The 115,343-nt window shown below is 69.4% G+C and carries 92 protein-coding genes and 1 tRNA gene (1 of these 93 running past the window's edge); 44 read left to right on the top strand and 49 right to left on the bottom strand.

Translation table 11 applies throughout. The features are described 5' to 3' along the window. From D7Y04_RS37070 to D7Y04_RS37060, 3 genes are all read right to left on the bottom strand, one after another. Positions 1-92, bottom strand: the 5' end (the start) of a protein-coding gene (locus D7Y04_RS37070) for an endonuclease/exonuclease/phosphatase family protein (protein ID WP_121762383.1). 808 nt of this gene lie to the left of the window's left edge; the window shows 92 of its 900 coding nt (coding positions 1-92); the start codon lies at positions 90-92; its stop codon lies beyond the left edge, outside the window. A 90-nt stretch (positions 93-182) separates the two neighbouring features. Beyond that, on the bottom strand, positions 183-815 hold the full coding sequence (locus D7Y04_RS37065) for an MXAN_6652 family MXYO-CTERM-anchored protein (protein WP_120599260.1): 633 nt from the start codon (positions 813-815) through the stop codon (positions 183-185). Positions 816-930: 115 nt separating this feature from the next. Continuing rightward, on the bottom strand, positions 931-1,626 hold the full coding sequence (locus D7Y04_RS37060) for a DUF4336 domain-containing protein (RefSeq protein WP_120599261.1): 696 nt from the start codon (positions 1,624-1,626) through the stop codon (positions 931-933). A gap of 127 nt (positions 1,627-1,753) precedes the next feature. On the opposite strand from D7Y04_RS37060, the gene proS reads away from it, so the two are divergent. Then, positions 1,754-3,187: a proline--tRNA ligase gene (proS, locus tag D7Y04_RS37055; RefSeq protein WP_120599262.1), complete on the top strand. Its 1,434-nt coding sequence runs from the start codon at positions 1,754-1,756 to the stop codon at positions 3,185-3,187. 70 nt (positions 3,188-3,257) lie between these two features. Here proS and D7Y04_RS37050 read toward each other — a convergent pair whose 3' ends face one another. Continuing rightward, positions 3,258-4,499, bottom strand: coding sequence for an adenylate/guanylate cyclase domain-containing protein (locus D7Y04_RS37050; RefSeq protein WP_121762382.1), 1,242 nt, complete (start codon positions 4,497-4,499; stop codon positions 3,258-3,260). 70 nt (positions 4,500-4,569) lie between these two features. Here D7Y04_RS37050 and D7Y04_RS37045 point away from each other — a divergent pair, with 70 nt between their 5' ends. Together D7Y04_RS37045 and thpR are read left to right on the top strand one after the other, a co-directional pair. Then, complete coding sequence (locus tag D7Y04_RS37045) at positions 4,570-5,115, top strand: metal-dependent hydrolase (RefSeq protein ID WP_120599264.1); 546 nt, start codon at positions 4,570-4,572, stop codon at positions 5,113-5,115. 15 nt (positions 5,116-5,130) lie between these two features. Continuing rightward, entirely contained in the window at positions 5,131-5,682 is a 552-nt protein-coding gene (thpR, locus tag D7Y04_RS37040; RefSeq protein ID WP_121762381.1) for an RNA 2',3'-cyclic phosphodiesterase, read from the top strand. Here the strand turns inward: thpR and D7Y04_RS37035 are convergent. Further along, complete coding sequence (locus D7Y04_RS37035; RefSeq protein ID WP_121762380.1) at positions 5,679-7,874, bottom strand: PhnD/SsuA/transferrin family substrate-binding protein; 2,196 nt, start codon at positions 7,872-7,874, stop codon at positions 5,679-5,681. The genes thpR and D7Y04_RS37035 overlap by 4 nt on opposite strands. A gap of 262 nt (positions 7,875-8,136) precedes the next feature. On the opposite strand from D7Y04_RS37035, the gene D7Y04_RS37030 reads away from it, so the two are divergent. Then, complete coding sequence (locus tag D7Y04_RS37030; RefSeq protein WP_233601751.1) at positions 8,137-8,790, top strand: YiiX/YebB-like N1pC/P60 family cysteine hydrolase; 654 nt, start codon at positions 8,137-8,139, stop codon at positions 8,788-8,790. Here the strand turns inward: D7Y04_RS37030 and D7Y04_RS37025 are convergent. The 8 genes from D7Y04_RS37025 to D7Y04_RS36990 all read right to left on the bottom strand — a co-directional run bounded on the left by D7Y04_RS37025 (position 8,787) and on the right by D7Y04_RS36990 (position 17,722). Further along, on the bottom strand, positions 8,787-11,207 hold the full coding sequence (locus D7Y04_RS37025) for a sialidase family protein (RefSeq protein WP_233601750.1): 2,421 nt from the start codon (positions 11,205-11,207) through the stop codon (positions 8,787-8,789). The two genes, D7Y04_RS37030 and D7Y04_RS37025, sit on opposite strands and share 4 nt — an antisense overlap. A 173-nt stretch (positions 11,208-11,380) precedes the next feature. Beyond that, the gene (locus D7Y04_RS37020) at positions 11,381-12,136 is read right to left on the bottom strand and encodes a hypothetical protein (protein WP_233601749.1); all 756 of its coding nucleotides are present in this window, start codon (positions 12,134-12,136) and stop codon (positions 11,381-11,383) included. A 179-nt stretch (positions 12,137-12,315) separates the two neighbouring features. After that, positions 12,316-13,068, bottom strand: a complete 753-nt coding sequence (locus D7Y04_RS37015; protein ID WP_120596483.1) for an ABC transporter ATP-binding protein — start codon at positions 13,066-13,068, stop codon at positions 12,316-12,318. Continuing rightward, positions 13,065-13,952 carry an ABC transporter ATP-binding protein gene (locus D7Y04_RS37010; RefSeq protein ID WP_121762377.1) on the bottom strand — a complete coding sequence of 296 codons (888 nt, stop codon included), beginning with the start codon at positions 13,950-13,952 and terminating at the stop codon, positions 13,065-13,067. The genes D7Y04_RS37015 and D7Y04_RS37010 overlap by 4 nt, the downstream gene beginning before the upstream one ends. Then, positions 13,949-15,016 (bottom strand): branched-chain amino acid ABC transporter permease, encoded by a 1,068-nt coding sequence (locus tag D7Y04_RS37005; protein ID WP_120596481.1) that lies wholly within the window; start codon positions 15,014-15,016, stop codon positions 13,949-13,951. The genes D7Y04_RS37010 and D7Y04_RS37005 overlap by 4 nt, the downstream gene beginning before the upstream one ends. Further along, a complete protein-coding gene (locus D7Y04_RS37000; protein WP_120596480.1) occupies positions 15,016-16,011 on the bottom strand; it encodes a branched-chain amino acid ABC transporter permease in 996 nt (331 codons plus the stop codon). The genes D7Y04_RS37005 and D7Y04_RS37000 overlap by 1 nt, the downstream gene beginning before the upstream one ends. A gap of 20 nt (positions 16,012-16,031) precedes the next feature. Continuing rightward, entirely contained in the window at positions 16,032-17,240 is a 1,209-nt protein-coding gene (locus D7Y04_RS36995; protein ID WP_120579543.1) for an ABC transporter substrate-binding protein, read from the bottom strand. Positions 17,241-17,401: 161 nt separating this feature from the next. Further along, complete coding sequence (locus tag D7Y04_RS36990) at positions 17,402-17,722, bottom strand: hypothetical protein (protein ID WP_126933376.1); 321 nt, start codon at positions 17,720-17,722, stop codon at positions 17,402-17,404. Positions 17,723-18,081: 359 nt separating this feature from the next. Between D7Y04_RS36990 and D7Y04_RS36985 the strand changes: the two genes are divergently transcribed. Further along, entirely contained in the window at positions 18,082-18,951 is an 870-nt protein-coding gene (locus D7Y04_RS36985) for a YsnF/AvaK domain-containing protein (protein WP_121762376.1), read from the top strand. A 98-nt stretch (positions 18,952-19,049) separates the two neighbouring features. On the opposite strand, the gene D7Y04_RS36980 is transcribed toward D7Y04_RS36985, so the two are convergent. The 5 genes from D7Y04_RS36980 to D7Y04_RS36960 all read right to left on the bottom strand — a co-directional run bounded on the left by D7Y04_RS36980 (position 19,050) and on the right by D7Y04_RS36960 (position 24,336). Beyond that, positions 19,050-20,483 (bottom strand): serine/threonine-protein kinase, encoded by a 1,434-nt coding sequence (locus D7Y04_RS36980; protein ID WP_233601760.1) that lies wholly within the window; start codon positions 20,481-20,483, stop codon positions 19,050-19,052. A 103-nt stretch (positions 20,484-20,586) separates the two neighbouring features. Then, positions 20,587-20,889: a hypothetical protein gene (locus D7Y04_RS36975; protein WP_120596477.1), complete on the bottom strand. Its 303-nt coding sequence runs from the start codon at positions 20,887-20,889 to the stop codon at positions 20,587-20,589. Between the two features lie 95 nt (positions 20,890-20,984). Further along, positions 20,985-22,814 carry a molecular chaperone DnaK gene (gene dnaK, locus D7Y04_RS36970; protein ID WP_120596476.1) on the bottom strand — a complete coding sequence of 610 codons (1,830 nt, stop codon included), beginning with the start codon at positions 22,812-22,814 and terminating at the stop codon, positions 20,985-20,987. 2 nt (positions 22,815-22,816) lie between these two features. Beyond that, a complete protein-coding gene (grpE, locus tag D7Y04_RS36965; RefSeq protein WP_121762447.1) occupies positions 22,817-23,719 on the bottom strand; it encodes a nucleotide exchange factor GrpE in 903 nt (300 codons plus the stop codon). A 101-nt stretch (positions 23,720-23,820) separates the two neighbouring features. Then, positions 23,821-24,336, bottom strand: a complete 516-nt coding sequence (locus tag D7Y04_RS36960; RefSeq protein WP_121762374.1) for a transcriptional regulator — start codon at positions 24,334-24,336, stop codon at positions 23,821-23,823. Positions 24,337-24,581: 245 nt separating this feature from the next. On the opposite strand from D7Y04_RS36960, the gene D7Y04_RS46020 reads away from it, so the two are divergent. Beyond that, positions 24,582-26,927, top strand: coding sequence for a lamin tail domain-containing protein (locus D7Y04_RS46020; RefSeq protein WP_158627655.1), 2,346 nt, complete (start codon positions 24,582-24,584; stop codon positions 26,925-26,927). Between the two features lie 200 nt (positions 26,928-27,127). Then, positions 27,128-27,694 (top strand): head protein, encoded by a 567-nt coding sequence (locus D7Y04_RS36950; protein WP_120596474.1) that lies wholly within the window; start codon positions 27,128-27,130, stop codon positions 27,692-27,694. A gap of 17 nt (positions 27,695-27,711) precedes the next feature. Here the strand turns inward: D7Y04_RS36950 and D7Y04_RS36945 are convergent, their stop codons facing one another. Continuing rightward, on the bottom strand, positions 27,712-28,368 hold the full coding sequence (locus D7Y04_RS36945) for an outer membrane beta-barrel protein (protein ID WP_120596473.1): 657 nt from the start codon (positions 28,366-28,368) through the stop codon (positions 27,712-27,714). Between the two features lie 212 nt (positions 28,369-28,580). On the opposite strand from D7Y04_RS36945, the gene D7Y04_RS36940 reads away from it, so the two are divergent. Continuing rightward, the gene (locus D7Y04_RS36940; RefSeq protein ID WP_120596472.1) at positions 28,581-29,270 is read left to right on the top strand and encodes a hypothetical protein; all 690 of its coding nucleotides are present in this window, start codon (positions 28,581-28,583) and stop codon (positions 29,268-29,270) included. Positions 29,271-29,396: 126 nt separating this feature from the next. Beyond that, entirely contained in the window at positions 29,397-29,921 is a 525-nt protein-coding gene (locus D7Y04_RS36935) for a hypothetical protein (RefSeq protein WP_120596485.1), read from the top strand. Between the two features lie 127 nt (positions 29,922-30,048). On the opposite strand, the gene D7Y04_RS36930 is transcribed toward D7Y04_RS36935, so the two are convergent. Continuing rightward, positions 30,049-30,708: an outer membrane beta-barrel protein gene (locus tag D7Y04_RS36930; RefSeq protein WP_158627654.1), complete on the bottom strand. Its 660-nt coding sequence runs from the start codon at positions 30,706-30,708 to the stop codon at positions 30,049-30,051. Positions 30,709-31,036: 328 nt separating this feature from the next. On the opposite strand from D7Y04_RS36930, the gene D7Y04_RS36925 reads away from it, so the two are divergent. Genes D7Y04_RS36925 through D7Y04_RS36915 form a run of 3 tightly spaced genes read left to right on the top strand, consistent with a single transcriptional unit; the run spans position 31,037 to position 34,206 of the window. Beyond that, a complete protein-coding gene (locus tag D7Y04_RS36925) occupies positions 31,037-31,966 on the top strand; it encodes a DUF2381 family protein (RefSeq protein ID WP_121762372.1) in 930 nt (309 codons plus the stop codon). Further along, a complete protein-coding gene (locus tag D7Y04_RS36920; protein WP_121762371.1) occupies positions 31,963-33,900 on the top strand; it encodes a serine/threonine-protein kinase in 1,938 nt (645 codons plus the stop codon). The genes D7Y04_RS36925 and D7Y04_RS36920 overlap by 4 nt, the downstream gene beginning before the upstream one ends. A gap of 39 nt (positions 33,901-33,939) precedes the next feature. After that, positions 33,940-34,206, top strand: coding sequence for a hypothetical protein (locus tag D7Y04_RS36915; RefSeq protein ID WP_121762370.1), 267 nt, complete (start codon positions 33,940-33,942; stop codon positions 34,204-34,206). Between the two features lie 15 nt (positions 34,207-34,221). Here the strand turns inward: D7Y04_RS36915 and D7Y04_RS36910 are convergent, their stop codons facing one another. Beyond that, positions 34,222-35,790: an integrase gene (locus D7Y04_RS36910; RefSeq protein WP_121762369.1), complete on the bottom strand. Its 1,569-nt coding sequence runs from the start codon at positions 35,788-35,790 to the stop codon at positions 34,222-34,224. Between the two features lie 159 nt (positions 35,791-35,949). Further along, positions 35,950-36,020, bottom strand: a tRNA-Arg gene (locus D7Y04_RS44665). Between the two features lie 116 nt (positions 36,021-36,136). On the opposite strand from D7Y04_RS44665, the gene D7Y04_RS36905 reads away from it, so the two are divergent. From D7Y04_RS36905 to D7Y04_RS36880, 6 genes are all read left to right on the top strand, one after another. Next, positions 36,137-36,835, top strand: coding sequence for an RNA polymerase sigma factor (locus D7Y04_RS36905; RefSeq protein WP_120596465.1), 699 nt, complete (start codon positions 36,137-36,139; stop codon positions 36,833-36,835). Then, a complete protein-coding gene (locus D7Y04_RS36900) occupies positions 36,832-37,632 on the top strand; it encodes a hypothetical protein (RefSeq protein WP_199749792.1) in 801 nt (266 codons plus the stop codon). The genes D7Y04_RS36905 and D7Y04_RS36900 overlap by 4 nt, the downstream gene beginning before the upstream one ends. Then, entirely contained in the window at positions 37,629-39,359 is a 1,731-nt protein-coding gene (locus D7Y04_RS36895) for a caspase family protein (RefSeq protein WP_121762367.1), read from the top strand. The genes D7Y04_RS36900 and D7Y04_RS36895 overlap by 4 nt, the downstream gene beginning before the upstream one ends. A 92-nt stretch (positions 39,360-39,451) precedes the next feature. Beyond that, positions 39,452-40,765, top strand: coding sequence for a hypothetical protein (locus D7Y04_RS36890; protein WP_147477276.1), 1,314 nt, complete (start codon positions 39,452-39,454; stop codon positions 40,763-40,765). A gap of 61 nt (positions 40,766-40,826) precedes the next feature. Further along, the gene (locus D7Y04_RS36885) at positions 40,827-42,527 is read left to right on the top strand and encodes a DUF6311 domain-containing protein (RefSeq protein ID WP_233601748.1); all 1,701 of its coding nucleotides are present in this window, start codon (positions 40,827-40,829) and stop codon (positions 42,525-42,527) included. Between the two features lie 107 nt (positions 42,528-42,634). Further along, the gene (locus tag D7Y04_RS36880; protein ID WP_158620819.1) at positions 42,635-43,402 is read left to right on the top strand and encodes a VOC family protein; all 768 of its coding nucleotides are present in this window, start codon (positions 42,635-42,637) and stop codon (positions 43,400-43,402) included. Positions 43,403-43,417: 15 nt separating this feature from the next. Here D7Y04_RS36880 and larC read toward each other — a convergent pair whose 3' ends face one another. The 8 genes from larC to thiL form a co-directional block, all read right to left on the bottom strand. After that, entirely contained in the window at positions 43,418-44,584 is a 1,167-nt protein-coding gene (gene larC, locus D7Y04_RS36875; protein ID WP_120599422.1) for a nickel pincer cofactor biosynthesis protein LarC, read from the bottom strand. Positions 44,585-44,590: 6 nt separating this feature from the next. Continuing rightward, positions 44,591-45,343 carry a nickel pincer cofactor biosynthesis protein LarB gene (larB, locus tag D7Y04_RS36870; RefSeq protein WP_120599423.1) on the bottom strand — a complete coding sequence of 251 codons (753 nt, stop codon included), beginning with the start codon at positions 45,341-45,343 and terminating at the stop codon, positions 44,591-44,593. A 44-nt stretch (positions 45,344-45,387) separates the two neighbouring features. Next, a complete protein-coding gene (locus D7Y04_RS36865; RefSeq protein WP_121762365.1) occupies positions 45,388-45,978 on the bottom strand; it encodes a chemotaxis protein CheC in 591 nt (196 codons plus the stop codon). Continuing rightward, positions 45,975-48,377, bottom strand: a complete 2,403-nt coding sequence (locus D7Y04_RS36860) for a chemotaxis protein CheA (RefSeq protein WP_121762364.1) — start codon at positions 48,375-48,377, stop codon at positions 45,975-45,977. The genes D7Y04_RS36865 and D7Y04_RS36860 overlap by 4 nt, the downstream gene beginning before the upstream one ends. Before the next feature lie 68 nt (positions 48,378-48,445). Next, a complete protein-coding gene (locus D7Y04_RS36855) occupies positions 48,446-48,814 on the bottom strand; it encodes a response regulator (RefSeq protein ID WP_014400067.1) in 369 nt (122 codons plus the stop codon). A 71-nt stretch (positions 48,815-48,885) separates the two neighbouring features. Beyond that, the gene (locus tag D7Y04_RS36850) at positions 48,886-49,308 is read right to left on the bottom strand and encodes a chemotaxis protein CheW (RefSeq protein ID WP_014400068.1); all 423 of its coding nucleotides are present in this window, start codon (positions 49,306-49,308) and stop codon (positions 48,886-48,888) included. A 49-nt stretch (positions 49,309-49,357) separates the two neighbouring features. Further along, a complete protein-coding gene (locus tag D7Y04_RS36845; protein ID WP_121762363.1) occupies positions 49,358-50,731 on the bottom strand; it encodes a methyl-accepting chemotaxis protein in 1,374 nt (457 codons plus the stop codon). A 64-nt stretch (positions 50,732-50,795) separates the two neighbouring features. Further along, on the bottom strand, positions 50,796-51,758 hold the full coding sequence (thiL, locus tag D7Y04_RS36840; RefSeq protein ID WP_121762362.1) for a thiamine-phosphate kinase: 963 nt from the start codon (positions 51,756-51,758) through the stop codon (positions 50,796-50,798). Positions 51,759-51,874: 116 nt separating this feature from the next. Between thiL and D7Y04_RS36835 the strand changes: the two genes are divergently transcribed. Together D7Y04_RS36835 and D7Y04_RS36830 are read left to right on the top strand one after the other, a co-directional pair. Continuing rightward, positions 51,875-53,011 (top strand): aquaporin, encoded by a 1,137-nt coding sequence (locus tag D7Y04_RS36835; RefSeq protein WP_368666433.1) that lies wholly within the window; start codon positions 51,875-51,877, stop codon positions 53,009-53,011. A gap of 81 nt (positions 53,012-53,092) precedes the next feature. Beyond that, positions 53,093-54,436: an MgtC/SapB family protein gene (locus D7Y04_RS36830; protein WP_121762360.1), complete on the top strand. Its 1,344-nt coding sequence runs from the start codon at positions 53,093-53,095 to the stop codon at positions 54,434-54,436. 10 nt (positions 54,437-54,446) lie between these two features. On the opposite strand, the gene D7Y04_RS36825 is transcribed toward D7Y04_RS36830, so the two are convergent. The 3 genes from D7Y04_RS36825 to D7Y04_RS36815 form a co-directional block, all read right to left on the bottom strand. After that, a complete protein-coding gene (locus D7Y04_RS36825) occupies positions 54,447-54,800 on the bottom strand; it encodes an SH3 domain-containing protein (protein WP_121762359.1) in 354 nt (117 codons plus the stop codon). A gap of 160 nt (positions 54,801-54,960) precedes the next feature. Then, positions 54,961-56,457: an ATP-binding protein gene (locus D7Y04_RS36820; RefSeq protein WP_121762358.1), complete on the bottom strand. Its 1,497-nt coding sequence runs from the start codon at positions 56,455-56,457 to the stop codon at positions 54,961-54,963. Further along, a complete protein-coding gene (locus D7Y04_RS36815) occupies positions 56,454-57,179 on the bottom strand; it encodes an ATP/GTP-binding protein (RefSeq protein ID WP_120579086.1) in 726 nt (241 codons plus the stop codon). The genes D7Y04_RS36820 and D7Y04_RS36815 overlap by 4 nt, the downstream gene beginning before the upstream one ends. Positions 57,180-57,450: 271 nt before the next feature. Here D7Y04_RS36815 and D7Y04_RS36810 point away from each other — a divergent pair, with 271 nt between their 5' ends. The 5 genes from D7Y04_RS36810 to D7Y04_RS36790 all read left to right on the top strand — a co-directional run bounded on the left by D7Y04_RS36810 (position 57,451) and on the right by D7Y04_RS36790 (position 64,055). Then, the gene (locus D7Y04_RS36810; protein ID WP_120579087.1) at positions 57,451-57,990 is read left to right on the top strand and encodes an N-acetyltransferase; all 540 of its coding nucleotides are present in this window, start codon (positions 57,451-57,453) and stop codon (positions 57,988-57,990) included. Positions 57,991-58,165: 175 nt separating this feature from the next. Further along, positions 58,166-60,091, top strand: a complete 1,926-nt coding sequence (locus tag D7Y04_RS36805) for a type IV pilus twitching motility protein PilT (protein WP_233601747.1) — start codon at positions 58,166-58,168, stop codon at positions 60,089-60,091. Between the two features lies 1 nt (position 60,092). Continuing rightward, positions 60,093-61,199 carry a type IV pilus twitching motility protein PilT gene (locus tag D7Y04_RS36800; RefSeq protein WP_121762357.1) on the top strand — a complete coding sequence of 369 codons (1,107 nt, stop codon included), beginning with the start codon at positions 60,093-60,095 and terminating at the stop codon, positions 61,197-61,199. 117 nt (positions 61,200-61,316) lie between these two features. Next, positions 61,317-61,736 carry a DUF5684 domain-containing protein gene (locus D7Y04_RS36795; protein WP_120597376.1) on the top strand — a complete coding sequence of 140 codons (420 nt, stop codon included), beginning with the start codon at positions 61,317-61,319 and terminating at the stop codon, positions 61,734-61,736. Positions 61,737-61,862: 126 nt separating this feature from the next. Beyond that, positions 61,863-64,055 carry a TonB-dependent receptor gene (locus tag D7Y04_RS36790; RefSeq protein WP_121762356.1) on the top strand — a complete coding sequence of 731 codons (2,193 nt, stop codon included), beginning with the start codon at positions 61,863-61,865 and terminating at the stop codon, positions 64,053-64,055. Here D7Y04_RS36790 and D7Y04_RS36785 read toward each other — a convergent pair. From D7Y04_RS36785 to D7Y04_RS36775, 3 genes are all read right to left on the bottom strand, one after another. Continuing rightward, positions 64,009-66,006 carry an ATP-dependent DNA helicase gene (locus D7Y04_RS36785; RefSeq protein ID WP_120597378.1) on the bottom strand — a complete coding sequence of 666 codons (1,998 nt, stop codon included), beginning with the start codon at positions 66,004-66,006 and terminating at the stop codon, positions 64,009-64,011. The genes D7Y04_RS36790 and D7Y04_RS36785 overlap by 47 nt on opposite strands. A gap of 148 nt (positions 66,007-66,154) precedes the next feature. Continuing rightward, complete coding sequence (locus tag D7Y04_RS36780) at positions 66,155-66,913, bottom strand: hypothetical protein (RefSeq protein ID WP_121762355.1); 759 nt, start codon at positions 66,911-66,913, stop codon at positions 66,155-66,157. Next, positions 66,910-67,911, bottom strand: coding sequence for a site-2 protease family protein (locus tag D7Y04_RS36775; protein WP_121762354.1), 1,002 nt, complete (start codon positions 67,909-67,911; stop codon positions 66,910-66,912). The genes D7Y04_RS36780 and D7Y04_RS36775 overlap by 4 nt, the downstream gene beginning before the upstream one ends. Positions 67,912-68,126: 215 nt before the next feature. Between D7Y04_RS36775 and D7Y04_RS36770 the strand changes: the two genes are divergently transcribed. The 3 genes from D7Y04_RS36770 to D7Y04_RS36760 all read left to right on the top strand — a co-directional run bounded on the left by D7Y04_RS36770 (position 68,127) and on the right by D7Y04_RS36760 (position 70,140). After that, on the top strand, positions 68,127-68,474 hold the full coding sequence (locus D7Y04_RS36770) for a hypothetical protein (RefSeq protein WP_120579094.1): 348 nt from the start codon (positions 68,127-68,129) through the stop codon (positions 68,472-68,474). Positions 68,475-68,558: 84 nt separating this feature from the next. Beyond that, on the top strand, positions 68,559-69,380 hold the full coding sequence (locus D7Y04_RS36765) for a hypothetical protein (RefSeq protein WP_120597381.1): 822 nt from the start codon (positions 68,559-68,561) through the stop codon (positions 69,378-69,380). 46 nt (positions 69,381-69,426) lie between these two features. Continuing rightward, the gene (locus D7Y04_RS36760) at positions 69,427-70,140 is read left to right on the top strand and encodes an HAD family hydrolase (protein WP_120597382.1); all 714 of its coding nucleotides are present in this window, start codon (positions 69,427-69,429) and stop codon (positions 70,138-70,140) included. A 68-nt stretch (positions 70,141-70,208) separates the two neighbouring features. On the opposite strand, the gene D7Y04_RS36755 is transcribed toward D7Y04_RS36760, so the two are convergent. Further along, positions 70,209-70,664 (bottom strand): transcriptional regulator, encoded by a 456-nt coding sequence (locus tag D7Y04_RS36755; RefSeq protein WP_120597383.1) that lies wholly within the window; start codon positions 70,662-70,664, stop codon positions 70,209-70,211. A 161-nt stretch (positions 70,665-70,825) separates the two neighbouring features. Between D7Y04_RS36755 and D7Y04_RS36750 the strand changes: the two genes are divergently transcribed. Then, positions 70,826-71,881: a lipid kinase gene (locus D7Y04_RS36750; RefSeq protein WP_306465574.1), complete on the top strand. Its 1,056-nt coding sequence runs from the start codon at positions 70,826-70,828 to the stop codon at positions 71,879-71,881. A gap of 12 nt (positions 71,882-71,893) precedes the next feature. Here D7Y04_RS36750 and hrcA read toward each other — a convergent pair whose 3' ends face one another. Next, a complete protein-coding gene (hrcA, locus tag D7Y04_RS36745) occupies positions 71,894-72,925 on the bottom strand; it encodes a heat-inducible transcriptional repressor HrcA (protein WP_120597385.1) in 1,032 nt (343 codons plus the stop codon). A 202-nt stretch (positions 72,926-73,127) separates the two neighbouring features. On the opposite strand from hrcA, the gene yedA reads away from it, so the two are divergent. After that, a complete protein-coding gene (gene yedA / locus D7Y04_RS36740) occupies positions 73,128-74,027 on the top strand; it encodes a drug/metabolite exporter YedA (protein WP_121762352.1) in 900 nt (299 codons plus the stop codon). Between the two features lie 6 nt (positions 74,028-74,033). Here the strand turns inward: yedA and D7Y04_RS36735 are convergent, their stop codons facing one another. Next, positions 74,034-75,743: a DUF4157 domain-containing protein gene (locus tag D7Y04_RS36735; RefSeq protein WP_158627653.1), complete on the bottom strand. Its 1,710-nt coding sequence runs from the start codon at positions 75,741-75,743 to the stop codon at positions 74,034-74,036. Positions 75,744-76,071: 328 nt separating this feature from the next. Here D7Y04_RS36735 and D7Y04_RS36730 point away from each other — a divergent pair, with 328 nt between their 5' ends. The 9 genes from D7Y04_RS36730 to D7Y04_RS36690 all read left to right on the top strand — a co-directional run bounded on the left by D7Y04_RS36730 (position 76,072) and on the right by D7Y04_RS36690 (position 92,519). After that, positions 76,072-76,782 carry a hypothetical protein gene (locus D7Y04_RS36730; RefSeq protein WP_121762350.1) on the top strand — a complete coding sequence of 237 codons (711 nt, stop codon included), beginning with the start codon at positions 76,072-76,074 and terminating at the stop codon, positions 76,780-76,782. Continuing rightward, positions 76,779-77,714, top strand: a complete 936-nt coding sequence (locus D7Y04_RS36725) for a type VI immunity family protein (RefSeq protein ID WP_121762349.1) — start codon at positions 76,779-76,781, stop codon at positions 77,712-77,714. Before D7Y04_RS36730 ends, D7Y04_RS36725 begins: the two co-directional genes overlap by 4 nt. Before the next feature lie 96 nt (positions 77,715-77,810). Further along, positions 77,811-80,990 carry a DISARM system SNF2-like helicase DrmD gene (gene drmD, locus D7Y04_RS36720; RefSeq protein ID WP_233601757.1) on the top strand — a complete coding sequence of 1,060 codons (3,180 nt, stop codon included), beginning with the start codon at positions 77,811-77,813 and terminating at the stop codon, positions 80,988-80,990. Then, complete coding sequence (locus tag D7Y04_RS36715) at positions 80,990-84,919, top strand: DNA methyltransferase (RefSeq protein ID WP_233601746.1); 3,930 nt, start codon at positions 80,990-80,992, stop codon at positions 84,917-84,919. The genes drmD and D7Y04_RS36715 overlap by 1 nt, the downstream gene beginning before the upstream one ends. A gap of 8 nt (positions 84,920-84,927) precedes the next feature. Then, positions 84,928-88,266 carry a DISARM system helicase DrmA gene (gene drmA / locus D7Y04_RS36710; protein WP_121762348.1) on the top strand — a complete coding sequence of 1,113 codons (3,339 nt, stop codon included), beginning with the start codon at positions 84,928-84,930 and terminating at the stop codon, positions 88,264-88,266. Continuing rightward, on the top strand, positions 88,253-90,100 hold the full coding sequence (gene drmB, locus D7Y04_RS36705; RefSeq protein WP_121762347.1) for a DUF1998 domain-containing protein: 1,848 nt from the start codon (positions 88,253-88,255) through the stop codon (positions 90,098-90,100). Before drmA ends, drmB begins: the two co-directional genes overlap by 14 nt. Then, the gene (drmC, locus tag D7Y04_RS36700; protein ID WP_158627652.1) at positions 90,091-90,777 is read left to right on the top strand and encodes a DISARM system phospholipase D-like protein DrmC; all 687 of its coding nucleotides are present in this window, start codon (positions 90,091-90,093) and stop codon (positions 90,775-90,777) included. The genes drmB and drmC overlap by 10 nt, the downstream gene beginning before the upstream one ends. A 30-nt stretch (positions 90,778-90,807) precedes the next feature. After that, positions 90,808-91,611, top strand: coding sequence for a hypothetical protein (locus D7Y04_RS36695; RefSeq protein ID WP_121762345.1), 804 nt, complete (start codon positions 90,808-90,810; stop codon positions 91,609-91,611). Then, positions 91,608-92,519 (top strand): DUF3396 domain-containing protein, encoded by a 912-nt coding sequence (locus D7Y04_RS36690; RefSeq protein ID WP_121762344.1) that lies wholly within the window; start codon positions 91,608-91,610, stop codon positions 92,517-92,519. Before D7Y04_RS36695 ends, D7Y04_RS36690 begins: the two co-directional genes overlap by 4 nt. Here D7Y04_RS36690 and D7Y04_RS36685 read toward each other — a convergent pair. From D7Y04_RS36685 to D7Y04_RS36670, 4 genes are all read right to left on the bottom strand, one after another. Then, positions 92,516-94,438, bottom strand: coding sequence for a sulfatase-like hydrolase/transferase (locus D7Y04_RS36685; RefSeq protein WP_121762343.1), 1,923 nt, complete (start codon positions 94,436-94,438; stop codon positions 92,516-92,518). The two genes, D7Y04_RS36690 and D7Y04_RS36685, sit on opposite strands and share 4 nt — an antisense overlap. A 117-nt stretch (positions 94,439-94,555) precedes the next feature. After that, positions 94,556-96,529 carry an ATP-binding protein gene (locus D7Y04_RS36680; RefSeq protein WP_121762342.1) on the bottom strand — a complete coding sequence of 658 codons (1,974 nt, stop codon included), beginning with the start codon at positions 96,527-96,529 and terminating at the stop codon, positions 94,556-94,558. 119 nt (positions 96,530-96,648) lie between these two features. After that, positions 96,649-104,082, bottom strand: a complete 7,434-nt coding sequence (locus tag D7Y04_RS36675; protein ID WP_121762341.1) for a HAMP domain-containing protein — start codon at positions 104,080-104,082, stop codon at positions 96,649-96,651. 222 nt (positions 104,083-104,304) lie between these two features. Then, complete coding sequence (locus D7Y04_RS36670) at positions 104,305-105,204, bottom strand: hypothetical protein (RefSeq protein ID WP_121762340.1); 900 nt, start codon at positions 105,202-105,204, stop codon at positions 104,305-104,307. 160 nt (positions 105,205-105,364) lie between these two features. Here D7Y04_RS36670 and D7Y04_RS36665 point away from each other — a divergent pair, with 160 nt between their 5' ends. Continuing rightward, entirely contained in the window at positions 105,365-106,087 is a 723-nt protein-coding gene (locus tag D7Y04_RS36665; protein ID WP_147477275.1) for a transglycosylase domain-containing protein, read from the top strand. Positions 106,088-106,195: 108 nt separating this feature from the next. Then, the gene (locus tag D7Y04_RS44195; protein ID WP_158620630.1) at positions 106,196-106,942 is read left to right on the top strand and encodes a hypothetical protein; all 747 of its coding nucleotides are present in this window, start codon (positions 106,196-106,198) and stop codon (positions 106,940-106,942) included. Positions 106,943-107,008: 66 nt separating this feature from the next. Here the strand turns inward: D7Y04_RS44195 and D7Y04_RS36655 are convergent, their stop codons facing one another. Beyond that, entirely contained in the window at positions 107,009-107,746 is a 738-nt protein-coding gene (locus D7Y04_RS36655) for a MerR family transcriptional regulator (protein ID WP_121753300.1), read from the bottom strand. A 354-nt stretch (positions 107,747-108,100) separates the two neighbouring features. On the opposite strand from D7Y04_RS36655, the gene rsgA reads away from it, so the two are divergent. After that, positions 108,101-109,198 carry a ribosome small subunit-dependent GTPase A gene (gene rsgA, locus D7Y04_RS36650; protein WP_120595329.1) on the top strand — a complete coding sequence of 366 codons (1,098 nt, stop codon included), beginning with the start codon at positions 108,101-108,103 and terminating at the stop codon, positions 109,196-109,198. A gap of 55 nt (positions 109,199-109,253) precedes the next feature. Here rsgA and D7Y04_RS36645 read toward each other — a convergent pair whose 3' ends face one another. The 3 genes from D7Y04_RS36645 to D7Y04_RS46015 form a co-directional block, all read right to left on the bottom strand. Continuing rightward, positions 109,254-109,808: a hypothetical protein gene (locus D7Y04_RS36645; protein ID WP_147477274.1), complete on the bottom strand. Its 555-nt coding sequence runs from the start codon at positions 109,806-109,808 to the stop codon at positions 109,254-109,256. 96 nt (positions 109,809-109,904) lie between these two features. Beyond that, positions 109,905-111,521, bottom strand: a complete 1,617-nt coding sequence (locus D7Y04_RS36640; protein WP_121762337.1) for a serine protease — start codon at positions 111,519-111,521, stop codon at positions 109,905-109,907. Positions 111,522-111,615: 94 nt separating this feature from the next. Continuing rightward, complete coding sequence (locus tag D7Y04_RS46015; protein WP_171808606.1) at positions 111,616-112,221, bottom strand: TetR/AcrR family transcriptional regulator; 606 nt, start codon at positions 112,219-112,221, stop codon at positions 111,616-111,618. Positions 112,222-112,303: 82 nt separating this feature from the next. Here D7Y04_RS46015 and D7Y04_RS36630 point away from each other — a divergent pair, with 82 nt between their 5' ends. Then, a complete protein-coding gene (locus D7Y04_RS36630; protein WP_121762335.1) occupies positions 112,304-113,053 on the top strand; it encodes a glucose 1-dehydrogenase in 750 nt (249 codons plus the stop codon). A 24-nt stretch (positions 113,054-113,077) separates the two neighbouring features. Here the strand turns inward: D7Y04_RS36630 and D7Y04_RS36625 are convergent, their stop codons facing one another. Beyond that, complete coding sequence (locus D7Y04_RS36625) at positions 113,078-113,308, bottom strand: hypothetical protein (protein WP_120578950.1); 231 nt, start codon at positions 113,306-113,308, stop codon at positions 113,078-113,080. A 29-nt stretch (positions 113,309-113,337) separates the two neighbouring features. Continuing rightward, positions 113,338-114,180, bottom strand: coding sequence for a 2-oxo acid dehydrogenase subunit E2 (locus tag D7Y04_RS36620; RefSeq protein ID WP_121762334.1), 843 nt, complete (start codon positions 114,178-114,180; stop codon positions 113,338-113,340). 113 nt (positions 114,181-114,293) lie between these two features. Here D7Y04_RS36620 and D7Y04_RS36615 point away from each other — a divergent pair, with 113 nt between their 5' ends. Next, complete coding sequence (locus D7Y04_RS36615) at positions 114,294-115,220, top strand: DUF1684 domain-containing protein (protein ID WP_121762333.1); 927 nt, start codon at positions 114,294-114,296, stop codon at positions 115,218-115,220. The last annotated feature ends 123 nt before the right edge of the window (positions 115,221-115,343 follow it).

Below are 115,343 nucleotides of genomic sequence, written 5' to 3'. Positions count from 1 at the left end.
CCCGAGGAGAGGGTGGGACGCACGGCGGGACCGGAGGCACAGGCCAGCGATCCCGCGACGAACAGGGCGGTAAGGAGGGGGCTCGTTCGCATCAAGGGGGGCGATGGTAGGCCGCCCGCCCTCGCGCTGTCGTCCCGCCCCCCGAGGCCCGGCCGGAGGGCAGGCGGGCGTGAAGCCCGGGCTCAGCCCTGGCGGGACTGACGGCGGCGGCGCGCGGCCAGCGCCACGAACACCGCGATGAGCGCCGCGGGGGCGCCGCTGGTGGCCACCGAGCAGCCGCCCTCGTCCTTCGTGTCGTCCGGCGTGACGGGGTCGCTGCCGCCGGTGACGACGACGTCCAGCGTGGCGTTGGCGTGCGCGTCCCCGCCCTGGTTGTTGTCGCCGTTCACGGAGTTGCCGGCGGCGAACACCTTGTAGGTGCCGTTGGTGGCCGGGGCCACCAGGGAGAAGTCGAAGCGCGCCGCGCCGTTGGCGAAGGCCTTGGGCAGCGAGTGCGTGAGCTCACCGCTCATCAGCTTCGTGCCCGAGCCCGCGGTCAGCGTCGCGCCGTCCACGGCCACGTTCATGCCCGCCTTCACGCCGGGGCCGCCGGTGATGGTCAGCGAGTACTGGCCCGTCTGGCCCGCCGTCAGCGCCGTGGGCCCCTCCAGCGTCACCGTGGGGGTGCCCGAACCGCCGCTGTGGCAGCCGGACGCGGTGCAGGACAGGCCGCTCTGCTTGCCGCTGCGCCCGTTGATGCCGGTGGAGTTGGCGAACGCGGAGCCCGCGACAAGGCACACCGCGACCGCGCCCACGGACCGAAGAAAGGACCGCATGGAATGAACCTCCTGGGGGGAACTCAGGAAAGAGGAGGTTCCCTTGTAGCGCGGCGCGGCGTGAAGCGCAGCAGGCGACACTCCCCTGTGACGCGGAGGCGGGGTGTACCGCGACCTACAGCCGGGAGAAGGCGTCGTGGAGAGCCTTCTGGCCGCCGTGCTCCAGCACCTGGCCGTGGCAGACGACGACGCGCTCCACGTCCCACTTCATCACACGCTGGAGCGAGGCCCGCACGGCCTCCGGGTCCTTGGTGAACAGGCGCAGGAAGCGCGGGGCGGCGAACCGGCCCAGGACGCCGTCCAGCCACAGGTACGCGCGCAGCTTGAAGCCCTCCGAGTGCGCGTAGTGGAAGGCCAGGTCGGTGACGAGCGCGGTGCGGGACGGGCGGTGGAAGAAGAGGAACTCGTTGAGCTGGGGCATGCCCCGCACGTTCATCTGCTCCATCACCGGGGCCCAGGCGGGGTCGGGGGTGTCCTCCAGCTCCAGGTCGATTCGCAGCGCCGGCTGCTTCGCGCGCAGCCCCTTGGGCGCCACCACGCGGGCGTCCGGGAAGGCCGCGGCCCAGTCCGGCAGGTGCAGGTGGTGGAAGAGGTTGGGGGCGACGAGGAAGCGCACGGGGCCCAGGGCCGCCACGGCGGCTCTCCGCTCCGGCGTGAAGGCGACGGGCGAGTGCACCCACAGTCCGCCGTCCGGCAGGCGGAGGACCGTCATCCGGCCCCCCACGGGGACGCCGAAGAGGGAGAAGGGGGCGTCGAACACGTGGACGTCCTCGGTGAGCTGGCGGGGCGCGGCGTCAGGGGGCGTGGGCATGGCAGGTCGTTTTCCAAGCACGGACGGCGTTCAGGGGACGAGTCCGGCCTGTGTCCGGCGTTGATTTCCGGAACATCCCATCGTACGCAGCCTCCCACTTTCCATCCCCTAGCAAGGTGCCCAGCACATGGCCGAGAAGCTCACGCCCCGCGAGAAGGGCTTTTCCGAGTGGTACGTCGACCTGGTCCAGAAGGCGAAGCTCGCCGACTACTCGGACGTGAAGGGCTGCATGGTCATCCGCCCCAACGGCTACGCGCTGTGGGAGAACATCCAGCGGGTGATGGACAAGATGTTCAAGGACACGGGCGTGAAGAACGCCTACTTCCCGCTGCTCATCCCGGAGAGCTACCTCAAGAAGGAAGCCGAGCACGTGGAGGGCTTCAACCCGCAGCTGGCGGTCGTCACGCACGCGGGCGGCCAGAAGCTGGAGGAGCCGCTGGTCATCCGGCCCACGTCCGAGACCATCATCAACCGCAGCTTCTCCAAGTGGATCCAGAGCTACCGGGACCTGCCCCTGCTGGTGAACCAGTGGGCCAACGTGATGCGCTGGGAGATGCGCACGCGCCTGTTCCTGCGCACCACGGAGTTCCTCTGGCAGGAAGGCCACACCTGCCATGAGACGGAGGCGGACGCGGAGGAGCGCACGCTGCAGATGCTGGAGGTCTACCGCACGTTCGCGGAGGACTACATGGCCATGCCCGTGCTGCCGGGGCGCAAGTCGGAGTCGGAGAAGTTCGCCGGCGCGCTGCGCACGTACAGCATCGAAGCCATGATGCAGGACAAGAAGGCGCTCCAGGCGGGCACCAGCCACAACCTGGGCCAGAACTTCGCCAAGGCCTTCGACACCACGTTCCAGGGCCGCGACGGCCGCGTGCACCACGTGTGGCAGACGTCGTGGGGTTCCTCCACGCGCCTCATCGGCGGGCTCATCCTCACGCACTCGGATGACGCGGGCCTCATCGTGCCGCCGAAGATCGCCGCCACGCACGTGGTCATCATCCCCATCGTGGGCAAGGCGACGGACGTGGAGAAGACGCAGGTGATGGAGAAGTCGCACGCGCTGGCCGCGGACCTGCGCAAGGCGGGCCTGGGCGTGGTGGTGGACGACGACGAGAGCAAGGGTCCGGGCTTCAAGTACAACGAGCACGAGCTCATCGGCACGTGTCTGCGCATCGAGCTGGGGCCCAAGGACCTGGCCAAGGGCTCGTGCGTGATGGTGCGCCGCGACCTGCGCCAGAAGGAGTTCGTGCCGCTGGACGAGGCCGCCGCCAAGGCCCAGGTGATGCTGGACCAGATGCAGAAGGACCTGTTCCAGAAGGCGAAGGACTTCCGCGACTCGCACACCTTCGAGGTCAACTCCTACGAGGAGATGAAGGCGAAGGCGGAGGACGGCTTCCTGCTGGCGCACTGGGACGGCGACCCGAAGACGGAGGCGCGCATCAAGGAGGAGACGGGCCTCACCACCCGCTGCCGCCCGTTCAGCCTCAAGCAGGAGCCGGGCAAGTGCGTGATGACCGGCAACCCGTCGCAGGGCCGCATCGTGTTCTCCAAGGCGTACTGAGCACGCGCTGACGTGTGCAGCACTCGCGGGGCTGGGAGGCGACTCCCGGCCCCGTTGTCATTTCAGCGCGTCAGCTGGCGGCGAGCAGGCCGCGCTTCTTCGGCAGGAAGGTGGCCACCGGCTCCGGCTTGCCCGCGACGGGCAGCGGGGCGGCGGCCTCGAAGTCGAAGCTGTCCAGACAGCGCTCGCGCGTGGCGTGGGAGACGAGCACCGCGGCGCCGACCTTCTTCGTCAGGCCTTCGATGCGGCTGGCCAGGTTCACCGCGTCGCCGATGACGGTGTACTCGCGGCGCTGTTCGCTGCCCACCGCGCCCACCACCACGCGGCCGGTGTGCACGCCCACGCCGATGTTGAGAGGGAATTCGCCCCGCGCGGCGCGCTCCTGGTTGAGCGTGTCCAGCGCCTCCAGCATGGCCAGCGCGCACGACACGGCGGCGGCCGGGTGGCCGGGTTGGTCCAGGGGCGCGCCGAAGTACGCGAGGATGCCGTCGCCCATGAACTTGTCGAGCGTGCCGCCGTGGCGGAACACCACCTCCACCATGCGCGACAGGTACTCGTTGAGCAGCGCCACCACCTGGGGGCTGTCCATCCGGTCCGACAGCGTGGTGAAGCCGCGGATGTCGGAGACGAGCAGCGTCACCTCGCGGTGCTCGCCGGCCTCCCCGTCCGTGCCCTTCTCCGAGATGCGCCGCGCGACCTCCGGGGAGAAGAAGCGGCCCAGCCGTTCGCGCTGCATCTCCTCGCGCACCACGTCCGTGACGAGCCCCATCACCGTGCGGCTGATGAAGAAGGCCACCGACGACGCGAGCACCATCACCAGCACCAGTCCGGGCAGGAACTGGGACGCGGGCAGCCCCGCGCCCAGCGTCAGCATGGCCACCGCCACGATGCCCAGCGCCGTGGCCGCCGCGACGATGAGCCGCGACAGCGTCACCATGGACACGATGACCACCAGCACCAGGTACACGCCCATGGTGAGCAGCGCGATGGCCACGCCGTTGGCGGAGCCCCGGATGGACCACTCCTGCAGGAAGTAGATGAGCGGCATGTCCAGCAGCGCCACGCCCAGAGCCGGCCGCCGCAGCAGGTCCGGCGCCCGGCGCGCGCACGCCCACAGCAGGACGGCCAGCGCGATGTAGCCCGCGAGCACGCCGCGAGACACGTTCCACTCATCCAGCACGGCCAGCGCCAGCCACGCCGCCGTCGCGCCCACGCGCGTCACATTGAGCCAGGAGCCGACGTCCGCGCGCCATTCGTCCAGGCGCCTTCGCAGGGTGGACTCGACACGAAAGCGAGAAAGCAGGAACCGCATGTATCAACGGAGGCTACCCCACGAACGGGACCCTCTCCAGGCGGGGTCCCCGTGCGTTAGGGTCCGGCGAATGGCGAGCATCGGGCACGTAGCGGTGGGCATGGCGCTGGGGCGTTACGAGACGGGGTCGGGTGCACCCTGGCGGCGGCGGGTGGCGGTGATGGCGTTCCTGTCCCTGCTCGCCCTGCTGCCGGACGCGGACGTGGTGGCGTTCGCGCTGCGCATCCCCTACGCGGCGACGTGGGGACACCGCGGTGCGTCGCACTCGTTCGTCTTCGCGGCGGGGGTCGCACTCGCGGTGGCGGCGCTGGCTCGGTGGAAGGGAGAGTCCGCCACGCGCTGGGGCCTGCTGACGCTCGCGGCGGTGGCCAGCCACGGCATCCTGGACACGCTCACGGACGGCGGGCTGGGCGCGGCCCTCTTCTGGCCCTTCTCCAACGCGCGCGTCTTCGCCCCGGTGCGTCCGCTGCCGGTGGCGCCCATTGGCGCGGGCATGCTGTCCGCGCGAGGCCTGTACGTGAGCGGCGTGGAGTTCCTCGTGTTCCTGCCCGCATGGATCTACGCGCTGTGGCCCCGGAAGAAGGCGCGCGCGGCGGGGAGCGTCCAGGTTCCCTGAAGGAGGTCTTTCACGATGCGCCTGTTCACCGCCGTGACGCTGGGAGAGACCCTCACCGCCGAGACCGAGCGGGGCATCGAGCGACTGCGCGCTCTCGCACCGGACGCGAAGTGGGTGCGGCCGGAGGGCGTGCACCTGACGCTGCTCTTCCTGGGGGACGTGGACGACAGCCGCCTGCCGGAGCTGCGCGACGCGCTGGAGCCGGTGGGGCTGTATCACTCGCCGTTCGTGCTGTCGGTGGCGGGCGGAGGGGCGTTCGGACCGCCAGCCCACCCGCGCGTGCTCTGGGCGGACGTGCGCGGGGACACCTCCGCGCTGAAGGCGCTCCAGGCGGACGTGGCGCGAGCGCTGGAGCCCCTGGGCTTCACGTCCGAGCACGGCGAGTACATCGCGCACCTGACGCTGGCCCGGGCCCGGCCACCGCGCGGAGACCCGGCGCTGGCGGCGTGCGCGCGCGAGCTACAGAGCGCGGCCTGGGGTGAGGGGCGCGTGGACCGGCTGGTGCTGTTCGAGAGCACGCGCGGCCACTACGTGCCCCGGGTGGAAGTGATGCTGGAGCGCGACTAGCAGGCGCGCAGGCCTTCCGCCACGGGCACCGCCGCCGGCAGGGTGACGGTGAGCAGCGTGCCCCGGCCCTCGCGGCTCTCCGCGCGCAGCGTGCCGCCCAGGCCGGTGACGATGGTGTGGCTTACGGACAGGCCCAGGCCGGTGCTGTTGGGGCGCGCGGTGGCAAAGGGCTCGAAGATGTGCGCGAGCGCGTCCTGGGACAGGCCCTTGCCGGAGTCCTGCACCTCCACCACCACCTCGCCGTCCTCGCTGGTGTAGGCCGCCACGCGCAGCACGTTGTGCGCGGCGTCCTGGGTGTCCATCTGCTGCAGGCCGTTGAGCAGCAGGTTGAGGAAGAGCTGGGTGAGGCGCGCCTCGTCCGCGTCCACCGTGGGCATGTCGTGGAAGTCCCGCTCCAGCCGCGCGCGGTGCTGCAACTCGCCGCGCAGCAGCTTGAGCGCGTTCTCCAGCACCGGCTGCACGGCCACGCGGGCGCGGTGCTCCGGCGGCTTGCGCGACAGCGTGCGCAGGTCCTGCACGATGTGCTTGAGCCGGGTGGCGCCCTCCACCGTCTCGCTCAGCGCATCCAGCATGTCCGTCAGGTCCTCGCGCGGCACGGCCTTGCCGTCCAGCAGCGGCTGCTTCAGGCGGTCCATCTCCTCGCGGATGAACGACAGGTTCGCCAGCACGAAGGCCAGCGGGTTGTTCATCTCATGGCCCACCGCTGCCGCGAGCGAGCCCAGCGCGGACAGCCGGTCCGCCTGGAACAACCGCGCCTCCATCTGCTTGCGCAGCGTCACGTCGCGCGCGAACACGCGCAGGCCCGGCGGGTCCCACAGCTGCGCGACGGTGAGTTCCCAGTAGCGCCCGTCCAGGTGCACCGTGGGCGCGGGCTCTCCCGGGGGCGCGCCACGCCACGCCCAGATGACCGCCGCCTTCACCAGCGGGTGCTCGGCGCCCATCTCCACCAGGTCCTGGAACGCCGCGTGGGTGGCGGGGTTCGCGTACCGCAGCTCCCCGTCCATGCCCAGCTCCAGCAGCGGCTCCGGGTGCAGCAGCGGGAACGACGCCAGCCGGTATAGCGGATCCTCCAGCGCGCGCAGGCCGCTGACGTCGCGCACCAGCAGGCCCAGCCGCACGCCCGTGTCCCCGGGCGAGGGCTCGCAGGGCGTGATTTCCGCCGCGTAGACGCGCTCGTCGCCGTTCACGGTGAGCCGGTACTCCAGCCGCCCGTCGGAGCCGCCCTGGAGGACGACCTGGAGCAGGGACATGAGGGGCTTGCTCGCGGCGGTGCCCAGGACCTCCTCCAGCATGCGCCCCTCCCCGCCGCGCATGTCGCGTCCGAAGGCACGGCCGGACGGGGACCACAGCCGCAGGCACCGGCCTTCCGCGTCCAGTTCCCCGGCCACGTACTCGGCGACCCCCGTGGGACGCGGGCCGGACGCGGGCGCGTCCAGGCCGGGAGACCGAACGAAGGTCTCCACCCGGAAGGGGCCCATGAGCATCTCCAGGCCCGCGCCGTCGGTGTTCATCCGGGTGAGGACGGAGATGAGCGCCTGCGCGTCCGCCTCCGGCATCCGCTTGGTGAGGATGAGGCCGTCGGCGAGCGTGGGGATGGTGAACAGGAATGGCGTGAGCCGCGGTGCGTCCGCGCCCAGGTACGTCGTCAGCGTGGCGCGCATCGCGTGCGCGTCCTTGTGGTTGCAGAAGACCGCGCACAGGTCCGACTCGCCGCGCAGCACCGCGTCCAGCGCCTTGCGATAGGTGCCCAGGAAGCGCTGCTCTGAGAAGAGCGTGTCCGGGCGCAGGCCCAGCGACTCCAGGTGGCGCACCGGCAACAGGTGCCCGCCGGTGGAGCGCGGCGCCACCCACGCCACGCGCTTGCCCGCCAGCGTCTCCAGCGTCAGCGGCTCGTCCGAGCGGCAGATGAAGGCCGCGTGGTAGTAGCAGCTGCCGGAGCGCACCGCGCGCAGCACCGCGCGGGCCTGCGGCTCGAAGGCGTTGCACTGCTCGGCGGTGCCCCAGGCCATCTCCACCCGGCCTGAAGCGAGCTCCGCCTCCAGGTGCTCGTAGGTGGGCGACATGGACATCACCACCGGGCGGCCCATCCGCTCCGACAGCGCCCGCGCGAACAGCTCCACGCGCACGTGCTCCCGTACCTCGCCGAGGGACGGATAGAGCAGGCAACGGATGGGCGCGTTCGATGCGGTCACGACGAATTCCTCCGATGAGCCCCCTCTTCCGCGCGCCCGGATTGCCGGCTCGCGAGTGCTCGCTAGTTACCTGAAAATTTCCGGCAATGCCACACTATTCTTGAATCGCTGTAATAAGTAGATTCCCCAGGTTTACCATGTTCCGACCCAGGGTCGAAAGCGACTTCCGCATACCAGGGGTGAACTTTCGCTCTGAAACGGCTGGCACCGGGGCTGCACTGGGGGTGGGTGGACGGGTGCAACCCATGGAAGGGACGGGCGGATGCGCTGGATCGTAAGGGGGATGTGGCTGCTGGCCCTCGTGCTGGTGGGGGCGACGTGGCTGGTGGGCCGCGGGACGCATGCGGCGCCGCGCGAGGCGGAGGGCGTGGCGGCGAAGGTGCGGACCGGGGACGTGGTGTTCCAGACGTCGGGATCACGCCAGTCGAAGGCCATCCAGGTGGCCACGCACAGCCCGCTGTCGCACGTGGGGCTGGTGGAGGTGACGCCGGACGGAACGTTCGTGGTGGAGGCCGTGCAGCCGGTGAAGCGCACCCCGTTCGCGAAGTGGAAGGCGCGCGGGGTGAAGGGGCGGCTCCTGGTGATGCGTCCGCAGGGGGTGGATGACGCGGCGAAGGCGCGGGCGGTGGAGGAGGCGAAGCGTCACCTGGGCAAGCCGTACGACGCGCTCTTCGGGTGGGGAGACGAGGCGATGTACTGCTCGGAGCTGGTGCGCAAGGCGTACGCGGCGGGCGCGGGCGTGGAGTACGGGAAGATGGAGCGGCTGGGCGACCTGGACGTCGCGGGGCTGCAGCGTGAAATCGCGGAGCGCTACCGCGGCCCGGTGCCGGTGGACCTGGAGCTGGTGACGCCCGCGAGCCTGGCGGCGGATGCCCGGCTCGCGGTTGTCTATTCGGATTTCCCGCGGGCGCCCTAGCGCTTCACGCGCAGGACCTGGAACCCCTTCCCTCCGGTCCCGAAGCCCTTCAGGTTCTCCGCCCGAACCACCAGGTCGCCGCCGGGCAGCACGCCCCAGACCTCCGCGCGGGCCAGGACGCCGCTGGTGGCCCGCTCGTATCTCCGGGCCTCCGTCCACGCCACGCCGTCCGTGCTGGTGAAGAGCCGCGCGTAGAGGTCCGACGCGGGCTGCACGTCGCCCACGTCCGCCCTCGCCGTTCCCATCACGAAGCCGCCTCCCATCAGCGCATCCACCGAGTACGCCGGCCCCGGCAACGTCATCAGCGCGTCCACACGTCCGCTTGCGTACACGCGCAGGAGCTTCGGGTGCTCGGGCTCATAGAGCGTGGACTGCCCCAGCAGCAGCTCTCCTCCAGGCAACACCGTGCCCGTCACCGCGTTGGCCGCGTAGCCGCCCATCACCTTCGTCCAGGTGCGGCCCCCGTCCGTCGAGCGCACCACCGCCGCTTGCGCGCTGCTGCTCCCGAACGTGGCCCACAGCACGCTGCGCGTCGCGTCCGCGTACAGCGCCGTGCCGTGCCGGTGGTCCTGGAACGTCGCTCGCGTGGCCCACGTCGCTCCGCCGTCCGTGCTCGCCCACAGCCGCAGCGGCGTGTTCCCGGAGGTGAACGTCTGGTACTCCAGGAAGAACACCGTGCTGCCCAGCTCCGCGAAGCTCGCGGGCGACATCGCGCGGTAGCTCCCCAGCGAGGCCACGTCCGCCCACGTGCGCCCGCCATCGGTGGAGCGCTCCAGGTGGTAGCTGCCACTGCGGCTCATCTGCGCCAGCAGCGTCCCGTCCTTGAGCGCCGCCATCACCCAGAACGACGCGCCGCCCACGCCCTGCCCTCTCGCGCTGAAGGTGCGCCCGCCGTCCGTGCTCGCCCACAGCTTTGAACGGCTCCCGTCCAGCGCCAGCGCGTACACCGTGCCCGCGCCGTCCACGGCCAGCACCTCGTGCGTGGTGTTCGTGAACACCGGCTCCAGCGTCACCGGCCCCTGCGTCCCGGCATCCACCGGCGGTGTCCCCGCGTCCACGCCGGCATCCGTACCCGAGCCGGCATCCGGCGTCCCCGCATCCACGCCGCCATCCGCGGTGCCCGAGCCTGCGTCGCTCGAACCCGCATCCGGCGTTCCCGCGTCCACGCCGCCATCCGGGGTGCCCGAGCCCGCATCCGGCGTCCCGCCGTCCTGGCCGGAACCGCCGCCTCCTTCCGGCTGCCGTGCCAGCGCCACGCGCATCACCCGGCCGCTGGAGTTCGCGTCCACCGAGTCGCCGTAGAAGCACGGCACCTCCGTGACGCTGTCCGGCAGCACGTCCAGGGTGCTCAGGTAGCCCTTGAAGCTCGTGCGCGAATCCAGCGTCACCGGGTCGCTGAACACGCCGTTGCGCAGCACCCGCACGCGGATCTCGTAATCCGTCGCCGTCTGGAAGTGATTGTAGAAGACATACAGCGCGTCCCCAATGCGTGTCACCGCGGGCTGCAACGCCCAGTCCGGCGTCCCCTCCACCAGGATGCGCGAACCGAACGACGTCCCGTCGAAGCGCCGGTAGTACAGCCGCTCCGTCTCGTCCTTGTAGACCAGGTGGATGCCGCCCTTGCCGTCCTCCACCGCGCTCAACGCCGCGCCGTGGTAGATGCCGTCGGAGAACGCGTCCCGCTGCGGCCCCCACGTGTCCAGCGGATCCGCGGCGTCACGCACCCGCAGCCGCGTGGGCTCGAAGCCGTCGTGCATGGCCCAGAAGAAGACGAGCTTGGACCCCACGCTGAGCAGCCGTCCCCCGCCCCGCTTCCGCGTGCGGCCCAGGTCCGGCTGTTTCTGGAAGCTCGTGCCCCCGTCCGTGGACACCGCCACCACCGCCGTGGAGCCGCCGTCCGACTCCAGCCGGAACGCCTGCACCCACAGCCGCCCCTTCGAGTCCCGCGCCAACAGCGCCCGCGAATACGCCGTCGAACTGTCCGCGTTGAACACCCGCACCGCCGGCTCCGGCGTCCAGGTGTCCTGCGCCACGTCGTAGCGCCACCACTGGAAGTACACGTCGTGCCGCGATGACGCCGCCAGTGAAGGGCCTTCGTACGCGTAGACCATCGCCACGTCGCGCCCCACCGCGACCAGCTCCGCCCGGTCGTGGTGCGACGCATCCGGCTGGATTTCCGCCAGCTTGGAGAAGCCCTGGAACCCGTCCTCGGAACGGAACAGGTTCAGCCCCTCGCCCTCCGCCCCCTGCTGCTGGATGGCCAGGAGCCACGTGGGCGCATGCCCATTGCCTGTCTCAATCCGCACCGAGTGCCGATGCGCCGGCAGCGTCAGGGCATTGCCCCCGCCGGCCGGCACCATGGGCACTCCTCCCGCCGCCACCACCGTGGTCAGCAGGGCCCCCACCCAGGACATCATGTGTTTTCGCGCCCCCTGTCGTATCCCCTGCCGAAAGGTAGGGATGACAGACCCGGGGGCAATCCGGCGGAGGCGGACCTGAAGGGCCCGGCATTCTCCACGCGGACAGGTGAACACACCGCACACCGCGCGACGCCCCCGGACGTTGGGAGCGTCGCGTCAGCGTCCTGCGACTACTTCTTGCGGCGGCGCGGGGCGGCGGTGCCCGCGTCGGTGGCCGTGCCCGCGTCCGCACCCTCAATCGTGCCCGCGTCCGCGCCCGTGCCGGCGTCCGGCGTGACCGTGGTGATGGCCGGGGGCGGGTTCACCAGCTTCAGCGAGTCGAGGAACGGCTCCGCCGTGGTGTTGGGGTGGTTGGGGTTGTAGATGACCAGCAGCGTGTACAGGCGCGGGCCCACCAGGAAGTTGCGCGCCTTGATCTCCCCGACCACCGGCGAGCTGACCGTGTAGGACTTGCCAGGGTAGCCATCCAGGGTGGCGTCCGCCTCTTCCTTGATGGTGCCCTGGACCTGCTTCACGAGGCCGTCCTTGCCCTCGTTCAGCAGCGCCTCCGGGGGACGGCTCGCCACCAGCCGCTCCGGGTAGTCCGCGGTGCTGATGGAGTAGATGGTGCCGTCCTCGGTGCGCGAGGAGAAGGCCGCGGTGTTCACCGTGTTGGCGCCCAGCGGGACCTGATTGCGCTCGACCTTGGGCTCCGTCGGCATGCCGATGGTGAAGCCTTCCGTCGCCTCGTAGGGCTTGAAGGCCGGGGCCGGGCCGTCCGCGCCCGGGGTGGGCTCGTTGGGCACGTCCTCGATGGTGGAGGTCGCCTGGCCGCCACTGGAGCTCCCCGAGGAGGAGTCGTCGGTCTTCTGCTGATTGGCGCACGCACCGGCGATGAGCGCGAGCGTGGTGAGCGAGGCAAGGAGGAGGCGGGACAACGGGCGCATGGGCACGCTTCCTGAGAGGGAAGTGGAAGAAAACAGCTTGTCTTGTCGGACGCTAGACGAAGTCCTCCGCCGCTGACTACCCGAGTTTCGACGCGGCGCGAGCAACTTGCCCTGGCCCCGCCCCCGGAAGCGTCCGGGGGCGGACACCGAGCCGGGGCCGGAAAGTCGGCGCGGGAGGGCTATTCGCCCAGGTACGCGCGCCGCACCTCGGCGCTGTCCAGCAGCGCCTTGCCGGGGCCGGCCATCACCACCTCGCCCGTCTCCAGCACGTAGCCGTAGTGGGCGGCGTTGAGGGCCAGGTGCGCGTTCTGCTCCACCAGGAGCACACTGACGCCGGTGGCGTTCACCTCGCGCAGGGTGCGGAAGATGGTCTCCGTCACCTGCGGCGCCAGGCCCAGGGACGGCTCGTCCAACAGCAACAGCTGCGGCTTGCTCAGGAGTGCCCGGGCGATGGCCAGCATCTGCTGCTCGCCGCCGGACAGCGTGCCCGCCAGCTGCTTCTGCCGCTCGCGCAGCACCGGGAACAGGCTGAAGCCCTTGTCCATGTCCTGGCGCACCTGGGCGGTGTCCTTGCGCAGGTACGCGCCCAGCTCCAGGTTCTCGAACACGGTGAGGTTGGGGAAGATGCCCCGGCCCTCCGGCGCGTGCGCCATGCCGCGCGGCACCAGCTGGTGCGCCTTCAGGCCCGTGATGTCCTGCCCCGCGAGCGTGATGCGGCCCGCGGTCGGCTTGAGCATGCCGCTCACCGCGCGCAGGGTGCTCGTCTTGCCCGCGCCGTTGGCGCCGATGAGGGCCACCATCTCGCCCTTGCCCACCGTCAGGGACACGCCCCGGAGCGCCTGGATGGCGCCGTAGCGGACCTGGATGCCCTCCACCGACAGGAGCGGCTCGAACGCGCGCCGCTCGCCCAGCACCTTCACCGGCTCGCTCACGCCGCGCCTCCGTGGGACTCCAGGTAGCTGTCGCCCAGGTACGCCTCGATGACCTTGCGATCGCTGCGCACTTCCGCGGGAGCGCCGCGGGCGATGGTCTCGCCGTGGTCCAGCACGGTGATGCGCTCGCAGATGCCCATCACCAGCTTCATGTCGTGCTCGATGACCAGCACCCCCAGCGAGAACTCGTCGCGCAGCCGGCGGATGAGCACCATCAGGTCCGCCTTCTCACGCGTGTTCATGCCCGCCGCGGGCTCATCCAACAGCAGCACCTTGGGGCGGGTGCCCAGCGCGCGGGCAATCTCCAGCCGGCGCTGCTCGCCGTAGGGCAGGTTCTTCGCCTCTTCATCGCGGCGGTGCGACAGGCCCATGACCTCCAGCAGGTGCTCCGCCTGGCGCGTCAGCTCGCGCTCCTCGGCCTGGAAGCCGGGGGTGAGCAGCAGCGCGCGCCACCAGTCGCGGTAGTTGCGCATCGCCGTGCCCGCCTTCGCCAGGGGGCCCATGACCACCGGGTGCAACCCTCCCTGCGCGCGGCAGGCCACCTTCACGTTGTCCAACGCGGTCAGCGCGCGGAACAGGCGGATGTTCTGGAACGTGCGCGCCAGGCCCAGGTGGTTGATTTGATGCGGCACCCAGCCGTTCACCCGCTGCCCGGCCACGCGCACCTCGCCCTCGGTGGGCTGGTACACGCCGGTGAGCACGTTGAACGCGGTGGACTTGCCCGCGCCGTTGGGACCAATGAGGCCCAGCAGGTCGCCCTGGCGCACGGTGAGGTTGAAGTCCGTGAGGGCCTTGAGGCCCCCGAAGCGGATGCTCACGCCGGACGCCTGGAGCAGCGCGTCCCCGGAGCCCGAGGCGGAGACAGGAGTCACGGCGGCGCTCATGTCAGCCCCTTCTTCTTCCGGGGAAGCCACCGGGGCAGCACGTCCCAGAGTTCCTTCGTGCCGAACAGGCCCTGCGGCCGCGCCAGCATCAGCACGACCAGCAGGATGCCGTACACGGGCATGCGGATCTGATCCACCTTCTGCGCCAGGCTGCCCCCCGCGCCCAGCGCGCCGAACAGCGAGCGCAGGCCTTCGGGCAGCAGCGTGAGGAAGATGGCCGCGACGATGGCGCCCGTGCTGGAGCCCAGCCCGCCCAGCACCACCATGACGACGATCTCCATGGACTTCACGAAGGTGAACGAGCCCGGGTTGATGATGGGCACGAAGTGCGCGAACAGGCCGCCGGCGATGCCCGCGAAGAACGACGAGATGACGAACGCGCGGACCTTGTAGCCGGTGGTGTCCACGCCCATGGCCTCCGCGGCCACTTCGTCCTCGCGGATGGCCCACAGGCTGCGGCCGTGGCTGGAGCCCGCGATGCGCCGGGACACCAGCACCACCAGGAAGACCCAGAAGTACACCATGGCCACGCTGGAGTACTGCGGGATGCCGGAGAGGCCCAGCGCGCGGCCGAAGGCCTCCGTGTTCTGCACCACCACGCGGATGATTTCGCCAAAGCCCAGCGTCACGATGGCCAGGTAGTCCCCGCGAAGCCGCAGCGACGGCAGGCCCACCAGGAAGCCACACAGCGCGGCGCAGGTGCCGCCCGCGAGCAGCGCCACGGTGAAGAGCACCTGGTCACTGGCGGCCACCGGCAGGAAGGACAGCGCCACCTCCTTCAACTCCAGGGACGTGACGCCCGCGATGTACGCGCCCACGGCCATGAAGCCCGCGTGGCCAATGGAGAACTGGCCCGTCATGCCGTTCACGATGTTGAGGCTCACCGCGAGGATGATGTTCACCCCCACCACGGACAGCAGGTACGTGGCGAAGGGCGAGGTGTTCAGCAGGACATCCGCCAGGATCACCAACGGCACCGCGATGAGCACGGGCAGGATGCCGCGCAGGGCCGGGGGCACGAGGCCCACGGACTCGTCGGCCAACGTCGTCGCGCTTCCAGCCATCAGACCTTCTCCGCCGCGACGCGGCCGAACAGACCGCCCGGCTTCACCAGCAGCACCAGGATGAGGAAGCCGAAGGCCACCGCGTCACGCCAGGTGCTGGCCGCGTAGCCCACCACGAACTCCTCCACCAGACCCAGCAGGAGCGCGCCCACCACGGCGCCCGGCACGTTGCCGATGCCGCCGATGACCGCCGCCACGAAGGCCTTGAGGCCCACGTACAGACCCATGAGCGGGCTCACGGACGTGTCCTTGATGGCGTAGAGCAGGCCCGCTCCCGCCGCCAGCGCGCTGGAGAGCATGAACGTCAGCGCGATGATGCGGTCGGTGGGGATGCCCATCAGCGCCGCGGTGCGGTGGTCGTAGGACACCGCACGCATCGCCTTGCCGAAGCGCGTCCGGTACACGAGGAACTGGAGCCCGGCCATCAGCGCCACGGCGATGAGGAAGCTGATGACCTGCCAGTTCCAGATGACCACGTCCCGGTCGCCCAGGATGAACCACTCCGTGGGGGCGATGATCTCCGGGAAGGCCCGGGGGGACGCGCCCGGGAGCAGCGTGATGTTGTTGAGGGTGGCGGTGACGAGCCCCTCCCGGCTGAACCAGATGGGCACTTCGATGGGCCCGTTGAAGGACACGTCCAGCTGGAAGCCGTATGACAGCGCGAACGAGATGCCGATGGCGGTGATGAGCGCGGTGAGACGCGGCTTCTCACGCAGCGGCCGGTAGGCGAAGCGCTCGATGAGGAAGCCGAGCAGCGCGCACCCCACCATGGCCACCGCGAAGATGAGGACCACGCCCCACATGGAGCGCTGCGCCTGGCGCCCGAGGGCGAAGGCGGTCGCGTAGCCCATGTAGACGCCGACCATCATCACGTCGCCGTGGGCGAAGTTGATGAGCTTGAGGACGCCGTACACCATCGTGTAGCCCAGCGCGACCAGGGCGTAGATGGTGCCGGCGGCCAGACCGTTGATGAGGTGCTGGATGAGCTGCGACATGTGCCGGGGTGGGCCCTGGGTTACGGCGAGATGGTGGTGACGTAGGTGGACTTGCCGTCCGCGACCTTCAGCACCACGGCGGACTTCACCGCGTTGCGCTTCGCATCCAGCGTGATGTTGCCCGCCACGCCGGGGAAGTCCTTCGTCTTCGCGATGGCCGCGCGCAGGGCCGGGCCGCTGGTGTCCGGGGCGTTCTTGAGCGCTTCAATCGCGACGCGCGCGGCGTCGTAGCCCAGCGCCGCGAGCGCGTCCGGCACCGCGCCGTTGTTGTCCGCCTTGTAGTCCGCGATGAACTTCTTCACGCGCTCGTCCGGGTTGTCCGGCGAGTAGTGGTTGGAGAAGTAGCTGCCGTCGATGGCGCTGCCGCCCAGCTCGAAGAGCTTCTCGGAGTCCCAGCCGTCGCCGCCCATCAGCGGCACCTTCAGGCCCAGCTCGCGCGCCTGGCGGGCGATGATGCCCACCTCGCTGTAGTAGCCCGGAACGTAGATGCCCTCCGGCTGCGTCTTCTTGATGGCGGTCAGCTGCGCGCGGTAGTCCGTGTCGCCCTGGCTGTAGCTCTCCGTGGCCGTGATCTTGCCGCCCATCTCCGCGAACTTCTGGCGGAACACTTCCGTGAGGCCAATGGAGTAGGCGCTCTTGTTGTCCTGGAGCACCGCGACCTTGTTCAGCTTGAGGTTCTCCCGCGCGAACTTCGCCATCACGAAGCCCTGGAACGGGTCGATGAAGCAGACGCGGAAGATGTTGTCGCCCTTCTCCGTCACGGAGGGGTTGGTGGACGACGGGGTGATCATGGGCACGCCGGCCGCCTGCGCCTTCTCCGCCATGGCCAGGGAGCTGGACGAAGCCACCTCGCCCAGGATGAGCGCCACCTTGTCCTGGGTGATGAGGCGGGTGACGGCCTGCGCGGCCTCCTCCGGCTTGCTCTGGTCGTCGTACACGCGCACGACCAGCTTCTTGCCCTTCACGCCGCCGGCCGCGTTGGCTTCCTTCACCGCCAGCGCGATGCCGTTGCGGGTGGAGATGCCGAACGTCGCCTGACCGCCCGTCAGCGCGCCCACTTCACCCAGCACGATGACGTCATCACCCGCCGGGGGCGTGCCGCCCTGCGCGGTGGCCGGGGCCTGCGCCGAGGGGGCGCCTCCCGCCTCTCCCGTGGGCTGCGTCTTCTTCTCGCAGGCGGCCGCCAGGACGGCGAGCGCGGCGAGGAGCATCGGGGCAAGTCGTCGCATGTGGGGGCTTCCTCCGGGGGAGATGACGGGCAAAGCCCCGGTTTTCTAGGGGAGCCCTCCCCATGGGTCAAGCGCACAGCTTGGCTCCGGAGTCCCGCCAACACCCCGAAACATCGCTGTCGCGCCCCCCTGCCCCAACCCCAAGTGCGCGCCAGGTCCGCTCAGGGCTCCAGCCAATAGTGCTCCCGGCCCGACGGTCCCCGGCGGATCCTCGGGAGGCCCTGGGGTCCGGCCTCTGGCGCTTCGCGATCCTCCCAGGGCGCCATGTCCTCGTGCGTCAGCGACCACCCGGCGGAGGGAGGGTCCTCCGGGTCCGGCAGCGCGGTGGGCGTCCAGGTGACGGGCTCCAGGACTGGCACCGCTTCCGGAATGGACTCCGGAAGCACCGCTCCCGCGCGACGGCGCCGGAGTCGGCCCGCCACCAGCAGTCCCACCGCGCCGGCCATCCACCCGAGTCCCCGGCCAGGCCTCGTGGCTCGCATCACAGGCTCCTCTCGCACGGGCCGGTCCATCCGGACTCGCGCCCTCACAGTGAGGTGTGGGGATGCGCGCCGCCAGCGTGAAGCCCGGGGGGTCCGCTCCTGCATGCCTGCCCTCCGGACAGGAGGCGGGGAGGCGTCCGGCGCGGCGTTGCCAGCGGCGTACGGCGTACCGAGCCCCTGGAGCATCCAGCACCAGGGGTTTTCTTGGGCGTCATTGAACCCACTTTTCGGGTGATGGCCGTGGCGGACACTTCAGCGTCCACTTCCCCCCAGGAAACCCTCTCCAGCGCGCTGGACGGCCCTGGCGTTCCGCTCGCGACCACATCCGACCCGACGTGAAGGCACAAGGAGCCAAGTCCATGATGATCAAGCGCAACGACATCAAGGAAGGGATGACGGTCCGCAGCAGCGACGGCGAGAAGCTGGGCAAGGTGTTCGCCGTGAGCGAGGGCGAGTTCCACATCGAGAAGGGGATGTTCTTCCCGAAGGACTACCTGGTCCGCTACCTGGAGGTGAGCGACATCCGCAACGGGGAGATCTACCTCAACCACGGCCGCGAGGCGCTGCGAGGGCTGTCCGACGCCGGCGCCGTGGGCGCGACGGCGGCGACGGCCACCGGCGGCACCATGGGTGGCATTGGCGCGGGGCTGAAGACGGGCACCACGAAGGTCGGAGACGTGGCCCGGACCGGCGCGGAGAAGGTCGACATCAAGGACCGGGAGCTGAAGGAGCGCGAGCTGCGCGCCGACGTGCGCGCCGACGTGCGAGCCGCCGAGCGCATCGCGAACGAGGACGTCACGCTGCGCACGCACCATGAGGAGCTGGGCGTCACCAAACGCCAGCGCTCCGCGGGCGAGGCGCAGGTGCGCAAGATTGTCGTCGAGGAGCGGAAGACGGTGGAGGTCCCGCTGCGCCACGAGGAGGTGGAGGTGGTGCGCCGGGCGGTGAAGGGCGACAACATTCCCGGCGACGTGGCGGACTTCCGGGAGGAGACCATCCGCATCCCCCTGAGCGCGGAGGAGGCGGAGCTGACCAAGCGCGCGTACACGGACGAGGAGATCACCATCCACAAGCGCCCCATCGAGGAGCGCCGCAGCATGGAGGGCCGCGTCCGCCACGAGGAGCTGGAGGAGGTGAAGGTGGTGCGCACCGAGCCCAACGTGGACGAGGAGAAGCGCCGCGCCGGCTACCGCGCGGACGCGGACATCGACCCGCTCAAGCGCTCGTAGCGCGGACGGGAAGGAAGCCTCGAACGGTCCTTGTGCTCCGCCCCCGCATGCCGCGCCTTCACGCGCGCGGTGTGCGGGGGAGGTGGCGCATCGTCGTGTCAGCGCGGAGCGCGGGTGGGCGGCGTCGCGCGGGTGGGGGCCTCCGGCTGACGGGCCACGGCGGTCTCCAGCCGCTGCGAGTCGCGCAGCCGCTCCGGGAAGAGCCGTCCCGCCAGCGCCGCCAGTGCCGTATCGCGCGCGGGAGGACACGCGGCCACCAGCCGGTCCGCCATGGCGTGCGCGGTGGGGAAGCGGGCCGAGGGGTCCTTGGACAGCGCCACCGACAGCACGTTCCACAGGGGCGCGAGCACCTCCGGAGGCTTCGCCAGCTTCTCCTGGCAGATGGCCTTCATGGTGTCCAACTCGTCCTCGCGCTCGAAGGCGCGCCGTCCCGTGAGGGCCTGGTAGAGGACGAGCCCCATGGCGAACAGGTCGCTTCGCGCGTCCAGCTTCTGACCCAGCGCCTGCTCCGGAGACATGTAGAGCGGCTTGCCCTTCACGATGCCCGGCAGCGTCACCGTGCGCTGCGCGCGCACCTTGGCCACGCCGAAGTCCAGTACCTTCACCTGGCCGTCGAAGCCCACCATCACGTTGTGCGGTGACAGGTCGCGGTGCACCAGCTCCAGCGACGCGCCGTCCTCGCCCTTGAGCGCGTGCGCGGCGTGCAGCCCCATCAGCGCCTGCGACACGATGGCGGACACCACCGCCGGATCCAGCGGCCCCTTGTTGGCGCGCAAGAGCCGGTCCAGGTCGATGCCGTTCACCAGCTCCATGGCCATGTAGTACGCGCCCTGCGCCTCGCCGAAGTCGTAGACGTGCACCAGGTTGGGGTGCGACAGCCGCAGGCCGATGCGCGCCTCGTCCAGGAACTGCTGCACCATCTCCGGCTGCGCCGTCAGGTGGGGCAGGATGCGCTTGAGCGCCACCAGCCGCCCCAGCCCCTCCGGCCCGCGAGTGCGCGCGATGAGCACCTGCGCCATGCCGCCCGTGCCCAGGGGCTTCACGACCTCATAGCGGCCAATGCGTCCGCGGTTGACGGGCGTGCCCTCCACGTCCAGTTCGTCCAGCCGCTCCAGGGGGCCCCGGCCGTCCGTCAGCGCCAGGAAGGACAGCACCGCCGAGTCCAGCTGCTCGCCAATCGCCTCCACCAGCCCCATCACCCGCTGGCCGCCGTCCTCGAAGTTCCCATCCACCACCAGGCCCAGTCCGCCCAGGTTCAGCCGCCCCAGGGTGAGCTGCTGGCAGAAGAGCATCCGGCCTTCGCGCAGCTTCCGGGGGCCGCTCCAGTGGGCCGCCTCGAAGACGTCCACGCCCAGCTCGCCCAGCACGCGCGTCAGCACCGGGCCTCGCGTGCCCCGGAGCGAAACGAAGCCCGCCTTCGCGTGCACCATGCGGGCGCACTGCGTGAGGAACACGTCCAGGCCGGTGTCGAGGTCCAGACCCCGCTCCAGGCAGTCCTCGAGGATGTCGTCGGCCATCCGGTTCACGGCCATCAGGCCGCGCAGGAAGGCCAGCTCTTCTTCCGGGGATTGGAATGCCACGCATTCATCAATACCCGAAAACCCGGCGGGGATGCAGCGCCCACCGGGTGGGACGTCAGACGCGCTCGCGGTCCACGCGCACGACCGGCGACAGGCGCTCCGGCAGTTCACCCAGCTCCGGCGTCGCGCGGGTCACGGGGTGCTCCAGCAGCCCGTGGCGGTCCAGCATGTACTCCAGGTGCGCCACGCGCGCGCGCAGCGCCTCCAGCTCCCCCGCGGGCCGGGCCTGGACCTCGCGCACGCGCAGCCACGTCTCAATCACGGGCTTGAGGGCGAAGCGCAGCGTGAGACCGAGCAGCGGCACACCGACGGTCATGCCGGTGACCATGATGATCATGACGGCTTCGGTCAGTTCCATGAGGGAGGCTCCGGGGAAAAAGAGAGGCGGACCCCCGGCCTACGAACGGGGGGACCGGGCGATTGCACCGCCCGGCCCACGCCCGGGGTGAGGCATCAGCCGGACTTGGCCTGGTCCGTGTAGATGGCGTCCGCGATGCGGTACGCGCTGCCCTCCAGCCGCTGGAAGGCTTCCTTCAGGGCGCCGGCGTCGGAGGTGTTGAGCACGGAGCGCAGGCGCTCCAGGTCCGCCTGGATCTCGCCGCGGTCCTTCTCCGACAGGAGGTTGGCGTACTCCTCCAGGCTCTTCTCCGTGGTGTAGATGAGCCCGTCCGCGTTGTTGCGCAGCTCCGCCAGCTCCTTCTTCTTCTTGTCGTCCGCGGAGTGCGACTGGGCGTCGGTGATCATCGTCTGGATCTCGGCCTCGGTGAGGCCGGAGTTGCCCACCACGCGCACCTGCTGCTGCTTGCCGGTGCCCAGGTCGCGCGCGCTCACGTGCACGATGCCGTTCGCGTCGATGTCGAAGGACACTTCAATCTGCGGCACGCCGCGCGGCGCGGGCGGGATGCCGACCAGTTCGAAGCGCGCCAGCGTCTTGTTGTCCGCCGCCATCTCGCGCTCGCCCTGGAGGACGTGCACGGACACGAGCGGCTGGTTGTCCACCGCGGTGGAGAACACCTGGCCCTTCTTGCAGGGGATGGTGGTGTTCTTGTCGATGATCTTCGTGAAGACGCCGCCCGCGGTCTCCACGCCCAGGGACAGCGGCGTGACGTCCAGCAGGAGGACGTCCTTCACCTCGCCCTTGAGCACGCCGCCCTGGATGGCGGCGCCCACGGCGACGACTTCATCCGGGTTGATGCCCTTGTGGGGCTCCTTGCCGAAGAACTCCTTCACCTTCTGCTGCACGCGCGGCATGCGCGTCATGCCGCCCACCAGGAGGACCTGGTTGATGGCCTGCGCGGTGAGGCCCGCGTCCTTGAGCGCGATGCGGCACGGCTCGATGGAGCGGTCGATGAGGTCCGCGACCAGGGCCTCGAAGGTGGACCGGTCCACGGTCTCCGTGAGGTGCTTGGGGCCGGACGCGTCCGCGGTGATGAACGGGAGGTTGACCTCCGTCTCCGGGGCGCTGGACAGCTCGTGCTTGGCGCGCTCCGCCGCTTCCTTCAGGCGCTGGAGCGCCATGCGGTCCTTGCGCAGGTCCAGGCCGTTGTTCTGCTCCGCGAAGCGCTTGGCCAGGTAGTCGATGAGGCGCTGGTCGAAGTCCTCGCCGCCCAGGAACGTGTCGCCGTTGGTGCTCTTGACTTCGAACACGCCAGCGGTGAGCTCCAGGATGGAGATATCGAACGTGCCGCCGCCCAGGTCGTAGACGGCGACGCGCTCCGTGGTGGCGTCCTTCACCTTGTCCAGGCCGTACGCGAGCGCCGCGGCCGTGGGCTCGTTGATGATGCGCAGCACGCTCAAGCCGGCGATGCGGCCCGCGTCCTTCGTGGCCTGGCGCTGGCTGTCGTTGAAATAGGCGGGGACGGTGATGACGGCCTCGGTGACGGGCTCTCCGAGGTAGTCCTCCGCCGTCTGCTTCATCTTCATCAGCACGATGGCGCTGACTTCCGGCGGGCTGTAGCCCTTGCCGCGAATCTCCACCCAGGCGTCGCCGTTGGGGCTGGACGCCACCTTGAAGGAGGAGACGCCAATGGCCTTCTTCGCCTCCGGCGAGTCGAACTTGCGGCCGATGAGGCGCTTGGCCGCGAAGACCGTGTTCTCCGGGTTGGTGATGGCCTGCCGCTTGGCAATCTGGCCCACCAGGCGTTCACCGGAGTCGGTGAAGCCCACCATGGAGGGCGTGGTGCGGCTGCCTTCGCTGTTGGGGATGACCACCGGCTCGCCGCCTTCCATCACGGCGACGCAGGAGTTGGTGGTGCCCAGGTCGATTCCAATCACCTTCGCCATGACTACTGACTCCCCCCGGAGGAACTGTCGGACGGCGCGGAAGTCTGGGGCTCCGCGCTCTTGCCTTCTTCAGACGCCTTCGGTGCTTCCGTGCCGGCCGCGGGCGCGGCGGCTTCCGGCGCCGCGGCAACGGGCTCCGGCGCCGCGGCAACGGGCTCCGGCGCCGCGACGACTTCCGGCGCGCGAGCGACGACGACCATGGCGGGACGCACCAGGCGGTCGTTGAGATAGAAGCCGCGCGTCACTTCAAAGACCACATGGCCCGCCGGGACGTCAGCGGACTCCACCTGCTGGATGGCTTCGTGCAGGCGCGGGTCGAAGGGCTGGCCCTTGGCGGAGAAGCCCTTCACGCCGTGGCGGCCGAGCGAGTCCTCGAAGGACTTGCGCGTCATGGCCACGCCCTTCTGGAAGCTGTCGAAGTCGGGGGACTTGCCGGCGGCGTCGAGCGCGCGGTCCATGTTGTCCACCACGGGGAGCAGGTCCTTGAGGAGCTTCTCCACGCCGAACTTCTGGACGTCCTCCTTCTCCTTCTGCGCGCGCTTGCGGTAGTTCTCCAGGTCCGCGGCGGAGCGGATGGCCCGGTCCTGGAAGTCCTTGGCGCGCTCGTGCGCCTCCTTCAGGCGCTCCAGCGTCTCGCGAGCCTTGGTCTGGCTGAACTCCAGCTGCGCGCGCAGCGACTCCACCTCCTGGCGGAGCGCGGCCGCGTCCTCGGTGGGGGGAGCGACTTCGGGGGTCGCGACGTCCGCGTCGGCGGCCGGGGCGGAGACGTCCAGCTCCACCTCCGTCTCCGAGCCCGCACTGTCCGCGTCTCCGTCCATCCGACGCTCGACGCTGCGAACCGCCTCGTCGATCACGTCCTGCCCGATGTCCGTCTGGAGGCTGTCCTTGTCTTTGGTACCCGACACGGCGCGCACTATCTCACGCGACGGGGAGCGATCCAACAGGACCCGAGGCGGTCGCGCATGCCCAGCGTGCGGGCAGGCGCGACTTCATACGCAGCGGAACTTCACGCCCCGGGCGCGGGTTTCTTGCGGCCCAACGTTTTCTTGGAAGCTGGTTTCTTCGGGGCCCGGGCGCCCTTGGCGGCGGCGGGAGCGCTCGCGGTCTTCTTGCGCCCGATGGACTTGCTGCCGCCCTTGGACGCGCCGGAGCTCTTGGCGCGGGGCGGGCGGCTGGGAGCGGCCTCCTCCTCCGGGGCGGCCTTGGCCGTCTTGGCGGCCTTGGCTTCGGCGTCGGGCGCGGAGGCGGTGCCGTTGGTGGAGCCCGGCTTGAAAGCCTCCTCGACGGAGGTCTCCACGCGGCGCACGGCGGTCTCAATCTTCTCCGCGGCGGTCTTGGTGGTGGCGGCGGCCCAGGTGCGCAGCTGCACGAGGCCTTCCTTCACCTTGGCCTGCTTTTCCGGGTCCTTCACTTCCTTGAGGAGGCGCTCGGCCTCGCCGCGGAGGTCGTCCGTGGTGCGCTTGAGGTCTTCACCGGTGCGCTTGAGGAAGTCCATCAACTGCCTGTCCCACTTCTCGGCCATGACGCGTCTCCTCCGTCGTCTGCTCGAACCCATCCAACTGCACGTGTGGACCGCGCGCAAAGCCTTCCGCGCTGTCCGTGTAGGACGGCGGAGCGCGCCACTGATTGCCGTGTGGCAGTGCGTCAGGGGCTCCGCCGGGGTGCAAGCGGGGGGGCGCGCGACAGTCGGATGGCAGACACGTTAAGGTGCGTGCCCTCTTCCGGGAAGGCCGCGTTGGGGCGGGCCCGGTGCTGGAGTGTTCCCATATGCCGTCCCGGTCCTTCCGAGCGCTGTCCTCGCTCGTCGTGCTCACGTCCCTGTTCGCGCTGGTCGCCTGTGGCTCCAACGAACCGGAGTCCACGGGGCCCGTGCTGCCCCAGGTGACGCTGACGGCGGCCACGGTGGGGGCGGCCTACGAGAAGGTGCTGACGGCGACGGGCGGCACGGCGCCGCTCACGTATTCGGTGGACCAGGTGCCGCCGGGCTTCTCCTTCTATGGAGACAGCGGGCGGCTGGTGGGCCCCGCGACGACGGCCGGCGAGTGGACGCTGACGATGGTGGTGCGCGACGCGAAGGGTGCCCAGCACACGCGAGGCTATGCGTTGCGCGTGTGGCCGGCGCCGGCCATCACCACGGCGTCGCCGCTGCCCTCCACGAAGGAGGGAAGCCTCTACACCTTTACCTTCAGCTCCACGGGCGGGGCGCCGCCGCTGACCTGGTCGCAGGCGGGCGGAGCGATTCCGGACGGCCTGTCGCTGACGGAGGACGGGGTGCTGACCGGCACGCCGCAGGGCCCGGCGCTGTATGAGTTCACGGTGCGGGTGGAGGACGCCAACGGCGCCCGTGCGGAGGCGGTCATCCAGTTGCCCCTGACCACGTCGACCGGTGAGCTGCCCGACGGCGGTCCAGTGACGGATGGCGGGACGAAGACGGACGGCGGCACGACGGACGGCGGCACGAAGACGGATGGCGGGACGCAGCCGACGGCAGTGCCGTTGAAGGTGGGCAACTGGAACATCGAGTGGTTCGGCTCCACGGCCGAGGGCCCCTCGGACGAGGCGCTGCAGCTGGCCAACGCGACCGCGGTCATCGCGGACGCGGGGCCGGACGTGCTGGGCGTGGCGGAGATCGTCGGCGTGGACGCGTTCAACTCGCTGACGGCGAACCTCAGCGGCTACAGCGGCCTGCTCGCGGGTGATGGCTGGTACGGCCCCACGGCCCAGAAGGTGGGCCTGCTCTACAAGACGAGCACGGTGCAATTGGTGAGCTCGAACGTCGTGCTGACGGACTGCGCGCAGGACTTCGCGTACCGGCCGCCGCTGCGCGTGGACCTGAAGGTGCTCCGGGGCTCCTCGCCGGTGGACCTCACGGTGATGGTGCTGCACATGAAGGCGTACGCGGACTCGGATTCATACCTGCGGCGCAAGGGCGCGGCGATGTGCCTCAAGGACTATCTGGACACGAACCTGCCGACGCAGAACGTGATGGTGCTGGGCGACTGGAACGACGACGTGGACGCGTCCATCTACACGCCCAACGAGTCGCCGTACCTGAACCTGGTGAACGATGCCGCGCGCTACAAGTTCCTCACCCAGCCGCTGTCGGAGTCCGGGCAGCGCTCGACGGTGAGCAACAGCCAGTTCATCGACCATCAGCTGGCGACGAACGAGCTGGCGGCGTACCACGTGGCGAACTCCACGAAGGTGCTCAAGCCGAGCATCGTCAGCTACAAGGACACCACGTCGGACCACTACCCCATCTTCAGCGACTTCAACTTCGGCTCGGCGGCGCAGTCGGGGAGCGTGAAGGTCACCGCGCCCAACGGCGGTGAGACGCTGAATGCGGGCCAGACGTTCAACATCACCTGGACGTCCAGCAACGTGTCGCAGGTGAACATCACGTACACGCTGGACGGGACGGTGTGGCGCGCGGTGGCGTCGGGCCTGACGGCGTCCACCGGCCGCTACGCGTGGACGGTGCCGAGCGAGTCCTCCACGGTCGCGCGGGTGCGCGTCGCGGACTCGACGCGTGCGGACGTGGCGGACGTGAGCGACGGTGCGTTCACGCTGACGCGGCCGACGCAGCAGGTGTTCATCAACGAGTACCTGCCGCAGCCCAACCCGCCGGCGACGGGCGGGACGACGCCGGACTACGACCAGCAGTTCGTGGAGATCTACAACGCGGGTCCTGGGTCGGTGGACCTGAGCGGCTGGAAGATCCACGACGCGAAGTCGTACTCGGGCGCGGATCCGGCACGGCACACGTTCGTGTCGGGCACGGTGTTGCCGGCGGGCAGGGCCTACGTGGTGTACTCGGGGTCGACCGCGCTGCCAGCGGGGGCGCAGTACGCGACGTACTCCAACGGCGGCTTGGGGCTGCGTTTCGACCGGGGCGTGAACCAGGGTGGCGCGGGTGACATCGTGTACCTGGTGCGCGCGGACGGGACGGTGCAGGACAGCCACTCGTACCAGACCTCCAGCATGCCGGTGAACTCTGGCTATTCGTTCAACCGCTCCCCGGACCTGAGCCCCACGGGGACTTGGGTCGAGGGCTACAGCCTTTTCTATAAGGCCTCGACCCCGGGCAAGAAGGCGGACAACACCGCGTTCTGAAGCGGTTCGCGGTGACCTGACTTCCACCTGGGGTTCTGCTTGGGTGGAAGGATGCACGTCTGGATTCACATGGGGAGGAGCGTCACGGCCGTGGCGCTCTGCCTGTGGCTCGCGGCCTGCGGTGGGACGCGTGGGGCCGTGGCTCCGCCTTCGCGGGAGGAGCTTCCCCGGCGGGTTCTGCTCCTGGTGGAGAGCGCACCATGATGCACTTCTTCGACAAGTTGGAGGTGCTGGGACGGCACTACTCGGAGAGCACCTCCGCGGAGGAGAAGCAGGCCTTCCTCTTCGCGATGGACGCCATCTACTTCATCCTGGGCACCGGGCAGGGCACCGAGTTTGAAGCATATGTCCAAAGCCAGGAGGCCTCCGCGCCTCCGTTGGTCATCGCCCGGTTCAAGACCCGAGAGGAGGCGGAAGCCGCGATGAACGCGCGGAAGCCCCCAATCGACTCGGCACGCGTGCTGATTGGAGACGACTACTACTCCGCCATGTTCGTTCCAGCCACGGGGCGAACCCATCTGGTCTTCATGCCCCCCTTCATGGAGCATTACCTCCAGGAGATGGCGGATGAGCGGCGCCAGCCTTCGGGCCTGTCCTTCGCCACGAAGGAGGAGGCGGAGGCGTGGATGAACCAGCAGCCCACGCCGCCCCAACAGGTGATCATCGACATCGCAGGCGCGCCGTATCTGGCCGCGTACCACCACCGCATCGACTACCGCGTCCTCTACCCCCTGCCCGCCCCCACGCCTCCGTCGCAGGAGCCGTGAGGGCGGCACGGTGAGGACTACAGCCGGAACTGCACGCGCACGCCCGGCTGGATCCAGACGTGGATCTGCTTCTCGTCGTCGGAGAGGTCGTTGCTGATCTCCGCGGCATCGCCCAGGCGGATCGCGCCCTTGTTGTACTGCCCCACCGACGCGGAGATGTACGGCCCCACCGCGATGGAGCGGGTGAGCTGGAGGTCCACGCCGAAGTGGGCGTGGCCCAGGTCATAGCCCTCGAGCTTGAACCAGGCGCTGTTGGAGCCTTCGCCCACTTCCAGCGAGCCGATCTCGTAGCCCACGCCCACGCCCACCCACGGCGAGACGAAGCCGGCCGGCCGGAAGTGGTAGTCCAGGTCGATGCCGAAGCGCAGGACCTTGCTCTTGCAGTCCGCGCCGTCCGAGCACTCGTCACCGGGACCGGAGCCGATGCCGTACTGGAAATAGGCGCCCAGCGAGAGCTGCCGGTTGAAGAAATAGGAGACGTCCACCTGCGGCGCCACGGTGCTGCCGAACGTGTCCTTCAGCGAGAGGTCCGTGCCGGAGTCGCCCACCGGAATGCCAAAGGCGCCGCGCACGCCCAGCGCGAGCCCGGAGTTCGAGGGTTCCTGCGCCGCCGCCGGCAACGCGCCCAGGCAGGTGGTCAGCGCCAGCGATGCGATGAAGTGTCGAGCAGTCATGTCGTCCAGGGTGAAGGGGCCGTCTTCCGACGGCGTTGTTGGGTGTTGGCGGCGCCACGCATTGCAAGCCCACGGCCAGGGTTCACAGGATGCGGGCGCCAGGGCTTCGCACGCCTGGGGGCATTGGAACAGCACCAAAGCGCGACAGGAATGTCAGTCTTTCGTTTCAACTCATGGCAGGTCCACACCGTGCCAGAGTCCTGGAGCAAGACATGTCCTCCCGCCTGACCGAAGACTCCGACATCGTCCGCTGGCTGCGCGCCGAGCGCGAAGCCCGTGGGCTGGCCCGCATCGAGCTGTCCGCTTCGTTGAAGCATCAAGGGGAGCTCCTGGATGACACGTTGATCTTCACGGCGCCGGACGGAGCGCTGACGTTCGGTTCGCTGCCGGAGACGCCGCGCGCCCAGGTGCAGGGGCTGATGCGGTGGCACCACGCGTCCGCGGCCGGGCTGGGGGACATCGCGCTGGCCATCGTCTGCGACGCGCACGCGGCGCCGCGCATCCAGATGACGGACGCGGTCACGCGGGAGCATGACGCGAAGGTGCAGGCCCGCGCGGAGGCCCACTTCGATTCGCGGCACTACGGACGCGCGCTGGCGCAGCGGGTGGCGGAGCTGTTGGACGCGGGGGCGGACCTGTCCATCACCGTCGACCCGCGCGAGGGGGTGTCCCGCGCGCTGTGGCGGTCCGGGGATGGCACGTATGCGCAGGGGCTGCGGTACATCCAGGGAGACTCCCAGCCGAAGCGGATCTTTGAGTCACGGGACGCGTTCATCCGCTGGCTGGCGGAACAGAGCGATGACTCCCTGGCGAAGGAGCACTTCCCGGACGACCCTCGCATGTGGGGCGTGGCGACGTTCAACCGTGCGTTCTTCGCGCGGAAGACGGGCCGGCGGTCTTAGCGGCATCCACACGAACTTGTCCGACAGTCGGACAGGTTTGGACGGCCTCGACTGGCCCCCTCCTTTCAGCAGTGCGCCCCAGTGCCGTCCCGGAACCCTGCGGCTCCTGAACGAGTGAACGTCACCATGCGCAAGGCACTCCTACTCTCAGGGCTTATCGCATTGACTGGCGGATGCGTTCGGCACAAGCCCTCATGGACGGGAGAGGTGCAGTGGCCGGATGAACGTTCCTCGACCTCCGTCCTCCCCTTCACCGAAGCGGGTGCCACGGTGGCCGCAGCAGGAGCGCTGCGGGAAGTGATCCGGACCAATCCCCATCCGCAGCTCTTCCATGGCTGCGCGAGCCCGGAACAGGGCCTCGATGTCGCCGTCTTCACCGGACCAACCATCGGCCTGTACTACGTCGCCGTGGAACAGCGCTTTAGCCGGTGTGGTGGTCCCAATGGCCGGGTCCTCGACTGGTGGCAGGTCTACGCTGTCACCCCCCAAGGCGAGGTGGTTGCAAAGGCCCCGCGCACCCCCGACGTCCCCATGGAAGTGCAGCCCGATGCAGCAGAGGCCCCCGCTGACAGCCCTGCTCCGCCCACCGAGGAACAGGCTCCGTCTCCGCTTCGCGAAGCACCTCCAGCCGAGAATTCGAAGGCCGAGTAGGCCTTTCTCCACGCAATCCTTGAGGGAGGCTGGGTTTTCATTCCCCAGACGCCGTGTCCACGGCTTCCCAGGCCCGTGGACTCCCATGCGTGTCACCCCTGGAGGAGTGAGGACTTCACGGTGGTGACTACAGCCGGAACTGCGCGCGCACGCCCGGCTGGATCCAGACGTGGAGCTGCTTGTGGTCGCTGATGATGTCGCGGTCATTCTCCTCGAAGACAGTGCCCAGGCGGGCCGACAGCTTGTCGTACTGCCCCACGGACGCGGAGATGTAGGGGCCCACCGCGATGGAGCGGGTGAGCTGGAGGTCCAATCCGAAGTGGGCGTGGCCCAGGTCATAGCCACGCAGCTCCAGCCGGGTGTTCTCGGCGCCCTCGCCAAACTCCCACGACCCGATTTCGTAGCCCACGCCCACGCCCACCCAGGGTGAGACGAAGCCGTCCGGGCGGAAGTGGTAGTCCAGGTCGATGCCGAAGCGCAGGACCTTGCTCGTGCAGTTCACGCTGTCCGCGCACTCGTTGCCAGGCCCGGCCGCGATTCCGTATTGGAAGTAGGCGCCCAGCGAGAGTTGCCGGGTGAAGAAGTAGGAGACGTCCACCTGCGGTGCCACCGTGGTGCCGAACGTGTCGCTCAACGCGAGGTCATTGAAGGCGTCACCCACGGGAATGCCAAAGGCGCCGCGCACACCCAGCGCGAGCCCGGCCCCCGAGGGCTCCTGGGCCGCCGCCGGCAATGCGCCGAGACAGAAAGTCAGAACCAGCGATGCGATGAAGCGTCGTGAAGTCATGTCGTCCAGGGAGAAGGGGCCGTCGTTCGACGGCGGTGGGTTGTGGCGGCGCCACGCATTGCAAGCACTCGGCCAGGGATGCCCGCCTGCGGGTTGCGCGGGCTTTGCGCGTTGCGGAGCATCCGCAGCGCTTCCATGGCTGCGCGAGCCCGCTCGGGACGAACACCCTGTCGAGAAGGTGACTGCAGAGTAGGGACCCCACCATGGAATCCTTGAGGTAGGCTGGGTTTTCCTTGTCCAGCCGCCGCAACCAAAAGCCTCCCAGGCCCGTGGCCTCTCATGCGTGTCACCCCTATCTGTTAGGTTTGAAGGATGGAGGTGACCCGTGATGTCGCTGTCCACTTCGCTCATTCCCCTGGTGCTGACGATCCTGATGGGCACCACTGCGGTGGCGCAGTCCCGCACTCCCGTGGTCAGGGAACGCAAGGCCCGGCAGCTCACGCTGCGCTCGGAGGAGCCTCCGGTGCTTCATCCGCTGCATGTCGCGGCCCATGAGGTGACCACCCTCACCTTCGATGCGCCCATCGTTCCAGAGTCCGTGGACCGGAGTGTGCTCGCGCCCTTCTTCTCCCGCGTGGCAGTGCATGAGGACGTGCTTGTCCTCAAGGCGTCCATGGACGTTCCCGTGGGCAAGGAACCGGTGATCACCGTGCGCTTCGTGGGGCCCGGCGCTCCGGCACAGGTGGGCTTCGTGCTCACGACCGTGGCGGCGGAGGTGGATTCGCAGGTGGAGGTGCTCCGGCAGGGACGCACCGCGCAGGATTTGGGGAAGGAACTCGCGGACCTGCGGGCCCGTTGCGCGGTCACCGAGGCGGGGCTCGCGACGCTGCGTGCGCAGTGCGCGCTCAGTGGACTGGGTGGGGCGGTGTTGACGGGGGCGGTGACCCAGAAGGGTATCACCGTGAACTACATCCGTGAGCCACCTGTGAGCCTGGGCATCCTCGCCGAGGGTCCCCACGTGCTCTACCGCACCGCGAGCACCCGCGCCCTCGCCACCTCCTTGCGCAATCCCATGGGAGCGGCCCCCTGGCTCCCAGGCTTTGCTCGCGTGACACCTCGGGGACCTGACGCGGGTGACATTCCCGTCCGTGAGAGTCCCCTGCTCATGCAGGTGCGACAGCTGGCACCTGGAGAGCTCTCCACCGTGGTGGTGGAGTGGAACGCGCTGCCGGACCTGCCTCCAGGCACGCACTTCACCCTGGAACTCTTGGATGTGAAGGGCGAACGCGGCATCCGCTGGGAACAGGTGTCGCCATGAGTTCGCATGAGGCGACGCCCGGTGATCCGGTCAGGTCCGAGCATCACACCTCCACGAAGCCCGCCCACAAGGCTTTCGGCGCGGCCCTGCCTGCCATGCGGCTGCTCATGGCGGATGCACTTCCTGCCGGAACGCTCATTGGTTCCTGGCGTGTCGTCCAACGATTGGCGTCAGGTGGATACGGCACGGTCTACGTCGTTCAGGCGAAGCGCACTCCCCGCGGAAGGCAATACGCCCTGAAGCTGGCTCGCCAACCCGATAGCCCCTGGTTCTCACGCGAAGCGGCGGTGCTGTCTCGATTGCGGCATCCGGGAGTGCCTCGCTTCGTGGCCTCGGGAAACTGGCGGCCGGGCTCCGGGAGCTACCCATTCCTGGTGATGGAGCACGTGGACGGCGAGTCGCTGTATGAGTGGGCCCACGCTCGCAACCCCACGGCTCGCGAGGTGGGTGCATTGCTCGTCCAGGCTGCGGACATCCTGAGCTTCGCGCACCGACACGGCGTCCTGCACCGCGACTTCAAGGGAGACAACATCCGCGTCCAGCCGGATGGACGCCTCACCTTGTTGGACTGGGGCGCGGGCTGGCATCCGGACGCACCGCCCCTGACCGGAACCGGCCAGCTTCCTCCCGGCACGGCGCACTACTTGAGCCCGCAGCTCCACCGCTGGCGGCTGGCAATGCCTTCAATGCCTGCGCAGGAGTGTCCTCGCTATGGCGTGGCGGATGAGTTGTACGCCGTGGGCGTCACCTTCCACCGGCTGTTGACCGATACCTACCCGGCGCTCCTTTTGAATGGTGAGGGACCGACGCGCGCCTGGCCCGGCTCGCATGCGCCAGAGGCACTGACCTCGCTCGTCACCCACCTGCTCGCCTTTGCGCCCGAGGAGAGGCCTCCGAGCGCATCCGCACTGGCCTCCGAACTGCATCAGGTCCTGGCCCATGCGGATGCATCCTGGGACCTACCTCTGTTCGACTGGGCCACACCGCCCTCCTCTTCTTCACGCACGACACAGGACGCGCCCGGAATGGTGGGGCCCGTGGCTCCCGGTCAGGAGGTGCCGCTCCAGCACGCACGTCTCCAGCGCCTGGACCGGCTCCAACGCATCCGCGAAGCACGCGAACTGCGCCGCCGGGCCCCCGCCCATGTTGCCCGCATGGGAGCCCAGGCCATCCTCGCCGCGAGCGCGGGTCGGCACCGTCAGACATTGCGAGCCCGCTGGCGCCGGGGGGCCGTGGGAGTCGCCTTCGTACTGGCCTTGGGATGGCTGGCCTGGAGTCTGGGGGCCTTCTCCAAGGTCAGCGTCGATGCGCCGGCGCATCCCTCTCCGCCTCCCGTGGCGCGGGGGCCTGGGCCCGACCAAGCTGCCGCGTCCGAAGCGGCCCCTCCATCCCCTGCGCCGCTTCCATTGGAGCAGGAAGCCATGATCAGTCCCTCGAAGCCTGAATCCCCCGTCCGAACCCGTTTACTTGCGCGAGGCTGCAAGCTGGCCGTCGGCGCGGTATCCACGCTCATCGCTTGCGCAGGCGCGCAGGTGACGCCCAAGCCCCAACGCTGTTCCTCGGAGGCGTTGGAGTCGATGAAGAAGCTGGACCTGTGGCGGGATGGGAAGGCGGCCATCACACTCGACGTCCGCTACCCCTTCCGCACGGATGCCACCCTGGTCTCCGTGAGTGACGGGAACATCGTGAGCGTCCAGAAGGAGCGGCATGGCGGCCTTCCAGCTGGCACCCTCCTGTATGGGCAGCTGTGGACGCAGGGAGAACACGTGGTGGGCCGCTACACCCGAGCGGAGACGCCTGACGGCCGCACCCATCCGGTCTGCTTCGTCCTCGGGAACAGCGACGGCTGGTGGCCGAAGGATCCAAGTTCCAAACCCGGCACCGCCCTGCTGCCCCGGAGCGTGGGCTACACCGTGGTGGACGCGTTCCCGTAGCGGACCTCACGGCCATGCGCCTGAGGTAAGCCCCAGGGGATGAGCAACATCCTGGCGAACGAAGCGCTCCGCTCCGTCGTGCTCTACCACCCCAAGCCCACCGAGGGCTGGCGCTACGCCATCTACACCCAGGAAGGCGTCACGGATGGGAGGCTGCTCGACAGCGCTCCCTCCACTTCGTTCGAGGAGGCCCGGGCCCGGATGGAACAGACGCTGGTGGAACTCTTCGGCCGCCCCTCCACGCTCCGCTGGAAGGAGACCTCTCCGGAATGGTGGACGGGCGAAACGCTGGACGGCAAAGCGTGAGCGGTCCACACCGCGCTACTCCAGCAGATCCAGGACCGCCAGGGGCTCCTTGGGCTCCAGCAGCTCCAGTCGATGACGGGCCTTCACGGCCAGTTCCAGGGGCTGAACGCCATGGCGGAACCAGGCATGCGCGATGCGGTCGATGCCCGCGCCAATCAATGGCGCCGCCGTCCGCAAGCTGGCGCGGAGGGCCACTGCGTTCGTCTGCCCACCGTGCAGCACCAGGTTGCGCTGCCGATAGAGACGGCGGAATGCCCGCACCGCATAGCCCTCCACGTCCTTCAACTTCTTGCGAGGATCCTTGAGCAGCCCCTCCATGCGTGCGACCGCCGCCCGGTGATTCCAGACAGCTCCTTTCCAGGTGAGCGGTTGGGCTTGATGGATGGCCGCCCCAAGCAAGGATGCGCGTTCGTGATTGCTCTCGCACCGCAGGAGCTGTTCCTGAAGAGTGCTGGCACTGCTCCTGACTTGCAGGGAGGCCAGCAACGTCAGCTCCGCTCTGGGAAACGAGCACGCCACCAGTGAAGCCAACCGGTCACCCGCGGGTGACTTCTGGCCATCCTCGGGTGCGACCAGCAACGCCTCGATGGCGGCCCATCCCGCGGCCACCGCGACCACGGCGGGCGAGTCCAGTTGACCTAGCAGTTCGAAGGCCGCGTCGACACGGCTGGGCGGCCCTGACGCGAAGAGCTGGTCCTGACGCTCCAGACTGCGAACCTCGACCCGCCGATGCCGACGGAGCGGCAGCGGCTGCCGGATGCCTTCGACGTACGCGTGCTCCCCAAGCCGCATCGGATGGCCTGCGCCAATGAGCAGCCGGGCGGCCAGCTTCTCCACCGTCTCCGAGGCTCGCTCCGCCGCGGAGAAGACATCTCGGGCTTGAACCGTCAGCAACCAGCCTCCACCTTGCCGGACGTGGGTGGTGTCGAACCCATTCGTGAGGAGCCACTTCGAAACCGTGGGCGCGTCACACCACTCTCGTGGTGGAAGCCCCTGGAGTCCCAGCGCGCTGCGCACGGTCACGAGGACCTGGAAGCGCGAGGGCGGCGTGCGGGCCAGGACATGCGCTTCCTCCAGCAACTCCGATAGGCGATAGGTCTGCGTGGAGTGGACGAGCCGGTAGGTCAGCCAGCGATGAAGGAAGTCGGGGCTGAACCCTGCATCCAGCAGGTGGGAGGCGACGGCGCGAGCCACCCGCTCGGGCTTCACCGGGATGCCCCGCGCGAGCTGTTCCGCCCAACGGGACAGGTAGGACGCCTCGATCTCCTCGGTGAGACGGTGCACCGCGGGCAACTCCCCCGAGCGGGGCCTCAACGGCGAGCCGAGCAGGCGCTGCAGCAGGCTTCGGGACTGCGGTGCGATGCCCTCATCCGGCCCCAGGGTCCGAGACAATTCATTCGCCAGCCACTCGACCGCCTTGTCGGAGAGGACGCCCGCCGGGACGGCCTCCACCGCCTCCAACAGCTCGCGGAGGCTGAGCACCGTTCCCACCTCCCACAGCCCTCGAAACCAGGGGGTCCAAGCCGCGAAGAACTCCAGAAGACGTGCCGCCACCAGCTGTGAGCTGTCCTTGCCTTCAATCACCGAGCGCCTTACTTTTCGAGCAGGTCACTGGACCGCCCTCTCACGGAGGCCGTCCCCATCCGGGAGTCGTTCATCCCCTTGGGTCTCGGCCTCCATTTTTTTGTCCGCGGACAGGGTGACGGCTTCCGCCTCCCCTGCTTCCGCGAACCTCCCCCAGGCTCATTGCAGGATTCGAACCCACGGCCTTTGGCTCCGGAGGCCAACGCCGGTTTGGCAATCATCTCCGGGCCCGGGCTCAATAAAACGCGCGCCGTGCGTGTGGGGACGACCCGAATTTCGGGGTCATTTCGTATCTCATTTCCAGAAGGGGCCCGGCCGGGCGCCTCCATGAGACGGAGCATTCCGCGTGCTGCCAGGAACCGAGCGGTCAGTCTTGGAGGCCTTCCGCCGGGGTGACACCGCCGTGCTCACCCAGGTCTACCGCACCTATTCACCCGAAGTGCTGCGCTACCTGTCCCGGCGCTTCTCCGTCCATTCGGAGACCGGCACCCGCTCCATCGCGCTCACGCCGCTGGACCTGGACGCCGCCCATCAAGAGACCTTCGTTCGGGCCTTCCGCCCCCACATGCGCCAGGCCTACGACGGCGTGCGCCCCTATCTGGGATTCCTCCTCACCGTCGCGCGCTCCACCGCCATCGACCTGATGCGCGCCTCCGGCCGCGTGGCCCGGGAGGCCATCCCCCTGGATGACGCTCCGGAGCTCACCCACGCTCCCACCGAGAACAAGAGCCCGGAGGAAGAGGCCCTGGGCGCCGAGGTCCGCTCCATCGTGCGCCGCTTCCTGGAGGCCCTGCCCGCCGAAGGGCGCGCCCTGGCCCAGCTGCGCTTCATGGACGGCCTGTCCCAGGAGTCCGCCGCCGACCAGCTGAAGCTCACCCGCGGCGAGGTGCGGGTGCGCGAACGCCGCTTGCGGTTGCAGTTCACCGAACACCTGAAGGACTCGGGCTGGCTGGACAGCGACACCGTCCCGGGACGCCTGCAATTGGGCGCCCTGCTCGCCACCCTGGCCCTGCTGTGCGCCATCCCATTCGGGAGCCTCCCATGAAGTGGTACGAGCGACATGTGGACGCGGGACTGACGCGCTGGTCCCTGGGGGAGCTGTCCGCCCCCGAATCCTCGCGGCTCCTACGTCACGCCCACGCCTGCGCCCGCTGCGGCGCCCGCTACGACAGGTGGGCCCGCGCCCACCGCGTCCTCGAGTCCGGCCAGACGGACGCCCCCACCTCCACGGAGCTGGAGACCCTCACCGCTGCGGGACTCGAAGCCGCCCTCAACGCCGCCTCGCCCCCGGACGCCGCCCCCGCACGGTGGCCCACCCTCGCGGTGCTCGGCGCCACGCTCGCGGCCCTGTTCCTCGCGGTGATGGTGACCCCCTCGTCCTTCGGCCCCACCGCCTCCATCGAGCCCACCGAACCCGAGTTCAGCGTCCGGGGGGCCGTGCATGACCCGGCCTCGTCCACCGCACCGGTGGCCCAGGCTGTCCTGCGCGTCTTCTGCGCGAAGCCCGGCCAGTCGCTGCGCGAGCTGCGCGCTGGGGCCGCGTGCACCCCGGGCGCCACGCTGGCCTTCGCGGCGGGGGCCCGTCCGCCCTACACCCACGTCGCGGTGCGCGTGCGCGCCGGCGGCCACGAAGAGGTCAACGGCCCCTTCCCGCTCAGCGGCAAGGCCGGCGAGGAGCGCCCCCTGGAGCTGACGGTCGCGCTGCCCGCGGGCTCCGATATGGCGGAGGTCACCGCCACGTTCTCAGAGCACCCGGACGCAACCCTGTCAGCCCTGCGCAGCGGGACGACAGTGGGGGTGGTGGTGCTCAGGCAGGAGGTCCGGGTAAAGGATTCTCCATGAAGAAGCTGGAAGTCCTCCTGGGGGCAGCGCTGCTGATGGCGGCGCCGGAGGCATTCGCGGACACCGTGCGGCGCGCGCTCGTCATCGCCCACAACGGCAGTGACGACCCGGCGCTCGCGCCGCTGCGCTACGCGGATGACGACGGCGTGCTGTGGGCGGAGACGCTCAAACGGCTGGGCGTGGAGACCACGCTGCTCGTCGACCCGGACGAGCCCACGCGCAAGGGCGGCAGCCTGGTGCTGAAGTCCGCGCAGGCCCCCACGCGCGCCGCGGTGGAGCAGGCCGTGAAGCGGCTGCAGGCGGCGACGCTCGCGGACCGCGCGGCGGGACGCCAGACGGACGTGCTCATCGTCTACGTGGGCCACGGCAACACGGACGACGCGGGCCGCGCCTACTTCACGCTCGCCGATGCGCGCCTGGACCGGAGCAGCCTCTATTCGGAGGTCGTGGATCCGCTGGGCGCGGACTACGTGCACGTCATCGCGGATGCGTGCCGCGCCTCCGGCGTGGTGGGCAGCCGAGGCGGGACGCCGGACGCGGCGGTGCTGGCGGAGCTGCGCGGAGTGCTCGCGCGCGAGCAACTGGCGTCGCGTCCCCACGTGGGCGCCCTCTTCGCGGAGAGCGAGGACGGCGAGACGCACGAGTGGTCCCGCATCCGCGCGGGCGTCTTCAGCCACGTGGCCCGCTCCGGCCTCCTGGGCGGCGCGGACATCAACGGCGACGGACAGGTGGAGTACAGCGAGCTGGCCGCGTTCGTGGCCGCCTCGCTGCACGGCGTGAAGGGCATGCCCGCGCGCCTGTCCGTCAACGCCTTCGCGCCCACGGCCGAGCCCCGCCGCCCGCTGGTGGGCCCCGCGCCTGAAGGCCCTCGAGTCACCTTCCCCGCCGGCTTCGAGTACGCGCGCCTCTCCGTGGAGGACGCGGACGGCCAGCGGCTGGTGGACGTGCGGCGCTCGCCGCAGCAGTGGACGCAAATCCTGCTGCCGCCGCGCGACGTGTACTGGGTGCGCGCGCCGAACGCGGAGGCGCGCGTCACGCTGGCGCAGCTGTCCTCGGGCACGCCCGAATTGCGTCCGCGCGAATTGCAAGAGCGAGGTCCCGCGGAGGAGGCGCTCCGCCGGGGCCTGTTCGCCGTTCCGCTGGACCGGTCGTTCTACGACGAGTACGTCGCCGCCGTGGGGCTGGTGCCGGTGGACTTCAGCAATCCCTTCCAGCCGTCCGTCATCGGTGGGGCGCGCTCCCCGCTGGCCGTGGCGGCGGCGTCCGACTGGACATCACGGTTGGAGCTGGGCCTGGGCGCGGGGCGCTCGCCGTTGGGGCTGGCGAAGTTCTCCGCCGGGCCCAGCCTGTCGTGGCGCACGCCGTCCTCCATGGACCTGCTCTACTACGGCGTGCGCGGGGCGTATGGCGTGACGCCGCTCGCGGCCCAGGACGGCATCCGGCTGCACCGCTTCACGGTGGAGGGGCTGGTGGGGTTGGAGCGTCCCGCGAACACGCCGCTGTTCGCGGAGGTGGGGCTGGGCTGGGGGCTGCTGGGCCTCACTGCGCCGGGCTTCCGCCAGGCGGACCCCGCGCTGCTCACCGGCCACGTGGCCGCGGGCGTGACGGGGCGGTTCGCGGGCATGCCGCTGCGACTTTCAGCCCAGGTGGGCGTGGATCGCGTCACCGCCAACGGCAAGACCGTCATGGACGGGCAGTACGGCCTGGAAATCTCACTGAGGCGCTAGCGGACGCGGGCCGTCGGGCCCGGCCGTGTCCGTGCGTGGGTGCGCCGCTGTCCGCGCCCACCGCGCCAATCTCGAGCCCTGACGGTCCTTCCGTGTCCCGTTCATTCCTCATGCACACCGCGCTGTCGAGCGCCGCCGTGGCCACCGTGCTGCTGGCCGGCTGCGACCCCATCTGCACGAATGGGGTCTCCAAGTCCGGGCAGGGCCAGGTGACCCGGAACGCCTCCGGCACCTGCGTGCAGCTCGTGGTGACCCGCCCCGACGCCGGGGAGGAGGATGGCGGAACGGACGGAGGCGATGGCGGCGCGCTCCCCGACTCGGGCACGGATGGCGGCGAGTGCGGCACCGGCCCAGGCTGGACGACCCGCGTGCTGGACGAGGGCATCGACATCATCATCTCCGCGTTCGTCTTCGACGCGCAGGGCGTGGGCCACTACGCCTACTCGAAGAACTCCCGCCTCCACGTGGGCACCACCCGGCCGGGCGATGTCCCGGTTCGTCTGGAGAGCGTGTGGACCGCCTATGACGTGTACATGGCCGTGGCCACGGACGGCACGCACCACGTGCTGTTCCAGCAGGGCAACAACGTCGGCTACGCACACGACACCGGCGGCATCTGGCGGTCCCAGGTGCTGAGAGAGGGCTGGGCGGCGGCCATCACACTCGACGCCCAGGACGCGCCCCACCTGCTCATTGGCCGGCCCTACCCCCAGGTGGGCTATCTGCACGGCACCCGTTCCAGCACCGGGAGCTGGGACATGGCGCCACTGGAGGCGGTGGGCGCCAAGGGAGACCGCGAACGGATGGCCGTGGATGCCGCCGGGCACGTCCACATCGTGTTCGTGCGCATGGACAATATGGGGAAGTACCAGGTCGTGTACGCGAGCAACACGTCGGGGGCGTGGCTCGTCGAGCCGCTGGACTGGCGGATTCCCTTGAGCTCCCCGCGCTACCGCATCGCGCTCGAGGTGGACTCGGAGGGACGTCCCTCCGTGGTGGGCTCCGACACCCAGGGGGCGTGGCTATGGACGAAGGAGGCCAGCGGCTGGACGTCGTACGGACTCGGGGCCTTCCTGAGCCGGGGGCCCGCGCTGTCGCGAAACGCCGCCCATCCGACCCTCCGCAACGTCCTGCTGGATGATGCGGACGCGAACGCGGACTTCAGCGGGAGCACCAGCCAGTTGGTCGTGAAGGCGCTGTACGGCACGAGCTCCGTCGGCTCGACGCTGCCGCTCACCCTGGAGACGCTGGACGGCGGGAATGCGTTGCCCGCCTCCTCCGCGGTGCACATGGACGCCCAGGACCGGCTCCAGGTGGGCTTCTCCTACGTGCACTACTACTACCCGCCAGACGGCGGCACGATGGAGACGACGCGCGGCCTGCGCTACGCGCGCTACTGCCCGTGAACTCCGCGCGGGAAGCGCGCGGTTGCGGGGCACGGAAGCGGGCGCCTACAGTCGCCGCGCCTTGAGCGAGTCCGTCCCCTCCCTGAGTCCCCCGCCCTCCGCGTCCACCTCCCACCGGGCCCTCGTCGTGGCGCGAGCGCTGGCGGTGCTCGGCGGGCTGGGCTGGTTCCTGTGGCTGGGCGGCGGGCCAGTGCTGCCGCCCACGCGCATCGACTGGATGATGCGCGAGGACTGGGCCGCGCACATCTTCGGCTGGCTCTTCTTCCGCAACGCGGACTGGACGCTGCCGCTGGGCGCGGCGCCCAACCACTTCTACCCGTACGGCTCGTCGGTGGCGCTCACGGACGGCAACCCGTGGCTGGCGCTCATCTTCAAGCCCCTGTCGCCGCTGTTGCCCGTGGACTTCCAGTACACCGGGCCGTGGCTGGCCCTGTGCTACGCACTGATGGGGTACTTCGGCGCGCGGCTGGTGGAGACGGTGTCCCCGCGTCCGGTGCCCATGGTGCTGGGCGGCACGCTGCTGGCGCTGTCACCAGTGATGGCGGCGCGCTTCGGCCACCCCACGCTGTGCGCGCACTGGCTGCTGCTGGCCCTGCTGTGGCTCAACCTGCGGGACATCCCGGACGCGCGCACCGCGACGCGGAGCCTGGGCCTCGCGGCCCTCTTCAACGCCATCGCGTCAGGCACCCACCCGTACTGGGTGGGCATGCTGATGCCGCTGACGCTGTCGCTCGGGGTGCGGCTCGTCTGGAGCCGGAAACTCGGCCCCGCGCGCGTCGCGGCCCTGTGCGCGGGCATCGCGGCGCTGGACGTGGGGCTGTTCGCCCTCTTCGGCTACTTCGGCGGCGGCGGGCTGGGCGCGGAGGGCTTCGGGGAATTCTCCGCGGACCTGGCCACGCTGGTGAACCCCATGGGTTGGGGGCGCCTGCTGCCGGACCTGCCCGCCGCGCCCCGGCAGGGCGAGGGCTTCGGCTACCTGGGCGCGGGGGCGCTGCTGCTCGGCGTCGTGGCTTTCGTGAGCCTGTTCGCGCGCAGGCGGGAGGCGCGCACGCTGGACTGGCGCCGGGTGCTGCCCGCGGCGGTGGTGGTGCTGCTCATGGCCGTCTTTGCGCTGTCGTCGCGCGTGACGTGGCTGGGCCAGCCGGTGGTGGACCTGGGCGCTCTGTATGCGCCGCTGGTGAAGGCGACGAATGCGTTCCGCGCGTCCGGCCGCTTCGTCTGGCCGCTGCACTACCTGCTCGTCGTCGGCGCGGTGCTGCTGGTGGCGCGCCTGTGGCGCGGCGTGCCCGCCGTGACCGTGGCCGCGCTGGCGGTGGCGCTGGCGCTCCAGGCGTACGACGTGCGCGAGGAGAAGAGCGCCCTCTTCAAGCCCGTGCGCTTCCAGCGACTGACCTCCGCGGACTGGGACGCGCTGAAGGGCCCCTACCAACACCTGGCCCTCTTCCCGCCGCATGTGCAGTGGGTGTGCCGCTATGACGAGCCGCTGGTGAACGCGCTGGCGTATCAGGCGTACCGGCTGAAGCTGACGTTCAACAGCGGCTACGCGTCGCGCACGCCGGAGGCACTGGCGGCGGAGTGCCGCGCGCGACTGCCCTCGGGCGGCCTGGACGCGAGCACCGCGTACGTGGTGCTGCCGCAGCACGTGCGCCCCTTCCTCGATGCGGGCGCGCGCTGCGGCGTCGTGGAGGACCTGCCGGTGTGCGTGGTGGGAAGCAACACGGATGCGTTCGCGCAGGGGCTCGCGCGTCAGCCTCTTCGCTGACGCAAGGCAGCACTGAAAATCCTTTCAGTCCTCTTCCGATCCGCTGTTACCTTGCAGGTAGCCCGGGTTCCTCCGGGCGCACAGCGAGGGGAGCGACGATGCCTGCGATGACGAAGCACGCTGCGGGGACGGTGTCCTGGGTAGATCTGGCGGCGTGGGACATGGAGAAGGCCCAGGACTTCTACGGGGCGCTGTTCGGCTGGACGTTCGACCCCAGCTCCAAGGAGAACGGCTACTACACGATGGCCCGCAAGAACGGCCAGCACGTGGCTGCGATGATGCCGCGCCCCAGTGACGCGCCGTTCCCGCCGGCATGGAACACCTACTTCGCCGTGGAGAGCGTGGACCGCTCCGTCGCCCGCCTGAAGGAGCTGGGCGGCAAGGTGATGATGGAGCCCATGGACGTCATGGAGGCGGGTCGCATGGCCTTCTGTACGGACAACACCGGCGCGGCCTTCGGCTTCTGGCAGCCGAACCTGTTCAACGGCGCGGGCCTGGTGAACGAGCCCGGCGCCATGGCCTGGCACGAGGCCAACACGCGCGATGGCGCGAAGGCCGTCGCCTTCTACAAGGACCTCTTCGGCATGACGGCGGACAAGATGCCGGAGGAGCAGATGCAGTACTGGGTCCTGAGGAAGGACGGCAAGGAGACGGCCGGCGTGATGCAGCTCGACGACAGGACGCCCGCCCAGGTGCCGGCCCACTGGATGGCCACCTTCTCCGTGGCCGACACCGACAAGGCCGCGGCCATCGTCAGCGCCAAGGGCGGCAAGGTCATCATGCCGCCGTTCGACTCACCCTACGGCCGCATCGCCGTCGTCACGGACCCCGGCGGCGCGGCCTTCGGCGTCATCACCCTGGCGCAGCCGGCTTAGTCAGCGTCCCGAGCCTCAGGGAATCAGGGCCGCCATCGCGGCGGCCATCACCTGCTTCACCGGCACGCCCGCAGCCCGGGCCAGCCGGACGCAGTCGTCGAATTCCGGGTGCGCGTTGAGCACCCGGCCGTCCCGCAGGCCGCGCTTCACGCGGACCTTGCCCCAGGGCGTGTCCACCTCCACGAAGTCGCGCTCCAGCGCGTGACGCTCCACCCGGTGGTAGCGCACGCCCAGCGACGTGGACTCACGCAACAGCACGTCCACCACCGCCTCGCGCAGGCCACCCTCCACCAGCGCGCCCAAGAGGTGCGCCGGCCGGCCCTTCTTCATCACCACCGGGGCCACCCACGCGTCCTTCGCGCCCACCTCCAACAGCCGCTCCACCAGGTGCGCCAGCAGCTGCGGCGTGGCGTCATCCAGGTTCGCCTCCACCACCCACAGCCCTTCGGTGGCCTGCGTCTCCACGCGGCCCAGCGACGCGCGCAGCACGTTGGGCCGATCGCGGAAGTCCTTCGTCCCGACGCCGTAGCCCACCTTCTCCACGATGAAGTCCGGCGGGTGGCCAATCTTCGTCAGCACCTTGAGCAGCGCGGCGCCCGTGGGCGTCGTCAGCTCGCCCACGCCCTCGAAGCGCACGGGAACGTCACGCAGGAGTTCCAGCGTCGCGGGCACGGGGATGGGCATCTGGCCGTGCGCCACGCGGATGGTGCCGCTGCCCAGCGGCGGCGGCGCGGCGTGCACCTCCGGGTCGCCCAGCAGTTCCAGCACCACGGCGGCGCCGCAGATGTCCACGATGGAGTCCACCGCGCCCACTTCATGGAAGTGGATTTCGTCGATGGACACGCCGTGCACCTTCGCCTCGGCCTCGCCGATGGCGCGGAACACCGCCAGGGCCCGCGCCTTCGCGCGCTCCGGCAGCGTGGGCGCGGCTTCAATCAGCTGGCGGATGTCCGCGTAGGCGCGGTGCGGGTGCGCTTCCTTCGCGTCCAGCACCACATCCAGGTGCGTGCCGCTGATGGCGTGGCGCACCGCGCGCGACACCGCCAGCTTCCAGCCCGGCACGTTGAGGCCGGACAGCGCCTGCGCAATCGCGTCCGGCGACACGCCCAGGTCGATGCCCGCCGCCAGGAACATGTCCCCGGCGATGCCGCCCACGGGCTCCAGGTAGAGGATGCGCCGCATGGCCTGTCAGCTCCGTCCCTTGGTGCGGGAGATGAGCGCCGCGTAGAAGCCGCCGCCAAACCCGTTGTCGATGTTCATCGTGGCCACGTTGGAGGCGCACGAGTTCACCATCGAGAGCAGCGCGGAGATGCCCCCGAGGTTCGCGCCGTAGCCCACCGACGTGGGCACCGCCACCACCGGGATGCCCACCAGGCCGCCCAGCGCGCTCGCAAGCGCCCCCTCCATGCCCGCCACCGCCACGGCGACGTGGCACTCCTGAATCTCTTCACGCCGGCGCAGGAGCCGGTGGATGCCCGCCACGCCCACGTCGTAGACGCGCCGCACGTCCGCGCCCATGGCCTGCGCGGTGAGCGCGGCCTCCTCCGCCACGGGGATGTCGCTGGTGCCGCCCGTCACAATCGCGACGCGGCCCGCCTTCACCTTGCGCTGGGGCAGGTGGAAGATGCGCGCCACCGGGTGGTACTGGCCCTTGGGGAAGCGCGCCACCAGGGCCTCCGCCTTGTCCGGCTGCAGCCGCGTCACCAGCACCGTCTGCTTGCGCTCCACCAGCGCGCCGACGATGCCCAGCAGTTGCTCCACCGTCTTGGGCTCGCCCAGCACCACCTCCGGGAAGCCGAACCGCAGGTTGCGGTGCGTGTCCACCGTCGCGTAGCCCAGCTCCGCGTACGGCAGGTCCTTCAGCTTGCCCACCGCGTCGTCCAGGGTGACCTTGCCCGTCTTCACCTGGCCCAGCAGGGCTCTGAGCGCCTTCTCGTCCATGGGCGAGCGGTCTACCCCAGCCGCCCCCGCGCCTCCAGGCGGACCTAAAGGCCCAGCCGGGACAGCAGCGCCTGGGCGCTCCCGCGCTCCAGCACCAGCAGCATCTGTCCGCCCAGCGGCGTGGGGCCGGACGCCGAGAAGCGCGCCGCCAGCACCACGCCCGGCCCCGGCTCCACGTCGCCCAGCACGCCCGCCAGCACCGGGCGCACCGGCCCGCGCTGGAGCTGGGGCACGGAGGGCAACAGCCGCCAGCCCGTCAGCCGCCCGATGGCGGACAGACACGCGCTGGCGAGGATGTTCGCGGCCTCGGCCAGGGCGCTCTCGCGCTCCTCGGGGGACGCGGGGTGGCCTCGCACCAGCGCGGACTCCAGCGCCTCCGCGTCCACGGACGGCAGCGCGAACACCAGCGAGCCACGCAGCTCGCCCGTCATGCCCAGGCGCACGGCGACGGCGGGGGCGTCGTCCGCGAAGAGCGCGGGGCCCTGGGTGGCGTCCGTGACGCGCACCTCGGGGATGGACAGGTCCACGCGGCCACCCACCAGCCGGGCCAGCGCGTTGGCGCCGTGTCCACAGCCGATGTTGGCCACCTCGCGCAGGGCGTCGAGCTGCGCGTCACTGGGCAGGGGGGGGCTCACGCGGTCAGTAACCTCGGGACGTCCAGGATGAACACGGGACGACCGCTGCCCAGGATGGTCACGCCGGACAGTCCCGGCAGCAAGTCCAGGGGACGGGACAAGGGTTTGAGAACGACTTCCTCCTGCCCCAGGAGGCGATCCACCGCCAGCGCCACCTTGCCGGTGCCGGCGTCTCCCTCCATCACCACGAAGGGCCGGTAGCCGGGCATGGGGGACGCGGGCACACCCAGGAGCGTCTCCAGGGCGTGCACCGGCAGCAGACCATTGCCGTGCGGCAGGAGCGCCGTCTCACGGCTGCGGCTCAGGGACTCCGGATCCGCCTCCGTGGCGCCCACCACCTTGGCGATGGGCAGGCCGAACACTTCCTCGCCCACTTCGACGAGGAGCAGGTGCACCACGGCGACGGTGAGCGGCAGGCGCAGCGTGAAGGTCGTGCCCCGGCCGCGCTCGCTGTCGATTTCGAGCGTGCCGCCCACGCTCTCCACCACGCGCTTCACCGCGTCCATGCCCACGCCGCGGCCGGAGATGTCGGTGATGTCCTTGGCGGTGGAGACGCCCGGCAGGCACGACAGGAGGAACGCGTCGCGGTCCGCCATGCGATGGGCGGCGTCCTCGGTGATGAGCCCGCGCTTGAGCGCGGAGGCCTTGAGCTTCGCGGGGTCCATGCCCCGGCCGTCGTCCTCGATGTCGATGATGACGCGGTCGCGCGCACGGCGCACGGTGACGGTGACGCGGCCCCGCGCGGACTTCTTCGCGGCCGCCCGCTCCTCCGGGGACTCCAGGCCGTGGTCGATGCAGTTGCGCAAGAGGTGCAGCAGCGGGTCGGCCAGCTCGTCGAGGATGGCGCGGTCCAACTCGATTTCGGCGCCGGTGATGACCAGCTCCACCTCGCGCTCCTTGCGGCGGGCCAGGTCGCGCGCGGCGCGGGGCAGCCGGTCGGTGATGAGCGACAGCGGCGTCATGCGCGCGCTCATGACCTTGTCGTGCAGGTCCTTCACCAGCGTGTGCAGCCGGTAGACGCCCTCCTCCAGCGCGGGGCGCGTGTTCTCCGGCAGCACCTTGCCCACTTCGCGCAGGCGCGCGGTGGCGAGCATCAGCTCACCCACCGTGTCGAGGAAGTAGTCGAGCAGCTCCGTGCGCACGCGCACCGTGCGAGAGCCCGCGTCCGCGGTGGCGCGCGCCGGGTCCGACGTGGGCGCGACGACGGGGAGCACGGGCGGCTCCGGGACGGCCGGAGCGACGGAGACGACCTCCACCTCCGCCACGTTGCGCAGGGCCGCCTGGATGCCGGCGTCGCCCACGCCGGTCTCCACATCCACCTGGATGTAGCCATCGGGGATGCGACCGGCCTTGAGCTCCTCCAGAGGGGGGCGCAGGTCCACCAGCGTGCCCAGGGAGGACAGCCGCTTGTGCACGAGGAACGCGCGCACGCCGGGCACCTGACAGGTGGGAGAGATGCGCAGGCGCACCGACCAGCGGGGAGCGCCGGCCTTGCCGTCCACGCCGCTGGCGGCGGCCTTGAGCCCCGAGGCCAGCGCCACCACGGAGGCGGAAAGGTCGTTTTCCGGCAACACCGCCAGGGACCGCGCGGCCGGGGCACCGTAGAGGGCCTCAGGGCCGCTCAGGTCGCGAGGCGGCATGAGCGTGGCCGGCGGCATCACCGCCAGGGCGGAGGGCGGCGGCGCGCTGGAAACGCCCGGACTGGCTGTTCCCGAGGCCGCCTCACCACCGGACGTTCCCGAAACAGAGGCTCCCGGAGTCGAAGGCCCGGCCCCGCTCGACGCGGAGGTTCCCGAGCCCGAAGCCGCCGCACCAGAGGCGCCCGAGGCACCTGCCGCGCTGCCCGGCGTCCCCGAACCCGACGCGGGCCCGGCGGAGCCACCCGGCGTCCCCGAACCCGAGGCACCCGAAGGGCCCTCGCCCCCTCCCGAGCCCTCCCCGTCATCTCCTCCAGACGGGGTCGCGGGCTTGAGCGCGGTGACATGGGCCACGCGGGTCGCGGCGGGAGCGTGGCCGGTGAGCGACTGCACCCGGATGCTCAACTGATTGAGCAACCCCTCGGCCTGCTCCGGCTCGCGGTTGGACGAGACGGCGCGCACCTGGGCCGTCAGCGTGTCCGTGGCGCTCAGCAGCAGGTCCACCAGGTCCCGGTCCAGGAGCTTGCGGTCTTGCCGCACCGCGTCCACCAGGTCCTCCACCCGGTGCGCCAGCATCGCGATGGGCTCGAAGCCCATGGACGACGCCATGCCCTTCACCGAGTGGGCGTGCCGGAACATCGAGTCCACGGTGCTGGCGGTGGCCTCGCGCTCCAGCTCCACGAGGTCCCGTCCGAGCGCCTCCAGGTGCTCGGTGGCCTCCGAGATGAAGAGGCCCAGATACCGGGACATGTCCATCGTCATGACCCGGCACCTCCTTCACAGGCGGAAGGGGCCGCGACCCGGGCGGGAGCGGTCCCTTGCGCGCCGATTCAGGCCTCGCCCAGCACCTTCTTCACGACCGCCAGCACGTCCTCCGCCCGGAACGGCTTGACGATGAAGTCCGAGGCACCCGCCTCGATGGCCTCCATCACCAGGCTCTCCTGTCCGAGCGCCGAGCACATGATGACGACCGCGCTGCTGTCGGCCTTGATGATTTCCCGCGTGGCTTCAATGCCGCTCTTGAAGGGCATCACGATGTCCATCGTCGTGAGGTCCGGCTTCAACTCCTTGAACTTCTCCACGGCCTCCAGGCCGTTGGCCGCCTCACCGACGACCTCGAACCCTCCAGACGCAAAGATGTCCTTGATCATGTTGCGCATGAAGATGGCGTCGTCGACGACCAGCACCCGCTTAGCCATGTGAAGAACTCCGCCTCCGTTTCAGGCCTAGAGGGAGCGCACCCTATCACCGGCCGTTTCCGGGGGGCTACTCACTTGGAGGGAGTGAACAAGGCAACGACCGCCGCATCAAGTCCTTCCGGATCCAGCACGGTCACTCCCAGACCGCCCAGGCGGGCAACGCCGCGAACCGCGGGCATGACCTTGCCCGGCGCGGCGCTGACGCGCTCCACCGCTTCGATGCCGTCCACGTCCGTCACAAGGAGGCCCAAATCCCTGCGACCCCGGTCCAGTAGCACGACACGGCACAGGGGCGTGGGACCTTCTGGCAGGTGGAGCAGTTGGCGGAGCTCCACCACCGTCACCACCCGGCCCCGCAGGTTCATCACCCCGGTGATGGCGGCCGGGGCCCGCGGTACACGTGTGTAGCGCTCCGGGGGGACCACGACCTCCCGGACGGCCGACAAGGGCAACCCGTAGCGTTCCTTCTCGACCCGGAAGATGACGTGCCGCACGGTGAAGGCCCTTGTGCCGCAAGGCGGCGACAGGCGGGGGACGGGGGGCTCAGGGCCCCAGGCGGAAGCTGCGCACCACGCTCTGCAGCTCCACGGAGAGGTTGGTCAGCTCGCTCGCCAGCGACGTCATCCGCGACACCGCGGCCGTCTGCTCCTGGATGACGGCCTGGATGGCCTCCGTGGAGCTGGCGTTGTTCTTCGCCACGAGCTTGATCTCCTCGATGGCCTTCACCATCTCCTCGCTGCCCTTCATCTGGTCGCGGGTGCTGTCGGAGATGAGCGTCACCTTCTCCGCGCCCTTGCGGGCGGTGTCGGTGATGGCCCCCATGGAGCGCATGATGTCGGTGAGGTCCTCACGGCCCTCGGCCAGCTCCGCGATGCCTTCCTTCATGGCGCTCACGACGGAGGTGGACTGGCCGGAGATGTCGCGCGCCAGACGGGAAATCTGCTCCGCGGAGCGGCCGGCGCTCTCCGCCAGCTTGCGCACTTCATCCGCCACCACCGCGAAGCCACGGCCGTACTCGCCCGCGCGCGCCGCTTCGATGGTGGCGTTGAGGGCCAGGAGGTTCGTCTGCTGCGCCACCTGGGTGATGGCGTCGACGATTTTGGAAATCTCCTGCGTCTTCTCGCCGAAGGCGAACACCTGCTGGCTGGCGGACTCGATGCGGTTGAAGACCTTCTTCACCTTGTCGCCCGCGAGCCGCGCCGCCTTGGAGCCGTCCTCCGCGCTGCTGCTGGTCTCCGCGGACGTGCGGGCCGCGTCCAGGGCGCTGGCCGCCGTGCGCTGGATGCTGCCGGCCATCTCCGTGATGACCTTGGAGGCCTGCGACACCAGCTGCGACTGGGTCTCCGCGCCGCTGGCGATCTTCTCCATCGACGAGCCCACTTCCTCCGTGGACCCGTTGACGTTCTCCGCGCTGCGCTGAAGGTCGATGGCGGTGTCCGCCACGCTCTTGGCGGTGTCTTGAATCTTGCCCACCAGCTCGCGCAGGTTCTCCTGCATGCGGGAGATGGCGCCCGTCAGCTCGTCAATTTCGTCGCGGGTGCTGTGCACCTCCGCGGCCACGGGCTTGGACAGGTCGCCCTGCGAAATCTCGAAGGCGGAGCGGCTGAGCACCTTCACGCGGGTGACGCGCGCCAGCAGCGACGGCAGGAACGCGGCGCCGCCGAAGGTGATGAGCACGCCCACGCCCACCCGGATGATGAAGCTCCAGCTGCCCCAGGACGCGTCGAAGAGGCTCTCCGTGCAGAGCAGCCACGTGCCCAGCAGCAGGCCCAGCAGGATGTAGCCGGTGGTGATCTTCCGGTGCAGGGACTGCTCGCGAACCGCCTTGGGGCCATCGACGGCGCGCAGCAGTCGCTGCACCGGCTCGCGTCGGGGGGTGAGGCCAGAGGAGGGGTCGTCGCGAAGGGGGCGGCGCACGGGGTGCTTTCAGCGGGAGGGGCGGAAAACAGCCCAGGGGTTTAGCCTTGCTGTCTGGTACGGGTCAATCATCCGGCCGGATCTGCCTGCTTGACCGGGCGAAGTGATCGAATCCCGCTGGAGGGGTCAGAAGGTGCCCCCCCGCGTCTCGAATTCGCAACGTCTGCTCCTGGGTGAGCACTCCCATGCGCGTCACGTTTTGCCCGGCGCGGGCGCACGCACGCTCGAACGCCTGCATGCGCGAAGGTGGGACGGTGAGTAGCAGTTCGTAGTCCTCCCCTCCCCGCAGGGCACCCTCCGGCCCCAGCGCCGCGCGCACGGCGGGCGACAGGGGCAACCGGTCCAGCTCCAGTTCCACGCCCACCCGGGACGCGGCGCACAGGTGGCCCAGGTCCTGCGCCAGTCCATCCGACACGTCCATCCCGGCGGAGGCGAAGCGCGCGGCCAGCTTCCCCAGGGCGATGCGGGGCTCGGGGCGGCGCTGGCGCTTCACCGCCGCGCCCCGCCGGACGCCGGACTGGAGGTGCTGGAGTCCCAGGCGCGCGTCGCCCAGCGTTCCGGAGACATAGAGGAGGTCGCCGGGCCGGGCGCCCGAGCGGGTGATGGGCGCGTGGGACAGCTCCCCGGTGACGGTGAGGGTGACGGACACCTCGCGCGCGGAGGTGAAGTTGCCGCCCACGAGCATGATGCGGTGGGCCTTCGCGAGCGCGGCCATGCCCCGGCCCAGCGCGGACACTTCGCGGGCGGGGAAGTCCCGGGGCAGCGCGAGCGCGCAGACGAACCAGCGCGGCGTGGCGCCCATGGCGGCCAGGTCCGACAGGTTCACCGCGAGCGCCTTGTGGCCGATGTCCGCGGCGGAGAACGTCGCGCGGGTGAAGTGCACGTCCTCCACCACGGCGTCGGTGGTGACGCACAGCGCGCCCTTGGACGGGGCGAGCACGGCGCAGTCGTCCCCCGGGCCCACCGGCACCCGCGCACGCGGGAAGCAGGCGAGGAAGCGTTGGATGAGGTCGAACTCGCCGGGCATGGCGGCACTGAAGACCACGCTCGCGCCGGGGGACGCAATGACGACCCGCGAACGGGCGAGCGGGATGGAGGCACGTGGCGTTGACGGTGTCGGACCACCCAGGCATAGGACAGGGAGTGCCCTCTTCCGCCACACCCATGGATTTGCGCCGCCGGCTGGTGACGGAAGCGCTGGGCTGCGGGCTGGTGGTGGTGGCGCTGGAGGGGTCGCACCACGTCGCGGAGCACCTGGGCGCGAGCGCCACCGAGGGACGCCTCTTCATGTCCCTGTCCTGCGGCGCGGTGCTGGCGTGCCTCTTGTGGGTGCTGCGGCCGCTGTCGGGGGCGCATTTGAATCCGGCGCTCACCTTCGCGGACGCGCTGGGGGACCGCACGCCCTGGCGCGAGGTGCCGCTGTACGCGCTGGCGCAGCTGTCCGGCAGCCTGGTGGGCAGGCTCGTGGCGCACCGCATGTGCAATGAGCCGCTGCTGCTCACCGCGAGGATGCCCGCGGCGGACGGGGCGCGGTTCCTCACGGAGATGGTGGCCACGTTCGGGCTGCTGGTGGTGGTGCGCGGCTGCGTGCGCACGCGTCCGTCCGCGACGCCGTTGGCCATCGCGGGGTACGTGGCGGCGACGGTGTGGTTCACGGACTCGCGCTCGCTGGCGAACCCGGCGCTGGTGCTGGCGCGCGCGGCCAGCGCCCACGTGGGCGTGATGAGTCCGTGGGAGGTGGAGTCCTTCGTCGCGGCCCAGCTGTTGGGCGCGGCGCTGGCGGTGTTCCTCTTCCGGTGGCTGCTGGGCGGCACGCCGAAGCCCGCCCCCACGGCGGCAGTGGAGACCGTCGTCTTCGAGTGCGCGGAAGCAGGGCCGGCGCACCTGGCCGCGGCCCTCTTCAACTCGCTGGCCCACCCGGACCGGGCGCGAGCGGTGGTGTCGCCGCCGCCGGGCTCGGGCCTGGATGACGGGCCACCGCCCGCGGTGGAGACGCTGATGCGGGAAGCGAACCTGCGCGCCGCGACCCTGCGCGACCGGAACGTGCCCGCGTCGCACTACGTCCTCATCGACGTCGCGGGCCATGCCCCGGGCATGGACGCGCGCGTGCGCGAGCGCTGGTCACTTCCCGCGCTGTCGTTGAAGGACGAGGCCGGAGCAAAGGCGCTCCAGGCGGCACTGCGTCCGAGGCTGCATCAGCTCCTGGCGCGCCAGGGCTGGGAGCGGCTGCACGTCGTCAGCGGCGGCCCCGCCCCTGAAGGCCCTCGCGCCCTCACCTGACGCGGGGCCCTTTCGCGTGACGGGGTGCGGCGTTGACGTCGGCCCGACACGCGAGCATGACGGTCCGAGAGAGGTTTTCGCATGATCGAAGGTCTTCCCCCTGTCGTCGCCTGGCCACCGCTGCAGACGTTGATGCGGCTGACGCTCGCGCTCGCGGTGGGTCTGTTCGTCGGGCTGGAGCGCGAGTGGCGTGGCAAGGAGGCCGGCCTGCGCACGTTCGGCTTCGCGGCGCTGCTGGGTGGCATGGGCGGCCTCCTGGGCCCGAACTTCGCGCTGCTCAGCCTCGCGCTGCTGGGCGTGCTGCTGTGCTTCCTCAACTGGCAGTCCCTGCGCGCCAACGGCGGCGCGGAGCTGACCACGTCCGCCGCGCTGCTCGTCACGGGCTTCACCGGCGTGCTGTGCGGCCTGGGCCATACGGTGACTCCCGCGGCGGTGGGAGTGACGACGGCGGGCCTGCTCGCTTGGAAGGAGCGGATGGCCACCTTCAGCCACAAAATCACCGCCGAGGAGCTGCGCAGCGCCATCCTGCTGGCCATCCTCGCGTTCGCCATCTACCCGGTGCTGCCCTCGCAGCCGGTGGACCCGTGGGGCCTCATCGAGCCGCGCGCCGCGTGGGTGACCGTCATCCTCATCGCGGCCATCGGCTTCGTGAACTACATGCTGTGGAAGGTGTTCGGCACGCACGGCGTGGAGGTGACGGGGTTCCTGGGCGGGCTCGTCAACAGCACCGTCACCGTGGCGGAGCTGGCCAACCGCGTGCGCGAGACGTCCGGACGCCTGCTCGACGTGGCCTACCGGGGCGTGATGCTGGCCACCGCCGCCATGGCGCTGCGCAACGCCGTGCTGCTGGGGCTGCTCTCCTTCCGCGCGCTGGTGGACTCCGCCATCCCGCTGGTCCTCATCCTCCTGTCCAGCACGGGCCTGGCGTTGGTGCGCTCGCGCGCGGAGGCCACGCCCGGCGCCGAGCCTCCCGCCCTGCCCCTGAAGTCGCCCTTCTCACTGCCGTCCGCGCTGAAGTTCGGCCTCATCTTCCTGGCGCTCCAGGTGGTGGGCACCGTGGGCCAGACGCTGCTGGGCCGCTGGGGCTTCTACGCGGTGAGCGCCGTGGGCGGACTGGTGTCCAGCGCGTCCGCGGTGGCGTCCGCCGCGTCGCTGTGCGCCAACGGCACCATCTCCCCCACGACGGCCGGAGTGGGCGCCATCATCGCGTCGCTCGCCAGCGCCGCCATCAACTTCATCCTCGTGGCGCGCGTGTCGGAGCAGCGGTCGCTCACGCTGCGGCTGGGCCGCGCGCTGGGCGTGGTGATGCTGCTGGGGCTCGTGGGCGCGTTCGTGCAGACGCGGCTGCCCACGTTCCTTCCGGCGGACGCCGGAGGCGCGGAGCTGTTCAAGCCCCACGCCTCCGAACAGCCCCACGCGGACTAGCGAAGCGGGCTCAGACGCAGAAGTAGGTCGCGTCCGTCCAGCCCCACTGGCCGGTGGACAGGCGCTGCACGTACATCCAGTTGCCGTCGCGGCTGTACACCTCCACGCCCTCGCCGTAGTTGATCTGCGCGTACACGGCGCCGCCCGGCGAGGTGCGCAGGCCCACGGTGTTCGCGTTGCACACCCAGCGGTAGTACTTCGCGTGCACCGGGCGGTCGTTGTTCTCCTCCTGGGCGGGCGCGTTCACCTGCGTGCCATCCTGCGGCTGCGCCTCCATGTCCTCCGGCGCGCCACCACAGCCCGCCAGCAGACCGGCAATAGCGAACGCAGCCACGCCGAACGCGCGGATCGAGAACGTCTTCATGGGCAACTCCATGTCAGGGGGTTGGGGGAACCACGGAAAGCAGATTATGCAGCTTTAAGTCGAAATCAAGCTTAAGCCGTATAAACTATCAATTCTGGACGTAAATCCAGCCATGCGCCGGCTCCGTGGCTGGCGCGCCGCGGCATCCTGCTGTCTGCCTTTAGAAGCGGTCCGGCTCCGGCATGGGAGGCGCGGCAGTCAATCCGCGCTCCTGCATGGGCGGGTGCAGCGGCAGCTGGACGATGAAGCGCGAGCCGTGGCCGAACTCGCTCTCCACGCGCACCCGGCCGCCGTGGCCCTCCACCAGGCTCTTCACGATGGCCAGGCCCAGCCCCGCGCCGCCGAACTCGCGCGTGGAGCTGCCGTCCACCTGGTAGAAGCTCTGGAAGATGCGCTCGAACTCCTCGGCGCGGATGCCCACGCCGGTGTCCTCCACGCTGATGCGGTAGCCGGGCACGCCCAGCTCCTGCTGCATCGCCGCGTCCGACAGCGTCACCTTCACCCGGCCGCCCGCGGGCGTGAACTTCACCGCGTTGGCCAGCAGGTTCACCACCACCTGACGCAGCTTGTCCAAGTCCCCCGCCAGCCGGGGCTGCGGCGTGTGCGGCAGCCGCACCTCCAGCTCCAGACCCTTGCGCTGCGCCTGCGGCAGCACGCTGGAGACCGCCGTCTGGATGACGTAGCCCGGATCCACCGGCGCCATGGACAGGCGCAGACGCCCGGCTTCAATCTGGCTCAGGTCCAGCAGCGAGGAGATCATCGAGAGGAGCGTCTCGCCCTTCTCCACGATGGTGCGCACGTACTGGAGCTGCTCCGGGTTGAGCGGCCCCGCCAGCCCCTCCGCCATCATCTCCGAGTAGCCCAGGATGGACGCGAGCGGCGTGCGCAGCTCGTGGCTCACCGTGCCCAGGAAGGTGGACTTCAGCCGGTCCAGCTCCTTCAGCCGCGCGTTCGCCTGGAGCAGCCGCGCGTTCTGCGCCTCCAGCTCGCGGTGCACCTCCAGCGTGGACTCCAGATGCAGGTGCGTGGCCAGGTACGCCTTCTGCCCGCTGGCGACGAGCGCGCCCAGCACCTGACCGAAGTGGCCCAGCACCTGCGCGGCGGTGCGCTCCGGCACTCGGCGCACGCGGCCCAGCAGTTCCTGCGCGCGCTCCAGGTCCAGGCCATGGATGCTGGTGAGCGTCTCCGGGAAGTCCGTCAGCTCCTCCGGCGTGAAGGGCCCCAGGATGACCCGGCCCAGCAGGTCGCCGTCCCAGCGCACCGGCATCACCACGTAGCGCAGGCCGGTGAAGCAGGTGAGCGCGATGAGGCCCGCAGCCTCGGAGACGTCTCCGTCCGCCACGCGCCCGCCGGACTCCGGCAGCACGGGGCCGTCCTTCACCCGACCCACCATGGCGGTGCACGCGTGGCGGCCGTCCGGGAAGGAGAAGACGTAGGCGCAGAAGTCACCGTGGCCCACCTTCACGTCCGCCAGCTTGTTGCCGCGCGTGTCCAGCACCTTGATGCCCACGCGGTACAGGTCGCTGAAGCCCTTCACCACCTCCGTGAAGGACGGCAGGTCCAGCAGGTCCCCGAGCGACAGCCGCCGCTGGAGCGCGGACTCACGCCGGGGCGCGCTCGCGGTATTCCGGGATCCTCCGCCTGCCGCGCCGTTCATGGCGCCCTCCCGCTCTCCCTGCCGCCAGGAATGGCGCCAGGGCCGTACCGCCCCTCCAGCGCCGTACCGCTCAGGTCGATGTGACGGAAGATCTGCCCCAGGAACTCTTCCTCGCTCAAGCCCACGTTGCGCGACAGCTGCGCCCGGCCCTCCAGCGCGCGCCAAGCCGTCTGCACCACGGCGTGGAAGGTCTCCACCACGCCCTCGCCTCGCACGGCCACGGAGCCCACCACCGGCTGGCTGCCCCGGCGCTGCACCTCCGCCAGCTCCTCGTCCGTGAGGCTGTCGGGCAGGTCGCGCTTGTTGAACTGGATGACCACCGGCACCTGCGTGGGGTCCAGCTCCATCTCCCGCAGGTTCTCCTGCAGGTTGCGCCAGTAGGCGTTGTTCTCCTGGGCCGCCCCGCGCCGGCTGTCCGCGATGAACACCACCGCGTCCGCGCCCTGGAGCACCACCCGCCGCGTGGCGTTGTGGATGACCTGACCGGGCACGGTGAAGAGCTTCACCTTCACCTTGAAGCCCGTGGAGGTGGAGAAGAAGACAGGCAGCAGATCGAAGAAGAGCGTCCGGTCGTCGTGGGTATCCACCGACAGGAGGCGCCCTCGCACGTCCGGCCGCGCCCGCGCGTGCAGCTTGCGCAAGTTCGTCGTCTTCCCGCTCAACCCGGGGCCGTAATAGACGATCTTGAGCGTCAGCTCGCGCTGGGCGTGGTTGAGTTGCAAGGGGCTTAAACTCGGACCGAGGGGGACCCGGACAGGGGTTTTATAATGGCCTCACGCTCCGCGCGGAAGGCCGCTCGCAGTCCAGACGGCGGAGCAGGACGCGTCTTCCCGGAATGACGCGCCCGTAGGCGGCGTTTCGACAAGTTCCGGCTCCCCGCCTGGGAGGAGGACGTCTCCCCACACGGAAAACAGAACAATGCGCGCGGAATGATCGCGTGCATGGGTACGGGGGGACCGGTTAGGATCGCGGACGCGACGGAGGAGCAAGGCGATGACGATGAAGCAGGTGGACCCTGGCGTCGAGGTGGCGGCCCCCACGCCGGTGCTGGACGGAGCGACGCTCCCCAACGAAATGGTGACCGGGGTCAAATTCGGTCCGCCCACCGACGAGGACCTGACGACGGTGTCGGCCCTGCGCGCCAACTCCGAGCCTTGGAAGGGGCGGGGTGAGTCGCAGGAGGAGAGCCTCAAGGCCCTCACCCAGCTGAAGCCCTTCATCCACGTGGCGCGGCTCCAGAGCCAGGTGGTGGGCTACGTGACGGTGGAGCGCGACGGTCCGGTGCCGGGCGCGGCCTACCTGCGCAACATCGTGGTGAAGCCGGAGCTGCGGCGCCACGGCCTGGGCGCCATGCTGCTGGACAAGGCGCTGGACGCGGCGCGCGACATGTACCGCAAGACCATCGCCCTGCGCGTGGACCCTGCGAACGCGCCCGCGGTCGGCTTCTACCGCAAGGCGGGCTTCACCACGGTGGCCACGGTGGTCTCCAAGAAGTCCGGCAAGCTGCGGCTCCTGATGTCGCGCGAGCTGTAGTCCGCGTTACCCCAGCAATGGGTTGGACCCGACGGGAGGGGCCCTCGAACGGCCGCTCCCGTCGTGCGTTTGGGGCATGCCCCCGGGGTGACCTGGAGCGCGGCGGTCGACTATTCTTTCGGGAGTTTCCACCCCGCCGGGCCTGACGCACGGCAGCGGTGGGGCTTCCCCCTGAATGAAACCGCTCGCGGAACTGCTGCGTCATCTCTCGCGTCCTGGAATCACCGAGCTGGCTCTGGCCAGTGGCCGTCCTCCGATGGTGCGCGGCGCCAACGGCTACGAGCCCGTCGATCCAGGCGCCCTCTCCACCGATGATCTCGTGAAGGCCCTCCAGGCGATGGTGGGCATGGCGCGCGCGTCCTCTGTGTCGGAGACGCCGGTGCAATGGACGGTGAACGCCACCGGCCTGGGTTCCCTCAACATCGCCGCGGTGCGCCGGGGCGAGCTGATGAACGTGCGCCTCACGCGAAGCGCGGAAGGCGCGGCGGCTGCCGCGGCTCCAGCGACCGCGGCGGCTCCGGCAACTGCAGCGGCTCCGGCGGCGCCTGCCGCGCCCACGCGGACGCCCTACGCGGGAATGCCGGCCGTGTCCGCCCAGGCGGCGCCCACGCGCACGCCCTACGCGGGAGTGCCCGCGGTCTCCGCGCCCGTGGACGCAGCCGCTCGGGCCACGCAGCCTGGTGGCATGGGTGCGGGAGCCGCCACGCGCGGAGTTCCTGTCAGCGCGGCCCCTCACGCGGGCGCTCCTTCACACGCGGGCGCGGGCGGATACGCGAGTGCGCCTGCCCACACGGGTGCAGCGGCCCATGCAGGCGCTGCGGCCCATCCAGGCGCTGCGGCTCATTCGGGCGCTGCGGCCCATGCAGGCGCTGCGTCCCACTCCACCGCCAGCGCGAATCCCCCCGCACGGGTCATCCCCATTTCGCGCGCGACCTCCGCTCCGGGCCGCGACCTGACCGTGCTGCTGGAGCAGGCGCGCAGCATGAGCGCCAGCGACCTGCACCTGGTGGCCGGACGGCCTCCGCTGCTGCGCCTGGCCGGGGAGCTGCTCCCGCAGGACACGCCGCTGTCGCCGGAGACGGTGGAGCGGCTGCTGCTCCCCATCATCCCGGAGCGGCTGCGCCACGTGCTGGAGAAGGACGGCAGCGTGGACTTCGCGCTGGACTCCGAGGAAACCGGCCGCTTCCGCGTCAACGTGTGCCGCCAGCGCACGGGCCTCAAGGGCACCTTCCGCGTCATCCCCCGCGAAATCCCCACCCTGGAGTCGCTGGGCCTGCCCGCGGACATCGCCAAGGCCACGCACCACCACCAGGGCCTCATCGTGCTCACTGGCCCGTCCGGCCACGGCAAGACGAGCACGCTCGCGGCGCTGGTGGACATCATCAACCGTGAAACGACGCACCACGTGCTCACCGTGGAGGATCCGGTGGAGTACGTGCACCCGCGCAAGCGCGCCCTCATCAGCCAGCGCGAGGTGGGTACCAGCACCCGGACCTTCGCCAGCGCCCTCAAGGGCAGCCTCCGCGAGGACCCGGACGTCATCGTCGTGGGCGAGCTGCGCGACACGGAGACCGTGCGCATGGCGCTCGCCGCCAGCGAAACGGGCCACCTGCTCATCAGCACCATGAACACGCCCAGCGCGGCGAAGACCATCGACCGGCTCATCGACCTCTTCCCGCCGGCGGACCAGCAGCAGGTGCGGCTGTCGCTCTCCAGCGGCCTGCGCCTCGTCGTCAGCCAGCGGCTGATGCCTGGCACGGACGGCAAGTCCCTGGTCGCCGCCGCCGAGGTGCTCACCGGCTCCGTGGCCCTGGGCAACCTCATCCGCGACAACAAGACGTACCAGATCCCCTCCCTCCAGCAGCGCGGCAAGTCGCTGGGCATCATCCGCTTCGAGGACTCGCTCGCGGACCTGGCCCGCTCCGGCAAGGCGACGCTGGAGACGGTGAAGGGCTTTGCGGAGAACCCGGACGAAATCGAAGCCATGGTGACGGGCAAGCGGCCCGGCGCCGCTCCCACCGTGCCCCCGCCCGCCACCGCCCAGGAGGGCGCGCGGATGCTGTCCAAGGTGGGCTCACTGCTTGGCAAGAAGGGCGCCTGACATGACGGACACCCCTCGCATCGCCGCCTGGTTCGACGTCCTGCTCGACAAGAAGGGCAGCGACCTGCACCTGGGCGTGGGCTACCCGCCCCTGGGCCGCATCCGCGGCGAGCTCATGGCCCTGCGCGAAGAAGCCCTCACCACCGACGAGCTGGAGTCGTTGCTCTTCGAAATCTGCTCGCCCGAACAGAAGCGGCAGATCACGGAGGAGCTGGACCTGGACTTCGCCTACGGCTACGGCACCAAGGCCCGCTTCCGCGCCAACTACTTCTACCGGATGACCGGCATTGGCGCCGTGTTCCGCACCATCCCCAGCAAGGTGCTGTCGCTGGAGGACCTGAAGACGCCGGAGGTGGTGCGCAAGATGGCGGACCGCCGCAGCGGGCTGGTGCTGGTGACGGGCCCCACGGGCTCGGGCAAGTCCACGACGCTCGCCGGGATGATCAACCACATCAACAAGACGCGCCCGGCGCACGTGCTCACCGTGGAGGACCCGGTGGAGTTCGTGCACGAGTCGCTCAAATCCCAGGTCACCCACCGCGAGGTGGGCCCGCACGCCTCCAGCTTCGCCACCGCCATCCGCTCCGCCGGCCGTGAAGACCCCAACGTCATCCTCATCGGTGAGCTCCGCACCAACGAGACGATGAAGCTGGCGCTCCAGCTGGCCAGCTTCGGCGTGCTCGTCTTCGCCACGGTGCACACCAACAGCGCCCCCGCCACCATCGACCGCATCATCAACTCGTTCCCCGCGGACGAGCAGGGTCAGGTGCGCGGCATGCTCGCGGAGTCGCTGGCCGGCATCGTCGCCCAGCAGCTCATCAAGACCGCGGACGGCAAGGGCCGCGTCGCCGCGCTCGAAATCCTGGTGGGCAGCGCCGCCATCGCCGCCATGATTCGCGAGGGCAAGGTGTTCCAGATCGCCTCCAAGATGCAGGCTGGCCAGAACCAGGGCATGCAGACCCTGGACATGCACCTGGAGCGGCTGGTGAAGGACGACGTCATCCTCCCCGAGGCCGCCCTGGAGAAAGCCCAGGACAAAGAGAATTTCGTGAAGGTCATCCAGCGGCTGAAGCCGGACTGGCAGGTGCCGGAGACGCTGAAGGCCTGAGCCGTCCTACCCCGGGCGGGGGAAGGAATTTGCTTTCTCCCCCCGACTTCGCCTTTGTTCGGGAGTGAACTTGGACCCGTCCCATGGGCCGGGCCACACACTTCCGAGGGGGAAGTCATGGATCAGCAGCAGCTTGAGATGATGCAGCAGATGCAGGAGCAGCAGTCGGCGGGCCCGGGCCCGCTGTTCTGGATCTTCTACCTGGCCTTCATCGGCGTGATTGTCGCGGGCATGTGGAAGACGTTCGCCAAGGCCGGTCAGCCCGGGTGGGCGGCCATCGTTCCGTTCTACAACATCTATGTGCTGACCCAGATCGTCGGCCGTCCGGCGTGGTGGGTGGTGCTGGCGCTGCTGCCGTGCGTGAACTTCATCGCGCTGTTCATCATCAGCATCGACATGGCGAAGTCCTTCGGAAAGGGCACGGGCTTCGGCATCGGCCTGGCGCTGCTCGGCCCGGTCTTCTACGCCATCCTCGGCTTCGGCGACGCGCAGTACCAGGGCCCGGCCGCCTCCGGCGGTGGCGTGGCCGCGGCGTAGTTCCCCATGGCCTTCCAGCCGTGAGCGGCGGCGGTGGAGTGGCCCTTGGGGCGCTTCACCGCCGTTCGTGTTTCTGGAGCCCGCCATTGCTCGCCCGGGAGCACGACATCCAGTAGAGCGGGCCCGATGCCTGGACCTCGCGCCTTTTCCCGACTGTCGCTCCCCTGCCGCCTTGGACTGGCATTGCTGCTGCCCGGCATGGCTACCGCGCAGACGGTGGACGCGGACACGGTCCCCGAACCGGAGGCCGCGACGCTTGTGGCCCCCGCCGAGCCCGAGCCGCAGCCCGAGCCTCCTCGCGACACCCGCACCGTCGTCACCGCCACGCGCCTGCCGCGGCCGCTGCGCGACGTGCCCGCCACCACGGTGGTGATTCCCCGCGAGGAGATGGAACGCAGCCCCACGCTCACGCAGGACGCGCTCATCCGCACGCTGCCGTCCGCGGCCACGTTCCGCCGCACGCCGTCGCTCGTCGCGGACCCCACCGCGCAGGGGCTCAACCTGCGAGGGCTCGCGCCCTCCGGCGTGGCGCGTGGGCTGGTGCTGCTGGACGGGCTTCCCTTCAACGACCCCTACGGAGGCTGGGTCTTCTGGCGCGCCCTGCCCCGCCTGGGCCTGGACCGCGTCGAGGTCGTCCCCACCGGCGGCTCCGCGCTCTATGGCAGCGCCGCGCTGGGTGGCGTGGTGCAGCTGTTCTCCCGGCCCATCACCGGCCCGGTGCTCGACGTCGACCTGTCCGCCGGCAACCTGGGCACCGGCTTCGCCGCCGCTCGCATCGCGGACCGCTGGGGCCGCGTGGGCGCATCCTTGGAGGTCGAGGGCCTCACCAGCAACGGCTACCGCATCGTCCCCGAAGGACAGCGCGGCCGCATCGACGGAGACACGCCGTCCAACCACGTCAGCGCCCAGGCTCGCGTCGAAGCGGCGGCCACCGACCATCTGTCCCTCTCCGCCCGCGCGGGCGTGTTCCGCGAGACGCAGAACGGTGGCACCCAGTACACCGTCGCCAGCGTGGACCTCATGTGGTTCGCCGCGAACGCCCGCCTCCGCACGGACGCCGCCGGCGCCTTCGAGCTGGGCCTCTATGGCCGTACCCAGCACTTCGCCCAGGACCGCGCGCGCGTCGCCCCGGACCGCAACTTCGAGATCCGCTCCGCCCTCCAGGACGTGCCCGCGGACGACCAGGGCGGCTCGCTCGTCTGGACCGGTCCAGAGCTGACGCTGGGCGGAACCCACGTGCTCGCCGCGGGCGTGGACGTGCGCCGCTCCCACGGCAGGGCCGACGAGGTGCTCTTCCCCGCCAGCTACACCGCCACGACGCTCTACGCGCGCAACACGCGAGGCACGCAGCTGTCCGGCGGCGTCTTCGTGCAGGACCTCTACACCGTGTCCCCCGCGCTGGAGTTCGCCGGCACGCTGCGCTGGGACACGTGGCGCAACTTCGACGGCAACCAGTTGGAGAGCTTCGCGAACGGCACCACCACCGCCACCGCCTTCGAGCCCCGCACCGCGCGCCAGCTCAGCCCCCGCCTGGCCGCGCGCGTGCGCCCGTTGGAGTGGCTTACGCTGCGCGCCTCCGCGTACCGCGCCTTCCGCGCCCCCACGCTCAACGAGCTCTACCGCCCCTTCCAGGTGGGCACCGTCCTCACCGCCGCGAACCCGGACCTGGGCGCCGAGCACCTCTGGGGCACCGAGGCGGGCGTGGAGGCCACCGGCCCGCACGGGCTCACCGGCCGCGTCACCGGCTTCTGGAACGTGCTGGACGCGCCCGTCACCAACGTCACCCTCGCCACGCCCCTGCCGGACGGCGCCACCCGCCAGCGACAGAACCTGGGCCGGGCCCGCGTGCGCGGCGTGGAGCTGGGCGCGGACTGGCGCGTGTCGCGGCAGTGGACCGCGCTCGCCGCCTATACCTTCGTGGACCCCGTCGTCACGCGCGCCCCCGGACAGCCCGACCTCGTGGGTCGCCAGCTTCCGCAGGACCCCAGGCATCGCGGCTCGCTCGCGGTCACCTTCGATGACCCGCGCATCGTCTCCGTCACCGCGCAGCTGCGCGTGTTCGGCCCGCAGTACGAGGACGACCTCAACACGCGCGGCATGGGTGGCGCGGCGGTGGTGGACCTGTTCGTGAGCCGCCACCTGTTCTGGAAGGTGGATGCCTTCGGCGCGGTGGAGAACCTCTTCGACCGCCAGTACCTCGCGGGCCGCGCGGGCGTGGACACGCTGGCCCCGCCCTTCCAGGCACGAGTGGGTCTGCGCCTGCGCGACGTGTTCAGCGAATCGAGCGCACGGGCGGCACCGGGCGCACCGGGCCGTTGAACCAGCGGCTCAGCTCCGTCGTGTCCTCCATCCGCTTCGCGGGCGGCAGGCTGGAGAGGAACACGCGGCCGTAGCCCTTGGTCACGATGCGGCGGTCCAGCATCGCGACAATGCCCCGGTCCGCCTGCGTGCGGATGAGCCGCCCGAAGCCCTGGCGCAGCGCCAGCGCCGCCTGCGGCAGCTGGTACTGGTCGAACGGTTCTTCACCGCGCGCCTGAATCTGACGGATGCGCGCGGCCACCAGCGGGTCGCCGGGCGATGCGAAAGGAAGCCGGTCGATGATGACCAGGCTCAGCGCATCCCCGGGCACGTCCACGCCCTCCCAGAAGCTGTGCGCGGCGAAGAGCACGCTGGGCGTCTGACGGAACGCGTCCAGCAGCTGCTGCTTGGGCCGCTCGCCCTGGAGCAGCGCCTGATAGGGCAGCCGCGTCGCCGTCAGCTCGTACGCGCGCACCATGTTGCGCAGCGACGTGAAGAGCACGAACGCGCGCCCGCCCGTCACTTCGCACAGCTGGATGATTTCTTCCGCCGCCGCCTCGATGAAGCCCGGAGCGCTGGGGTCCGGCAGGTGCGTGGGCAGGTACAGCGCGGACTGGCGCGGGAAGTCGAACGGGCTGGGCACCGCCAGCGTGCGCACGCGAGTCACGGGCTGGCCCTCGTCGTCGTACATGCCCATGCGCTTGGCGAAGAAGTCGAACCGGCTGTCCGCCGCGAGCGTCGCCGAGGTGAACACCACCGTGTCCAGCGCGCCGTAGAGCCGGTCGCGCAGCTCCTTCGCCACGTCGATGGGGCTCGCGCGCAGGAACAGGCCCTTGCCGCGCGCCTCCGCCCAGTACACGTGGTCCGCGGACTCGGACTTCTCCAGGAAGCTGAGCTGCTCCGCCATCTCCTCCGCGCGGCGGTGGATGGCGGCCAGCTCCGGTTCACGCTCGCTGCCCGCGAAGGACGCCAGCGCGGCCAGGCCTTCCCGCACCTGCTCCAGCGCGCCGGACAGCTTGCCCATCGTCTCCGGGCGCAAGGCCACGGTGGACTCCTGGCTGGACATCCCCAGCGCGCGCGGCGCCTGGAGGAACAGCGCGTCCGCGTGCGAGCGCACCCGCTGGGCCAGCGCGGAGAGCGTCGCGTGGCGCTCATCCTTCGCCTGCAGGGCCGCCACCGCGTCGCGCGACAACTCCTCCAGGCGGTAGTTGGACACGCTGCACCCGAAGTGGCCGCTGGCCGCGTCCTCCAGCGCGTGCGCCTCGTCGAAGACGACCGCGTCGTAGAAGGGCAGCACCCCTTCCGTGCGCTTGCCGGAGCTGCGCAGCGCCAGGTCCGCGAAGAACAGGTGGTGGTTCACCACCAGCAGGTCCGCGGCCTCCGCGCGCTTGCGCATCCGCGTGACGAAGCACGTGTCGTACTGCGAGCAGCGCGAGCCCAGGCACGTCTCCGACGTGGTGGACAGTCGCGACCACGCCGCGAAGGACTCCGGCAAATCCAGCTCCGCCCGGTCCCCCGTCTCCGTCTGCGTCACCCACTTCTTGAGCAGCGGCCACTGCTTCGCCTCTTCGCGCGAGACGAACTGTGGGTCCTTTTCGAAGGACTCGTAGCGGTGCAGGCACAGGTAGTTGCCGCGCCCCTTGAGGTACGCCGCCTCGAAGCGCAGGCCCAGCTTCTCGCTGAGCAGCGGCAGGTCCTTGAAGAACACCTGGTCCTGCAGTGTCTTCGTGGCCGTGGACACCACCACCTTGCGCCCCGCCAGGAGCGCGGGCACCAGGTACGCCAACGTCTTGCCCGTGCCGGTGCCGGCCTCCGCCAGCAGGTAGCTGCCTTCGGAGAAGGCCCGCTCCACCGCGCGCGCCATCTGGAGCTGCTCCGGGCGGTGCTCGTACGCGGGCAACGCCTCTTCCAGCGCGCCACCAGGCCCCAGCAGGCTGTCGACAGAGAGAGGACGGGTCGCGGGCGCGGACATGCGGCGGTTCGGGGGCAGGAGGGCGGAAAGGCGGCCCCGCAGGATAACAGCGCCCGGCGCCCCCCGCGCGTTCCCTGACGCGGCCGTGAAGCCTCTTCTCCCGCCCGCCCGGGAAGCGGGCCTGCCAGCGCTCCGCCGGGCCCGCCGCCTACAAGGAGTCGCGCATCATGTGGAAGAGCACCAGCAGCAGCAGCAGGGACACCGCCAGCACGGTGCCCATCACCGCGTTCTTCACCTTGCGCCCCAGCGCGGGTGACGGTCCGTCTGAGAGGAGCTGCGTCGCGGTCGTCACCCGGCGGACCACTTCATCCCGCCCGCGCAGCGCCTGCGCGTCGTTCGGAGCCTGGGCGAGCCGCACGCGGTACAGCCGGCCCACCATGGCCATCTCGCCCCGCATCATCGTCTGGGCCAGCAGGCGGTCGTGCGCGTCCCAGTCGTGCCAGGTCTCCAGCAGCTCGCGCCACTCCTGGGCCAGGGTTTCAGAGGGCTGGTGCTCGTCCGGGATGAAGTTGGCGTAGACCAGTCCGCACGCGGAGCAGGACCCGGCGTCGTCGCGAATGGGCGCCACGCACTTGGGGCAGTGGCCCGGCGGCGCCTGGAAGGGGCCTCCGTCCAGCACGAGCGGGGCCGTGGCGAGAGCATCCTGGCGCACCACCCGCAGCGCGGTGACGCTGGGCCGAGCGAGCGGTGATGGCGGAGGGGCCGCGTAGGGCGCCGCCACCGCGAGGTCCTCCACGCCGTCATGCGCTGGAGTGGGCGCGGGCCGAGGGGATGCCGGCTTGGAGAGGGAAGGCGCCGCATGCGTCCACGCGCCGCACGCCGGGCACGCCACGGCCAGCGCATGCTCCTCTAGGACGTAGGTCTCCACCTTGACCAGTCGGTCGCAGCTTTCGCACTGGTACTTCATGACCACACCTCTCGCAGCGGGATGGGCATCGCACACCCTACCAGCGCCAACAGGCACAGCGCGCAGATGACCTTGCGCGAAGCGCTCAGGGGCTCCTCCGGCCGCAACACCTCCGGGTGGCCGAAGCCCACGACCTTGCTCGCCACCACCAGCCACAGGCCCCATGACGCGGTGACGAAGACAGTAAGGAAGAGCAGCACCACCGCCACGCCCTGGCCCACCAGTCGGGCCCGAGGCCCCAGCACCGCGAACGTCAGGTGCCCGCCGTCCAACTGCCCCACCGGCAGCAGATTGAGCAGCGTCACCAGCAGGCCGAACCACGCCGCCATCACCACCGGGTGCACCACCACGTCCTTGCCCTCCGGCAGCGGGCCCAGCGCCAGCCACGTCAGCGCCTTCATGAGGAGGTTGTCGCCAAAGTGCGTCTGGTGGCTCGTGTAGAGGGGCTCCATCGCGGGCGGCGCCTGCGTCAGCTTCTCCATCACCCAACGCAGCAGGTCCTGCCCCAGCACCCACAGCGACGACTCGCCGGGGAACGCGGACGGCACCGGCGGCGAGTCCACCACCGTGGAGTGCAACAGCCCCCAGTAGAGCAGCGGCAGCGCCACCACCAGGCCCGCCAGCGGCCCCGCGGCGCCAATGTCCACCAGCGCGTTGCGCGTGGGGATGCGCCCGCGCAGCCGGATGACCGCGCCCAGCGTGCCCAGGCTCCCCGGCACCGGCAGTGGGATGAAGTACGGCAGCGACGTGTCCACCTTGTGCCACCGCGCGAGCACGTAGTGCCCCATCTCGTGCGAGCCCAGGATGGCCAGCAGCGACCCGCTGAAGAACAGCGCCTGGGTCCGGTCCTCCGCGAGCAGCCCGCCCCCACTGAACGGGAACGAGCGGCCGAAGAGCAGCAGGTACGCGAGGAACGTCGTCCCCAGCGTCACCACGAAGAGCAACAGGTGCAGCCAGACGCGGGCCGGGGCGGGACGTGGAACGGAAACCGGGTGCATGCGCGAAGATGCCTCACGTCCGCGAGAGGGGCGACCGGTTCCGCGCCACCCGGCGGATGAAGTGTCCAACAGAACTCGGAATAACCCGCCCCGGGTCCTTGACTTGAAAATGTCTTCTGCTACGAACCCGGCCGCTTGATGTCTTACTGAACGGCGGAGTGCCCGTCCGGGCCGCTCCGCCACCATCCAAGCCATTGTCTGTTGGGGAGATAACCATGAAGAAGTTCATCCTGTCCGCCGTCGCCGCCGCTTCCCTCGTGGGCTGCACCAGCGTCGAGTCCGCCATCGTCTCCGGCTCCGAGATCGCCGCCAACGGCGAGGCCGTGGCCGTCATCCAGGGCAGCTCGCTGGGCCTGACCGCGATCTTCCACATCATCGACATCGTTCAGAGCGACCTGGACACCGTGGTGAACAAGCTCCTCATCACCGAGGCGAAGGCCATGGGCGCCTCCAAGGTGGACCTGAAGTCCGCGTCCACCACGCCCCGTCACGGCATCTTCGCCCTGTTCGGCACCATCATCGGCATCACCAGCTCCTCCGCGACCGGCGTGGCGGTGAAGTAGTCCAAGCTGCCTCCTCACCGAGGCAGTCCGAAGGCCCCCTGGGAACAGCGGGGCCTTTTCCATTTCCAGCCCCCGAGCCTTCCCATGCGCGCCCTCCTCCTCGTGCCCCTCGTGGGCCTCCTCGCGTGCCGTTCGTCCTCGTCCGGAGGCGCGAACGACGCGGAGCTGATGGCCCAGGTGCGAGAGAAGCTGGCCGCGCGCGACGCGAAGCTGACGGCCTACCAGTTGGAGGGCACCCAGACCGAAGGGGACACCGCCTCCGCGGGCTTCACCTTCGCGTACCGCGCGCCCCAGAAGATGCGCGGCACCGTGTCCGCGCCCCAGGCCCGGCAGGTGTGGTGGGACGGCAAGCACCTGTACGAGCAGGTGGAGGCGACGAAGCAGTTCACCACCTTCACGTCCCAGGTCTCCGCGGAGAAGCTGTCCGCGTTCCTCACCGAAATCTTCACCCCCTTCGTGCCGGACGGCTTCCGCGCGCCGCTGCTGCTGCGCAGCGCGAAGGCGAAGCGCACCGCGAGCCTGCCCCAGGCGAAGGAGGCCGTGGAGCTGACCATGGCGCTGGAGGGCGAGGCGGGCGGCGGCGTGGAGGTGACGTACGTGCTGCGCTGGCCCTCGCTGGACTTCCTGGCCAAGAAGACGCGCGCGCCGGACGGCACCCGGGCGGAGGTGCGGATGGAGGAGGAGCACTGCGACACGGACCTGGGCCTGTGCGTGCCCAGGAAGCTGACGCGTTGGCTGGGGGACGCGAAGCAGGGGGAGACGGTGCTGTCGAAGGTGGACCTGAAGACGCCGCTGCCCAACGACGCCTTCACCCCCACCGCGCCGGAGGGATACAGCGTGCAGACCCGGACACTCGTGGACAGCGAAGCGCAGGAGAGTGGACCGAAGTCACCCACGGGCGGTTGACCAGCACGTCGGCCATCGCCACCTTGGCGGCGGAGGTTTGCCGCGCATGGTCGAGAACGTCATCTTCGACGTGGATGGAACGCTGATCGATTCGGTGGACGAGCACGCCGAGGCCTGGCGCCGGTCGTTCATCGAGTTCGGGCGGGACATCCCGTTCGCTCACGTGCGAAGCCAGATTGGCAAGGGCGCGGACCAGCTGTTGCCCGTCTTCTTCAACGACGAGGAGCTGGAGCGCTTCGGCAAGGACCTGGAGGAGGACCGCTCCGCGCGCTTCAAGCGCGAGTTCCTCCCCAAGGTGCGCCCCTTCCCTCGCGTGAAGGAGCTGTTCCAGCTGCTGCGCAAGCGCGGCCGCAAGATTGCCCTGGCCTCCAGCGCCAAGGACGACGAGCTCAAGCGATACGTGGAGTTGTGCGGCATCGACGGCCTGTTCGAAGCGAAGACGAACAAGGACGAGGTCGACAAGAGCAAGCCGCACCCGGACATCTTCGAGGCGGCGCTCGTGAAGCTGGGCAAGCCGGACCCCGCCACGGTGGTGGTGATAGGCGACACGCCCTACGACGCGCTGGCCGCGGGCAAGCTGCACCTGGCGTCCGTGGGCGTGCTGTGCGGCGGCTTCCGCGCGGAGGACCTGCGCACGGCCGGCTGCCGCACGCTGGTGAAGGACCCCGCGGAGCTGCTGCGCCGCCTGGAAGAAGACCCCGAAATCTGGCCCTGGGACGCGGCGTCGCGGGACACCTCCAAGGACGAGGAGTCGCGCTGAAGTCCGTAACCAAGTGAAGGCGTCCCCGGCGGCCACGGAAGCGTGGCCACCGGTGGAGCCCCTCGGGACTACTTGCGCGAACCGCCCCGCTTCGCGCGTGAACGGGACGCCGTGCTCTTGCGAGCCGTCCCCCGGCGCGCGGTGCTCTTGCGGGCCGTGGAGCGCTTGCCGGCGGTGCCGGTGCGCGAGGAGGCCTTGCGGCCGGTGGTGGTGCGCCGGGCCCGGGTGGGCGCGGCCTTCTTGCGGCTGGAGGTGGTGCTCTTCTTCGCGGTGGCGGCGCGGCGCTTGCCGCCCACGCGTCCTGCCTTGCGCGCGTTCTTGCGGGCCGCGGGGCGCCGACGGGCCGCCTTTGCCTTGCTGCCGGAGCCGCCCTTCATCCCGCCACCGGTGAGCTTGTTCACGGTGGCGTACGCGCGGGCCTCCGCGGTCTTCTCACCGACGCCCTTGTCCTCGTAGCCCTTCTCGATGTGCGCGGCCATGCGCTTCTGCTTCGCCGAGTACTTGTCCTTGCTTCCTCGTGCCATTCAAACCCTCCTGGAGAACGTCCCGGCGCGGGTCCGTGGCACGGAGTCCGCGTCGCCTGGAAGGTGAACACGTCTACCCAGGGAGGGAACCCGCCAGCCCCCTACCCATGTCCACCCGCGGAAGCTCTCCGTGTGTGCTCGGTGGGGAATGGACAGAGCCCCTGCCCTTTCCGCATGGGCCCCGCTGGTGCCTTGGGACAGTCGTGCGCAGCTTGGTGGCGCTGCATTCAAAGCCGAGGTTTCCCCTGGAACCCGCACTCAACGCGCCTCCGCGCCTTCGTCACGTGGACGAGGGGCCCGCGGTCCTGGTGGTGAATACGCGCTCGCGCTCGGGGCGTGACGCCTTCGAGACCGCCCGCGCGCTGCTGGCCGAACACGGCATCCCGCTCATCGCCGCGCACGCGCTGACGCGGCCCAAGCGCCTGCGCAAGGTGGTGGAGGAGGCCATCGCCCAGGGGGCCCGCCGCATCCTCGTGGGAGGAGGCGACGGCACCATCAGCTGCGCGGCGCAGGCCCTGATGGGGCGCGACGTGACGCTGGGCGTGGTGCCGCTGGGCACCGGCAACGACTTCGCCCGCTCGCTGGGCATCCCGGACACGCTGGAGGCCGCGTGTGACGTCATCGCCGGTGGCTACACGGCGCGCGTGGACGTGGGGCTCATCAACGGGCGGCCCTTCCTCAACGCCGCCAGCCTGGGGCTCACCACCGCCATCGCGAAGCGGCTCACGCAGGAGTTGAAGCAGCGCGCCGGCAAGCTGGCCTACCCCATGGCCGCCGCCGCGGAGATGCGCACGCTGCAGCCCTTCCACGTCCGGCTCCAGGCGGATGGCCGGACGCTGGAGGTGGACGCGCTCCAGTTGGTGGTGGGCAACGGCCGCTACCACGGCGCGGGCAACATGGTGGCCCCGGACGCGACGCTGGACGACCGCCGCTTCCACGTCTACGCCATCACCGCGCCCTCCATGGCGGACGGCGGCGAGCGCACGGGGCTGGGCCACCTGCAGGACGTGGCCACGCTGGCGCGCGTGGCGCTGGGCATGAGGAGCGGCGGGCACCTGGAGCACGAGTCCGTCGTGCACCTGCACACCTCGCGGCTCGTCGTGGAGACGGAGCCGCCCATGGAGGTGAACGCGGACGGAGAGAACGTGGGCATGACGCCCATGCGCTTCGAGGTCGCCCCCGCGGCGCTGCGCGTCTACGCGCCCGCGCCGCAGTAGGGGCCGTGAGCGCTACGCCTTCTCCAGCACGCTGGAGAGCACCTGGGCGGTGAAGTTCACCAGGGGAATCACGCGCCGGTAGTCCATGCGCGTGGGCCCGATGACGCCGACAGTGCCCAGCACCGCCTCCGCCGTGCCGTAGGGGCTGGCGATGACGGTGACGTCGCCGGCGGCGGAGAACTCGCTCTCCGCGCCGATGAAGACGTGCATCTCCTTGGTGCGCTGCACGCGGTCCAGCAGGTGCAGCAGCTTGTGCTTCTCATCCAGGGCGCGGAACAGCGCGCGGATGCGCTCCACGTCCGCGAACTCCGGCTGCTCCAGGAAGGAACCGGTGCCTTCGATGAGCACTCGCTCCGGCGTCTGCAGGTCGGTGGCGGCGGCGCCCAGCTTGAGGGCCTTGGCGGTGAGCGCGTTGTAGAGGGCCTGCTCCTGGTCCATCTCCGCGCGGATGCGCTCGCGCGCCTCTTCCAGGGGCACCTGGTGCAGCAGCTCGGAGAGGTAGTTGCTCGCCTTGATGAGCTCGTCGGACGTCACCGGGAAGTCCACGGTGAGGGCCTTGTTGTGCACCTGGCCGTTCTGGCCCACGAGCACGGCGAGCACGCGGTTCTCGCGCAGGCGCAGGAACTCGATGCGCTGGAACACGGCGGCGTCGGCGCGGGGGGTGAGCACGACGCCCGCGTGGCGCGTGAGCGAGTGCAGCACGCGGCTGGCCTCCGACAGGATGTCGTCCAGGTTGGACTCGTGGACGAGCCCGGCGTGGATGAGCTCGCGGTCGCGGGGGGCGGGGTCGCGCAGCTTCACCAGGGTGTCCACGTAGAAGCGGTAGCCCCGGTCGGTGGGCACGCGGCCAGCGGACGTGTGGGGCTTCTCCAGGAAGCCCAGGGCCTCCAGGTCGGCGAGCACGTTGCGCATGGTCGCGGAAGACACTTCGAACTCGCCTCTGCGAGTCAGCTGCTGGCTGCCGACCGGGCCGCCGGTGGTGATGTACTCCTGCACCACGGCTCGGAGGACTTCCTTCTCGCGCTCACCCAATTCGTCGGGCATTCCCGCTCACGCTCCGGTGGCTGTCGACCCGACCTCCGGGTCTTCATGCCTCCTGTAGAATTCTAAAAGGGACGCCCGAGGCATTCAATTGGGAGGGCCTCTCTGGCAGGCAGGCGGGGCGCTGGTCCGGCTGCCTGCGTGGCACGGGTACGGCAAAGCGCACATCGCACGGGAGGGAGGTGGGGGTTAGAAGGCCGCCGCCGTGACGACCGCGACCGTGACCCCCGACGTAGCCGAGCCCGCGCCCCACCGGGGTCGCCTGCTGTTCAGCCTTTTCGCGCTCTACGTCATCTGGGGGTCCACCTACCTGGCGATGCGGTTCGCGCTGACGGGTTTTCCGCCGTTCCGGATGGCGGGGATGCGCTTCCTCCTGGCGGGTGGGGTGTTGTTCGCGGGGTTGCGGCTGAAGGGGCAGACCGGGCCGGGCCTGCGGCAGTGGGGGGCGGGCGTGGTGACGGGCTTCCTGTTGCTGGTGATGGGCAACGGGGGCATCGCGGTGGCGCAGAACCTGGGGGTGCCGTCCGGGGTGGCGGCGCTGGTGGTGGGGAGCATGCCGTTGTGGGCGGCCATCTTCGGGGCGGCGTTCGGACAGCGGCCGGGCCGAGCGGAGCTGGCGGGGCTGGTGCTGGGGTTCGCGGGGGTGGCGCTGCTCAACCTGGGCGGGGACATGAGCGGCGGAGGCGTGGCGGCGCTGGCGGTGGTGGTGGCGCCCGCAGCGTGGGCCTTCGGGTCGGTGTGGAGCCGGCGGTTGCCGATGCCCGCGGGGTTGATGACGCCGGCGACGCAGATGTTGAGCGCGGGCGTGATGATGATGGCGCTGAGCTTCGCGTTGGGGGAGCGGATGGCGGACGTGGTGCCCCCGCGAGCAATGGCGTCGTTCGTGTATCTGGTGGTGTTCGGTTCGCTGGTGGCGTTCAGCGCGTATGCCTATCTGCTGAAGCACGCGAGGCCGGCGCTCGCGACGAGCTATGCGTACGTGAACCCGGCGGTGGCGGTGCTGCTGGGCGTGGTGTTCGCGGGAGAGACGCTGGGCCCCATGACCTGGGGTGCGATGAGCGCCATCCTGGTCGCGGTGATGCTGCTGGCCCGCGGGAAGCGGTGAGCCGGTTCAGCGTCCACAGCGGCTGATCTTGGAGATGCACATCGTCAGGGCATTGGCGAAGCCGTGGGCGTAACAGCTCTCGTGCCACGACTGGGCAATCAGCGGATCATTGACCTGGGTGGGCACGCGGGTCATCTGGAAGAACGAGCGGGCCTCGCCGCCCTGGAGTTGGGGACCACTGCGGTCCTCGTAGTTGCGGGCGTAGTTCTCGAAGGTGATGCGGTCCGCTCCGCTCTCCGCGACCACGCCGCCCCAGTGATACTCCCACACCGGTTCGCAGTAGACAGGCGGAGGAACGGGCACCGCCGGGCGGGGAGCCACCTCGTCCCGCATCCGCATCCAGTTGCGATTCTGGGCATCCTGATAGCGCTCCATCGCGCCCACGGAGTACGTCTGGAACGCATCGCCCACCCGCGGGTCCGCATAGGCATTGAGGCCCAGACGGAAGAGGACCTGTTCGTAACGTGTGTGGAGCGTGAGCCCGTTGAGGTTGACGCCGTTGAGCATCATGGGGGCATTGGCGCGGACCCGGTTCACCAACCGGCCATAGTTGTCGCCAATGGGGCCGCAGTAGCCCGCGAGCGCCGCCATCTGGGCAACGGGGGTATTGGCGCCCGCCAGCGCCTGCTGCAACCCCACCTGGTAGTCATTGACCGCGCGTTGCCGGGCCGCGGCGGCATTGGGGCCCTCTCCCTGTCCATGGAAGAGGAACGTGGTGATGAGCTCCGCCAGCCGGAAAGGGATGTCGCCATGGGCCGGGAAGGCAGGGGCCCAGCCTCCGAGCTGCCAGCGCGGTAGATTGAGGAAGAGCTGATTGCCGGACTGCGTGAGCCTCACGGTGCGCTGCGAGTCCTGCTGCTCCCCCATGACCTTGCCGGAGATTTCGTTGCAGTTCTGCGACACGACGGGCTCGAGGTGCCCGTTCTCGGACATCACCACCTGGAACAGCCGCTTGGGTCCCGGGCCGCTCAGGAAGGGCAGACAGCCCGGCTGCGCGGGGGGGCCGATTTCAAGGTAGCGAGGCCCGGGGACCTTGGCGATGCGATAGCTGGAGCCCACGGACTTCAACGCGCTGTTGCACCGTTTGATGGCGCGGTCCGTGGCGAAGAATTGCTTGGCCTGCTCGTGGCGGGGATCGGTGTCCTCGATGGCGAGTTCGTTGTCATCCGAAACCCGGAGCGCGATCTGGTTGTGCGCCCGCGCCATGACGTTCACCGTCCCAGCGTCGAGGAGGAAGCTGTCCGTCTTCGTCTTCAGGTGGGGGTGCGGCTGCAGTCCGTCCCGCTGGGTCTCGAAGGTGGCGTTGTGGAGGTTGACGTCCTGGGCGACGAACTGGGCGTTCTGGATGACGCGGTACGCCTGAAGCGCGGGAGTGGGCGACGTCCCCGCCCAGGAAGCCGCGAGGTGCGCAAGCTCACCCGAGAGAGCCTGTGCCGCCAGGGCCTCGGCCTCTGCTTCCAGGGCCTCATCCACGAGCAGCCCGGTCCCGCCGTTCCCGTGAGGAACGCGCCCCGCGCGCTGTTGCAGCACATGCACCAGCTCATGCGCGAGGATCCGGGTCCCACGAGCCAGGTCGAGTTCGAGTGCGCCCGGAGCGAAGAGAATCTGCTCTCCCCAGCAGAGGGCCTTGGCACCCAGCCTCGCGACCAGGGGATGCTCGTGCAGGCGCACAGCGCTCAGGTCGGCCCCGAAGGCGCGCTCGAACCGGACACGCAACCGCCATGGGAGTGCCTGGCCCCGAGCGCAGGCCTGCGCCAGGAGCGAGGGTGAGATCCAACGATGCCGAGCATCCAATGTCCGTGCTCCCAATGTATCGGGGCGTGTCCCGTGAAGGGTCCATTACACCAGGGCCTCCCAGCTCACGCGAGCCGGTGAAGACAGGCCGCGCATCCTCCTGGGTCCTTGAAGTCCAGGTGACGCCATCGAGCACGAAGGCAATAGAGTCCGGCCCATGCGTTCCGCGACGAAACTCTGGGGGGTCTGCACCCTACTGACAGCGTGTGCTGGCGGTGCACGGCATTCCCGGCATGGGGACCTGGGGTTCGTGGATTCGGAGACCGCTGGGAAGGCACGGCACGCGGCGTACGTGGCGGAGCAGGCTTCCGCGCGGGCGGCGACCCAGGCCATGGCGTCTCCGTTGGTCCGGGCCATCCCTCCGGCCGTGCTCGCGCTGATGCAACAGGGCCATGACGCGGATGAACTGGAGAAACAGCTCGCCGAATGTGCGGTCCAGGCGGAGCAGTTGGGTAACGCGCGCTACTTCCTGGGGCGGCCTCCGACACACCAGGAGTGCGCCGAGGTGGTGGCACAGGACCGCTGCGGCAAGCCCGTCACACGGGCCATGCAACTCGGCAAGCAGAAGCACGTGATTGCCCTTCAGTGCGCGGAGGCGGTGCTGAAGGAGCTGTGGCCCGCCCCCTTCAGCATCGAGCAGCGCTACCGCTACTACCCGAACGCTCGCTTCCTGGAGACCATCAGCCCGGAGAAGGAAGCACGGCTCATCGCCGAAGGATGCACCGAGGAACTCCGAGGCACCATCAAGCCAGACCTCGTCCTGCACGGCGACCGCAACCTGCTGCTGGCCGTGCTCATCCTGGACTTCAAGTTCCCTTGCCCTGGCACCAATCGGCCACAATGGACTCGCTACGGAAGCAGCAGCCCATATGCGGATGATCTCCAGGGGAGCGTCTACGAAATAGCATTGGGTGGAAAAGCCCTGCTCATCTCACCAGCCAAAGGAATCACGCCGCAATGAAAGAAAATTATCCAGTCATCAGACTTCGGGGCAGGAATGACTGGCTCGCGGCGCGAGATGGCATTGTTTTCTCCTTCTTCATCCATCGCGACTACTCGGAGATCGGCCCCGCGATCTGGCGCTCAATCGAGGCATACGTTCGTGTCATTCCGCCTGGCTCACTCAATTGGTACACGTCAGCGGATGGTGACATGGTCCCGCTCGACGACGAAGGGTGGCAACACAACCGCGAGGAAGTAACTGGACGCAGCGGCGGTGGTGGCAGAACCGCTGAGTTGCTGCAGAGCCCCAGCGAAACCGGTGATTATCAGGTCGAATACTACGGGCGCCGGCTCGACAGTCCCTTCCATGATGCACCAGTCAGCACGTTGGCGTTCACGTTCCCCACGGAATACCTCGTGGAGCACGGTATGACGCGCCTTCGCTCGCTGGCACTTGAACTGGCTCGTGAGCTGCCCTTCAACTTCGGTTACGCCAGCTTCGCCCTTGTCTCGACACAGGGCTCCTGGGCCGCGGGGGATTGGGACATCACCGAAGCACTCCTCGCTCGCTACCCCGGCCTGGATGCGCCCAGTGCCAGGAGTTTCAGTTCCCGCCTTGGAACCCGAACCCTGGGTCCCTACTGGCTCACGTTGCTCGGCCAGCCCCTGCTGGGACAACTGGGCGGCATCGACGCGCTTCGGAACGTGCTCCCCTTCCCAGAGGTCTCACTGCTCCCCATGGACGGTGACCGCGTGCTCGTCACGCTGGACGATTGGCCAGATCCCATCGACACGCAGACGAAACCTGTTCCCCCCCAGTACCGCGCGTTGGCCCGCCTGATGGAGCCCTTCCTCTTCCAGTACGAAGGAGAAGGGCTTCCTCTCTATAAACAAGACACGAATCAGTGGGTCCGGCGGCACCTCTCCTCACCAAGCAAACAGGGGGATTGAGGGGGCGTTGAATCACTGAAACTCCGTTCCTTACTCTCCCGAGTTATTCCAAAATATTTGAAGCACGGCACTGTGTTTGGCGTGCCCACCGCTCCCATGCCGTGCGCGGGTGATATCGCGCAGGTCCGACACCGCCAATATCTGGTCAACGAGGTCGTGGCTCCTTCGGATGTCCGGGAGCAACACACCCTTGTCCGTCTCACCTGTCTGGATGATGACGCACAAGGCCGTCCCCTGTCTGTCCTATGGGAGCGCGAGCTCGCCGCTCGAGTCATCCGGCCTGAACAGGGTGGATTGGGAACACCTGAGCGCTTTGACGAGCCCCGTCACTTCGCGGCGTACCTGCACGCTCTCAAGTGGAGCTCCGTCACCGCCACTGACGCCCGGCTCTTCCAGGCGCCGTTCCGCGCGGGCATCCACCTTATGAATCACCAGCTCACGCCTCTCAAGAAGGCGCTCGAGCTGCCTCGGGTGAACCTCTTCATCGCCGATGACGTAGGTCTCGGAAAGACCATCGAAGCCGGGCTGGTGTTGCAGGAGCTCATCCTCCGCCAGCGCGTGGACCGCGTCCTCATCGTCTGCCCGGCGTCCGTGACGCTCCAGTGGCGCGATGAGATGGAGAAGCGCTTCGGCCTGCGCTTCGAGATCTTCAATAGCGAGTTCGTGTCCCGTCGCCGTCAGGAGCGCGGCTTCCAGGTCCCTGTCTGGGCGACACACTCGCGCTTCATCGTGTCGTATCAGACGCTGCGGCGCAGCGAGTACTTCGAGCCGCTCAAGACCCTGCTGGAGGAGAAGGGCCACCACAAGTCCCTGCTGGTGCTCGACGAGGCGCACGTCGTCGCTCCCGCGTCGGCAAGCCGGTACGCCATCGACACGGAGACGACCCGCAGCATCCGGTCCCTCGCGGAGCGCTTCGAGCACCGGCTGTTCCTCTCCGCCACGCCCCACAACGGCCACTCCAACAGCTTCTCCGCGCTGCTGGAGATGCTGGACCCTCAGCGATTCACCCGCGGCACCCGCGTCCGCGAGTCCCAACTGGCACCCGTCATGGTGCGCCGGCTCAAGGGCGACCTGCGCGCCCTGGGCAGCGCGCAACGCTACCCCGAGCGGTACGTCGTCGGCGTGCGCCTGACGCATGAGGCAGGGCGCTGGCACGCCGAATGGCTCGCACCGGACGGGAAGACCGTCGAGCAGCGCGTCGACCTTGGCGAAGGGTCAGCCGCTGAGCTGGAGCTGTCCCAGAAGCTCGCGCGCTACACGGAGCTGATGGCGCCTGCGACGAAGCAGGGGCGCCTGGTCTTCATCAACCTCCAGAAGCGCCTCCTCTCCAGCATCGAGGCCTTCCACCGCACCCTCTCCGTCCATGCGGCGGCCTTCGGAGCGGGGAGCCTGGCGCCTGACGGCGGAGCACTCACCGGCGACCTCGCCCCTGAGTCCGAGGAGCACGGCGAGACGGACGAATCCCTCGAGCTGGCGTTCGCGGAGAGCATCCGCGAGCAGAGTCAGGAGTTGTCCGCCAGCATCCAGGCGCGTCAGCTCCTGGATGACATGCTCAAGGTGAGCGCCCGGCACCGCACCTCCCGGGACGCGAAGCTGCGGGCCCTGCTCCACTGGATTCGCGAGCATCAATGTCCGCTCACCCGGGGCGCCGCATGGAAGCCCCGCCGGGTCATCGTCTTCACGGAGTACGGCGACACGCTCCGCTTCCTCAAGGAGCAGCTCACCGCCGCATTCGAGGGAACCCACCGGGGCGATGAGCGAATCCTCACGCTGACGGGCGGCATTGATGACGTGAAGCGCGCACAGGTCCAGGCCGCCTTCAACGGCCCGATGGATGAGTACCCCGTGCGGGTCCTCCTCGCGACCGACGCGGCACGCGAGGGAATGAATCTACAAGGCCACTGCGCGGACCTCTTCCACTACGACGTCCCGTGGAATCCCTCGCGCATGGAGCAGCGCAACGGTCGCATCGACCGGGCCCTGCAACCCGCGCCCGCCGTGCGCTGCGGTTATTTCGTCTACAGCCAGCGCGCCGAGGACGCGGTGCTCGACACCCTGGCCCGCAAGGTGGAGACCATCACCCGCGAGCTGGGCAGCCTGGGTAGCGTGCTGATGGACCAGATGCACGATGCCCTCGCCGCGGGCATCACCCAGGGCACGCTGGAGAACCTCTCCCGCGCCGCGACCTCCTCTCGCACCGATGTCACGAAGCGGGAACTGGAGTCCCAACGCACGCTGCAATCCCTGCGCAAGGAGCTGGATGCGATTGGAGAACTCCGCGAGCGCAGCGGCAAGGTCATGGACTTCAATCCCGTCCTGCTGCGCGACGCACTGGACGTGGGATTCGAGCTGGCCGGCGCGGATCGCCTGGAGCGGGAGACCGTCACGGAGGAGGGCCGGACGCTGGAGGCCTGGAAGGTCCCTGCCCTTCCCGCTTCGTGGAACGCGACGCTGGATGCCATCCGCCCCAGGCGGGAGCAGGACGAGGCCCCTTGGGAGTGGCGCAAGCGCCCCCTGTCCCCTGTGGTCTTCGAGGCGCCTCCGGGAGTCGCCAGCAAGCTCGCCCACTTGCACCTGTCCCACCCGCTCGTCCAGCGGGTGCTCCAGCGGTTCCTGGCGCAGGGGTTCTCCGCGAACGACCTGAGCCGGGTCTCGGTGGTCCAGACGAAGCGCGACTCGGTGGCGCGCGTCATCGTCTTCGGTCGGCTGTCGCTCTTTGGCGAAGGCGCCGCGCGGCTCCATGACGAGGTGGTCTCCGTCTCAGCGAGGTGGCTGGACGGCGGCGGGCGCGGGCACCTGAAGCCCTTCGCGGACGAGGCGGACCGCAAGGCGATCGATCAACTGGAGACCACGCTGGCGGAAGCGCCTGCGCTCTCAGCGACACCCAAGGCCGTCCAGAAGCGTCTGCTGGCCAGCGCAGCGTCTGACTTCGCGAAGCTCTGGCCCGCCATCGAGGAGCAGTCTTCTCTCCGGGAGAAGGATGCTCGCAAGAAGCTGGCGGCGCGGGGAGCGTCCGAAGCCAAGGCGCTGACCCAGATTCTCCTGACGCAGCAGGAGGCCATCCAGGAGGCGCTGGGCGCGCAGCTCGAGTTCAAGCTCGACGCACGGGCGGAGCAGGACCAATGGAAGCGCGACAAGGCTCATCTTGAGCAACGTTTGACGGCGCTCGGAAAGGAACTCACAGAGCAACCCGAATCCTTGAAAGCCACCTACGCCGTGCGGGTCGCCCGTCTGGTGCCCGTGGGCATGGTCTACCTGTGGCCGGGGGCGCGCTGATGACCAGTCAGATCTTCAGCGGTGACGTCGAGCGTCGCTATCACCAGAACTGGATGGGGATGGCGCAGCCCATCGAAGGGCTGGTGGTCTCCATCCCGGTCCTCGAGGACGCGCAGTGCATGCAGCGCCTGCCGGTGTCCGCGCAGTCGCGGTTCATCCTGCTGACGGGCCGAGAGTCACCTCGTGTGACGGATGTCCCGCGCTTCCTCCGGGAGGTGCTGGGCTTCTCTGACGATGACTTCGCGACGGAGTTCCCGGAGGACCTCCGGCTCGACATCGCGGAGGGCCAACAGACGATCCAGCCCACGTGGGGCCTGCGGCGGCGCGGCCCTCCACCCGCGAAGCCGGAAGGGTTGCCGGACGACTCCACGCCCATCAGCCGGGCCGCGGAAGGCTTCGCGCTCCTGACCTGGGAACTGCCGCCCGGGTTGGACCTGGACAAGAAGGAGGACACCACGGGCGCGTGGTTCTACGAACCCACCGCCAAGTTCGACCGCTTGCTGCGCGCAGCCCGCGTCCCGATTGGCCTGCTGTTCAACGGGGACTCCGTGCGCCTGGTCTACGCACCGCATGGAGAGACGACGGGCCATCTCACCTTCCGGTTCAAGGACCTCGTCACCTCCAGTGGCCGGCCCCTGTTCGACGCGATGGTGATGCTCCTGCACGCGCGCCGCTTCTTCGGCGTGCTACCCGAGCACCAGCTCCCCGCACTGCTGGAGCAGTCCCGCCGCCGTCAGGCCGATGTCACCGAGGAGTTGGCGGACCAGGTGCTGGAAGCGCTCGGCATCCTCCTCACGGGTTTCGAGACGGCCGCCGAGCGGGATGGTTCCCGTACCCTGGATGAGGCGTTCTCACGCGGTGAGGACCATGTCTACGGCGGGCTCCTCTCCACGCTCTTGCGGCTCGTCTTCATCCTCTACGCGGAGGACCAGGGCCTGCTTCCCGTGGACCAGGAGCCCTACCGCGATGACCTGTCGGTGAAGGCGCTTCACGAGCAACTGGTCGAGGATGCCAGCCTGTACCCCGACGCGATGAACCGGCGATTCGGTGCATGGCCACGGCTGCTGGCGCTCTTCCGGTGCATCTACCTGGGCGCCTCACACGACAAGCTGCGCATGCCGGCGCGCCGAGGGCAGCTCTTCGACCCTGACAGGTTTCCCTTCCTGGGTGGCGGAACCTCCGACGATGCGGGCACGAATGCGCCGACGCCATCCATCGACGATGAGACCATCCATCAGGTCCTGCAGCGGCTCATCTTCCTCAAGGGACAGCGACTGAGCTTCAAGTCGCTCGACGTGGAGCAGATCGGCTCCGTGTACGAGGGACTGATGGGCTTCCACGTGAAGCGCCTGACGGGTGCTGGGCTCTGCCTCAAACCCTCGAAGGTATGGGTCGCAGCGAATGAGGTACTGGCACAGCCAGCGAAACGACGCGCCGCATGGCTGGAGGAAGAAGCAGGTCTTGATACGAAGGCGGTGAAAGCCCTGTCGAAGACGCTGGAGCAGGCCGTCACGCAGCAGATGGTCCTGGCCGCGCTTGAGCCCTACCGTGTGAAGGGGACTGAGACACGACTGGCATCCCAGTTGGTGCTCCAGCCCGGCAACGAGCGGCGACGGACCAGCACTCACTACACGCCCCGAAGTCTCTCCTCACGCATCGTCCGGCGTGCCCTGGAGCCACTGCTCAAGACGATGGGGCCCCAGCCTTCATCGGAGCGACTCCTCAACCTGAAGATCTGCGATCCGGCCATGGGGTCGGGCGCGTTCCTGGTGGAGTCCTGCCGCTTCCTCGCGGACCAGGTCATCGCCGCCTGGACGCGTGAGGGCGTGCTGAAGCGCGACAAGCACGAGGATGAGGTGATGCGGGCACGCCGGTTGGTGGCGCAGCGGTGCCTGTACGGCGTGGACAAGAACCCCTGGGCGGTGAGCCTCGCGAAGCTGTCACTGTGGCTCGTGACGCTGGCGAAGACAGAGCCGTTCACCTTCCTGGACCATGCACTCAAGTGCGGCGACTCGCTGGTCGGGCTCGACCTGGATCAGCTTCAAGCGTTCCATTGGGACCCAGCCAGCAAGAAGCAGTCAGAACTGCCCTGGGCACTCATCAAGAAGCAGCTGACGCGTTCTCTTGAGAAGCGTGAGGAGATCCTCCAGCTCGCGCTCGACCTGGAAGGGCCGGAGCGCAAACCCTTGCAGCTGGACCTGGACCCCGGCCGGGTGAAGGAAGGGCTGCTTCGTGATGCGGATGCCGCGCTGGCGGACGTCAAACGGATCGCCAACGCGTGCGTCGGTGCGTTCTTCGCCCACGGCTCGGACAAGGAGCGGGAGAAGGAGCGCATCCGTCGGCTCGACCTGATTGGAGCGTGGCTCTCCCAGGAGAAGAAGGGCGTTCTGCCGCCCATGCCGACGGACATCGCCGCGTTCTCCGCGCCGCCATGGACGTTCCACTGGCCGCTGGAGTTCCCGGAGGTGTTTCATGGGAGCCGGCCCGACCCGCTCGACAATGAGCAGCCCAACAAGGCGGCATGGATCGATGGGTTCGTGGGCAACCCGCCCTTCGCGGGGAAGAACGCCATCATCGATACAGGGGGAGATAACTACCTGCCCTGGCTCCAGGCGGTCCACGAGGGCGCGCATGGCAATGCGGATCTCTCCGCGCATTTCTTCCGTCGTGCGTTCCATCTATTGGGTGAGCACGGCAGCTTCGGTTTCATCGCCACCAACACCATCGCGCAGGGGGACACCAGAACCACGGGACTGAAGCACCTGGTGGACCACGGCGGCCACCTGTACGACGCCGTGCGCTCCATGAAGTGGCCCGTGGCCGGTGCCAACGTCTCTGTGTCCGTGGTGCATCTGGCGAAGGGCCACGTCTCTGACTTGAAGCTGGAGCCTCGACTGGATCGTCAGCCCGTGAAACATCTCAACTCCCGGCTGAGGGGGAAACCAGAACGAGCGGATCCCGTGGCACTCGCCACCAACGCAGGCAAAAGCTTCCAGGGAAGCATCGTACTTGGCCTGGGGTTCGTGCTCAGTCCTGAGCAGCGCTCGACGCTTGTCGCGAAATCACCCAAGAACGCGGAGCGCATCTTTCGCTACGTGGGCGGCGAGGAGATCAATTCCGACCCCAGTCCCGAACTCGAAAGGTACGTTATCAACTTCGAGCAAATGGAACTGAAGGAGGCAGAACGGTGGCCTGACCTTCTTCATATCGTAAAGGACTTGGTAAAGCCGGAGCGCATCAAGCTCAAGGACAACGCCGACGGCAAACGACGGAAAGCATATTGGTGGCAGTATGGAAGGTATACCCCCGCCCTCTACGAGGTCCTTCGCCCAAGCTCGCGTTGCCTCGCGCTCTCACGTGTCTCGAAGCACTTGATGTTCTCGTGGCAGCCATCGTCCGTGGTCTTCAGTGAGGCAGCCATCGTCGTTCCGGTGGAGCAGGACCATTGGTTGACGGTGCTGCAATCGCGGGTGCATGAAGTTTGGGCGCGCTTGCTGTCCTCCTCAATGCGTAACGATCTTCGTTACGCGCCCAGCGACTGCTTCGAAACCTTTCCTTTCCCTGACGAGTCGCACGGAGCGGCACTCGACGTCGTTGGCAGGCGCCTCGACTTCGAGCGCAGCCAGTACATGCAGGCCAACAACATCGGCCTGACGACGACGTACAACCGGCTCAAGGACAAGTCCGTCACGGACGCCGCGACGCAGCGCCTGCGTGACCTGCATGTCGCCGTGGACCAGGCCGTCCTGGATGCCTACGGCTGGAATGACATCCATGCCCCTCCGTACTGCGGCGCCACTCCAAAACAGCTCGAAGCCTTCGAGGACGAGGTCCTCGACCGCCTCTTCGACCTGAACGAGCAGCGCGCCCACGAGGAAGCCCATCCCACGTCCCGCCGTCCTGCGAAGTCCCGTACCCAGACCGCCTGAGGCCTCCCATGAATGCCCATGACGCTGGAGCGGTCCGCTCCCACCTCATCGATGCGCTCGAAGCGGACCTCGTCGGTCCGTTCCACAAGCTCCCGGGCGCTCCCGTGTCGGACGCCCCGGAGGTGCTCCGCAATCCGCCGTCCCGTTGGTACCTGACGGGCTTCCTCGTCCCGCTCGACCAGGGCGTCATCGAGGACGACCCTGACGACGAAGAAGACGACCTCGCCGCCGGCAACGACGAGGACGCCGAGGAGACCTCCCGTCCCGACCCGACCGCCAAGAAGGTGCGCCGCCTTCCCGCGTCCATGGGACTGTCCGTCTTCGTCCCCTCGGGCACGTCCCAGCTCACCGCGCATGTCTGCTGGGCGGACTACCAGCGCACCGAGGCAGACGGACGCAGGCCGTGGACCCGCACCTTCCACCAACGCACCGTCACCCTGTCCCTGAACGACTCGGTGCTGCGCGAAGGTGTGAACCTCCAGGACAGCCGGGGCCTGCGCCTGGAAGGCCATGTGGAGAAGACTCGAGAAGGGGAGCTCGCCGTCGCCATCTTCCTTGTCAACGCACGTCCCCCCACCAGCACCGCAGCGGACCGTGACGAGGCCTATGCCTTCCAGACGCACCTCGCCCTGGAGTGCGCGCAGGGCTTCGTCAGCCGGCAGGACTCCAGCGACGCCCGGAGCGAGGACGACGACGACCGCGTCAACGACCTCCAGTTCCGCCACCGTCAGCAGTGGGCCGTGGGCCACGGCATCTCAGTGCGCGTCCCGTCCACTTCCCTGCCCGTCACCCGCGTGGAGACGGACTGGCTGCCTCGCGTCGAGGTGCTCCCCGTCGAGGCTCGCCAGATTCGCGAGGTCACGGTGGGGATGGAACAGCTCGCCGCGTTCACGACGCCTTCGGAAGCCGTTGCGGCCCTGAGCCCCTTGGTGCGCGCCTACCGCGACTGGGTGACCGACCAGGCCGCTCTCGACGTGGGCAGCGAGCGCCGCGAGGAGACTCGGGATGAGCTGGTCCGCCGCGCCCACCGCGCGGCCGCTCGCATCGAGGAGGGCATCCAGCTCCTGGAACAGGAGCCCCTCGCCTTCGACGCCTTCCGCTGGATGAACAGCGTCATGGCCCAGGCCGAGCGCAAGGCCCGCCCCGACCGTGCTCCCGAATGGCGCCTCTTCCAGCTCGCCTTCATCCTGCTCAACCTCCCCTCCGTCGAGGACGAAGGCCACGCGGACCGCGAACTCGTGGAGCTCATCTTCTTCCCCACCGGCGGCGGCAAGACGCAGGCCTACCTGGGCCTCATCGCCTTCACGCTGCTCCTGCGCCGACTCCGCGGCCAAGCGCATGTCCATGGAGGCCTGGGGGTGGCCGTGCTGCTGCGATACACGCTGCGGCTGCTCACGCTCGACCAGCTCGGCCGCGCGGCGACGCTCATCTGCGCGCTCGATGTGCTCCGCCAGCAGGAGCCCAAACGCCTGGGCGCGGTGCGCTTCTCCATCGGCCTGTGGGTCGGCCGCTCCGCCACCGCCAACACGCTGGAGCAGGTGTCCACGCAGATCACCGAGTACAAGAACGACAACAGCGCCCGCGCCCAGTCGCCCTTCCCGCTCGCCACCTGCCCCTGGTGCGCCACGCCCTTCGAGCGCGAGTGCTTCATCCTCCGGCCCTCCAAGTCCAGGCCGGAGGAGGTGCTCGTCGGCTGCGCGAACATCGCGTGTGCCTTCAACCTGGGCCGCAACCCGGAAGGGCTCCCCGTCCTCTTCGTCGACGAGCAGATCTACCGCGAGCTGCCGTGCTTCCTCGTCGCCACCGTGGACAAGTTCGCCATGCTGCCCTGGCGCGGGGAGACCGGGCTGCTCTTCGGCCGGGCCCTGGGCCGCACCGGAAAGCGCTTCGTCGGCCCGTGCGATGACGCCGCGGCCATGAAGGCGGCGCTCGTGATGCTCCCGCAGGGCCTACGTCCCCCGGAGCTCATCGTGCAGGACGAACTGCACCTCATCTCCGGCCCCCTGGGCTCCATGGTGGGCCTCTATGAAGGGGCCGTCCTGACGCTCGCGCCCCGGGCGAAGCTGGTGGCCTCCACGGCCACGGTCCGCCGTTCGCGGCAGCAGGTGAGCCGCCTCTACGGACGGGACGTGGCGCTCTTCCCGCCACCCGGCGTGGATGCCTCCGAGACGTTCTTCGCTTCCGTGGGAAAGAAGGGCGCGCGCCAGTACGTGGGCGTGGCGGCACCCGGACGGCCCATGAAGGCCATCCTGCTGCGCGTCTATGTCAGCGTGCTCGCCGCCGCCTCGCGCGGTGAACAACTCCACGGTGCGTCCAGCGCGGACCCGTACCTGACCCTCGTCGGCTACTTCAACAGCCTGCGCGAACTGGGCGGCATGCGCCGGCTCGTCGAGGACGAGGTGCGCCGGCTCGCGATGGACCGCGCCCGCCGCCGGCCGGAGGACTTCGACAAGGAGGCCGAGCACCCCTGGTACCGCAGCAGGACCATCCGCGGAGAGCCCATCGAGCTGACCAGCCGCGAGAAGACCGCCGACATCAAGGCCTCGAAGAACCGCCTGGAGCTCACGCACGGTCAGCCCCAGAGCATCGACGTCGTGCTCGCCAGCAACATGATCTCCGTGGGCGTGGACATCGACCGGCTGGGCCTCATGGTCGTGGCGGGTCAACCCAAGACCACCAGTGAGTACATCCAGGCTTCCAGCCGCGTGGGCCGCAACACGAACAAGCCGGGCCTCGTGGTGACGTGCCTCAACGCCGCCAAGCCTCGCGACCGCAGCCACTACGAACGCTTCGGGCCGTACCACGAGTCGTTCTACCGCTTCGTCGAAGCCACCTCCGTGACGCCCTTCTCCGCTCCGGCGCTCGACCGGGGCCTCGCGGGCGTGGTGGTGGCGCTGGGCCGGCTGATGGACACCGCCATGACCGCGCCCCTGGAGTGGAAGTCCTTGCAAGCGCACCGGGACGCGCTGGAGCAGACGCTCGAAACGCTGGCGAAGCGCGCCGGTCGTGGCCTGCCCAAGGAGGAGTCGGAGCGCGCCAGCGGCATCGTGATGCAGCGTGCGCGGAGCCTGCTCGACTCGTGGCGCAACATCATCGAGCAGGCGAAGAAGGACGCCGCCCAGCGCGCGTACTCGCCCTACGACCCGGAGGGAAAGGGTCTCAAGCCCCTGCTGCGTGGCTTCCTGGACACCACCGAAAACCTCACCCAGGACGAGCTCAAGTTCGAAGCGCCCACGTCCATGCGCGACGTGGAGTCCTCGGTGCACCTGTGGATTTCACGTCAACCGCTGGGTGGCTACCGCGCCCCGAAGGCCGCGACGGAGGAGGTGGCACATGACGAACCGTAGGAAGTGGAACAAGGCCCGTTCGACTCGGCCGCCGGATGGGCGCGTGCGCCAGAGCCAGGTGGTCTCCACCTTCGGCCCGGGCAGCATGCTGGACCTGCTCAACGATGCCGTCCTCGTGGGAGGCCTGGACTTCTGGCGCCTCAAGGGCCAGGGCGAGGTGGTCAACGAGCCCCGGCTCCTGGAGATCGTCGAACCGCTCTACCACCGCAACAAGTGGCCCCTCAGCAAGGAGGCTCCGTTCCGCAAGCCACCCGCCGGGGATGAACGCGAGCCGACGGAGTCCTGCGGCATCCAGGTGTATGAGTTTCCGCGCTGGTTCGTCTGCCAGAATCCCCGCTGCCGCGCGCTGGTGCGGGCCAACAGCCTGGAGCGGGTGAATCAGGAGTACCGCCACCGCTGCTCGGGCGTGGACGCGAAGCCGGAGCGCTGCGTGCCGGTGCGCTTCGTCGCGGCCTGTCCGCGCGGCCACCTGTCGGACATTGACTGGGCCTGGTGGATGCACGAACGCAAGCCCTGCGACGCTCCACAGCTCAAGCTGGAGGAGGGCGTGAGCGGTGACTTCAGCGACATCGAGGTCGCATGCTCGACGTGCGGCAAGCGCAGGCGCCTCATCGACATGACGCACAAGGAGCAGCAGGACCGCTGCGACGGAGAGCGACCCTGGCTGGGATTGGAGGCACGGGAGCGCTGCGACGAAAGGCAGCGTCTGCTCGTCCGTACCGCCAGCAACGGCTACTTCGCGCAGACCACCAGCGCCATCACCATTCCTGAACCCGAGTCGCTCCGGCGCAAGGTGCAGTCCGCGTGGAACATCCTCCAGGCGGCCACCGCGGAGAGCCTGCCCGCCTTCCGGACCATTCCCCAGGTCCAGGCGGCACTGGGCGCTGTCTCCAACACGGAGGTGCTGGCGGCCATCCAAGCGGAGCGCGAGCACACGCCCGAAGCCGTCCCAGAGATCCGCACCGCGGAGTGGCTCCAGTTCCTCGCGCAGCCACAGGAGAAGCCGGGCGAGATGCCCCGGGACCGCACCGAGGTCTTCTGGGCCCGGCGCATCGCGCGACCGCAAGGGCTGCCCTCGTGGGTGGAGCGCGTGGTGCTGGCGCGGCGGCTGCGGGAGGTCCAGGCACAGGTCGGCTTCACCCGGCTGGAGCCTCTGACGAAGGACCTCCAAGGCCGCTACGACCTGGACGTAGCGCTCGCGCCGATGTCGCTGCACAGGGATTGGGTGCCCGTCACGGAGATGCAGGGTGAGGGCATGCTGTTGGTGCTCGATGAGCAGCAGGTGCACGCGTGGGAGACCTCCGCGCCGGTGCGACGGCGCGAGGAGGTGCTCAAGGCCGGATGGGAGCGCTGGAAGGAGGGCTCCGGTTCGAAGCTCACCTTCCCGGGCGTACGGCTCTACCTGCTGCACTCGCTGGCGCACCTGCTGATGACGGAGGTGGCGCTGGAATGCGGCTATCCCGCGAGCTCCATCCGCGAGCGGCTGTACTGCGCGCCGCACAGCGATGCCGTCCCCATGGCGGGCATCCTGCTGATGACAGGCACCACGGGCGCCGAGGGAACGCTGGGCGGATTGGTGGAGGAGGGACGGCGGCTGGGACAACACCTGTCCCGGGCGCTGGAGGACGCGCGCCTCTGCTCCAACGACCCTGTGTGCGCGCACCACGAGCCGACCGGCCGTGACGACCGCGACCTGGAAGGCGCCGCGTGCCACGGCTGCCTCTTCCTCCCTGAGTGCTCCTGCGAGCGCTTCAACCAATACCTCGACCGCGCGCTCGTCGTGCCCACGCTGGGCCACGAGGACGTCGCCTTCCTGAAGACGCCGTGGACCTGAGCGGCGTGGCGACGCCAGACCTGGAGCGGCTGAGGGCCGTGGTGGCCTCGCGGAGGCTCGGGTTTCCGCTGTCGCGGCTGGCGCTCCAGGGCGAGGGGCTGGAGCCGCTGGCGGGCGAGGCCGCGGCATTGAATGCGCTGGGGCGGGAGGGGACGCTCGTGCTGTTGGACACGCTGCTCGTGGAGCGGCGCGGGAGAGCTCGGCGTCCGGAGCTGGTGTGGACGGGACCGGAGACCCGCTGGAGCGGAGCCCGCGACACGGCGGTGGTGCTGGCGGACCTGTTCCACAAGGCCACGAGCACGGTGCTGGTGGCAGGGTTCGCGTTCGACCATGCGGCGGAGGTCCTGAGGCCGCTGCATGAAGCGCTCAAGCGGGGCGTGGGTGGCCGGCTCTATGCCAGTGCATCGGTGGCCTCCGCGTTCCTGCGGGAGCACTGGCCCTTCGGTCCACCGTTTCCGGAGTGCCACGGCTTCTCGCCGGAGAAGGGAGTCTTCGCCAGCCTGCATGCGAAGTGCGTCGTGGTGGACGCGCGGTGGGTCTTCGTGACGTCCGCGAACTTCACCGACCGGGGACAGACACGGAACATCGAGGTGGGCGTACTGATGGAGGACACGCACCTGGCGGCGGTGCTGGAGTCCCAGTTCTCCACGGGGGAGTGGTTCTCAAGGGTCGCCTGACACGCGGTCGCGCCGGATAGAGTCCGGCGCATGCGTCCCGTGACGAGCCTCTGGGTGGCCTGTGTCCTGCTGACAGCGTGTGCAGGCGGCTCACGGCATTCCCGGCATGGGGACCTGCGCTTCGTGGACTCGGAGACCGCCGGCAAGGCACGGCACGCGGCGTATGTGGCGGAGCAGGCGTCCGCGAGGGCCGCGACCCAGGCCATGGCGTCACCCCTGGTCCGGGCCATCCCGCCGGCCGTGCTCGCGCTGATGCAGCAGGACCATGACGCGGATGAGCTTGAGAAGCAGCTCGCCGAGTGCGCGGTCCAGGCGGAGCAGTTGGGCAATGCGCGCTACTTCGAAAACCGACCTCCGACACGCCAGGAGTGCGCCGAGGTGGTGGAGCACGACCGCTGCGGCAAGCCCGTGACGCGGGCCATGCAACTCGGCAAGCAGAAGCACGTGCTCGCCCTCGCGTGTGCCGAACAAGTGTTGAAGGAGCTGTGGCCCGCGCCCTTCAGCATCGAGCAGCGCTACCGCTACTACCCGAACGCCCGCTTCCTGGAGACCATCAGCCGAGAGAAGGAAGCGCGACTCATCGCCGAAGGTTGCACCGAGGAACTCCGAGGCACCATCAAGCCGGACCTCGTCCTGCACGGAGACCGCGACCTGCTCAAGTCCGCGCTCACCCTGGACTTCAAGTTCCCCTGCCCTGATAGCAACCTGCCAAAGTGGACGGAGTATGGCCCCAGCAGTCCATACATCGGCAGGACCCAGGGTGAGATCTACAAGGCAGCACTGGGCGGACCGGCGCTACTCATCTCTCCGGGCAATGGAGTGAGGCCGCGATGAGGGACAACTTTCCAAGCATCCAGCTTCGCGCCAGGAAAGGCTGGCTCGCGGGACGCGATGGCATCGTCATCTCCTTCTTCATCCAGCGCACCCCTGCGGATTTCGCCCCTGCGGTATGGCGCGCCCTGCAAACCTACCTTCGAGCCATTCCTGATGGAACGCTGGGTTGGTACCCGTCCGACGACGGAGACATGGCGCCGCTCGATGACGCCGGATGGAAACACCTCCGGCAGTGTCTGCTGGAGCCGCCCTGGAACGGCCTCCGATCCATCGAACTCATGGAGAGTCCGAGCGAGGCTGGCGGCTATCACTTCGAATACTACGGGCGGCAACTCGGGGATCCCATCCTTGAGGACCCCATCAGCTCGGTGTCGTTCACGTTCCCGACCGAATACCTCCGGGAGCACGGGGCTTCACACCTTCAATCCCTTGCGCTCCAACTGGGGTACGAGCTGCCGTTCAACTTCGGCTACGCCAGCTTCGCTATCGTCTCACCCCAAGGTTTGTTCAGCTCAGGCGACTGGAAGCTCACCGAAGCGCTCCTCGCCCGGTATCCGGGACTGGACGCATACAACAACAGGGAGCTCAGCGCAGTCATCGGCACGCACGCCCTCGCGCCCGCCTGGCTCACCTTCCTGGGTCAGCCCCTGTTGGGACAATTGGGCGGCATCGACGCGCTCCGGAACGCGCTCCACTTCCCGGAGGTCTCCCTGCTCCCCATGGACGGCGACCGCGTCCTCGTCACCCTCGACGAATGGCCAGACCCCATCGACACACAGACGAAAGCCATTCCCCCCCAGTACCGCGCACTGGCCCGGCTGATGGAGCCCTTCCTCTTCCAATACAAAGGCGAAGAGCTCCTCCCCTTCCAACACGACACGAACCAGTGGCTCCGCCGGTTCCTCTAACCCTGCGGCCAGGGCGACAGCTTCTCCGCCTCGTACCGCCCCAGCAGCGCATGCGTCGCGCGAGCCGCCTCTTCCACCTCCACGCGGGACAGCCCTCGCGGCAGTGACGGAATCAGCGTCGGGAACGGCTGGTCGAAGACGAGCAGGTTCTCCATCTCCAGCGGATCCGTCTCCAGGTCATACAGCTCCCACTGGTCCGCGTGCTCTCCGGACGGGTCAAACGTCCTCGCCAGCTTCCAGCGGGGCGTGCGCACGCAACGGACGTGGTTCGGCTGGCACACCGCTCCAGGCTTCAACCCGGGCACCTTGCCCTGCTCCCGCAGCCGCTCCACCGCTCGCGAGTACACGGTGAACAGCGCGTCGTCGTGCAGTTGGTGCGGGTCACCCGTGCGCGGCAGCGGCTCCGTGATTTCGTCGTCCGTGATGAAGAGGACGCCTTCTCGCGGCGTGCCGTTGGGCTCCAGCACCGTGGTGGACTCGCCTCTCGCCAGCGGGCTCAGGTCCGCTCCCACGAACGGCGGCACCGGGCGGTGGAGCCTCAGGTCCGTGCGGATCGCCGCCTGCTCCTCGCGGGTAATCCCCGCCAGCCCCAGCACCGTGGGCACGATGTCCGCGTGGCTCGTCAGCGCGTCGATGTATCGCGTCTTCTGCTCCTCGGAGAACTGCACCACCAGCGGCACGTGCAGCGCCTCCTGGTAGGACGTGTGCCACTTCTCCATCAGGTAGCCGTGCGCCGCGCCGTACTCGCCGTGGTCGGAGAGGAACACCACCACCGTGTTCTCCCGCAGCCCTGTCTCGTCCAGCGTCCGCAGCACCCGCTCGATGTGCCCGTCCACCAGGTGGATGAGCCACGCGTAGTACTGCTGGAAGCGCAGCGCCGCCTTCTCCGGGTCGTGCGTCAGCTGGAACGGGATGCCCGCGTTCAACGTCACCGTCACCGGGTCGATGTTCTCGTTCGCCTGGTGCATCGTCAGGCCCGTCTTCGACGACAGCGCGAGCCCCACCTTGTACGCGTAGTCCCGCTGGCAGGCCGGCTTGTTCTCCAACGTGTCGTGCAGGTTCGACGGCACGCTCGCGTTGTCCTGCGGGAACCCCAGCGGGTTCAGCGGCACCGTGAACGTCCCCCCCGTGGGAGCCACCGACCGTCCCCCCGTAGGCACCGTCAACGGTCCCACCTTGGGCCCCGCAGGATCCAACTGCCGCGGCAGGATGGGATACGTCGCGATGTCGTGCGGATTGGTGAACGACGCCACCGCCAGCCACGGCTGGGGCTCGCTACCCGGCGCGGCGGCCCGGGGCGCCTCGTATGACTGCTCCGCCAGCGCCCGGTTGTACGGCTCACCCAATGCCATCCGCCGCAGGAAGCCGCACGCCAGGTCCGCGAAGCCTTCGTCACGGAACGCGCCCAGGTTGTTGATGGAGGCCCCGTGCGGCTCCGGATACGACAGCTCCCAGTCATCAAAGCCATACTGTTTCAGCGAGTGGTCCGGAGGATTGCTCACATGCCACTTGCCGAAGTAGTGCGTGTGGTAGCCCGCCTTCTGGAACCAGTGCCCCAGCGTCGGAATCCCATCCGCGGACAGCCACGGGAAGGCCGCCGCGTCACCGCTCTTGAACAAGCCGTCCGTCTGCGTGACGCCCGTGCGCGTGCCGTACTGCCCCGTGTAGATGACCGCGCGGCTGGGAGTGCACGCCGACGCCGCGATGGTGTGGTTGCGGAACACCGCCGCGTTCTTCCGCAGCGCCGCGAAGCCGGGGAAGAACTTCCGGAACGGGTTGTCCTCCCCACCCTCGTCCACGAAGCCCAGGATGTCCTTGATGGCCGGCAGGAAGCCGCCATCAGGCCCATAGGCGAACGGGGGGAACTGGAGCTGATCGACCGTCAGGATGAGGATGTTGGGCCGCGAGGGAGTGGACATGCCCCGTCCCTGAGCACGCGCCATACCAACGGCCCTCCCAGAGACACCGGCCCTACGCGCCGCGTCCCCTTGGGACGCAAGCGGCCTTCCACCGCGTCCCCACCCGACGCGGAAGGTTCAGCTCGGCGTGCGCGAGGACTCCGTCGGCGTCGCCGCCTGGGCCTCCGTGCGCCGGGGCAGCCAGACGTTGAAGGTGGAGCCCTGACCGGCGGTGCCCGTGGACTCCGCCCAGATGCGGCCGCCGTGCTGCTCCACGATGCCCTGGCTGATGGTGAGCCCCAGCCCCAGCCCGCCGTACTTGCTGCCGTGCGCGCGGCCGAAGCGCTCGAAGATGAGGCGCTGCTTCTCGCTGGGGATGCCCACGCCCTGGTCCTTCACGGACAGGTGCACGCCGCCGTCGCCCTCCGCCACCACGCGCACCAGCACCTGGCCACCTTCCGGCGAGTAGCGGATGGCGTTGGACAAGAGGTTCGTCAGCACCTGGTCCAACCGCCCCCGGTCCCACGTGCCCTCCAGGCGCTCGGGGACCTCCACCTTCAGCTCGTGCGTTTGAGACAGCACCGCCATGCGGTCCCGCGTCTCCAGCACCAGCTGCGACAAATCAAACGGCTCCAGCTCCAATGACAGCCGCCCCGCCTGCAGCCGGCTGATGTCCAGCAGGTCCTCCACCAGCTTCGCCATGCGGTCGATCTGCCGGTTGATGATCTGCAGCGACTTGCCGGGGCCGGCCTCCGTCTGCCCGCCCAGCTTGAGCAGCGCCAGGTGCGCGTGGCCCTTCGCCGCGGCCAGCGGCGTGCGCAATTCGTGGCTCGCGGCGGCGAGGAACGCGTCCTTCGCCTCGCTCGCCAACCGCAGCGCCGTCTCCGCGCGCTGGCGCTCGGTGATGTCTCGCGCCACGGAGATGAAGCGGCCGGGGCCCTCCCCTTCCGCCACGTACTGGAGCACCACCTCCACCGGGACCTCCGAGCCGTCGCGGCGGCGGTGGTTGGTGGAATACGTCTGTGACGGCAGCGTGCCGGACATCAGCGGCGCCAGCAGCTTGCGGAAGCCCGTCTCGTCGAAGGCGCTCTCCACCTCCAGCACCGACAGGCCCACCAGCTCCTCCACGGAGGAGGACAGCTGCTTGGCCGCGCCCGCGTTCGCGTACGCGAGCGTGAGCGAGTCCGGGGTGAACATCAGGACGCAGTCCAGCGTGGCGTCCAGCGTCGTCTTGAAGCGCCCCAGCGCCTCCTCCGCGCGCCGCTTGTCGTCGATGTCCGTGGCGATGGCCAGCCAACCCACCAACTGCCCGTGCTCGTCGTTCTCCGGCACCGCGCGCGCCAGGTGCCAGCGGTAGACGCCGTCCTTGCGCCGCAGCCGGAACTCCTGCGTGCTGCTTTGCGCCTGCACCACCCCGTCGCTCCACACGCCGCGCATCCGCTCGCGGTCCGCCGGGTGCACGTCCAGGAGGAACGAGGAGAGCGACAGCTCATACCCCTCGTGGTGGCCGGTGTAGTCGCGCCAGGCGCGGTTGGCGTACGTCAGCGCCCCATCCGCGCGAGCCGCCCACATGGGCTCCGGCAGGGACTCCGTGAGCCGGCGGTAGCGCAGCGCGCTCTGGCGCTCCAGGGCCTCGCGGTCGCGCTGGCGCAGGAGGGCCGCCTGACGCTGGAGCTGCTGCTCCTTGAGGAACAGGTCCACGAAGACGCTGACCTTCGAGCGGAGGATTTCCGGGTCGAAGGGCTTGAGCAGGTAGTCCACCGCGCCGTGCGCGTAGCCCTTGAAGACATGCGCCGCGTCACGGCTGAGCGCGGTGAGGAAGATGATGGGGATGGTGCGCGTGCGCTCGCGCTGCTTGATGAGCGCCGCGGTCTGGAACCCGTCCAGCCCCGGCATCTGCACGTCCATCAGGATGACCGCGAAGTCGCGCTGCAACAGCTGCTTGAGCGCCTCCTCTCCGCTGGTCGCCTTCACCAGGTCCTGACCCAACGGCTCGAGGATGGCTTCCAACGCCAGCAGGTTGGCCGGATGGTCGTCCACCATCAGGATGGCCGCGCGCGGGGTGGCGGCGGCTTCCTGGGGACGTTCCGGAGTGTGCTCAGTGGAGTTCATGTGCGCGGTGGGGGAGCGCGTGGGTCAGGGGACCCGATACACGGCGAACAAGGCTAGGGCCGGCCCCCTCCAGACGGAAGTGCCTGGGGGGAGGGAGGATGGATCGTCCTCGTTGAGTATCAAGCACTCACCCATAGCCGGACCAGTTCCAACAGCTTATCGGTATCCACCGGCTTGGGCAGGTAGTCACTCGCGCCGGCCGCCATGCACTTCTCCCGGTCGTCCTTCAGCGCCTTCGCGGTGACGGCGATGATGGGGAGGCTGGCGTACTTGGGGTCCTTGCGGATGGCACGCATGGTTTCATAGCCATCCATCTCCGGCATCATCACGTCCATCAGCACGACATCCACGTCGGGGTGCTGGCCGAGCATCTCGATGGCAGCCCGCCCGTTCTCCGCGAAGACCACCTGCATGCTGTGATTTTCCAGCACGCTGGTGAGCGCGAAGATGTTTCGCATGTCGTCATCCACCAGGAGCACCTTCTTGCCGGCCAGCGGTGCGTCCTGGTCGTTGCGCTGCGCCAGGGCCGCGCGCGCGCGCGCCGGGAGGTTTTCGTCCAGGCGGTGCAGGAAGAGCGCGGTGTCGCTGAGCAGCTGGTCGGGGCTCTTCGCGCCGCTCTTCAGGATGACGCTGCCGGTGTAACGCCGCAGACGGGACTCGTCCTTGGGCGTCAATTCACGGCCGGTGTAGACGACGATGGGCAGGTCGCGGAAGCGCTGCTGCGTCTTCACCTCCTCCACCAGCTTGATGCCGTCCATGTCGGGCAATAGGAGGTCGATGACGAGGCAGTCGTACTCGTTCTCCTCCAGCTTCGTGAGGGCCTCCTGGCCGGACGCCACCGCGGTGACGACGACGTCACCACCGTCGCTGAGCAGCTGGGTGAGGCTGTTGCGCTGCACGTCATCATCTTCGATGACGAGCAGGCGGCGCTCGCGGCGCTCCAGGAAGCGCGACAGCTGTCCGAAGACGCGCTCCAGTCCCTCCTTGCTCACGGGCTTGGTGAGGTAGCCGAACGCGCCCTGGGTGTTGCCCAGGTGCTTGTCCATCACGCTGATGATGTGGACGGGGATGTGGCGCGTGCGCGGGTTGCGCTTGAGGCGGTCCAGCACGCTCCAGCCGTCCACCACGGGCAGCTGGATGTCCAGGGTGATGGCGTCCGGCTGGTACTCGTGCGCCATGGACAGGCCGCTGTCACCTCGCGTGGCGACCAGGGCCTTGAAGCCCTTCTCGCGCGCCATCTGCACCATGATGCGGGCGAACTTCAGGTCATCCTCGATGATGAGCAAGGTGCGGTCGCCCTCGCGGATGAACTCGCGGTCGTCCTCCACCACGACGGGCGTGTGCGAGCCCTCCACCTGCGGGGGCAGCGCGGCGTCCAGCACGTGGGCCTGCGGCTCGGCCACCGGGGACACCGGAGCGAGCGGCGGCGGTGTCGCCGTGGCGGTGCCAGACGTGGACGGGGTGGCGTGCGTCTCCGGCAGGGCTCCCAGCGCGCGACTGGCCTCCTCGTTGCCCTGCCCGTTCTCCTCGTCCGCGCCCTGGTACTCCGGCGGCAGGTAGAGGGTGAAGGTGCTGCCCTTGCCCGGCTCGCTCTCCAGGCGGATTTCGCCGCCCAGCAGCTTGGCGATTTCACGGCTGATGGACAGGCCCAGGCCGGTGCCGCCGTACTTGCGCGCGGTGGAGCCGTCCGCCTGCTGGAACGCCTCGAAGATGATGCGCTGCTTGTCCTTGGCGATGCCGATGCCGGTGTCCTTCACGGCGAAGGCCAGCACGTGGCGCGAGCGGCGCAGCGCCTCGTGGTCGAAGCGGATGCCCTTGTCCGCCAGGCGCACGGTGAGCTTCACGCCGCCCTCGTCGGTGAACTTGAAGGCGTTGGAGAGCAGGTTCTTGAGCACCTGCTGCAGCCGCTGCGGGTCCGTGCGCACGTGGCGCGGCGTGCCCGTGAGCACCTCCACCTGGAAGGTGAGGCCCTTCTGGTCCGCCACCGGGCGGAAGCTGCGGTCGATGAACTGGTTGAGCTCCGTGAGGACGATGTCCCGGGGCTCCACCTGCATCTTGCCCGCCTCCACCTTGGACAGGTCGAGGATCTCATTGATGAGGCTGAGCAGGTCCCCGCCGGACGCGTAGATGGTGTTCGCGTACTCCACCTGCTTGTTGGAGAGGTTCCCGTCCTTGTTGTCCGACAGGAGCTTCGCGAGGATGAGCAGCGAGTTGAGCGGCGTGCGCAGCTCGTGGCTCATGTTGGCCAGGAACTCGCTCTTGTACTTGGAGATGATGGTGAGCTGCTCCGCCTTCTCCTCCAGGCTGACGCGCGCCAGCTCCACCTCGCGGTTCTTCTCCTCCACGCGGGTGTTCTGGTCCGCCAGCTCCTTCGCCTTGTCCTCCAGCTCGATGTTGGTGCGCTTCAGCTCATCCTGCTGCTGGGTGAGTTCGCGCGACTGGCTCTGGAGCTCCTGGGTCAGGCGCTGCGACTCGGAGAGCAGGGTCTCCGTGCGCATGTTCGCCATGATCATGTTGAGCACCACGCCGATGCTCTCCGTCAGCTGATCCAGGAAGATTTGGTGGATGGCGCTGAACGGGTGGAACGAGGCCAGCTCGATGACGGCCTTCACCTCGCCCTCGAAGAGGACGGGCAGGACGATGATGTTGAGCGGCGCGGACTCACCCAGCCCGGAGGAGATGGTGATGTAGTCCGACGGCACGCGCGTCAGCAGGATGGTCTTCTTCTCCAGCGCGCACTGGCCGACCAGTCCCTCGCCCAGGCGGAAGCGGTTCGCCAGGTGCTTGCGCTCCCGGTACGCGTAGGTGCTGGTGAGCTTGAGGGACGGGATGCCGCCCTCGGGGTCGGAGAGGAAGAAGGCGCCGTGGTGCGCGGACACCAGCGGGGTCAGCTCGCTCATGATGAGGCGGCTGACGGCGTCCAGGGACTTCTGGCCCTGCATCATGCCGCTGAACTTCGCCAGGTTCGTCTTGAGCCAGTCCTGCTCCTGGTTCTTCTGCGTGGTTTCACGCAGGTTGACGATCATCTGGTTGATGTTGTCCTTCAGCGCCGCGACCTCGCCTTCGGCGACGACCGTGATGCTGCGGGTCAGGTCACCCTTGGTCACGGCGGTGGCCACGTCGGAGATGGCGCGCAGCTGGCTGGTGAGCGTACCGGCCAGCTGGTTCACGTTGTCCGTCAGCTGCCGCCACGTGCCGCGAGCGCCGGGCACGCGGGCCTGGCCGCCCAGCTTTCCTTCGATACCCACCTCGCGGGCCACCGTGGAGACCTGCTCCGCGAAGGTGCCCAGCGTGTCGGTCATGTTGTTGATGGTGTCCGCGAGCGCCGCCACCTCGCCCTTCGCGTCCACGATGAGCTTCTGGGTCAGGTCGCCGTTGGCCACCGCCGTCACCACGCGCACGATGCCGCGCACCTGGGTGGTGAGGTTGGAGGCCATGAAGTTCACGTTGTCCGTGAGGTCCTTCCACGTGCCGGCCACACCGGGCACGCGGGCCTGGCCGCCCAGCTTCCCTTCCACGCCCACCTCGCGGGCCACGGAGGACACCTGCTCCGCGAAGATGCCCAGCGTGTCGGTCATGTTGTTGATGGTCTCCGCCAGGGCGGCCACTTCGCCCTTCGCGTCCACCACCAGCTTCTGCTTGAGGTCGCCGTTGGCGACGGCCGTCACCACCTTCACGATGCCGCGCACCTGCGTCGTGAGGTTGCGGGCCATGAAGTTCACGTTGTCCGTGAGGTCCTTCCACGTACCGGACACGCCCTTCACTTCCGCCTGACCGCCCAGCTTGCCTTCCGCGCCCACTTCACGCGCCACGCGGGTCACTTCGGAGGCGAAGCTGTTGAGCTGGTCCACCATCGTGTTGATGGTGTTCTTCAGCTCCAGGATTTCGCCCTTCGCGTCGACCGTAATCTTCTTGGACAGGTCGCCGTTCGCGACCGCCGTCGTCACCAGGGCGATGTTGCGCACCTGGCTGGTGAGGTTGGACGCCATGCTGTTCACGTTGTCCGTGAGGTCCTTCCACGTGCCGGCGACGCCGGGCACCGCGGCCTGACCACCCAGCTTGCCGTCCGTACCCACTTCCTTCGCGACGCGGGTCACTTCGGAAGCGAAGGCGCGGAGCTGGTCCACCATCGTGTTGATGGTGCTCTTGAGCTCCAGGATTTCGCCCCTCGCCTCCACGGAGATCTTCTGCGACAGGTCGCCGTAGGCCACCGCCGTGGTCACCTTGGCGATGTTGCGCACCTGATCCGTGAGGTTCGCGGCGAGGACGTTCACGTTGTCCGTGAGGTCCTTCCACACGCCCGCGACGCCGGGCACCGCGGCCTGGCCGCCCAGCTTGCCCTCCGTACCCACTTCCTTACCGACGCGCGTGACTTCCGAAGCGAACGCGCGGAGCTGGTCCACCATCGTGTTGATGGTGTTCTTCAGCTCCAACACCTCGCCCTTCACGCTCACGGTGATCTTCTGGGACAGGTCGCCATTCGCCACCGCCGTGGTCACCTTGGCGATGTTGCGCACCTGGTCCGTGAGGTTGCCGGCGAGGACGTTCACGTTGTCCGTGAGGTCCTTCCACACGCCGGACACGCCCTTCACGTCGGCCTGACCGCCCAGCTTGCCTTCCGTACCGACTTCCTTCGCGACGCGCGTCACTTCCGCGGCGAACGCGCGGAGCTGGTCCACCATCGTGTTGATGGTGCTCTTGAGCTCCAGCACCTCGCCCTTCGCGTCCACGGTGATCTTCTTGGACAGGTCGCCGTTCGCGACCGCCGTCGTCACCTCCGCGATGTTTCGCACCTGGGCCGTGAGGTTGTTGGCCAGCAGGTTCACGTTGTTCGTGAGGTCCTTCCACGTCCCGGCGACACCCGGCACCTCCGCCTGGGCGCCCAGCTTGCCCTCCACGCCCACCGTGCGCGCCACGTCCGTCACCTGCTGCGCGAAGACGGACAGCGTCTGGGTCATGGCGTTGATGGTGTCCGCGAGCGCGGCGATTTCGCCCTTGGCCTCCATCACCAGCTTCTGGGACAGGTCGCCGTCGGCCACCGCCGTCACCACCTTGACGATGCCGCGCACCTGGGTGGTGAGGTTGAAGGCCATGCTGTTCACGTTGTCCGTGAGGTCCTTCCACACGCCGGACACGCCCTTCACGTCGGCCTGACCACCCAGCTTGCCGTCCGTGCCCACTTCCTTCGCGACGCGCGTCACTTCCGAGGCGAACGCGCGGAGCTGGTCCACCATCGTGTTGATGGTGCTCTTGAGCTCCAGCACCTCGCCCTTCGCGTCCACGGTGATCTTCCGGGACAGGTCGCCCTTCGCGACCGCCGTCGTCACCTCGGCGATGTTACGGACTTGATCGGTGAGGTTGTTCGCCAACAGGTTCACGTTGTTGGTGAGGTCCTTCCACGTGCCCGCGACGCCCGGCACCACGGCCTGGGCGCCCAGCTTGCCTTCCACGCCCACCGTGCGCGCGACGTCCGTCACCTGCTGCGCGAAGATGGAGAGCGTCTGGGTCATCGCGTTGATGGTGTCCGCGAGCTCCGCCACCTCGCCCTTGGCCTCCATCTTCAGGCGCTGGGTGAGGTCACCGTTCGCGACCGCGGTCACCACCTTGGCGATGCCTCGCACCTGGGTGGTGAGGTTGGACGCCATGAAGTTCACGTTGTCCGTGAGGTCCTTCCACGTACCGGACACGCCCTTCACTTCCGCCTGACCGCCCAGCTTGCCGTGCGTGCCGACTTCACGCGCCACGCGGGTCACTTCGGAGGCGAAGCTGTTCAGCTGGTCCACCATCGTGTTGATGGTGTTCTTCAGCTCGAGAATCTCTCCGCGCGCGTCGACGGTGATCTTCTTGGACAGGTCACCGGTGGCCACCGCCGTCGTCACCAGGGCGATGTTGCGCACCTGGGTGGTGAGGTTGGAGGCCATGCTGTTCACGTTGTCCGTGAGGTCCTTCCACGTGCCGCCGACTCCGGGCACCGCGGCCTGACCGCCCAGCTTGCCGTCCGTACCCACTTCCTTCGCGACACGGGTCACTTCCGCGGCGAACGCGCGGAGCTGGTCCACCATCGTGTTGATGGTGCTCTTGAGCTCCAGCACCTCGCCCTTCACGTCCACGGTGATCTTCCGCGACAGGTCACCATTGGCGACGGCGGTGGAGACCTCCGCGATGTTTCGCACCTGGCTGGTGAGGTTGGACGCCATCAGGTTCACGTTGTCCGTGAGGTCCTTCCACGTCCCCGCGGCGCCGGGCACCTGGGCCTGGGCGCCCAGCTTGCCCTCCACGCCCACCGTGCGCGCGACGCTGGTCACCTGCTGCGCGAACACGTTGAGCGTGTCCGTCATGTTGTTCAGCGTGGCGCCCAGCGCGGCGATTTCACCCTGCGACGGCACCATCAGCTTCTGGGTGAGGTCGCCGTTGGCGACCGCCGTCACCACCTTCACGATGCCGCGCACCTGCGTCGTGAGGTTGGACGCCATGAAGTTCACGTTGTCCGTGAGGTCCTTCCACGTGCCGGACACGCCGGACACCGCGGCCTGACCGCCCAGCTTTCCTTCCGTACCCACTTCGCGCGCGACGCGCGTCACTTCGGAGGCGAAGCTGTTGAGCTGATCCACCATCGTGTTGATGGTGCTCTTCAGCTCCAACACCTCGCCCTTCACGTCCACGGTGATCTTCCGGGACAGGTCGCCGCGGGCCACCGCCGTCGTCACTTCCGCGATGTTTCGCACCTGCGCGGTGAGGTTGCCGGCGAGGACGTTCACGTTGTCCGTGAGGTCCTTCCACACGCCGGACACGCCCTTCACGTCGGCCTGACCGCCCAGCTTGCCTTCGGTGCCGACCTCCTTCGCGACGCGCGTCACTTCGGCGGCGAAGCTGTTGAGCTGATCCACCATCGCGTTCACGGTGGTGCCGATGCGGAGGAACTCGCCCTTCACGGGCTGGCCGTCGATCTCCAGCGCCATCTTCTGGGTGAGGTCGCCTTCGGCCACCGCCACCAGCACGCGGGCGACTTCCGTGGTGGGCTGCACCAGGTCGCCGATGAGGGCGTTGATGGACTGGACGCTGGTGGCCCAGTCGCCGCGCACGTCGCCCAGGTTCACGCGCTCGCCCATGCGGCCTTCGCGGCCGACGACGCGCTCCACGCGGACGATCTCGTGGGTGAGCGTGGAGTTGAGCGTCACCACCGCGTTGAACGCGCGGGCAATCTCATCCATGACCACGTCCTGCGCGCCCGACGGCAGCCGCACGGAGAAGTCACCGCCCTGCACGGCCCGGAGCGCCGCCAGCAGCTGCTGGAGCGGAGGAGGGCCACCGGGGCGCAGGCCGTCATCGGCGGCCGAGCGGCTGTTGCCATTGCGGCTTCGCGAGGGAGCTCGGCGGGCGGTCGCGGGCTCGGCACGCGTCGCCTCCACGTTGCTCAGCCGGTTGGCCGCGACGTTGCCCTGCGAGCGGGCGCCTGGAGGGCCAGCCTCCTGGCTTGCGGCGGTGGCGGCTGTCTTTCGGCCGTTGGCGCGCTTGCGGGGAGCGGAGGAGCTGGAAGCCTTGGTGTCGTCCACGAATGAAACCCCTGATCGGCGAAAGCGTTGCGACCGGTCCTGCGAAACCGGTCCGCGATCCCAGGAACGTCCAATGAGTTCGCGGGTTTGTCGAATGTAAAGCCGGGGTGGAATGGCCCCAGGTGTCAGGCACTGAACGACGTGCCCGGACCTGAGCCCCACCAACCCCGAAAGCCCCGGGTCGCAGTCGCGGGCCCGAGGAGAAACCTCCCCATAACAGTTTCAGGGAGGCGAGGCGGTGCACGGGAAGCCATCGCACCCCTGCACATACAACGCCCGCCCCGAGAGCCTTCGGGCAGGCGCGCGAGTGCGTGCGGGCATCACTTCGCGTGCTCCCGTGCGGACATCGAAGCGCAGTGAGCCCGGCCCCGATGCGTCCGGGGAAGCGGTGGCGCCACAGGCCAGCAGGACCTGATCCGCGGTGTCGAGCCACCACAGGAACTCCACGGCGCACGGGGCTTCCGCCCGGACGAGCTCCAGGGTGCGCGCGTCGTAGACGATGACGCCGCCGCCCCACTCCACCGCCGCGAGCACGCCGCCAGGGCCGATGGACAGACGGCCTCCCGGACCCGGCACCTGCGCCTGGCCCAGCACCTTGCCGTCCGGCGCCACGGAGACGAGCTGCCCGGTGGCATCCAGCGCGAGGACTCCGCCCGCGTGGCCGATCAGCCATTCCGGTGGAGTGATGTCGCCCACCGGCAGCAGCGCGCCGTCCCGCTCCCGCAGCAGGTGGCCTCCGGCGGCGGCCCACAGACGGCGTGCGCCGTCGAAGGCGAGCGCGGTGGTGCCGGGGATCTCCAAGCGCGAGTGCGAGCCATCCTCGCCGCAGACCGCGACGACGCGGGGCCCGAACACCGCCGCGCGCGACGCATCCGGCGCCACGGCCCAGCCCAGCCGAGTGACCCCATCGAGCTGCCGTGCCAGACAGTCATTGAGAGCGCCCAGGTGCGCGTCTCCGGCGGGTGAGGCGATGAGATACGGCAGGCTGGTGGTGGAGACGTAGAGCAGCAGGCCCAGGCCCGCGGCGATGACGAGCGTGAGCGGCCATGCACGGGCGCCCACGCTCCGCGCGAGGCGCGCGCTCTTTCGGCCCGCCGCCAGATGCCCTTCCCGTCCGCTCACGCACGCTCCTCCCGGGACCGGAGGACAGCACAGAAACGGGGCGGAGACTGCTCACCGCGACACGAATGCCCGCCTGCTGGACACCTGGGACGTGGCCCACGCCCTGCAATCCGTGGAGGGCATGCCTTTCTCATGGCGTTTCCGTCGGCGGATGCGGCTCGTGGGCCTCGGACTGTGCGGGCTGTGCCTCATGTTCGTGGGGCTCCTGGCCGCATTCGAGGGTTGGTACCGGATGACGCTGCGGGAGCTTCCCTCGCTTCCCACTCCGCCGGACGCCACCGACCGGCTGCCGGCGAACCTCGCCCGGGTGTACTGGAGCCTTTATGAGCCCTGGGGCTCGATGACGGTGAAGCCCATGTGGCCCTGGACCGTCGCGTGGACCGTGACGCGCCCCCTCGTGTCCAAGCCGTCTCGGATGGATGTGCCTCCGGGATGGACGCTGGCGGACGCGATCGCCCGGCGTTGGCGCCCGGAGGGTTCGGAGCGCCTGCTGTTGCATGAGCGCTTGACGCTGGGCATCTGGCTCACGCGTCACTGGACGGCGGAGGAACTGCTGGCCTTCGAAGCGCGGCGGGTGCCGCTGGGGCATGGACCCCGTGACCTCCCCGAAGCGGCCCGGCACTACCTGGGAAAGGAGGCTGCGGATCTCACGCTGGCGGAGGCGGCGCTGCTCGTCACGATGAATGATGATCCACAGTGGCGAAAGCACCCTGAATGTTTCATCGACCGCCTTCAGCCGCGCAGGGATGGACGGCTGCGGCGCATGCGCATGACCGGCCTGCTAACACCGGAAGAAGAGGCGGAGGCACGTGCCTGGCCCGTCGCCCTGAGCGCGCAGGGCGCACGTGCGTGCAACCCCTGTCCCGCGTGCTTCGTCCCATGAATGACCTGCGAGCTGGCGGCCTGCCATGTGCCGCCTGCTCCTGACGGGTTGCCCTGTCCGGTGAAGCACACACCTTTACGCCTCAAGCGACGGGAAAGGATTCCTGACATGCGACGCTCCATTGGCACCGCGGCACTGGCCTTCAGCTTCCTGCTCTCCACCAGCGCGCTCGCCCAACAGGTAGGCGACGGTTCGAGCCCCGGGACGACTCCTGGGTCCTCCGGCGCTTCGCCGGAGATGATCAACAGCGGGCAGACGGGCACCGCTGGCTCGTCGGGCACGGTCACGCCCGGCACCACCAACTCCACGGGCGTGCAGACGGGCAACACCGCCACCGGCACGGGTGGCTCTGGCACTGGCGTGAACCCGACTCCGGGCACCACCGGCACCGGCACCACGGGCGGTAGCACTTCCGGCACCGGCGGCACCGGGACCAGTGGCATCGGCACGGGCACCGGCACCACCGGCTCCAGCACGGACACCTACGGCACCGGGAGCACCGCTCCGTCCACGGGCACGTACACGCCGCCCTCGACGAGCACCGGCACCTACGGCGGCGCGGGCACCAGCACCACCGGCGTCGGCAGCTCCGGTAGCAACGGCACCATTGGTGGCTCCGGCAGCACCGGCACCATTGGCGGCACGGGCACCGGCACCACCGGCGCCACCGAGCCCGGCAACGAGTCCAACGGCTCGACCGTCATCAACCCGGGCGGCACCGGCACGGGCGGCACCAGCGGCACGACTGGCACGGGCGGCGTCGGCGGCACCGGCACCAGCGGCTCCGGCGGCACCATGGGTGGCGTGGGCGGCACCGGCACCGGCGGCTCCAACGGCACCATCGGCGGCCAGTAGCCTTGATGCCTTGGAATGACGGCACGGCCGCCAGCCCTTCGCTGGCGGCCGTCGCCGTGTCTGGCTTTACTTCGGCGCGTCCAGACAGGCCATGGCCCGGCCCACGTACTCCATGAGCTTCGGGTCGCGGCCCTGACGCTGGGCCATCCGCGGCTCCTGCTGGTGCATCGTCTGGAGCGACTTCTCCATTCCGGGGTTGCCGCCCGTGAAGGCGCGGACGAGCTCGCGCCAGCGCGTGGCCAGGGCTCGCACCGGCTCGGACGCGGGGTCGGCGCCCTGCTCCATCTGCTCGCGCATGCTCGCGATGAGGCGGGGCCACTCGGCCTCCACCTGCTTGATGGCGTCGTCACCCATCGCCTGGCGACGGGCCTCCAGCTCCTTCAACTGCTCCGGGGTGTAGTACTTCTCGAACATGGTCATGGCCTCGATGGTCTGTAGGAAGTCGTCGGCGGAGACCGGCTCCGCCGCGCGCAGCTGCCGTGCGAGGGAATCCAGGCGGTCGCAGAGCTGACGCTGTTCCGCCAGCTGCTCCCGGGCCCGCTGGAGCCGCAGCTCCACCACGCGCAGGGCGGAGAAGTCCGCCCGGCCCAGCGTCTCGGCAATCTCCTCCAGCGAGAACCCGAGCTGCTTGAGCGACAGGATGTGACTCAGGCGGGCAATGTCCTCCGCCGTGTAGAGCCGATGCCCCGACGCCGTGTGCGCCGAGGGCTTGAGCAACCCAATCTCGTCGTAGTGGTGCAGCGCGCGGATGGACAGCCCCGTGCGCCGGGCCAGCTCCCCGACCTTCAGTTCCGTGTGCTGCATGCCTCACCCCTTTCCAGCCACGGTCTTCGCGTGACTGGATGTCATGGGTACAACCTCACGTCGCGTGAGGTTCAAGGGGGAAAACGCACGGGGGTGGCCAGCGGCCGACAGGAATTGTTAGGGTCCCGCACGGAACGGCGATGACCGCCGGTGGTTCCACGCACCTTGAGGAGACCTGTCCTGATGACTCCGCCCCTTGTCGTCGTCGCGGCCCTGTCCGCCACGCGGGCGCTCATCCGCTGAGCCGGTCGCATCACCGTCGTCCGTCGCAGCGCGAGCCCCGCCTCCTTCACGCCCGGCGTCCCGGAGTCCTCTCCCCGCGCCCCAGGCATCGCTCTGCCCGGAGTTCCCCAAGTGTCACTTGAAACCCTCGGCTGGGGTCCCGACCTCGACCTCGCGCTGTCCAACACCGTCTCGCAGTCGTCTTCCTCCTCGTCCCTCGTCCCCGGGCGCGTCGTGCGCCAGCAGCGGGGACTGCTCACCGTGCAGACCGCCAGCGCGGCCTTCCTCGCACGCGCGTCCGGACGCCTCCTCCATCAGGCCCAGGGCGCGGAGGCCCTGCCCACCGTGGGCGACTGGGTCCTCCTGCAACCGCCCGCGTCCGGTGACGGCGAGGCGCTGATGCACTCCGTGCTGCCCCGCCGCAGCCTCCTGAAGCGGCGCGAGGCGGGCAGCGAACACGACGGCCAGCTCATCGCCGCCAACGTGGACGTGGTGTTCCTCGTCGTGGGGTTGGACGGCAACTTCAACCCCCGCCGCGTCGAACGCTCCCTCACCGTGGCCTGGAACAGCGGCGCCACGCCCGTCGTGCTCCTCAGCAAGGCGGACCTCGCGGACAACGCGGCCGAGCGCGTCCTGGAGGTGGAGGCCCTGGCCCCCGGCGTGGACGTGCTCGCGGTGAGCGCGCGAACGGGCATGGGCGTGGAGGACGTGCGCGCACGGCTTCCTCCCAGCAGGACGGGCGTGTTGCTGGGCTCGTCCGGAGTGGGCAAGTCCACGCTCGCCAACCGGCTGCTGGACGCCGCGCGCCTCGTCACGCAGCCCGTGCGGCCAGAGGACGACAAGGGCCGGCACACCACCACGCACCGCGAGCTGTTCGTGCTGGATCACGGCGGCCTCATCATCGACGGGCCCGGCATGCGCGAGCTGGGCCTGTGGGGCGACGACGAGGAGGGCCTGGCCAACGCCTTCGCGGACCTCCTCGCACTGGCCACCGGCTGCCGCTTCAGCGACTGCGGCCACCAGGGTGAACCAGGCTGCGCGGTGAGGGCGGCGGTGGAGAACGGCACGATCCCCGAGGAGCGGCGCGCGAACTTCGCGAAGCTCCTGCGCGAGCAGGCCTTCCAGCACCGCCAGACGGACGCCACCGCGCAGCGCGAGCACAAGCGGGTGCAGCGCAACCAGTCCAACGCGGGCTGGGCCCGGACGCGCTCCAAGCGGCGCGGCGAATAGACAGACCCCTTCGGGCGCGGCGCGGACACCTTCGCGCGCCGCGTCCGGAGGCGTTTCAGAGTCCGGGGCTCGAGTCCGGCACGGAGCCGGGCGGCGGCAGCGGCGGCGGAGTCGGGGTCTCCAGCACCGGGACCTCGCCCTCCTCCGGCGCGTTCACGGAGTCCGGGACACGGGCCGGCGTCTCCTGGCCCAGGTCCTGCCGCAGGTTGACGTTCTGGGACTCCGACGCGCAGGCGTAGGCCACCGTGCGCGAGCCCACCAGGAGCGTGGGCACCAGCAGGCCAATCGCGGCGCAGTTGGCCTGGTCCTCTTCGGTCCGGTTGCCGCCGGCGCACACCGCCGACCCGATGAACGCGCCCGCCACCGCCAGGCCCGCCTGGATGAGGAAGTCGCTGGGGGTCGCGCGGCTCTGCGCCCACGCGATGCCGTTCTTGCACTCGCTGCCAGGGGGACTCGACACGGGCAACAGGCCCACCGCCGTGAACCACTGCCGGTCCTGGTGGACCTTGGGCTCCGGCCGCAGGTTCGTGACGATGCTCGTCCGATAGCAGCCCGTCTGCCCCAGCATCAGCACCACCATCGACGCCGCCACCGCATGTGCCTTCCGCATCAATGCCCCCAATCCCGGTGAGTGACCGCTCGCACCCGCGTTCAGGCCTCTGTGCCTAGCCTGAACGCGGGGGTCACCGGAAGAGGGGACGACGCCTCAGTAGATGATGTAGGCGGCCGTACCGCTGCAGCTCGTGTTGCGGAAGCAGCCGATGCGGATCTGGTACTGCTCCGCCGGGGACACCACGTTCATGTGGTAGGTGACGCGCGAAAGCGAGCCGCAGGTGCCGAAGGCATCGTCGTTTTCCGCCACCGGCACGCCCGAGGAGCCGTGCACCCGCACGATGGTGTCACCCACGCCGTTGGCGCTCTCCACGGCGCAGGTGCCCACGTCGAGGGTCTGTCCAGGGGTCAGCGTCACGTTCAGGTTGGCGGTGTTGCGCGTGCCGCTGTTGGTGTGGGTGAGGTTGAAGGGCAACGTGCCCCGCGTGAGGTTCGCGTTCAGGGTGACCTTCACCTCCACCGTGGCGCTGCAGCTATCGGTGTAGTCGCAGCCAGCGCGGAGGGTGTAGGCGCCAGCGGTCTGCATCCGGAGCTTGAAGCCGCACCCGTCGAAGCTGGAGGCGACCTCGTTGCCCTGGGCGTCGACGAGGCGCAGCTTGGGATAGCCCGTGACGGGGAAGTCCGGCAGACCGCAGGCGTTCACCTGGATGACGTCGCCCACGCCGAGCGTGTACGCCCGGTCCACCGTGTTCTGCGTGGCGTCCCAGGTGTCGCTCGTCGTGTAGCCGAACGCGTTGACCGGGCGCACCGGCGCCGGCGGCATCCCGGCGCACAGCCGCGTGCTGCCGTTCTGGAGCTCGGTGCACACGCCCTTGAGCGCCGGGTAGACGTACGTGCTCTCCGACCCGGTGCAGCCCGTCTCCGGGCACACGTTCACCACGTTGCAGCTGCCGTTGGCGACGTAGTCCACCCCGTACCCGCGCACGAGGATGCCCGCGAGGGTGTGCTGGTCCAGCTCGTACACCGCCCCGCCCGACGAGCCGGGGAACGTGTCCGAGTTGGACACGAAGTAGTCCCGCGTGCTCGCGCGGGCGTCACGCACCGAGCCGCCGGAGTCGAGCTTGATGGGGGTGCCGCTGCTGCCGCCGACGACGGCCACGTTCTGCGCGGCGCCCAGCGCGGTGTTGCCCGTGCGCACGGGCGCCGGGGTGAAGCGCGGCGTGGCGGACCGGTCCAGGCGCACGATGGCGTAGTCCAGGTTCTGCCCGTTCGACGTGCCGTGCTGGCGCGCCACGATGGAGTCGCAGGTGAAGACGTCCTGCGACGTGATGGGGTGCAGCACGCCCGCCGCGGTCCGGAAGAAATTGAAGACGAAGTACGTGTCGGCGCACTCCGCGACGTTGCCCACGCAGTGCCCCGCGGTGAGCACCAGGTCATCGTCGATGAGCGTGCCGGAGCAGAAGGCCGCCCGAGGGTCACTCCAGAAGCGCTCGGTGGAGCAGAGGTTGAGGCCGGTGCCCAGGTTCGAGCCAGGGAAGGTGACGTTGTTCGGGTCCGTCAGGTCGATGAACCCCGGGTGCACCATGCCCACGGCGGCCTGCTCCGCCCGCGCACGCAGCGTGGCGTCCGGATGGGCGTAGACGTCCAACCGGTTGTCCGTGCCGTAGACGACTTCGCGCTTCTGTTCTCCGAGCGCGCCCTGCTCCGCTGACGGACCGCAGCCAAGCGCGAGGGCGCACATCACGACAAACCCAGACTCGAAATGCTTCATGGAGGGGTGCCTTTGTTTGGGGGAAACAAGCAGCCCTACCGTGCCAGGTACGTGAAAGCCCAATACCCCAGGAATCCGGCCCACCCAAAGACAATCAGCGGCGGCGCTTCACCGGGGCGGGCAGATGTTCGAATGCCGTCTCCACCATGCCGCGCAGGCTGGCCTCGTCCACGCCCGCCTTGCCCACGGCCTCCACCCCCCGGAAGACCGCGAGCAGCATGGCCCCCAACCTCCGGGGGTCCGCGTGGGCCGCGAGGTCCCCGTGCTCCCGGGCCTGCTCCAGGCAGCGCACGAACGCGGCCTCCAGCCCCCGGAAGGTCTCCAGCGCCCGGTCGGCCACGTGTGCGTCCTGCGCCGCCAGCTCCGACGTGCCGCGTGCCAGCAGGCACCCACGCCGGTTCGCGGGCGCAGCCGACGCGGTGGCCACCCCCAGCATGTACTGGCGCAACCGCTCCAGCGCTCCCGCGTCCGGCCCCTCCAGTGTCTTCTTCACCGACTCCACGGAGCTCACGCAGTACGTGTCGAATACCTTCAGGAAGAGCTGATGCTTGTCGCCAAAGGCCCCGTAGAGGCTGCCCTTCCCCAGCCCCGTGGCCTGCATCAGGTCGTCCATGGACGTCGCCGCGTAGCCCTTGTTCCAGAACTGGTCGCGCACCGCCCGCAGCACCTGCGCTTCATCGAATGTCCGAGGCCGAGCCATGCCCTGAAAATAAAAGTTATTGACCGTTCGGTCCACCATCTTTAGATGTGGACCATAAAGTCCATAACCAAGGAGCAGGACGATGGGCAGGCTCGACGGGAAGGTGGCGGTCGTCACGGGTGGAACCACGGGCATCGGCTTCGCGTCCGCGAAGCGCTTCGCGCAGGAGGGGGCGAAGGTGTTCCTCACCGGCCGCCGGCAGGCGGAGGTGGACCGGGCGGTGCAGGAGATTGGCCACGGCGCGGTGGGCGTGCGCGGGGACGTGTCCGTGATGGCGGACCTGGACCGGCTCTACGCGCGGGTGAAGGAGGAGGCGGGCCACCTGGACGTGGTGTTCGCCAACGCGGGCGGCGGCGAGTTCGCGGCGCTGGGCTCCATCACGGAGGCGCACTTCGACCAGACGTTCAGCGTCAACGTGAAGGGCACGCTGTTCTCGGTGCAGAAGGCGCTGCCGCTCTTGAAGGACGGCGGCTCCGTCATCCTGACGGGCTCCACCGCGGGCTCGGACGGCTCGGCGGCGTTCAGCGTCTACGCGGCGACGAAAGCGGCGGTCCGCTCGTTCGCGCGCACCTGGGCAACGGACCTGAAGGGGCGGCGCATCCGGGTGAACACGCTCAGCCCGGGCCCCATCGACACGCCGGGACTCAACGGGCTGGCGGCCGACGCGGCGGGGGCGAAGCAGATCAAGGAGTACCTCACCAGCCTCATCCCGCTGGGACGCATGGGGCAGCCGGACGAGGTGGCGAAGGCGGCGCTGTTCCTCGCATCGGACGACAGCAGCTTCGTCAACGGCGCGGAGCTCTTCGTGGACGGCGGCGCCGGGCAGGTCTGAGCGGCCCGGCGAGGAAGGACCGCGTCAGTCTTCCTTGCCGTCCGGGTTCGACGCGGCCAGCTTGCGCATCTTCGCGGCGAAGGGGCTCTCGCCGTTCACCGGCAGCGGGCCGCCGGCCATGCGCTGGCGGCGGTCCATGGCGAGGTGGCCCTCGGGAGGACCTTCCAGGGCTTCCTTCTCGAAGCGGTCCTGGCCGCTCAGCACCCGTCCCACGGGACGGGACGAACCGACGCGACGAAAGGGATCCACGGACATGGTGCCGACCTCCGGATGACGCCCCTGTTCTACCGCGCTTCGGTCCCCGGTGCATCCCACCCCCGGGGATCCTCCAGCGCGCCACCGATGTGCCGGAGCACCCGCGCGGCCAGGTCCACGTCGATGAGGCGCGCATCCCAGGTGCAGGTGAGCGTCATGGCCTTGCCGGGCACCAGCGTCCCGTCCTGCACCACGGGCACGTCCCGCACCAGCCCGGGCGCCAGCAGGAGCGGCACGCGGGTGTAGGGCACCATCGCGACGAAGCCCCGCTCCAGCCCCAGTGAGCCCAGGTTCGTCACCGCCACGGAGCCGAATGGGTCGAACGGCATGCCCACGCGGCGCAGGTTCACGTTCAGGCCGTACCAGACGAAGGACAACAGCCGCAGCGCGGGGCCCATCAGCCAGCCGGGCAACAGCGACGAGCGGCGCTTGCCCCGTTCAATCTCCACGTCCTCGCGCGCGCGGACCCGCGACACCCGCGACTCCATGGCGTCCGCCAGCGACTCCAGCGACTTCTGGTCCGCGCGGTGCACGGTGGCGGTGGTCAGGTCCACGCGCGACGCGCCGCTCGCCGGCTGCACCACCAGCACGCAGACGCCCACGTCCTCGCGCAGCCACGGGCGCTGGCCGCGCAGCACGACGTTGGCCTCCGGGTAGCGGCGCAGCGCATCCGCCGCGGCCTTCGCCACCAGGTGCGTCACCGTCAGGCGGCGGCCGGTGAGCGTGCGGTGCGAGGCCATGAACGCGAGCGCCGGCTCCATGCGGACCTCCAGCGCCGCGTAGGCGGTGGGGTCGCGGGGCGCGCGCCACGTCCCCAGCGCGAGCTTGCGCAGGGCACTGGCCGGAGACGCGGGATGGAGGTCCAGGTTCATGGAAGGTTTCTCAAGCCTTTGCACGGCGGGAGGACCGCGCGCAACCGGGACGGGCACCTGTTAGACATTGGCCCCAGCGCCCCTGCCCCTCCCGCCCTTCGAGGCCCATCCGCATGAGCACCCTCGCCCTGGTCCTGTCCCTGGCATTACAGGCCTCGCCGCCCGCGACGAAGCCCCTCCCGAAACCCGCCGCGCAGGCGGAGAAGAAGGCCCCCGCGGAGGACGTCGCCGCCGCCACCCAGGCGTGGCACGCCGAACGGCTGCAACGCCTGCAATCGCCAGACGGATGGCTGACGCTGGTGGGGCTCACCTGGTTGAAGGAGGGCGAGCAGACGGCGGGCTCCGCGCCCGACAGCGCGGTGCCACTGCCCTCGTCGGCGCCGGCCAGGGCGGGGACCTTCGTGCGCAAGGGTGACACCGTGAGCTTCCAGCCCGCGCCGGGTGTGGCCTTCACGCTGGAGGGCAAACCCTTCACCGGAGGCGCGCTGAAGACAGACGAGAAGGAAGCGCCGGACGTGGTGCGGCTGGGCACCGTGAACTTCCAGATCATCCGCCGGAAGGACCGGCTGGGCGTGCGGGTGAAGGATTCAGAGGCGGCGACGCGCAAGCAGTTCCACGGCATCCCGCTGTATCCGGCCAGCTCAGACTGGAAGGTGGAGGCGCGGCTGGTGCCGGACGACAAGCCGCGCATGCTCAGCGTGCCCACGGTGCTGGGCTACGCGGAGGAGATGAAGGCCGCCGGCACGCTCGTCTTCACGGTGGCGGGCAAGGAGTACCGCCTGACGCCCGTGGGGGAAGCGGGAGACGAAGAGCTGTTCATCGTCTTCGGCGACGAGACGAACCGCGACACCACCTACGGCGCCGGCCGATTCCTCGAAGCGCCGCTGCCGGACAAGGACGGGCGCGTCGTGCTGGACTTCAACCGCGCCTACAATCCGCCGTGCGCCTTCTCTCGCTTCGCCACCTGCCCACTGCCTCCGCGCGGCAACCGCCTGTCCCTGCGCGTGGAAGCCGGTGAGAAGCGCGCGGGCGAGCACTGAGGGGATGAGAAAAAATTAACGATTCTGATGCATCCAAAGGATGCATAAGCGCTGCTGTGCGAGCATGAATCGCCATGGCGGGGAGCAAACGGCCGCGAGTGCGTGTGCTCCGGCCGAAACGGA

It is taken from the genome of Corallococcus sp. AB038B, from assembly GCF_003668955.1.
GTDB classification, from domain to species: Bacteria; Myxococcota; Myxococcia; order Myxococcales; family Myxococcaceae; genus Corallococcus; species Corallococcus exiguus.
This window is presented reverse-complemented; position numbering and strand designations above follow the sequence as displayed.

Excerpts from the sequence above, each read along its gene's own strand:
- D7Y04_RS37065 (WP_120599260.1), bottom strand. The coding sequence starts at position 815 with ATGCGGTCCTTTCTTCGGTCCGTGGGCGCGGTCGCGGTGTGCCTTGTC.
- D7Y04_RS37060 (WP_120599261.1), bottom strand. The coding sequence starts at position 1,626 with ATGCCCACGCCCCCTGACGCCGCGCCCCGCCAGCTCACCGAGGACGTC.
- proS (WP_120599262.1), top strand. The coding sequence starts at position 1,754 with ATGGCCGAGAAGCTCACGCCCCGCGAGAAGGGCTTTTCCGAGTGGTAC.
- D7Y04_RS37050 (WP_121762382.1), bottom strand. The coding sequence starts at position 4,499 with ATGCGGTTCCTGCTTTCTCGCTTTCGTGTCGAGTCCACCCTGCGAAGG.
- D7Y04_RS37045 (WP_120599264.1), top strand. The coding sequence starts at position 4,570 with ATGGCGAGCATCGGGCACGTAGCGGTGGGCATGGCGCTGGGGCGTTAC.
- thpR (WP_121762381.1), top strand. The coding sequence starts at position 5,131 with ATGCGCCTGTTCACCGCCGTGACGCTGGGAGAGACCCTCACCGCCGAG.
- D7Y04_RS37030 (WP_233601751.1), top strand. The coding sequence starts at position 8,137 with ATGCGCTGGATCGTAAGGGGGATGTGGCTGCTGGCCCTCGTGCTGGTG.
- D7Y04_RS37025 (WP_233601750.1), bottom strand. The coding sequence starts at position 11,207 with ATGATGTCCTGGGTGGGGGCCCTGCTGACCACGGTGGTGGCGGCGGGA.
- D7Y04_RS37020 (WP_233601749.1), bottom strand. The coding sequence starts at position 12,136 with ATGCGCCCGTTGTCCCGCCTCCTCCTTGCCTCGCTCACCACGCTCGCG.
- D7Y04_RS37010 (WP_121762377.1), bottom strand. The coding sequence starts at position 13,952 with ATGAGCGCCGCCGTGACTCCTGTCTCCGCCTCGGGCTCCGGGGACGCG.
- D7Y04_RS37005 (WP_120596481.1), bottom strand. The coding sequence starts at position 15,016 with ATGGCTGGAAGCGCGACGACGTTGGCCGACGAGTCCGTGGGCCTCGTG.
- D7Y04_RS37000 (WP_120596480.1), bottom strand. The coding sequence starts at position 16,011 with ATGTCGCAGCTCATCCAGCACCTCATCAACGGTCTGGCCGCCGGCACC.
- D7Y04_RS36995 (WP_120579543.1), bottom strand. The coding sequence starts at position 17,240 with ATGCGACGACTTGCCCCGATGCTCCTCGCCGCGCTCGCCGTCCTGGCG.
- D7Y04_RS36990 (WP_126933376.1), bottom strand. The coding sequence starts at position 17,722 with ATGCGAGCCACGAGGCCTGGCCGGGGACTCGGGTGGATGGCCGGCGCG.
- D7Y04_RS36985 (WP_121762376.1), top strand. The coding sequence starts at position 18,082 with ATGATGATCAAGCGCAACGACATCAAGGAAGGGATGACGGTCCGCAGC.
- D7Y04_RS36980 (WP_233601760.1), bottom strand. The coding sequence starts at position 20,483 with ATGGCCGTGAACCGGATGGCCGACGACATCCTCGAGGACTGCCTGGAG.
- D7Y04_RS36975 (WP_120596477.1), bottom strand. The coding sequence starts at position 20,889 with ATGGAACTGACCGAAGCCGTCATGATCATCATGGTCACCGGCATGACC.
- dnaK (WP_120596476.1), bottom strand. The coding sequence starts at position 22,814 with ATGGCGAAGGTGATTGGAATCGACCTGGGCACCACCAACTCCTGCGTC.
- D7Y04_RS36960 (WP_121762374.1), bottom strand. The coding sequence starts at position 24,336 with ATGGCCGAGAAGTGGGACAGGCAGTTGATGGACTTCCTCAAGCGCACC.
- D7Y04_RS46020 (WP_158627655.1), top strand. The coding sequence starts at position 24,582 with ATGCCGTCCCGGTCCTTCCGAGCGCTGTCCTCGCTCGTCGTGCTCACG.
- D7Y04_RS36950 (WP_120596474.1), top strand. The coding sequence starts at position 27,128 with ATGATGCACTTCTTCGACAAGTTGGAGGTGCTGGGACGGCACTACTCG.
- D7Y04_RS36945 (WP_120596473.1), bottom strand. The coding sequence starts at position 28,368 with ATGACTGCTCGACACTTCATCGCATCGCTGGCGCTGACCACCTGCCTG.
- D7Y04_RS36940 (WP_120596472.1), top strand. The coding sequence starts at position 28,581 with ATGTCCTCCCGCCTGACCGAAGACTCCGACATCGTCCGCTGGCTGCGC.
- D7Y04_RS36935 (WP_120596485.1), top strand. The coding sequence starts at position 29,397 with ATGCGCAAGGCACTCCTACTCTCAGGGCTTATCGCATTGACTGGCGGA.
- D7Y04_RS36930 (WP_158627654.1), bottom strand. The coding sequence starts at position 30,708 with ATGACTTCACGACGCTTCATCGCATCGCTGGTTCTGACTTTCTGTCTC.
- D7Y04_RS36925 (WP_121762372.1), top strand. The coding sequence starts at position 31,037 with ATGTCGCTGTCCACTTCGCTCATTCCCCTGGTGCTGACGATCCTGATG.
- D7Y04_RS36920 (WP_121762371.1), top strand. The coding sequence starts at position 31,963 with ATGAGTTCGCATGAGGCGACGCCCGGTGATCCGGTCAGGTCCGAGCAT.
- D7Y04_RS36915 (WP_121762370.1), top strand. The coding sequence starts at position 33,940 with ATGAGCAACATCCTGGCGAACGAAGCGCTCCGCTCCGTCGTGCTCTAC.
- D7Y04_RS36900 (WP_199749792.1), top strand. The coding sequence starts at position 36,832 with ATGAAGTGGTACGAGCGACATGTGGACGCGGGACTGACGCGCTGGTCC.
- D7Y04_RS36895 (WP_121762367.1), top strand. The coding sequence starts at position 37,629 with ATGAAGAAGCTGGAAGTCCTCCTGGGGGCAGCGCTGCTGATGGCGGCG.
- D7Y04_RS36880 (WP_158620819.1), top strand. The coding sequence starts at position 42,635 with ATGACGAAGCACGCTGCGGGGACGGTGTCCTGGGTAGATCTGGCGGCG.
- larC (WP_120599422.1), bottom strand. The coding sequence starts at position 44,584 with ATGCGGCGCATCCTCTACCTGGAGCCCGTGGGCGGCATCGCCGGGGAC.
- larB (WP_120599423.1), bottom strand. The coding sequence starts at position 45,343 with ATGGACGAGAAGGCGCTCAGAGCCCTGCTGGGCCAGGTGAAGACGGGC.
- D7Y04_RS36860 (WP_121762364.1), bottom strand. The coding sequence starts at position 48,377 with ATGACGATGGACATGTCCCGGTATCTGGGCCTCTTCATCTCGGAGGCC.
- D7Y04_RS36855 (WP_014400067.1), bottom strand. The coding sequence starts at position 48,814 with ATGGCTAAGCGGGTGCTGGTCGTCGACGACGCCATCTTCATGCGCAAC.
- thiL (WP_121762362.1), bottom strand. The coding sequence starts at position 51,758 with ATGCCCGGCGAGTTCGACCTCATCCAACGCTTCCTCGCCTGCTTCCCG.
- D7Y04_RS36830 (WP_121762360.1), top strand. The coding sequence starts at position 53,093 with ATGATCGAAGGTCTTCCCCCTGTCGTCGCCTGGCCACCGCTGCAGACG.
- D7Y04_RS36825 (WP_121762359.1), bottom strand. The coding sequence starts at position 54,800 with ATGAAGACGTTCTCGATCCGCGCGTTCGGCGTGGCTGCGTTCGCTATT.
- D7Y04_RS36820 (WP_121762358.1), bottom strand. The coding sequence starts at position 56,457 with ATGAACGGCGCGGCAGGCGGAGGATCCCGGAATACCGCGAGCGCGCCC.
- D7Y04_RS36810 (WP_120579087.1), top strand. The coding sequence starts at position 57,451 with ATGACGATGAAGCAGGTGGACCCTGGCGTCGAGGTGGCGGCCCCCACG.
- D7Y04_RS36805 (WP_233601747.1), top strand. The coding sequence starts at position 58,166 with ATGAAACCGCTCGCGGAACTGCTGCGTCATCTCTCGCGTCCTGGAATC.
- D7Y04_RS36800 (WP_121762357.1), top strand. The coding sequence starts at position 60,093 with ATGACGGACACCCCTCGCATCGCCGCCTGGTTCGACGTCCTGCTCGAC.
- D7Y04_RS36795 (WP_120597376.1), top strand. The coding sequence starts at position 61,317 with ATGGATCAGCAGCAGCTTGAGATGATGCAGCAGATGCAGGAGCAGCAG.
- D7Y04_RS36790 (WP_121762356.1), top strand. The coding sequence starts at position 61,863 with ATGCCTGGACCTCGCGCCTTTTCCCGACTGTCGCTCCCCTGCCGCCTT.
- D7Y04_RS36785 (WP_120597378.1), bottom strand. The coding sequence starts at position 66,006 with ATGTCCGCGCCCGCGACCCGTCCTCTCTCTGTCGACAGCCTGCTGGGG.
- D7Y04_RS36780 (WP_121762355.1), bottom strand. The coding sequence starts at position 66,913 with ATGAAGTACCAGTGCGAAAGCTGCGACCGACTGGTCAAGGTGGAGACC.
- D7Y04_RS36775 (WP_121762354.1), bottom strand. The coding sequence starts at position 67,911 with ATGCACCCGGTTTCCGTTCCACGTCCCGCCCCGGCCCGCGTCTGGCTG.
- D7Y04_RS36770 (WP_120579094.1), top strand. The coding sequence starts at position 68,127 with ATGAAGAAGTTCATCCTGTCCGCCGTCGCCGCCGCTTCCCTCGTGGGC.
- D7Y04_RS36765 (WP_120597381.1), top strand. The coding sequence starts at position 68,559 with ATGCGCGCCCTCCTCCTCGTGCCCCTCGTGGGCCTCCTCGCGTGCCGT.
- D7Y04_RS36760 (WP_120597382.1), top strand. The coding sequence starts at position 69,427 with ATGGTCGAGAACGTCATCTTCGACGTGGATGGAACGCTGATCGATTCG.
- D7Y04_RS36755 (WP_120597383.1), bottom strand. The coding sequence starts at position 70,664 with ATGGCACGAGGAAGCAAGGACAAGTACTCGGCGAAGCAGAAGCGCATG.
- hrcA (WP_120597385.1), bottom strand. The coding sequence starts at position 72,925 with ATGCCCGACGAATTGGGTGAGCGCGAGAAGGAAGTCCTCCGAGCCGTG.
- D7Y04_RS36725 (WP_121762349.1), top strand. The coding sequence starts at position 76,779 with ATGAAAGAAAATTATCCAGTCATCAGACTTCGGGGCAGGAATGACTGG.
- drmD (WP_233601757.1), top strand. The coding sequence starts at position 77,811 with ATGCCGTGCGCGGGTGATATCGCGCAGGTCCGACACCGCCAATATCTG.
- D7Y04_RS36715 (WP_233601746.1), top strand. The coding sequence starts at position 80,990 with ATGACCAGTCAGATCTTCAGCGGTGACGTCGAGCGTCGCTATCACCAG.
- drmA (WP_121762348.1), top strand. The coding sequence starts at position 84,928 with ATGAATGCCCATGACGCTGGAGCGGTCCGCTCCCACCTCATCGATGCG.
- drmB (WP_121762347.1), top strand. The coding sequence starts at position 88,253 with ATGACGAACCGTAGGAAGTGGAACAAGGCCCGTTCGACTCGGCCGCCG.
- D7Y04_RS36695 (WP_121762345.1), top strand. The coding sequence starts at position 90,808 with ATGCGTCCCGTGACGAGCCTCTGGGTGGCCTGTGTCCTGCTGACAGCG.
- D7Y04_RS36690 (WP_121762344.1), top strand. The coding sequence starts at position 91,608 with ATGAGGGACAACTTTCCAAGCATCCAGCTTCGCGCCAGGAAAGGCTGG.
- D7Y04_RS36685 (WP_121762343.1), bottom strand. The coding sequence starts at position 94,438 with ATGTCCACTCCCTCGCGGCCCAACATCCTCATCCTGACGGTCGATCAG.
- D7Y04_RS36680 (WP_121762342.1), bottom strand. The coding sequence starts at position 96,529 with ATGAACTCCACTGAGCACACTCCGGAACGTCCCCAGGAAGCCGCCGCC.
- D7Y04_RS44195 (WP_158620630.1), top strand. The coding sequence starts at position 106,196 with ATGCGACGCTCCATTGGCACCGCGGCACTGGCCTTCAGCTTCCTGCTC.
- D7Y04_RS36655 (WP_121753300.1), bottom strand. The coding sequence starts at position 107,746 with ATGCAGCACACGGAACTGAAGGTCGGGGAGCTGGCCCGGCGCACGGGG.
- D7Y04_RS36645 (WP_147477274.1), bottom strand. The coding sequence starts at position 109,808 with ATGCGGAAGGCACATGCGGTGGCGGCGTCGATGGTGGTGCTGATGCTG.
- D7Y04_RS36640 (WP_121762337.1), bottom strand. The coding sequence starts at position 111,521 with ATGAAGCATTTCGAGTCTGGGTTTGTCGTGATGTGCGCCCTCGCGCTT.
- D7Y04_RS46015 (WP_171808606.1), bottom strand. The coding sequence starts at position 112,221 with ATGGCTCGGCCTCGGACATTCGATGAAGCGCAGGTGCTGCGGGCGGTG.
- D7Y04_RS36630 (WP_121762335.1), top strand. The coding sequence starts at position 112,304 with ATGGGCAGGCTCGACGGGAAGGTGGCGGTCGTCACGGGTGGAACCACG.
- D7Y04_RS36625 (WP_120578950.1), bottom strand. The coding sequence starts at position 113,308 with ATGTCCGTGGATCCCTTTCGTCGCGTCGGTTCGTCCCGTCCCGTGGGA.
- D7Y04_RS36620 (WP_121762334.1), bottom strand. The coding sequence starts at position 114,180 with ATGAACCTGGACCTCCATCCCGCGTCTCCGGCCAGTGCCCTGCGCAAG.
- D7Y04_RS36615 (WP_121762333.1), top strand. The coding sequence starts at position 114,294 with ATGAGCACCCTCGCCCTGGTCCTGTCCCTGGCATTACAGGCCTCGCCG.